At 69.9% G+C, this 90304-nt stretch carries 96 protein-coding genes and 1 tRNA gene; 83 read left to right on the plus strand and 14 right to left on the minus strand.

Annotated features, from left to right (window positions below; all coding sequences use genetic code 11):
* Positions 1-284 precede the first annotated feature (284 nt).
* The 6 genes from ACIRDX_RS00775 (at position 285) to ACIRDX_RS00800 (ending at position 7031) form a co-directional block, all read left to right on the plus strand.
* A complete protein-coding gene (locus ACIRDX_RS00775) occupies positions 285-3497 on the plus strand; it encodes a WD40/YVTN/BNR-like repeat-containing protein (RefSeq protein WP_396623487.1) in 3213 nt (1070 codons plus the stop codon).
* Positions 3498-3501: 4 nt separating this feature from the next.
* On the plus strand, positions 3502-3771 hold the full coding sequence (locus ACIRDX_RS00780) for an acylphosphatase (RefSeq protein WP_396623488.1): 270 nt from the start codon (positions 3502-3504) through the stop codon (positions 3769-3771).
* A 29-nt stretch (positions 3772-3800) separates the two neighbouring features.
* Positions 3801-4328: an adenine phosphoribosyltransferase gene (locus ACIRDX_RS00785; protein ID WP_396623489.1), complete on the plus strand. Its 528-nt coding sequence runs from the start codon at positions 3801-3803 to the stop codon at positions 4326-4328.
* A 116-nt stretch (positions 4329-4444) separates the two neighbouring features.
* Positions 4445-4521 (plus strand) — tRNA-Arg (locus ACIRDX_RS00790).
* A 37-nt stretch (positions 4522-4558) separates the two neighbouring features.
* The gene (locus ACIRDX_RS00795) at positions 4559-5308 is read left to right on the plus strand and encodes a tol-pal system YbgF family protein (protein ID WP_396623490.1); all 750 of its coding nucleotides are present in this window, start codon (positions 4559-4561) and stop codon (positions 5306-5308) included.
* 4 nt (positions 5309-5312) lie between these two features.
* Positions 5313-7031 carry a response regulator gene (locus ACIRDX_RS00800; RefSeq protein WP_396623491.1) on the plus strand — a complete coding sequence of 573 codons (1719 nt, stop codon included), beginning with the start codon at positions 5313-5315 and terminating at the stop codon, positions 7029-7031.
* Here the strand turns inward: ACIRDX_RS00800 and ACIRDX_RS00805 are convergent.
* The 3 genes from ACIRDX_RS00805 to ACIRDX_RS00815 form a co-directional block, all read right to left on the minus strand.
* Positions 7003-7866 carry an HDOD domain-containing protein gene (locus ACIRDX_RS00805; protein ID WP_396623492.1) on the minus strand — a complete coding sequence of 288 codons (864 nt, stop codon included), beginning with the start codon at positions 7864-7866 and terminating at the stop codon, positions 7003-7005. The two genes, ACIRDX_RS00800 and ACIRDX_RS00805, sit on opposite strands and share 29 nt — an antisense overlap.
* Complete coding sequence (locus ACIRDX_RS00810) at positions 7863-8336, minus strand: chemotaxis protein CheX (protein ID WP_396623493.1); 474 nt, start codon at positions 8334-8336, stop codon at positions 7863-7865. Before ACIRDX_RS00810 ends, ACIRDX_RS00805 begins: the two co-directional genes overlap by 4 nt.
* A 65-nt stretch (positions 8337-8401) precedes the next feature.
* The gene (locus ACIRDX_RS00815) at positions 8402-8767 is read right to left on the minus strand and encodes a response regulator (RefSeq protein ID WP_396623494.1); all 366 of its coding nucleotides are present in this window, start codon (positions 8765-8767) and stop codon (positions 8402-8404) included.
* 117 nt (positions 8768-8884) lie between these two features.
* Between ACIRDX_RS00815 and ACIRDX_RS00820 the strand changes: the two genes are divergently transcribed.
* Entirely contained in the window at positions 8885-9622 is a 738-nt protein-coding gene (locus tag ACIRDX_RS00820) for a sensor histidine kinase (protein WP_396623495.1), read from the plus strand.
* Positions 9623-9705: 83 nt separating this feature from the next.
* Here ACIRDX_RS00820 and ACIRDX_RS00825 read toward each other — a convergent pair whose 3' ends face one another.
* Complete coding sequence (locus tag ACIRDX_RS00825) at positions 9706-11121, minus strand: sigma-54-dependent transcriptional regulator (RefSeq protein WP_396623496.1); 1416 nt, start codon at positions 11119-11121, stop codon at positions 9706-9708.
* Between the two features lie 259 nt (positions 11122-11380).
* Here ACIRDX_RS00825 and ACIRDX_RS00830 point away from each other — a divergent pair, with 259 nt between their 5' ends.
* The 39 genes from ACIRDX_RS00830 (at position 11381) to ACIRDX_RS01020 (ending at position 42949) form a co-directional block, all read left to right on the plus strand.
* Positions 11381-11911, plus strand: coding sequence for a response regulator (locus ACIRDX_RS00830; protein ID WP_396623497.1), 531 nt, complete (start codon positions 11381-11383; stop codon positions 11909-11911).
* 211 nt (positions 11912-12122) lie between these two features.
* Entirely contained in the window at positions 12123-12530 is a 408-nt protein-coding gene (gene flgB, locus ACIRDX_RS00835) for a flagellar basal body rod protein FlgB (protein ID WP_396623498.1), read from the plus strand.
* Between the two features lie 10 nt (positions 12531-12540).
* Complete coding sequence (gene flgC / locus ACIRDX_RS00840; protein ID WP_396623499.1) at positions 12541-12972, plus strand: flagellar basal body rod protein FlgC; 432 nt, start codon at positions 12541-12543, stop codon at positions 12970-12972.
* 2 nt (positions 12973-12974) lie between these two features.
* On the plus strand, positions 12975-13280 hold the full coding sequence (fliE, locus tag ACIRDX_RS00845) for a flagellar hook-basal body complex protein FliE (RefSeq protein ID WP_396623500.1): 306 nt from the start codon (positions 12975-12977) through the stop codon (positions 13278-13280).
* Between the two features lie 37 nt (positions 13281-13317).
* On the plus strand, positions 13318-14988 hold the full coding sequence (gene fliF / locus ACIRDX_RS00850; protein WP_396623501.1) for a flagellar basal-body MS-ring/collar protein FliF: 1671 nt from the start codon (positions 13318-13320) through the stop codon (positions 14986-14988).
* Positions 14985-16013: a flagellar motor switch protein FliG gene (gene fliG, locus ACIRDX_RS00855; protein ID WP_396623502.1), complete on the plus strand. Its 1029-nt coding sequence runs from the start codon at positions 14985-14987 to the stop codon at positions 16011-16013. Before fliF ends, fliG begins: the two co-directional genes overlap by 4 nt.
* The gene (locus tag ACIRDX_RS00860; RefSeq protein WP_396623503.1) at positions 16003-16740 is read left to right on the plus strand and encodes a FliH/SctL family protein; all 738 of its coding nucleotides are present in this window, start codon (positions 16003-16005) and stop codon (positions 16738-16740) included. Before fliG ends, ACIRDX_RS00860 begins: the two co-directional genes overlap by 11 nt.
* Positions 16740-18068 carry a FliI/YscN family ATPase gene (locus tag ACIRDX_RS00865; protein WP_396623504.1) on the plus strand — a complete coding sequence of 443 codons (1329 nt, stop codon included), beginning with the start codon at positions 16740-16742 and terminating at the stop codon, positions 18066-18068. Before ACIRDX_RS00860 ends, ACIRDX_RS00865 begins: the two co-directional genes overlap by 1 nt.
* A 78-nt stretch (positions 18069-18146) precedes the next feature.
* Complete coding sequence (locus ACIRDX_RS00870; RefSeq protein WP_396623505.1) at positions 18147-18602, plus strand: flagellar export protein FliJ; 456 nt, start codon at positions 18147-18149, stop codon at positions 18600-18602.
* Entirely contained in the window at positions 18599-18976 is a 378-nt protein-coding gene (locus ACIRDX_RS00875) for a flagellar hook assembly protein FlgD (RefSeq protein ID WP_396623506.1), read from the plus strand. The genes ACIRDX_RS00870 and ACIRDX_RS00875 overlap by 4 nt, the downstream gene beginning before the upstream one ends.
* A gap of 1 nt (position 18977) precedes the next feature.
* Positions 18978-20234: a flagellar hook protein FlgE gene (locus tag ACIRDX_RS00880; protein ID WP_396623507.1), complete on the plus strand. Its 1257-nt coding sequence runs from the start codon at positions 18978-18980 to the stop codon at positions 20232-20234.
* Positions 20235-20416: 182 nt separating this feature from the next.
* The gene (locus ACIRDX_RS00885; RefSeq protein ID WP_396623508.1) at positions 20417-21976 is read left to right on the plus strand and encodes a flagellar hook-length control protein FliK; all 1560 of its coding nucleotides are present in this window, start codon (positions 20417-20419) and stop codon (positions 21974-21976) included.
* A gap of 198 nt (positions 21977-22174) precedes the next feature.
* On the plus strand, positions 22175-22723 hold the full coding sequence (fliL, locus tag ACIRDX_RS00890) for a flagellar basal body-associated protein FliL (RefSeq protein WP_396623509.1): 549 nt from the start codon (positions 22175-22177) through the stop codon (positions 22721-22723).
* Positions 22724-22766: 43 nt separating this feature from the next.
* A complete protein-coding gene (locus tag ACIRDX_RS00895) occupies positions 22767-22991 on the plus strand; it encodes a FliM/FliN family flagellar motor switch protein (protein WP_396623510.1) in 225 nt (74 codons plus the stop codon).
* Positions 22988-23347: a flagellar biosynthetic protein FliO gene (fliO, locus tag ACIRDX_RS00900; protein WP_396623511.1), complete on the plus strand. Its 360-nt coding sequence runs from the start codon at positions 22988-22990 to the stop codon at positions 23345-23347. Before ACIRDX_RS00895 ends, fliO begins: the two co-directional genes overlap by 4 nt.
* The gene (fliP, locus tag ACIRDX_RS00905; RefSeq protein ID WP_396623512.1) at positions 23347-24084 is read left to right on the plus strand and encodes a flagellar type III secretion system pore protein FliP; all 738 of its coding nucleotides are present in this window, start codon (positions 23347-23349) and stop codon (positions 24082-24084) included. Before fliO ends, fliP begins: the two co-directional genes overlap by 1 nt.
* 7 nt (positions 24085-24091) lie before the next feature.
* Positions 24092-24361 carry a flagellar biosynthetic protein FliQ gene (locus ACIRDX_RS00910; RefSeq protein WP_396623513.1) on the plus strand — a complete coding sequence of 90 codons (270 nt, stop codon included), beginning with the start codon at positions 24092-24094 and terminating at the stop codon, positions 24359-24361.
* Positions 24361-25116: a flagellar biosynthetic protein FliR gene (locus ACIRDX_RS00915; RefSeq protein WP_396623514.1), complete on the plus strand. Its 756-nt coding sequence runs from the start codon at positions 24361-24363 to the stop codon at positions 25114-25116. The genes ACIRDX_RS00910 and ACIRDX_RS00915 overlap by 1 nt, the downstream gene beginning before the upstream one ends.
* 4 nt (positions 25117-25120) lie before the next feature.
* A complete protein-coding gene (gene flhB / locus ACIRDX_RS00920) occupies positions 25121-26182 on the plus strand; it encodes a flagellar biosynthesis protein FlhB (RefSeq protein ID WP_396623515.1) in 1062 nt (353 codons plus the stop codon).
* 17 nt (positions 26183-26199) lie between these two features.
* On the plus strand, positions 26200-28248 hold the full coding sequence (gene flhA / locus ACIRDX_RS00925; protein WP_396623516.1) for a flagellar biosynthesis protein FlhA: 2049 nt from the start codon (positions 26200-26202) through the stop codon (positions 28246-28248).
* A 3-nt stretch (positions 28249-28251) separates the two neighbouring features.
* Positions 28252-29256: a hypothetical protein gene (locus ACIRDX_RS00930; protein ID WP_396623517.1), complete on the plus strand. Its 1005-nt coding sequence runs from the start codon at positions 28252-28254 to the stop codon at positions 29254-29256.
* Positions 29253-30041 carry a sigma-70 family RNA polymerase sigma factor gene (locus ACIRDX_RS00935; protein ID WP_396623518.1) on the plus strand — a complete coding sequence of 263 codons (789 nt, stop codon included), beginning with the start codon at positions 29253-29255 and terminating at the stop codon, positions 30039-30041. Before ACIRDX_RS00930 ends, ACIRDX_RS00935 begins: the two co-directional genes overlap by 4 nt.
* Positions 30038-31030, plus strand: coding sequence for a flagellar motor switch protein FliM (fliM, locus tag ACIRDX_RS00940; protein ID WP_396623519.1), 993 nt, complete (start codon positions 30038-30040; stop codon positions 31028-31030). The genes ACIRDX_RS00935 and fliM overlap by 4 nt, the downstream gene beginning before the upstream one ends.
* Entirely contained in the window at positions 31023-31823 is an 801-nt protein-coding gene (locus ACIRDX_RS00945) for a FliM/FliN family flagellar motor switch protein (RefSeq protein ID WP_396623520.1), read from the plus strand. The genes fliM and ACIRDX_RS00945 overlap by 8 nt, the downstream gene beginning before the upstream one ends.
* 11 nt (positions 31824-31834) lie before the next feature.
* Positions 31835-32272 carry a hypothetical protein gene (locus tag ACIRDX_RS00950; protein ID WP_396623521.1) on the plus strand — a complete coding sequence of 146 codons (438 nt, stop codon included), beginning with the start codon at positions 31835-31837 and terminating at the stop codon, positions 32270-32272.
* Complete coding sequence (locus ACIRDX_RS00955) at positions 32253-33071, plus strand: hypothetical protein (RefSeq protein ID WP_396623522.1); 819 nt, start codon at positions 32253-32255, stop codon at positions 33069-33071. Before ACIRDX_RS00950 ends, ACIRDX_RS00955 begins: the two co-directional genes overlap by 20 nt.
* Entirely contained in the window at positions 33044-33775 is a 732-nt protein-coding gene (locus tag ACIRDX_RS00960) for a flagellar hook-basal body protein (RefSeq protein WP_396623523.1), read from the plus strand. The genes ACIRDX_RS00955 and ACIRDX_RS00960 overlap by 28 nt, the downstream gene beginning before the upstream one ends.
* Positions 33776-33859: 84 nt before the next feature.
* Positions 33860-34648: a flagellar basal-body rod protein FlgG gene (gene flgG / locus ACIRDX_RS00965; protein WP_396623524.1), complete on the plus strand. Its 789-nt coding sequence runs from the start codon at positions 33860-33862 to the stop codon at positions 34646-34648.
* A gap of 16 nt (positions 34649-34664) precedes the next feature.
* A complete protein-coding gene (flgA, locus tag ACIRDX_RS00970) occupies positions 34665-35369 on the plus strand; it encodes a flagellar basal body P-ring formation chaperone FlgA (protein WP_396623525.1) in 705 nt (234 codons plus the stop codon).
* Positions 35359-36078 carry a flagellar basal body L-ring protein FlgH gene (locus ACIRDX_RS00975; RefSeq protein WP_396623526.1) on the plus strand — a complete coding sequence of 240 codons (720 nt, stop codon included), beginning with the start codon at positions 35359-35361 and terminating at the stop codon, positions 36076-36078. The genes flgA and ACIRDX_RS00975 overlap by 11 nt, the downstream gene beginning before the upstream one ends.
* A 153-nt stretch (positions 36079-36231) precedes the next feature.
* Positions 36232-37335, plus strand: coding sequence for a flagellar basal body P-ring protein FlgI (locus ACIRDX_RS00980; protein ID WP_396623579.1), 1104 nt, complete (start codon positions 36232-36234; stop codon positions 37333-37335).
* A gap of 24 nt (positions 37336-37359) precedes the next feature.
* Complete coding sequence (locus ACIRDX_RS00985) at positions 37360-38265, plus strand: peptidoglycan DD-metalloendopeptidase family protein (RefSeq protein WP_396623527.1); 906 nt, start codon at positions 37360-37362, stop codon at positions 38263-38265.
* Positions 38266-38325: 60 nt separating this feature from the next.
* A complete protein-coding gene (flgM, locus tag ACIRDX_RS00990; RefSeq protein WP_396623528.1) occupies positions 38326-38622 on the plus strand; it encodes a flagellar biosynthesis anti-sigma factor FlgM in 297 nt (98 codons plus the stop codon).
* 42 nt (positions 38623-38664) lie between these two features.
* Entirely contained in the window at positions 38665-39027 is a 363-nt protein-coding gene (locus ACIRDX_RS00995) for a hypothetical protein (protein ID WP_396623529.1), read from the plus strand.
* A complete protein-coding gene (gene flgK, locus ACIRDX_RS01000) occupies positions 39027-40394 on the plus strand; it encodes a flagellar hook-associated protein FlgK (RefSeq protein ID WP_396623530.1) in 1368 nt (455 codons plus the stop codon). Before ACIRDX_RS00995 ends, flgK begins: the two co-directional genes overlap by 1 nt.
* A gap of 12 nt (positions 40395-40406) precedes the next feature.
* Positions 40407-41297: a flagellar hook-associated protein FlgL gene (gene flgL, locus ACIRDX_RS01005; protein WP_396623531.1), complete on the plus strand. Its 891-nt coding sequence runs from the start codon at positions 40407-40409 to the stop codon at positions 41295-41297.
* Entirely contained in the window at positions 41297-41749 is a 453-nt protein-coding gene (fliW, locus tag ACIRDX_RS01010; RefSeq protein WP_396623532.1) for a flagellar assembly protein FliW, read from the plus strand. The genes flgL and fliW overlap by 1 nt, the downstream gene beginning before the upstream one ends.
* Before the next feature lie 16 nt (positions 41750-41765).
* Positions 41766-42005 carry a carbon storage regulator CsrA gene (gene csrA / locus ACIRDX_RS01015; protein ID WP_396623533.1) on the plus strand — a complete coding sequence of 80 codons (240 nt, stop codon included), beginning with the start codon at positions 41766-41768 and terminating at the stop codon, positions 42003-42005.
* Entirely contained in the window at positions 42002-42949 is a 948-nt protein-coding gene (locus ACIRDX_RS01020; RefSeq protein ID WP_396623534.1) for a GNAT family N-acetyltransferase, read from the plus strand. Before csrA ends, ACIRDX_RS01020 begins: the two co-directional genes overlap by 4 nt.
* A gap of 73 nt (positions 42950-43022) precedes the next feature.
* On the opposite strand, the gene ACIRDX_RS01025 is transcribed toward ACIRDX_RS01020, so the two are convergent.
* The 6 genes from ACIRDX_RS01025 to ACIRDX_RS01050 form a co-directional block, all read right to left on the minus strand.
* On the minus strand, positions 43023-43493 hold the full coding sequence (locus ACIRDX_RS01025) for a hypothetical protein (protein WP_396623535.1): 471 nt from the start codon (positions 43491-43493) through the stop codon (positions 43023-43025).
* A 32-nt stretch (positions 43494-43525) separates the two neighbouring features.
* Positions 43526-43909 (minus strand): flagellar export chaperone FliS, encoded by a 384-nt coding sequence (fliS, locus tag ACIRDX_RS01030; protein WP_396623536.1) that lies wholly within the window; start codon positions 43907-43909, stop codon positions 43526-43528.
* A 68-nt stretch (positions 43910-43977) separates the two neighbouring features.
* Complete coding sequence (fliD, locus tag ACIRDX_RS01035; RefSeq protein WP_396623537.1) at positions 43978-45309, minus strand: flagellar filament capping protein FliD; 1332 nt, start codon at positions 45307-45309, stop codon at positions 43978-43980.
* 167 nt (positions 45310-45476) lie between these two features.
* Positions 45477-46283 (minus strand): flagellin, encoded by an 807-nt coding sequence (locus ACIRDX_RS01040; protein WP_396623538.1) that lies wholly within the window; start codon positions 46281-46283, stop codon positions 45477-45479.
* A 222-nt stretch (positions 46284-46505) separates the two neighbouring features.
* The gene (locus ACIRDX_RS01045) at positions 46506-47312 is read right to left on the minus strand and encodes a flagellin (RefSeq protein WP_396623539.1); all 807 of its coding nucleotides are present in this window, start codon (positions 47310-47312) and stop codon (positions 46506-46508) included.
* 217 nt (positions 47313-47529) lie between these two features.
* Positions 47530-48345, minus strand: coding sequence for a flagellin (locus tag ACIRDX_RS01050; protein ID WP_396623540.1), 816 nt, complete (start codon positions 48343-48345; stop codon positions 47530-47532).
* A gap of 193 nt (positions 48346-48538) precedes the next feature.
* Between ACIRDX_RS01050 and ACIRDX_RS01055 the strand changes: the two genes are divergently transcribed.
* From ACIRDX_RS01055 to ACIRDX_RS01175, 25 genes are all read left to right on the plus strand, one after another.
* Entirely contained in the window at positions 48539-49177 is a 639-nt protein-coding gene (locus tag ACIRDX_RS01055; protein ID WP_396623541.1) for a hypothetical protein, read from the plus strand.
* Between the two features lie 27 nt (positions 49178-49204).
* Positions 49205-50386, plus strand: a complete 1182-nt coding sequence (locus ACIRDX_RS01060) for a DegT/DnrJ/EryC1/StrS family aminotransferase (protein ID WP_396623542.1) — start codon at positions 49205-49207, stop codon at positions 50384-50386.
* A complete protein-coding gene (locus tag ACIRDX_RS01065; protein WP_396623543.1) occupies positions 50383-51315 on the plus strand; it encodes a hypothetical protein in 933 nt (310 codons plus the stop codon). The genes ACIRDX_RS01060 and ACIRDX_RS01065 overlap by 4 nt, the downstream gene beginning before the upstream one ends.
* Positions 51308-51997 (plus strand): HAD family hydrolase, encoded by a 690-nt coding sequence (locus ACIRDX_RS01070; RefSeq protein ID WP_396623544.1) that lies wholly within the window; start codon positions 51308-51310, stop codon positions 51995-51997. The genes ACIRDX_RS01065 and ACIRDX_RS01070 overlap by 8 nt, the downstream gene beginning before the upstream one ends.
* Positions 51981-53048, plus strand: coding sequence for an N-acetylneuraminate synthase family protein (locus tag ACIRDX_RS01075; protein ID WP_396623545.1), 1068 nt, complete (start codon positions 51981-51983; stop codon positions 53046-53048). Before ACIRDX_RS01070 ends, ACIRDX_RS01075 begins: the two co-directional genes overlap by 17 nt.
* On the plus strand, positions 53035-54051 hold the full coding sequence (locus ACIRDX_RS01080; protein WP_396623546.1) for an ATP-grasp domain-containing protein: 1017 nt from the start codon (positions 53035-53037) through the stop codon (positions 54049-54051). The genes ACIRDX_RS01075 and ACIRDX_RS01080 overlap by 14 nt, the downstream gene beginning before the upstream one ends.
* Positions 54048-54749, plus strand: a complete 702-nt coding sequence (locus tag ACIRDX_RS01085; protein WP_396623547.1) for a cytidylyltransferase domain-containing protein — start codon at positions 54048-54050, stop codon at positions 54747-54749. Before ACIRDX_RS01080 ends, ACIRDX_RS01085 begins: the two co-directional genes overlap by 4 nt.
* Positions 54746-54979, plus strand: a complete 234-nt coding sequence (locus ACIRDX_RS01090; protein ID WP_396623548.1) for a flagellar FlbD family protein — start codon at positions 54746-54748, stop codon at positions 54977-54979. The genes ACIRDX_RS01085 and ACIRDX_RS01090 overlap by 4 nt, the downstream gene beginning before the upstream one ends.
* Before the next feature lie 3 nt (positions 54980-54982).
* Positions 54983-55795: a flagellar motor protein gene (locus ACIRDX_RS01095; RefSeq protein WP_396623549.1), complete on the plus strand. Its 813-nt coding sequence runs from the start codon at positions 54983-54985 to the stop codon at positions 55793-55795.
* Complete coding sequence (locus tag ACIRDX_RS01100) at positions 55792-56616, plus strand: flagellar motor protein MotB (protein WP_396623550.1); 825 nt, start codon at positions 55792-55794, stop codon at positions 56614-56616. Before ACIRDX_RS01095 ends, ACIRDX_RS01100 begins: the two co-directional genes overlap by 4 nt.
* A gap of 327 nt (positions 56617-56943) precedes the next feature.
* On the plus strand, positions 56944-58572 hold the full coding sequence (locus ACIRDX_RS01105) for an NAD+ synthase (RefSeq protein ID WP_396623551.1): 1629 nt from the start codon (positions 56944-56946) through the stop codon (positions 58570-58572).
* Between the two features lie 123 nt (positions 58573-58695).
* Positions 58696-59379, plus strand: coding sequence for an HD domain-containing phosphohydrolase (locus ACIRDX_RS01110; RefSeq protein ID WP_396623552.1), 684 nt, complete (start codon positions 58696-58698; stop codon positions 59377-59379).
* Positions 59380-59391: 12 nt separating this feature from the next.
* The gene (gene motA, locus ACIRDX_RS01115; RefSeq protein WP_396623553.1) at positions 59392-60264 is read left to right on the plus strand and encodes a flagellar motor stator protein MotA; all 873 of its coding nucleotides are present in this window, start codon (positions 59392-59394) and stop codon (positions 60262-60264) included.
* Between the two features lie 9 nt (positions 60265-60273).
* Positions 60274-61128: a flagellar motor protein MotB gene (locus tag ACIRDX_RS01120; protein WP_396623554.1), complete on the plus strand. Its 855-nt coding sequence runs from the start codon at positions 60274-60276 to the stop codon at positions 61126-61128.
* 129 nt (positions 61129-61257) lie between these two features.
* The gene (locus ACIRDX_RS01125) at positions 61258-62520 is read left to right on the plus strand and encodes a response regulator (protein ID WP_396623555.1); all 1263 of its coding nucleotides are present in this window, start codon (positions 61258-61260) and stop codon (positions 62518-62520) included.
* 144 nt (positions 62521-62664) lie between these two features.
* On the plus strand, positions 62665-64356 hold the full coding sequence (locus ACIRDX_RS01130) for a response regulator (RefSeq protein WP_396623556.1): 1692 nt from the start codon (positions 62665-62667) through the stop codon (positions 64354-64356).
* Positions 64357-64616: 260 nt separating this feature from the next.
* Complete coding sequence (locus tag ACIRDX_RS01135; protein WP_396623557.1) at positions 64617-66611, plus strand: PAS domain S-box protein; 1995 nt, start codon at positions 64617-64619, stop codon at positions 66609-66611.
* Between the two features lie 251 nt (positions 66612-66862).
* Positions 66863-69109: a chemotaxis protein CheW gene (locus tag ACIRDX_RS01140; RefSeq protein WP_396623558.1), complete on the plus strand. Its 2247-nt coding sequence runs from the start codon at positions 66863-66865 to the stop codon at positions 69107-69109.
* A gap of 8 nt (positions 69110-69117) precedes the next feature.
* Complete coding sequence (locus ACIRDX_RS01145; RefSeq protein WP_396623559.1) at positions 69118-69609, plus strand: chemotaxis protein CheW; 492 nt, start codon at positions 69118-69120, stop codon at positions 69607-69609.
* A 29-nt stretch (positions 69610-69638) separates the two neighbouring features.
* Entirely contained in the window at positions 69639-71960 is a 2322-nt protein-coding gene (locus tag ACIRDX_RS01150; protein ID WP_396623560.1) for a methyl-accepting chemotaxis protein, read from the plus strand.
* A 62-nt stretch (positions 71961-72022) separates the two neighbouring features.
* A complete protein-coding gene (hemA, locus tag ACIRDX_RS01155; protein ID WP_396623561.1) occupies positions 72023-73270 on the plus strand; it encodes a glutamyl-tRNA reductase in 1248 nt (415 codons plus the stop codon).
* 4 nt (positions 73271-73274) lie between these two features.
* Positions 73275-73643, plus strand: a complete 369-nt coding sequence (locus tag ACIRDX_RS01160) for a response regulator (RefSeq protein WP_255664913.1) — start codon at positions 73275-73277, stop codon at positions 73641-73643.
* 20 nt (positions 73644-73663) lie between these two features.
* Entirely contained in the window at positions 73664-74812 is a 1149-nt protein-coding gene (locus tag ACIRDX_RS01165; protein ID WP_396623562.1) for a chemotaxis response regulator protein-glutamate methylesterase, read from the plus strand.
* Between the two features lie 2 nt (positions 74813-74814).
* The gene (locus tag ACIRDX_RS01170; RefSeq protein WP_396623563.1) at positions 74815-75660 is read left to right on the plus strand and encodes a CheR family methyltransferase; all 846 of its coding nucleotides are present in this window, start codon (positions 74815-74817) and stop codon (positions 75658-75660) included.
* An 18-nt stretch (positions 75661-75678) separates the two neighbouring features.
* Positions 75679-76173, plus strand: a complete 495-nt coding sequence (locus ACIRDX_RS01175) for a chemotaxis protein CheX (RefSeq protein WP_396623564.1) — start codon at positions 75679-75681, stop codon at positions 76171-76173.
* 322 nt (positions 76174-76495) lie between these two features.
* On the opposite strand, the gene ACIRDX_RS01180 is transcribed toward ACIRDX_RS01175, so the two are convergent.
* Positions 76496-77026, minus strand: coding sequence for a hypothetical protein (locus ACIRDX_RS01180; protein ID WP_396623565.1), 531 nt, complete (start codon positions 77024-77026; stop codon positions 76496-76498).
* Between the two features lie 278 nt (positions 77027-77304).
* On the opposite strand from ACIRDX_RS01180, the gene ACIRDX_RS01185 reads away from it, so the two are divergent.
* Together ACIRDX_RS01185 and ACIRDX_RS01190 are read left to right on the plus strand one after the other, a co-directional pair.
* Complete coding sequence (locus ACIRDX_RS01185) at positions 77305-77796, plus strand: DUF4920 domain-containing protein (protein WP_396623566.1); 492 nt, start codon at positions 77305-77307, stop codon at positions 77794-77796.
* Positions 77796-78188 (plus strand): (2Fe-2S) ferredoxin domain-containing protein, encoded by a 393-nt coding sequence (locus ACIRDX_RS01190; RefSeq protein ID WP_396623567.1) that lies wholly within the window; start codon positions 77796-77798, stop codon positions 78186-78188. Before ACIRDX_RS01185 ends, ACIRDX_RS01190 begins: the two co-directional genes overlap by 1 nt.
* 82 nt (positions 78189-78270) lie before the next feature.
* On the opposite strand, the gene apaG is transcribed toward ACIRDX_RS01190, so the two are convergent.
* Complete coding sequence (gene apaG / locus ACIRDX_RS01195) at positions 78271-78660, minus strand: Co2+/Mg2+ efflux protein ApaG (RefSeq protein WP_396623568.1); 390 nt, start codon at positions 78658-78660, stop codon at positions 78271-78273.
* Positions 78661-78886: 226 nt separating this feature from the next.
* On the opposite strand from apaG, the gene ACIRDX_RS01200 reads away from it, so the two are divergent.
* Genes ACIRDX_RS01200 through ACIRDX_RS01210 form a run of 3 tightly spaced genes read left to right on the plus strand, consistent with a single transcriptional unit; the run spans position 78887 to position 81872 of the window.
* The gene (locus ACIRDX_RS01200) at positions 78887-79417 is read left to right on the plus strand and encodes a GNAT family N-acetyltransferase (RefSeq protein WP_396623580.1); all 531 of its coding nucleotides are present in this window, start codon (positions 78887-78889) and stop codon (positions 79415-79417) included.
* Positions 79414-80052, plus strand: coding sequence for an RNA polymerase sigma factor (locus ACIRDX_RS01205; RefSeq protein WP_396623569.1), 639 nt, complete (start codon positions 79414-79416; stop codon positions 80050-80052). The genes ACIRDX_RS01200 and ACIRDX_RS01205 overlap by 4 nt, the downstream gene beginning before the upstream one ends.
* A 2-nt stretch (positions 80053-80054) precedes the next feature.
* The gene (locus ACIRDX_RS01210; protein WP_396623570.1) at positions 80055-81872 is read left to right on the plus strand and encodes a UbiD family decarboxylase; all 1818 of its coding nucleotides are present in this window, start codon (positions 80055-80057) and stop codon (positions 81870-81872) included.
* Positions 81873-81933: 61 nt separating this feature from the next.
* Here ACIRDX_RS01210 and ACIRDX_RS01215 read toward each other — a convergent pair whose 3' ends face one another.
* Both ACIRDX_RS01215 and ACIRDX_RS01220 read right to left on the minus strand, forming a co-directional pair.
* Positions 81934-83169 carry an alpha/beta hydrolase gene (locus tag ACIRDX_RS01215; RefSeq protein ID WP_396623571.1) on the minus strand — a complete coding sequence of 412 codons (1236 nt, stop codon included), beginning with the start codon at positions 83167-83169 and terminating at the stop codon, positions 81934-81936.
* Positions 83166-83732, minus strand: a complete 567-nt coding sequence (locus ACIRDX_RS01220; protein WP_396623581.1) for a hypothetical protein — start codon at positions 83730-83732, stop codon at positions 83166-83168. Before ACIRDX_RS01220 ends, ACIRDX_RS01215 begins: the two co-directional genes overlap by 4 nt.
* 159 nt (positions 83733-83891) lie before the next feature.
* Between ACIRDX_RS01220 and pepF the strand changes: the two genes are divergently transcribed.
* The 7 genes from pepF (at position 83892) to ACIRDX_RS01255 (ending at position 90210) form a co-directional block, all read left to right on the plus strand.
* Complete coding sequence (gene pepF, locus ACIRDX_RS01225) at positions 83892-85769, plus strand: oligoendopeptidase F (protein ID WP_396623572.1); 1878 nt, start codon at positions 83892-83894, stop codon at positions 85767-85769.
* A 12-nt stretch (positions 85770-85781) separates the two neighbouring features.
* The gene (locus tag ACIRDX_RS01230) at positions 85782-86813 is read left to right on the plus strand and encodes an NAD-dependent epimerase/dehydratase family protein (protein ID WP_396623573.1); all 1032 of its coding nucleotides are present in this window, start codon (positions 85782-85784) and stop codon (positions 86811-86813) included.
* A 225-nt stretch (positions 86814-87038) separates the two neighbouring features.
* Complete coding sequence (locus ACIRDX_RS01235; RefSeq protein WP_396623574.1) at positions 87039-87356, plus strand: hypothetical protein; 318 nt, start codon at positions 87039-87041, stop codon at positions 87354-87356.
* The gene (locus ACIRDX_RS01240; protein ID WP_396623575.1) at positions 87353-87706 is read left to right on the plus strand and encodes a LiaF transmembrane domain-containing protein; all 354 of its coding nucleotides are present in this window, start codon (positions 87353-87355) and stop codon (positions 87704-87706) included. The genes ACIRDX_RS01235 and ACIRDX_RS01240 overlap by 4 nt, the downstream gene beginning before the upstream one ends.
* Positions 87703-88392, plus strand: coding sequence for a LiaF transmembrane domain-containing protein (locus tag ACIRDX_RS01245; RefSeq protein WP_396623576.1), 690 nt, complete (start codon positions 87703-87705; stop codon positions 88390-88392). The genes ACIRDX_RS01240 and ACIRDX_RS01245 overlap by 4 nt, the downstream gene beginning before the upstream one ends.
* 1 nt (position 88393) lies before the next feature.
* Positions 88394-89464: a sensor histidine kinase gene (locus ACIRDX_RS01250; protein WP_396623577.1), complete on the plus strand. Its 1071-nt coding sequence runs from the start codon at positions 88394-88396 to the stop codon at positions 89462-89464.
* Positions 89461-90210, plus strand: coding sequence for a LytR/AlgR family response regulator transcription factor (locus ACIRDX_RS01255; protein WP_396623578.1), 750 nt, complete (start codon positions 89461-89463; stop codon positions 90208-90210). Before ACIRDX_RS01250 ends, ACIRDX_RS01255 begins: the two co-directional genes overlap by 4 nt.
* Positions 90211-90304 lie beyond the last annotated feature (94 nt).

Genomic DNA, 90304 nt, shown 5'->3' on the forward strand with positions numbered 1-90304 from the left:
CAACCTCCCTGAACGTCCGCGCCAAGAGAAGGCAAAGACCGCGCCAGATGGCGCGCGGCGGCATGCGGCCGCAATGTGCCCCATGCGCTCGAGGGGATGGCAGAAACTGCGCACTCGGGCCTGGCGAGCCGTGGCAGTTCTTGCCACGTCGCCTGGCGTGGTGAGGTGGCGGGAGAGGCGACCTCGGGCAGCCGGCCGTGGCGCCTCCTGCTAGGATTAGCGCTTTCCGGGTGGGCATCGAGCGCCGCCTGACGCGCAGTGCAGGTCCAAGGAGCAGAGAGAGCATGGGGCGAGGAACTCGCGGCTGGCAGGTCATCGCGACAGGCCTGGCGTTCATCGTCGCGCCGTCGACGGCGTGGGGACAGGCAGCGGCACCGGCCGCGCCGGCTGCGGCGCAGGCGGTGGCCGCCCCGGCTCCGAAGGGCCTGGCGGCGCTTTCCACGTTGCGGTGGAGGAACGTGGGGCCCGCGCGTGGCGGGCGCTCGATCACGGCCGTCGGCAGCGTCGCCCGGCCGCAGGAGTACTACTTCGGGGCGACCGGCGGCGGCCTCTGGAAGACCACCGATGGCGGGCTCACCTGGAGTGCCGTCGGCGACGGGCAGTTCAAGACGTCGTCGGTCGGCGCGGTGGCCGTCGCGCCCTCGAATCCGGACGTGGTCTACGTCGGGTTCGGCGAGGTGCAGCTGCGCGGCAACATCATCCAGGGTGATGGCGTCTACCGGTCTGCTGACGCGGGCAAGACGTTCACGCATGTCGGGCTGCCTGCCACGCGTGCGATCGGGCGCATTCGCGTGCACCCGTCCAACCCCGATGTGGTCTGGGTCGCGGCGCTGGGCGAACCCTACGCGAAGACGCCCGATCGCGGCGTCTACAAGTCCACCGACGGCGGCAAGACGTGGACGAAGGTGCTGTTCCGCGACGAGGGCACCGGCGCGGTCGACCTGGTGATCGACCCGACCAATCCCGAGATTCTGTACGCGTCGCTGTGGGAGGTGTCGCGCACGCCGCACTCGCTCTCCAGCGGCGGCCCCGGGAGTGGGCTGTTCAAGTCGTTCGACGGCGGCAAGACGTGGACCGAGATCTCGCGCCGCCCCGGCCTGCCGACGGGGCTCCTCGGCAAGATCGGCGTCTCGGTGTCGGGCGCCGACGGCAATCGCGTGTACGCGATCGTCGAGGCCGCCGACGGTGGCCTGTTCTCGTCCGACGACGGCGGGCTCACCTGGCGGCGCGTGAGCGAGGACCGCAACATCCGGCAGCGCGCGTTCTACTACACGCGGGTCTACGCCGATCCCAAGGTGCGCGACACGGTCTACGTGCTCAACGTGGGCTTCCACCGGTCGGTCGATGGCGGCAAGACGTTCAAGCCGATCCGGGTGCCGCACGGCGACAACCACGACCTCTGGATCGCGCCCGACAACCCCCAGCGCATGGTGCAGGCCAACGACGGTGGCGCCAACGTCAGCACCAACGGGGGCCAGTCGTGGACGGGGCAGCAGTACGCGACCGCGCAGTTCTACAACGCGTTCACGACCAGCGACACGCCCTACATGATCTGCGGGGCGCAGCAGGACAACACGACGGCCTGCATCTCCAGCACCGGGCCGGCCTCCGACTTCTACCCGGTCGGCGGTGGCGAGAGCGGCTACATCGCGCAGTCGCCGACCAACCCCGACGAGTTCTTCGCCGGCAGCTACGGCGGCATGCTCACGCGCTTCAACCGCCGCACCAAGGTCAGCCGCGCGGTGAACATCTGGCCCGACAACCCGATGGGCTACTCGGCGGGCGACATCACCGAGCGCTTCCAGTGGACCTATCCGATCGTCTTCTCGCCGATCGAGAAGGGCGTGCTCTACGCCAGTTCGCAGCACATCTGGCGGAGCGTCACCAACGGCGACACGTGGGAGCGCATCAGCCCAGACCTGACCCGCCACGATCCCGCGACGCTCGGCCCGTCCGGTGGCCCGATCACGCTCGACCAGACCGGCGTCGAGACCTATGCGACCGTCTTCACGATCGCGCCCTCGCGACACGAGCGCGGGGTGATCTGGGCCGGCAGCGACGATGGCCTCGTGCACGTGACGCGCGATGGCGGCAAGTCGTGGAAGAACATCACCCCGAAGGGGCTGCCCGAGTTCGCCCGCGTCAGCCTGATCGAGGCGTCGCCGCACAAGCCCGGCACGGCGTACCTGGCGGCCAACCGCTACCAGAAGGCCGACCGCGCGGCGTACGTGTTCCGTACCGACGACTATGGCGCGTCGTGGACGCCGATCACCGGCGGCGTGCTCGACGGCGACTTCGCGCGGGTGATTCGTGAAGACACGGTGACGCCCGGGATGCTGTACCTCGGCACCGAGCAGGGCATCTACGTGTCGTACGACAACGGCGGCTCATGGACGTCGCTGCGCCTCAACCTGCCCGTGACGCCGGTCCACGGCATCGTCGTGCAGGGCAACGACCTCGTGATCGGCACGCACGGACGTGCGTTCTGGGTGCTCGACGACATCGCTGCGCTGCGCCAGTACACGCCGGGACTGACGTCGAAGCCGTTGCACGTCTTCACGCCTGGCGTCGCCACGCGACGTCTCGACATGACCCTGCCGGTCGACTACCTCCTCCAGGCGGAGGCCAAGACCGTGACCATCGAATTCCTCGACGCCCAGGGCAAGGTGCTGCGGACGGTGAAGAACGAACCGCCCAAGGCCGAGGCCGCTGGCGGAGGCGACGACGAGGAGGGCTTCGGCCCGCCGCCGGCGCGTGTCGCGACCAAGGCGGGCATGAATCGCTTCTCGTGGGACATGCGCATGCAGGCCGCACGGGATTTTCCCGGGCTGATCATGTGGGCCGGCCGGGTCGCTGGGCCGATCGTCGTGCCGGGCCGCTACCAGGCGCGCGTGACCGCCGACGGCCAGTCGCAGACGGTGCCGCTCGAGATCAAGGCCGATCCGCGCAGCCGCGCGACGATGGCCGACCTGCAGGCGCAGTACGCGCTGGCCGCGACGATCAACGGTGAGGTCAACGCCGCCAACGAGGCGGTGCTCCGCATCCGCCACATCAAGCGGCAGGTCGAGGAGCGAGTGAAGGCCAACGCCGACCTGAAGCCGGCCGGCGATGCCCTGCTGGCGGAGTTGACCGAGGTCGAGGGCGCGATCTACCAGTACCGGAACCGGAGCGGTCAGGATCCGCTCAACTTCCCGATCAAGCTGAACAACAAGCTCGCGGCGCTCCAGGGCGTGGTGGAAGGGGGCGACGGTGCCCCGACGGCCCAGAGCCTGAAGGTGCACGACGAGCTGTCGGGCCGGCTCACCAGGGAACTCGGGCGCGTCGACGCGCTCGTGGGCAAGGAGGTGGCTGCCTTCAACGCCACGTTGGCCGGCAAGGCCCTGCCGCCCGTCCTGACGACGGTGCCGACCCTCGAGGAGGTGGCGAAGATGGGCACCACGACGGCCGACCTCGAGGCCGCGGTCGCCAACGAGCGCACCAGCGCGCGGTTCTGGTGACGCCATGGTCCGCGCCACGCACTTCGTCGTGTCGGGCCGGGTGCAGGGCGTCGGGTTCCGCGCCTACGTGGCCGACGCGGCCCGGGCCGAGGGCCTCGACGGCTGGGTGAAGAACCTGCCCGACGGCTCGGTGGAGATCCAGGCCGAGGGCGACCTCGAGGCGCTGCGGCGCTTCGAGTGGCAGGTGTGGCAGGGGCCGCCCCTGTCGCGGGTGGACGAGGTGGCGACCGAGGACGTCGTGCCAGCGGGCGCGACGGGCTTCCGGATCGCCTGAGTACATGTAGCAATATTCTTACTCATCACATGACGACCGAGTTCCTGAAGGGCAAGATCCGCCACGTTCCCGACTTCCCGAAGCCGGGCATCCTGTTCTACGACATCACCACGCTGCTGCGCGACCCGGAGGGCCTGAAGGTCGCCCTCGACGCGATGGCGGCGCCCTTCGCCGATCACCGGGTCGATCTGGTCGTGGGGATGGAGAGTCGCGGGTTCATCTTCGGGGCGGCGCTGGCCGACCGCCTCGGGGCCGGGTTCGTGCCCGTGCGCAAGCCGGGCAAGCTGCCGGCGCAGAGCGTCCGCGTGTCGTACGACCTGGAGTACGGCTCGGACGCCCTCGAGATCCACGCCGATGCCATCACCGCAGGGCAGCGGGTGCTCATCGTCGACGACCTGCTCGCCACGGGGGGCACGGCGAGGGCCACGATCGATCTGGTCGGCGGCCTCGGCGCCGACATCGTGGCCTGTGCGTTCCTCGTCGAGCTCACGTTCCTCGGTGGCCGGCAGAAGCTCGGCGACACGCCGGTGCACGCCGTCCTCCCGTACGACGACTGACCGGCGCGGCGGCGGGTCCCCTTGCGCCTTGCTCAGGCATGGCACGGCAGTGCATCATGGCGGATGGTCCGGAGGAGCGCGGCCGCCCCGGCGGCGCGCGTGCTCGCGGGCCACGGGAGCGTGTAGCTCAGACGGATAGAGCGGCCGCCTCCTAAGCGGCAGGTCCCCGGTTCGACTCCGGGCACGCTCACCATCGGCCCAGCGGGACGGCTCGCGGGCCGGAAGACGCCATGAACAAGACCGAACGCGAACAACTCAAGCACAACGAAGCCGCCGACGCCCTCGTCGCCGCCAGCTCCTACCTGTCCCAGTACGGACGACTCGTGGGACTCGCGGCTGTCGCCGTCCTCCTGCTGGTCGGGAGTGTGGCCGGCTATCGGGCCTTCAAGGCTCGCACGGAGGAACGCGCCCAGACGCAGCTGGCCTCCGCCGTCGAGATCCTGAACGCCCCGGTGGCGCAGCCGCCAGCGCCGGGCATCGCGCCCGCGGCACCGGCCGCCGGGACCTACGCCTCGGAGGCGGCGCGCGCCGAGGCGGCGCTCAAGCAGCTCCTGGCGACCGCCGACGGGTTCGGCAGCACGGACGCCGGCATGCGGGCCCGCTACTACGCGGCCGCCCTGTACGCCGAGACGAACCGCGCCAAGGAGGCGGGCGACCTCTACACGCAGGTGCGCGACGCGGCGGGCGCCTCGACGCTGCTCGGGCGCATGGCCTCGCTCGGGCTTGCCTCGATGCAGGTCCGGCAGAAGCAGTTCGATCCCGCCATCAAGTCGCTGCAGGAACTGGCGCAGCGGCGCGATGGACCACTGCCTGTCGATGCCGTCCTCGTCCAGCTGGCCGAGGCCTACCAGCAGGCCGGCCGTGGCGCCGAAGCCTCGCAGACGCTGCAGCGGGTGATCGACGAGTTCCCCCAGAGCCCCTACGCCGCCGACGCCCGGCAGCGCGTGGAGGCCCTCCAGGCCACCGCCAAGGTCTCCTGAGTCCGTGAATCCCGCGCGCGCGCTCCAGACCGTCGCAGAGCTCGGGGCGCGCGCGCTGTCGTCCACTCCGGTGGGCGACCTGCTCGACGCCGGCATGCGGCTGGCGCGTGACGTCACCCAGAGCGACCACGCGGTCTTCTTCGAGGCGCCGGCAGGCGGGGATGCGCTCCTGATGCGCGCCGGTGTCGGCTGGCGTCCGGGGGTGATCGGTCGCGTGTCGCTCAGTACCGGCCAGGGCTCATTCGGCCGCTACATCCTCCAGCAGCCCACGCGTATCGTCGATGCGCTGCCGTCACATCCCGAGTTCGGGCTGCCGGCGGTGCTCCGCGACCACCTCGTCGAGTCGATGGCGTGTGTGCGTCTCGATGGCATCGGCCATCCGCTCGGTGTCGTGGCCGTGTTCAACGTCAACGACGGGCTGCCCAGCACCGAGCACCTCACCTTCCTGCAGGCGCTGGGCAACATCCTGGCCACCGCCGTCCTCCGGCAGGTCACCGAGGAAGGCCTGCTGCAGAGCCAGATCCGCCTCCAGAGCGTGCAGAAGATGGAGGCGATCGGTCGGCTGGCCGGCGGCATCGCGCACGACTTCAACAACCTCGTCCAGGCGATTGGCGGCTACACGGAGATCCTGCTGCGGCAGATCAAGGAGGACGACCCGCTCCGCCGCAGCGCCGAGGAGATCAAGAAGGCCGGCGATCGCGCCGCGGCCCTGACGCGCCAGTTGCTCGCGTTCAGCCGGCAGCAGGTGCTGCAGCCGTCGCTCCTCGACGTCAACCACATCGTCAATCACGTCGAGCAGTTGCTGACGCGCCTGATTGGCGAGGACATCGAGCTGCGGACGTACCTGTCGGACGACCTGTGGCCCGTCAAGGCCGACGCCGCCCAGCTCGAACAGGTGCTGATGAACCTCGCCGTCAACGCGCGCGACGCGATGAAGGACGGCGGCCTGCTCACCATCGAGACGGCCAACGTGGAGTACACGCGGTCGGAGGGCGAGCCGTTCGTGGTCGTGGCCGGTCCGTACGTGCTGCTGGCGGTCACCGACACCGGCACGGGCATGAACGCCGAGACCAAGGCGCGGGCCTTCGAGCCGTTCTTCACCACCAAGCCGCCGGGGCAGGGCACGGGCCTCGGACTCTCGATGGTGTACGGCATCGTCAAGCAGAGCGGCGGCTACATCTTCGTCGACAGCGAACTCGGTGCCGGCACGCGGATCCGCATCTACCTGCCGCGGGTGGACGACATGCCGCTGCCGCTCGAGCCGGAAACGCCCACGGCGGCCGAGCGGGTCCCGGCGTCGGCGGAGTTCGACGACGCGGCGGCGGCATCGGCGACGCTGCTGCTGGTCGAAGACGAGGAGGGCGTGCGCGAGCTCATCCACGAGTGGCTGGCGGGGCACGGTTTCTCGGTGCACTCGGCCGAGGACGGGCAGAGCGCGCTGCGCGTGGCCGAGTCGCTCGAGCAGGTCGACCTGCTGATTGCCGACGTGGTGATGCCCACGATGGGCGGGCCCGCGCTCGCCAAGCGGTTGCTGCAGGTGCGGCCGGACCTGAAGGTGATCTTCGTGTCGGGCTATGCCGACGAGGCCATCGGGGATCGGCGGATGCTCGAGAACGGCGCGAGCTTCCTCCAGAAGCCGTTCACCCTGGAAGATCTGCTGCTGAAGGTGCGCGAGGTGCTGGCCGACCGTCGGCCTAGCCGAGGGCCTGCCTCGCCGCGTTGAACAGGCCGGGCGCGCGGACATCGGTGCGCGCGAGCCACACGCCATCGAGTTCGAGGTAGGGGAAGACCGCGTCCTCGAGCACGCTGTCGCCTTCCGGCGCGCAGCCGAACCCATAGCGATGACTGAGGAGGTTGGCGGCGTAGCAGATCGCGGCCGCCTGCGGGTCCTGCGCCTCCTCGAAGGCGTGGTGGTGCTGCACGATGTCGCGCACCTCGTCGGGGACGTTCCAGAACCCGAGCGCGAGCGCGCCGCACAGGGCGTGGTGGTGCTTGACCGCCGCGGCCAGTTCGTCGGCGCGGATGACGGCGCCGTGCTTCTTCTGGTACTGGTGCGCCGTCTTCAGCACGACCAGCTTGCCGATGTCGTGGAGCAGGCCACACAGGAACGCTTCCTCGACGTCGGCGCGGGCGTGATCGGCCACCAGGTGCGCCACGTACGCGGTGCCCACCGCGTGCTCCATGAAGCTGTGCCCGTCGTGGCCGTAGACCTCGGGCGACTTGAACTGGGACTGCATCGAGACGGTCACGACCACGTTGCGGACGGTGCGCGTGCCGAGGCGCACGACGGCGTCCGACACCGACCGGAGCGGCGACATCGCGCCGTACAGCGCGGAATTGGCCATGCCGAGCACGCGGGTCGCCAGGACGGGGTCCTTGCTGACGACGGCGGCGAGGGTGGTAATCGTCACGTCCGGGTCGCCCACCAGGTGCAGCACGCGCTGCGCCTGATCGGGCAGCATCGGGATCGACAGGTCGTCAGGGCGCAGCCACGGGTGGTCGCTCGTGCGGAGCGACAGGGCGGCGCTGGCGGCCTCCGAGCCCGCGGGCAGCGTCATGCGCGACGCACCTTGGCGGTCGTGATGACCAGCTCCACGAAGATCTCGTGGTCGTGCATGCGGAACGGCAGCATGGTCCGCCGGCCATCGGTCAGCGGCGTCATGTAGAAGTCCGAGCCCATGGTGACCGTGGGGATCGAGATGGCCCAGGCGTCGCCCTCGGTGGCCATGCGGGTCCGGAACGACCCGGCGATCATGTTGGTGATCTCGCCGATGGCGTCGGCCACCTCCGGCTTGGATGGCTCGGCCTGGTCGTCGAGTCCGAGCAGCATCCTGGTGATGTAGCCGGCGCCGGCGAAGGTCGCGTAGAAGACGACGAGGCCGGAGCGCGATCCGCCGAAGCCGATCTGGCCGACGACGTTACTCTGCGGCCGCAGGGCGTCACCGACGAGCGGTGTGCCTTCGGCGAGGGGGGTACCCACCATGGTGCCGAACACGTCGATCGTGCACGCGCGGAGGGTCTCGATCATGGGGACTGTCGACTGTGGGTCGGCAGCGGCGGCCGGAGATGCCATGGTCCGCTCCTGGGTGGGCCTCAGTGGGCCAGCACCGCGTCGATCTTTTCCTTGATGGTTTCGGGGGTGAACGGCTTCACCACGTAGTTGTTGACCCCCGCCCGCAGCGCCTCGACGATGTCGTCCTTGGCGGCATTGGTGGTGACCATCAACACGGGCAACTTGTCCTTGCCGTCCATCGCCCGAAGGGCACGAATGAACTCGAGCCCGTTCATCTCGGGCATGTTCCAGTCCGTGATGACGAGATCGACGGGGCCTTCAGACACCCGAACGATGCCTTCGCGCCCGTTGCCGGCTTCCACGATGTCCGTGTAGCCGATCTTGTTGAGCGTGTTGATGATGATGCGTCGCATCGTCGACGAATCGTCTACCACGAGAAAGCGCATACGCCTCCGACTTGCTGGACCGGGATGAGCGGCCTGCCCATTCCCTGCTGCCTCATGGGCCTAATCGGCCCCACCCTCCGCTGGCTTGAGGTAGGATAACCGTCGCAAAGGAGCGACGTGTCCCCTTCCGAACCGCTGCCGGTGCCCTCAGAGGCCCTCGGCGCCCCCGCGCGCAACCTCGGTGCCGGCGACCTGGTGTTCGCCAACCGGCTGATCACGCTCGAGCTCGTGCTGCCCAACGTGACGCACGAGATCAACAACGCCCTCCAGGTCATCGGCGGCCTCGGCGAGATCCTCGCGACCAAGCCCGGCATCTCCGACGACGTCGCGCAGAAGCTGCAGCGCATCCACGGGCAGTCCGTGCGGTGCTCGGGACTGTTGCGGGAATTGCTGGCGTATGCGCGCCGCGACGAAGCCTCGCCGGTGACCGACGTGCCCCGCAGCCTGGATCGTGCCTTGAACCTCAGACGGTACCACCTGGCGCGAGGACGTATCACCGTGCACGTCGAGCCGGTCAGCGAGGGCGCGCACCTGGCGAAGATGGACTCGCAGCACTTCGAGCAGGTGGTGGTGAACCTGCTGATGAACGCCGAGCAGGCCCTGGCCGGGCGGCCCGAACCGGTGATTCGGCTGGCCTACGGACGAGACGGCAGCGACCTCGTGCTGCGCGTCATCGACAACGGGCCCGGCATCGACCCGACCCGGGAAGAAGAGTACTTCGCCCCCTTCATGACGACGCGGGCAGGGGCGGTGGGGCTCGGCCTCACGGCCAGCCGCGCCCTGGCGCAGGTGGCCGGCGGCAGCCTGCGGTTCTCGACCCCGTCGACCGTGGAACTGCGGGTGCCGGCGAAGTGACGCCGTCATGAAAAGAGCCGACTCGTGAGAGTCGGCTCTTTCCTCTGGTGGGTACCCGATCCCCGGTACCCGGTACCCGGATCCTACGCTGTCGCGCTGATGTCGTCGGGAGGCGTGGCGACGTTGAGCCGGTTCAGCTTGTCGATCAGCGTCGTGCGGCTCAGTTGCAGCAACCGCGCGGCCTGTCGCTTGTTGCCGCCGGTCTTCTCGAGGCACCGGACGATCAGCTCGCGTTCGAGCTGCGACACGACCTGCGTGAAGTTGATCCCCTCGTCGGGAATCGCCACCGTCGGCAGCAGCAGCGAGGCGGCCGGCGCCGAGATGTCCTCGGGCAGCGCGCGCGCCTGGATCTCGGTGTCCTGCCCGGTCATGGCGACCGCGTGCTCGATGGCGTTCTCGAGCTGGCGGATGTTGCCGGGCCAGCTGTAGTTCATCAGCGCCCGCATCGCATCCTGGGTCAGGGTGCGCGGCGGCAGGTTGTTGTTCCGGCAGGACTTCTGCACGAAGTGGCGGGCCAGCAGCGGCACGTCCTCCTTGCGGTCACGCAGGGGCGGGAGCGTGATCGGGATCACGTGCAGGCGGTAGTACAGGTCCTCGCGGAAGGTGCCGTCCTTGACCATCTTCTTCAGGTCGAGGTTGCTGGCCGCGATGATGCGGGCGTCGAACTTGATCGAGCGGCTCTCGCCGACGCGCTCGATTTCCTTCTCCTGCAGTGCGCGCAGCAGCTTGGCCTGCATCTGCAGGCTCATCAGCGCCACTTCGTCGATGAAGAGCGTGCCGCGATGCGCCAGTTCGAACCGGCCCACCCGGGCCTGGACGGCACCGGTGAACGCGCCCTTGGCGTGGCCGAACAGCTCGGCCTCGGCCAGCGGCTCGGGGATGGCGGCGGCGTTGAAGGCGACGAAGCGCTGGTCGGCGCGCGGGCTGTTGTGGTGAATCGTCCGCGCGATCAGTTCCTTGCCGGTGCCCGTCTCGCCCTGAATCAGCACGGTGCTGTTCATGGGCGTCACGAGTTCGAGCGTGGAGAACACGTGCCGCATCGCCGAGCTGTGTCCGATCACGCTGTCGTAGCGGTAGCGGTCACGCAACTGGGCGCGGAGGTCGGCGTTCTCCTCGCGCAGCCGGCGCTGCTCGAGCGACGTCGACAGGATGCGCGTGAGCTGGGACAGCTGGAACGGCTTGATCAGGAAGTCGATCGCCCCGCGTCGCATGGCCGACACGGCCTCGGCAACCCCGCCGAAGCCGGTGACCATCACGGCCAGGATGTCGGGGTAGCGCTGGACGGCGGCGTCGAGGACGTCGAGACCGTCGGCGTCCGGCAGGCGCAGGTCGATGACGATGGCGTCGTAGGCAAAGCCCTTGAGCCGGTCGAGGGCGTCGGCGCCGTCGGGACTCTGGGCCACCACGAAGCCTTGCTCGGTCAGGGATTCGGCGATGGTCTGGCGAAGCTCGGCTTCGTCCTCGACCACGAGTACCGATGGCTGGGGGCGGGCTGTCACAGGCACCTCCGTACCGGACACGACGTGGATGGCGCTGACGGTCGTCTGACCGTCAGTCGAGCGACCACACGGGCGACCCAGTATTGGGCTGAAGAGTGTCGCATGTCAAACAGCATTGTCGGTCGGCCGACAGGGTAACTGTATAGGCAGCGACGCTGAGGGCCCTGAGGTGGTCGGAGTTCCGTCAGTCCAGATTGGCACGGGTCTCGCCACACCCGATCCGGCGCGTCCTCGGGTAGGATGCACGCCGAGGGAGAACGTGGCGCAGCCCCAGGAGCGGCAGTCGGTACTGATCGTCGAGGACGAGGCGGACATCCGTGAGTTGCTCTCGGAGTACTTCCGTGCGCGCAACTGCGACACGGTGGGGGCGGCTGACGGCCGCGCCGCGTTGCTGGCGATCGAGCGGGAGCCCGACCGGTTTTCCCTGGTCATCACCGACCTGCACCTCCCCGGCGTCGACGGTCTGGCCGTCCTGCGGGCCGCCCGCGCGGCCAATCCGGGGTGCTATGTCGTCATCGTGACCGGGTTCGCGTCGCTGGATTCGGCCATTCAGGCCGTGAGGCTCGGCGCCTACGACTACCTGACCAAGCCGTTCTCGCTCGGCCAGATCGACGTCGTCCTGCAGCGCATCCACGACATCCAGGTCCTGCACGCCGAGAACAAGCGGCTGACCCGGCAGGTGTCCCAGAAGGACGCCGTGGACCTGCGGCAGGCACTGCTCATGCGGCTCGACAGCATCGAGACCCGCCTGAGCCGCATCGAGGCTGCCCTCCGCGCCCGCACCCTGTAGCGCCGGTCGGGCGGTCGTTCCCCTGACGGAGCGTCGGCGCTCCGACGCTCCTCGCACGCAGGCCCCTTCGCGGCCTCGCCAGAAACCCCCCGAAAACGCCACAAGTGCCTCCCGGTGACGGGCTGGCGTCGTTCTTGCTCTACGGCTGGGCGGGACGCGTCCGGACCGGTAATCGGTTGCAGCGATGCGGTCCTTGAATCCCGGACCCGCGATGCCGATCACCTTCCCGACCTCAGACGCGCAGACGATGAGCGCGCTCCGTCGCACCCTCAGCCTGGCGGCCGCCAAGCAGGTGGTGTCGGCGAGCAACCTCGCCAACCTGAGCACCCCGGGCTACAAGGCCCAGGAAGTCGACTTCGACGAGGCGCTCGACCAGCAGGTGGGGGGCGCCCGGCTGGCCGTGACCAATGGCAAGCATCTCGGCGGCGGGCCGGGGACGGCCAGCGGCGTGTCGACGAAGGAGACCGAGGACGCCGCCGCCCGGCGCGATGGCAACACCGTGCAGGTCGACCGGGAACTGCTGAACATGACGCGCGCCGCGGGGGAGTTCGCGCGCGCCCAGACCGCACTGGCCGCCAAGTTCCGGCTGGTGCGTTACGCCCTGAACGAGAGCCGGTAAGGGAGCACGCATGTCGACCCTCAACACCGCCGTCAGCGTCGCCGCGAGTGCCCTGTCCGCCGAGCGGACCCGCATCGAGGTCGCGGTCTCCAACCTCGCCAATGCCGAATCGACCCGCGGCCCGGACGGCAAGCCCTATCGCCGCCGCGACGTGGTCCTGTCGACCGCCCCCATGCAGAGCTTCGACAGTGCCCTCGGGCGCGCGTCGGCCACGGGCGTCGAGGTGTCGGCCATCGTCGAGGACACGTCGCGGCCGCGTCTCCGGTATGACCCCTCGCATCCTGACGCCAACAAGGACGGCTTCGTGGAACTGCCCAACGTGACTGCGGCCGAGGAGATGGTCGACATGGTCGGCGCCTCGCGGGCCTACCAGGCCAACCTCACCGCCATCGGCCTGATTCGCGATCTCACGTCGCGCGCGCTCGAACTCGGAAGGGGCTAGCCATGGCCATCGACGCCATCACCGCAAAGGTCATCACCGGGGTCGGCACCGGAGCCGCCTCGCCCGCATCCTCGCTCGCCGGCGACGGGGGCGAAGGGTTCGGCGCGGCGCTGTCGCGCCTGGTCGGGACGGTGGAGCAGAGCCAGGCGAGCGCCAACCAGGCCGTCAACGGCATGCTCGGCGGCCAGATCGACGTGCACGACGCGATGATCGCCCTTCAGCGGGCCGACCTCACGCTGCAGTTCGGGGTGCAGGTGCGCAACAAGCTGATGACCGCCTACCAGGAAATCATGCGCATGCCCGTCTAGGGCACGCCCTCCGCCGCTCAGAGAGTCAGGTTCCGCCGTGGCATTCCTACCCGTGCAGTGGCAGTCGGTGGTCGAGAGGAGCAAGGCCGTGCGCGCCTCGCTGTCGACCGGCCAGCTGGTCTCCCTCGTGGCCGTCTTCGTGGGCGTCCTCGCGCTCGTCATCGGTTCGGCGTGGTACCTGAATCGCACCGAGTACCGCGTCCTGTTCAGCGACCTGAACGGCGAGGAAGCCTCCAAGGTCGTCGAGCGCCTCACGGCCGACAACGTCGAGTACCAGCTCCGGGACGGCGGGCGGACGGTGCTCGTGCCCGTCGACAGCACCGACACCCTGCGGCTCCAGTTCGCCGGCGAGGGCATGCCCACCAGCGGCCGCATCGGCTTCGAGATCTTCGACAAGGTCGCCTTCGGCCAGACCGAGTTCCTCGAGCACGTGAACTACCGGCGCGCCCTCGAGGGCGAACTGGCCCGCACGATCGCCACGTTGTCGGAGGTCCAGTCGGCGCGCGTGCACATCGCGATGGCGAAGGAGTCGCTCTTCGGCGCCAAGGAGCAGGCGGCCAAGGCCTCGATCACGCTCACGCTGAAGAGCTCGCGCGCGCTGCCGACGCAGGCGGCGGCGTCGATCACCAACCTGGTGGCGGCCAGCGTCGAGGGGCTCCGGCCCGAGCAGGTCGTGATCATCGACAACTACGGTCGGCCCCTGGCGCGAGGGCAGATGAGCCCCGACTCGGGCGACATGGCCGGCGTGGACCTCGAGAAGCAGCAGAAGTACGAGCGTGACCTGGCCACCAATGTCGTCGCCCTGCTCGAGCCGGTCGTGGGCATCGAGCGCGTGCGCGCCAAGGTGAGCGTCCGGCTGCACGCGACGTCCGAGGAACAGACCAAGGAAGACTACAACCCGGAGCCGGTCATTCGCAGCAAGCAGGAGACCTACGAGGGGTCGCAGGCCGCCGTGGCTGCAGGCGTGGCCGGCGCGCGCGCCAACCTGCCGCCGCCCGTGGCGCCCGACGGCACGCCCGCTGCCACGACGCCGACGCCTGCCGTCACCACCAGCGGCCTGGCCAGGACGAGCAACCTCACCAACTACGAGATCTCCAAGACCGTCACGCACACCATCCGCCCGCGTGGGGAAGTGGCACGCGTCTCGGTGGCCGTGCTGGTCGACGACGAGCAGGTGTCCACGGTGGGCCAGGACGGCACCGTGACGACCAAGCGGAAGCCGCGCGACCCCGCCGCGATGCAGAAGCTCCAGAAGCTCGTGGCGGCCTCCATCGGCCTCGACACCCAGCGCGGCGACCTGGTGACGGTCGAGAACATCGCCTTCGAGGCGCCGATACCGGAGCCGGTCATCACGCCGACCCTGTGGCAGCGGGTGAGCGACCAGAGCAGCGGCGCCGTGCGCGTGGTCGCCATCCTGCTGATGGTCGCCATGGTGCTGCTCCTGGTCGTGCGGCCGGTCGTCGGCCGGCTCCTGACCGTGCCGGGCGTGCACGAGCATGCCACCGTCCACATGCCACAGCAGTTGCCCAAGACCATCGAGGAGATCGAGGGCGAGATCGAGGCGCAGCTCGACGCCACGCCCATCGAGGGTGACCGTCGGCAGCCGGTGCTGACGCGCCGCGTCGCCAACCTCGCGCACAAGGAACCGGAAAGCGCCGCCAAGCTCGTGCGCGGCTGGCTCGCCGAGAGCAAGGGAGCGCGGTCATGACGACGGCCCTGACCCCGCGGATGACCGACCTCAATGGCGTGCGCAAGGCCGCCATCCTCACGGTGCTGCTCGGCGAGAACGCCTCCGGCGAGCTCTTCAAGCACCTCAACGAGGACGAGATCGAGATGATCGCCCGGGAGGTGGCCCTGCTCGGCCCGGTGCCGGCCGCCACCGCCACCGAGGTGCTCGAGGAGTTCCACACGATGTGGAAGGCCGCCGAGTACGTCACCAAGGGCGGCGTCGACTACGCGTCCAAGCTGCTGGTGAAGTCGCTCGGCCCCGAGCTGGCCAAGCGGGTGCTCGACCGCGTGGTCAAGACCTCGCAGTCGTCGAGGGCCTTCACGGGCCTCGAGAAGGCCGATCCGCAGCAGCTCTCCAAGTTCATCCAGAGCGAGCACCCGCAGACCATCGCGCTGATCCTCGCGCACCTCAAGCCCGGGCCAGCGGCGCAGCTGATGCAGAGCCTGCCCGAGGACCTGCGCGTGGAAGTGGTGACGCGCATGGCCAACCTCGAGGAGATCTCGCCCGAGGTCATCTCGCGCATCTCGGCGGTGATCGAGCAGCGGCTCAAGTCCCTCGGCGCGAGCACGCACGAGTCGTACGGCGGCGTGCGCGCGGTGGCCGAGCTGTTGAACCGCATCGACCGCGGCATCAGCCAGCCGGTCCTCGAGGCGATCGAGGCCCAGGGCCCCGAGCTGGCCGTCTCGATCCGCCAACTCATGTTCGTGTTCGACGACCTGCTGCACGTGGACGACAACGCCCTCCGCGAGATCGTGCAGCGTGCCGACAAGAAGGTGCTGACCGTCGCGCTGAAGGGCACGTCGGAGGACATCCGCAACCGCTTCTTCCAGAACATGTCCAAGCGCGCCGTCGACATGATCAAGGAAGAGATCGAACTGCTCGGCGCCGTGCGACTCCGCGAAGTCGAGAAGGCGCAGCAGGAAGTCGTGGGCATCGCGCGCAAGCTCGAGGAGGAAGGACTGCTCCAGACGGGCGCCGCCGCGGGGGAGCCGTATGTCACTTAGGACGCGCCGCATCCGGAGCGATGCGCTGCCGGTCGAGCGCTTCGCCTGGAGTCCGACCGAGACCGGCGGGCGCCCGGCCACCTCCGGCAACGACATCTGGGCGCCGCTCGAGTCGATGCCGATCATGGGACAGCCGTCGGCGGGGCCGGTCGCGCCCGCCGCGCCCGAGCCGTTCCAGCCGACACCCGAGCAGCAGGCGCAACTGGCCGCGCTCGAACGCGAGGCCTTCACCAAGGGCTACGCCCAGGGCGAGCGCGCGGGCCTCGAGGCCGGCGGCAAGCGCGCCGAGGCGATGCTGCGCCGCCTGGCGCAGACCCTGGAAGAGCTCTCCAGCATGCGCGACAACATGGTGCGCCAGACCGAACGTGAGCTGGTGCAGTTGTCGGTGGCCATCGCACGCCGCATCCTGCAGCGCGAGGTGAGCGTCGATGGGGAGCTGACGGCTGCCCTGGCGCACATCGCGCTCGAGCGCCTCGGCGGCGCCACGCCCGCCACCGTGCGTCTCCATCCCGACGACTACACCGTCGTCACCTCTGGGCAGGTGACCCCGCTCAGCGGCCGCCATGTGGAGATCCTCCCGGATCCGTCCGTCTCACGCGGCGGGTGCCTGGTCGAGTCCGAGTTCGGCTTCATCAATGCCTCGGTGGACGCGCAGGTCGACGAAATCGCCCGCGCCGTGCTGGGCGAGCCCGTGGCAGCGCCGGTCAGCCGGCGTGGAGTGGCGTGATGCCCGTCATCGACTTTGCCAGCGGCTTCTCGCTCGCGCGCTATCGCGAGCAGATCGAGGCCGTCGATCCCCTGCCGATGGTCGGCCAGGTCGTGCGGACCGTCGGCCTCCTCGTGGAGTCCAAGGGGCCCCGCGTCCGGGTCGGCGAACTGTGCGAACTGCAGTCGCGCGACGGCGCCGCGCCGCTGCTGCTCGAGGTGGTGGGCTTCCGCGACAACCTGTTGCAGTCGGTGCCACTCGGCAGCACGACCGGTATCCGGCCCGGTGACCAGATCGTCTCGCGCGGGCGTCCCGCGTCCGTGCCGGTGGGGGAGGCCCTGCTCGGGCGCGTCATCGACGGCCTCTGCCGTCCCCTCGACGATCTCGGCCCGCTCGGCACGAGCGAGGTCGGACCGCTGCATCCGCCCCCCATGAACCCGCTGGCCCGTCAGCCCATCGAGCAGCCGATCGGCACGGGCGTGCGCGCGATCGATGCGTTGCTCACGGTCGGTCGCGGACAGCGCGTGGGCCTGTTCGGCGGCAGCGGCGTCGGCAAGAGCACCCTGCTCGGGATGATGGCGCGCGGGACCGGCGCCGACGTGGCGGTGATCGCGCTGGTGGGCGAGCGCGGCCGCGAGGTGCGCAGCTTCCTCGAGCACGACCTCGGTCCCGAAGGCCGCCGCCGCGCCGTGGTGGTCGTGTCGACCTCCGACAACCCGCCGCTCGTGCGGCTGCGCGCCGCGTATGCCGCCACCGCGATCGCCGAGTGGTTCCGCGATCAGGGCAAGAACGTCCTGCTCATGATGGATTCGGTGACGCGCTTCGCGATGGCGCAGCGCGAGGTCGGCCTCGCCGCCGGTGAGCCGCCGACCGCCAAGGGCTACCCGCCGTCGGTGTTCGGCCTGCTGCCGGGCCTGCTCGAGCGCGCGGGCAACGTCCAGGGCCGGGGCTCCATCACGGCCATCTACACGGTGCTCGTCGAGGGCGACGACACGAACGAGCCGGTGGCCGACAACGTCCGCGCCATCCTCGACGGCCACATCGTGCTGTCTCGCTCGCTCGGGGCGCGCAACCACTACCCGGCCATCGACGTACTGCCCAGCGTGAGCCGCACGATGCCTGACGTCACCACCAGCGACCACCGCCTGAAGGCGGGCCGCGTGCGTGACTGGATGTCACTGATCCGCGAGAACGAGGACCTGGTCTCGGTCGGCGCGTACGTCGCCGGCTCCAGTGCGCGCATCGACGATGCGCTGGCGCACCGCGAGGCCATCGACGCGTTCCTGCAGCAGCCGGCCGGCGATCTCGTCGACTACGAGTCGTCCATCGCGGAGCTCGAGGCGCTCTAGGCGTGACGCGCCGACGACGGCTGTCGCACGCCCGACACTTTGCGCAGCACCTGAGCCTTCTCACTCGACACAATCGGCATGTCTCGCTTCCGCTTTAGGCTCGAACCCGTCCTGCAGATGCGGCAGCGCGCCGAGGATCAGGCGCAGCAGGCCCTCGCACGCGCCGAACGGCAGCTCCAGGAGGCCGAACGCGGCCTCGCGCTGGCCGACAACCGTCTGCGCGACGCGTATGCGGCTGCCAACGACGCGGAGCGCGAGGGCGCCGACGTCGTGCGGCTGACGTGGCATCGAAATTGGATTGTCGTGAAGACACGGGATGTCGAGGCGGCTCGACTCGACGTCCGGGACCGGCTCGAGGTCCGGGAGCTCCGGCTCCGGCAGGTGCAGGAGGCGCGCAAGCAGCGCCTGGTCCTCGAGCGATTCAAGGATCGCGCGCAACACGCGTACGACACCGAAGTGGCCCGGCTGGAGATGCAGGCCATCGACGAACTGGCGACCATCAAGGCCGCGCGCAGGGCAGGAGACTTCCAGTGACCACATCGGCCATCGGCACCAACACCGCACAGGGCCTCGCGGCCACCGCCGCGCAAGCCACCACTCGCGCGACCGGCACCCGCGACCTCGGCCAGGACGCCTTCATGCGCTTGCTGACGACGCAGCTGCAGAACCAGGACCCCACCAAGCCGCAGGACAACGGGGAGTTCATCGCGCAGCTCGCGACCTTCAGCCAGCTCGAGAAGCTCACCACGATCTCGGACAAGCTCGATCAGATCGGCACCGCCCTCGGCGTCACGCTGACCGACCCGGCCACGTCGGGCGCCGGCAAGACGACCGGCGCGAGCGGCACCACCACCCCCAGCAGCACCGGCACCACCGGGACCAGCGCATCGACCAACGGAGGCAAGTGAAATGGCAGTCGGATCCTTTTCCGCCGGGTTGTCGGGCCTCAACGCCAACGGCACCTACCTCAGCGTGATTGGCAACAATCTCGCGAACATCAACACGATTGCCTACAAGAGCAGCACCGTCAGCTTCGCCGACCTGGTGAGCCAGAACGTCGGCAGTGGGAGCCTCAATCCGATGCAGGTTGGTCTCGGTGTGGTGACCGGCTCGATCTCCCCCGTGTTCAGCCAGGGCGCCATCGAGAACACCCGCGAAGCGACCAACGTCGCGATCCAGGGCGACGGGTTCTTCGTCGTCCGTGGTGAGGACGGCAATGCCTACACGCGCGCCGGCAACTTCAGCTTCAATGACGATGGCGAACTGGTGACCACCGACGGGTGGCGCGTGCAGGGCTACACCAACGTGGATCCGGCCACCGGCATCGTCAACACGACGGGCGGGCTCGGCGACATCGTCGTGCCGCAGGGCGTGCTGCGCCAGCCAGTGTCGACGACGACCATCAGGGCGCAGATCAACCTGGACGCCGGGGCCGAAGTGACCGGCGCGGCCAACTACACGGCGTCACTGCAGGTCTACGATGCCCTAGGCAGCCCGCATGTCGTGAGCATCGACTTCCAGAAGACCGGCCCCGGCGCCTGGACCTACACGGCGACGGTGCCGCAGGCCGACGTCAACGGGGCCGCAGGCCTCTTCCAGCTCGGGACCGGCGCGCTGACCTTCGACGGCACCGGCAAGCTCACTGCCCCGGCTGCCGACGTGGTCCTGAACGGACCGGCCGCGTGGGTCAACGGCGCTGCTGGCAACAACATCGTCTGGGACATCACCCCGCCGCCCGCCGCCGAGCCGGCGATCACCAACTACGCCAAGGCGTCGCAGATGGCGGCGCCCAATCAGAACGGGGCCCCGGCCGGAGAGGCCAGTTCGGTTTCGGTGACCGGCGACGGCACGATCATGGTCAAGTTCGGTGGCAAGGAAGTCGCGGTCGGGCAGGTCGCCCTGGCCAACTTCAACAACCCGAAGGGCCTGGCCAAGCTCGGGGCGAACCGGTACGGCGAAACCCAGGCCTCCGGTCTTCCCAACATCGGGACGGCTGGCACCGGTGGACGCGGCACGATGATCGGCAGCGCGATCGAGCAGTCCAACGTCGACATCGCGCAGGAGTTCACGCAGATGATCCTCGCCCAGCGCGGATACCAGGCGAACTCGCGGACGATCACCACCTCGGACGAAGTGCTCCAGGAAACCCTGCAGCTGAAGCGGTAGTGCCCTGACCACGCCGGGCGGCTCGTGCCGCCCGTGCGCCGTGCCCCGGAGCCGTCATGAGCCTCGTCCCGTTCGCCCCGTCCCCGTCCGCCGCCGCGCCGTCGGTCGTGGCTCGCCATTCCGCGTCGTCGCGTCCCCAGGCGGCCGGTTCGTCAGCTCTGGCGTCGACTCGCGGGCAGGGCATGACCCGCGACGCCGGGGCCACCGCCGCCACGGGCAAGGCGAAGAGCGGTTTCGCGGGCGCCCTGGCGGCCGCTCAGGATCAAGATCCCGAGACGGCGCCCCAGGCGCCTCGCGAGACGCCCTCGGCCCGGGTCGCTGCCGGCGCGGACACGGCAACCGCGCCGCGGACGGCCGACGACGCCGATGAGATCCCCGTCCTGGTGAACGACCTGTTCCCGGCGCCCCCCACCGACCCCCCGACTCCCTGGCTGTTGCTCGCCCTGGCGGTGGGAGGCTGGTCGGACGCTGCAGCGCCTACCGAGACGGTGCAGGCCGAGGCGGCCCCGGACGGCGCGGCGAACCTCGTGTCGCCCTTGCTCGACGCGGGCCCGGCGACCACGCTCATTGCGGTCCCGCCTGTCCAGGCGGCTGCGGCCGCGGAGCCGTCTCTGGCTCCTGTGAACCAGACGGTGCCGGTGTTCCTGGCGCAGCAGGCGACGACGCCGGTGGCGACGAGCGTGCCAGCCACGACACCTTCGGAGCCGGTGCTTCCCGGCTCGGCCACGCCGACGCCGTCGGGGCTGGCAACTGCCGCGCCTCCAGTGGCGCGCGCCGCAGGTGGCGCGTCAGCACTCGAGCCCGCGGTGTCGGGCGCCGCCATCGACATCGGGGAGGCGCCGCCGCCCGTGGAGGGCAGCGCGGGCGAGGTCGTCCCGGCCCCGCCGACCGAGGAAGGCCTGACGTCGTTGCTGCCCGACCTGGCCCGATGGCGAGCCGCGCGGCGTGGGGCGGGAGAGGCTGGCGAACTCTCGCTTCCGGCGATCGCGTCGGATCGGCAGCCGGGGCAGGTGCCCGTCGTCGCCCCCGGCCCGGCGGTGAGCCGCCTCGCACAGGCCCTGGGCCGTGTCGGCGACAGGCCGGCCGAGGTCCCGGCGGTGGCCGTCGGGACAGGGACGGCCATGCCGGTCACGGCTGCCGACCCGACCGGACCGCCCGCGCCAGTGGCCTCCGGCGGTGCCCGGGCGGCTGAGGCGCTCCTGCGGCTGTCTCAGGCCGCCACCCCGGGGGGCCGCAAGGGGCTCGACGCCGGCGCCGGTGCCGCGGCGTTCGCGCACATGCTCTCGACCGCCATGCCGTCCCCGACCGAGGCGGCTGCCGCTCCGGTCGCGCCGCCGATGCCTCCGCTGCCCGCCACGACGGGCGAGCATGTGCTGGCGCAGGTCGTGTCGTCGCTGAGGCTGCAGTGGAAGGACGGCGTCGGTGAGGCGAAGCTGCACCTGCGTCCTGATGCGCTGGGCCACGTGAGCGTCGCCCTGAAGGTCGAGGGTGGCGCGGTGACCGCCGTGGTGAAGGCCGAGAACCCCCAGGTGCAGGAGTGGATCCTCCAGCACCAGCCCTCGCTGCGCCAGCAGCTGGAGGCGGCCGGTCTCCATCTGGACGAACTCGTCGTCTCCCCCGACGACCAGCGGCAGTCGAAGGAGCACGGCGGCCGGGACGCCGAGGACCCCCCGCAGCGTCGCTCACCGCGGCGCACGGACGACTCGCGCCTCGACGGCCCCCGGTTCGAGACCCTGCTCTAGCGGGCGGTGGTGTCGTCTCACCGTCACTCCCGCCGGGAGAACGGCGGCCACCCGGCCGCGCCCGGCGGGCCAGTTCCAGCAAATCGGCGGATTTCGGCGCTTCTTTAATCGCTTCGGCGACCGAGGGCGTTGCGCGCTCGCGGCATCACCCTTGCTCCTTCCTCAGGCGACCGCCAGAGGGCGGACGCAGGAGTGTCCATGAGCAAAGCCGCGAAGTCCGATGATGCCCCCAAGAAGAAGGGCAAGCTCCCCCTGATCCTCGGCCTGGTCGTCCTTCTCGCCGGGGGCGGCGGGGGCGGCTACTGGTGGTTCGCCAAGCAGAAGGCCGTCGCCGCGGCCGAAGCCGAGGACGGCGGCCATGGCAAGGCCAAGTCCAAGGCCAAGAAGAGCGACCACGCCGCCGACAGCCACGACGAGGAAGAGGTGCCTGAGGGTGGGGCGCTCCTCCCGCTCGACGTCTTCACCGTGAACCTCGCCGACACCGAGACACAGCGATTTCTCCGCACGAACGTGCAGCTGGTGATCGACGCCGACGAGGCCGCGCTCAAGCATATCGAGGAGGAGAAGCTCCCGGTCGCCCGCGCCCGGTCGGTGGTCCTCGACCTGCTGTCGTCCAAGACGTCGGCCGAGATCGCCACGGCCGAGGGCAAGGCCGCCCTCAAGAAGGAGATCGCCGAGAAGGCGACCAAGGCCGTCCACCACGAGGTGCTCGATGTCCTCTTCTCCGACTTCGTCATCCAGTACTGACCTGTCGCTGCCGCCGGCGTTGGCCAGCTTCGGCGACGTCAGGATGCGGATCGACGTCATCCTCGGGCGCGGCTCGCTGACGCTGCGCGCCTGCCTGGGGCTCCAGCGGGGCAGCGTGGTCCGTCTGTCGCAGTCGGCTGGGCAGGACCTGTTCGTCCTCGTCAACGACGTGCCTGTGGCGCGCGGCGAGGTCGTCATCATCGACGACAGCGTCTCGCTTCGCCTCACCGAGTTCCGCCAGAAGGCGGCCAGCGAGGCCCTCGCGTGACCACGTTCCTGCTGGCGCAGGCCGTACCCGCGACGCCGGGCTGGTCCGACGGTCCGGGTGTCGTGCGCACGCTGCTGTCGCTGTTCGTGGTGCTGGGCCTGCTGGCCGGCTGCCTGTGGCTGATTCGTCGTGGCGGCTGGCAGACGGGGAAGGGCGCGCGCGTCGTCCAGATCGAGACCGCCGTGGGGCTGGGCGATCGTCGTCAGCTCGTGATCGTGCAGGTCGAGGGGCGTCGGCTGCTGCTCGGGGTGACGCCGATGCAGGTGTCGCTGGTCACGGAGCTGTCGGGCCAGACGTTCGCCGGGGCGCTCGAGGCGCGGGTGGCCGACGACGTCGCTGGCCGGGAGCGGGCGTGATGCGCCGCGCGATCATCACCGCGGCGGGCACGCTCGGCCTGTGGGCGGCGATGAGCACCCAGGTGCTGGCGCAGGCCGGGAACGCCCGGATCGACATCGACGGCATCGGCGCCATCTCTGCGCCGTTGCAGGTCGTGCTGCTGCTCACGCTCCTGAGCTTCATCCCGGCCATCCTGATGACGATGACGGCGTTCACGCGCATCGTCATCGTGTTCCACTTCCTCCGCCAGGCGCTCGGCACGCAGGAAGCGCCGTCGAACCAGATCCTGATCGGCCTGTCGCTGTTCCTCACGGTGTTCGTGATGGCGCCGGTGGGTGAGCAGGTCAACCAGGCGGCGGTGCAGCCCGCGCTGCGCAACGAGATCACCGTCACGCAGGCCCTCGAGCGGGGCGCGCCGCCGCTGCGCGCCTTCATGCTGAAGCAGACCCGCGAGACCGACCTCGCGCTGTTCGTGGAACTCGGCAAGGTGCCGCGGCCCGACACGCCAGACGCGATCCCCATGCGCGTCGTCATCCCGGCCTTCATCCTCTCGGAGATCAAGACCGGCTTCCAGATGGGGTTCTACCTGTTCGTCCCGTTCCTGCTCATCGACCTGGTGGTCTCCACCACGCTGCTCTCGATGGGCATGCTGCAGTTGCCGCCCGCGATGATCTCGCTGCCGTTCAAGATCATGCTCTTCGTGATGATCGACGGCTGGAACCTGCTGGTGTCGTCGCTGGTGCGCAGCTTCCTCTGAGGCCTCCATGTCTGAAGCCCTTGTCGTCGGCATCGTCCGCCAGGCCATCGAGCTGGCCATCCTGGTCAGCCTGCCCATGCTGCTCGCCGGCCTGGTGGCTGGCGTGCTCGTGAGCGTGTTCCAGACCGTCACGAGCATCCAGGACAACGTGCTCGCGTTCATCCCCCGCGCCGCGGCCATCTTCCTCACGTTCGCCGTGACGTTCCCGTGGATGCTGCGGCTGATGTCCGGCTTCACGCGGCAGATGGTCTCGAAGTTGCCCGAACTGGTGCGGTAGTGGACCTCTCCCCGATCCTCGTGTTCGCGATCGCCCTCATCCGGCCCAGCCTGATCGTCATGGCGACGCCGCTGTACGGCGGCACGTACGCGCCGTCGATGGCCAAGATCGGGCTCGTGCTGGTGCTCGGCGCGTTCCTGGCGCCGGTCATCGGCGTGCCGCGGACGATGGACTCGGGGATGCTGCTGGCGGTGATGGTGCGCGAGGCGCTCATCGGGCTCGCGCTGGCCATGACCGTGCGGCTGCTGCAGGCCGGTGCGGAACTCGGCGGGTACCTCACGGGGTTCCAGATGGGCCTCTCGTACGCCGCGCTCATCGATCCACAGAGCGGCGTGCGCAACAACATCCTCGCCGCGCTCTATGGGTCGATCGCGGTCGTGATCTTCCTGATCACGAACGCCCATCACGACCTGTTGCGGGCCCTGGCGGCGTCCTACGAGGCGCTGCCGATCGGCGGCGGCGCCGTGGCGCCTGGCCTGGCCGAGATGACGGCCAGCCTGTTCGGCCTGATGTTCACGCTGGGCGTCCGGCTTGCCGCCCCGATCGTGGTCACCCTCCTGCTGGTGGAGGTGTCGCTCGGCGTGATGGCGCGCGTGGCGCCCACGCTGAACCTGATGGTGACGGCGGCCCCGGTGCGGCTGCTGATCGGCTGGATGGCCCTCGCGCTGACGCTGCGGGTGCTGCCCGACATCCTCACGCGCGCCTTCCCACAGGCGCTCACGCTGGCGGCCCGCACGGCCGCCACGCTGCGGTGACGTCATGGCCGACGACCGCACAGAACAACCCACAGCGAAACGCCGCACCGATGCCCAGAAGCGCGGGCAGATCGCGCGGAGCCGCGACCTCAACGACGCCTTCCACCTGGGCGCGGCGCTGCTGGTGTTGGCCTACTGGGGCCCGGCGATGATGGCGGGGCTCGGCACGATCGTGGCCACCGGCATCACCCGCATGGGTGACGCCCGGGCCCAGGCCATCACGTCGGGCGAGGTCGTCAACCTGGCGCTGCAGGGCGTGTGGCAGCTCGGGTGGCTGGTCGCGCCCCTGGCCATCGGCGCAGTGGTGGCCACGGCCGCCTCGACGCAGGCCCAGGGCGGCTTCATCGTCGCCACCGAGGCACTGCGGTTCGACTTCAACCGGCTCAATCCGGCCACCGGATTCAAGCGCCTCGCGCCCAGTCAGGCCGGGGTGAACCTGATCAAGACCGTCATCGCCGCCGTGGTCGTGGGGTGGGTGGCCTGGCTGGCGGTGCGCGACCTGATGGACGAGGCGGCACGGTTCGCCATGGTCATGCCGCAGGACGCCGCCGTCGGCGCGTGGCAGCACACCGTGACCTTCCTGAAGCGTGCCGTCGTGACGCTGCTGGCGCTGGCGGCGGCCGACTTCGGCGTGCAGAAGTGGCGAACCCTCGAGTCCTTGAAGATGACCAAGCAGGAGGTCAAGGACGAGATGAAGATGCAGGAGGGCAACCCGGAGATCAAGGCGCGCGTCCGCCGGGTGCAGCGCGAGATGCTCCGCAAGCGCATGCTCGCCGCCGTCCCCAAGGCGACCGTCGTCGTGACCAACCCGACGCACTTCGCGGTGGCGCTCCGGTACCAGCGCGGGCAGGCAGCCCCCGAGGTCGTCGCCAAGGGCGCCGATGCCCTGGCCCTCAAGATCCGCACGATCGCACGCGAACACGGCGTGCCCATTGTCGAGAACCCCCCGCTGGCGCGGGCCATCTACCGGCAGGTCGAGGTGGGCGAGTCCATCCCCGGCGACCTGTTCGAGGCGGTGGCCGAGGTGCTGGCGTACCTGATTCGCCTCAAGCAGCTGGTGCTCTGAGGTAGAGGAGAACGCGCGTGTCCTCCAATCCCAAGCCGTTCGGGCCCTCGCAGTTGCTGGTGCCGGGTGTCGTCATCCTGGTGCTCGCGCTCATGGTGTTGCCGCTGCCGCCGGTCCTCATGGACCTGCTGCTGTCGATCGACATCGCCCTGTCGGTGGTGCTCCTGTTGACGGCCGTGTACGTGAAGGACCCGATCGAGTTCTCGGTGTTCCCGTCGCTGCTGCTCCTCCTCACGCTGCTGCGCCTGTCGCTGAACGTGGCCTCCACCCGGCTCATCCTGCTGCACGGCAACGAGGGCGTGGATGCCGCCGGCCACGTCATCATGTCGTTCGGCCAGTTCGTCGTCGGCGGCAACTTCGTCGTCGGCATCGTCGTGTTCCTCGTGCTGATCGCCATCCAGTACGTGGTGATCAACCACGGCGCCGTCCGCATCTCGGAAGTCACCGCGCGGTTCACCCTCGACGCGATGCCCGGCAAGCAGATGTCGATCGACGCCGACCTCAACGCCGGCACCATCGACGAGAAGGAAGCCAAGCGTCGCCGCGACAACATCCGCAAGGAAGCCGACTTCTACGGCGCGATGGACGGCGCCATCCGCTTCACGCAGCGCGACTCGCTCGCGGCACTGCTGATCACGGGCGTCAACATCGTGGCCGGCCTGATCATCGGCGTCCTGCAGTACGAGATGGAACTGGCCGACGCCGCCAGGACCTTCACCATCCTGACGGTGGGCGAGGGCCTGGTGACGGCCATCCCGTCCCTGCTCGTGTCCATGGCAGGTGGTCTCATCACGACCCGTGCCTCGTCGGAATCCTCCCTGGGCGAGGACGTGGCGGGGCAGTTGCTCACCCGCGTCCAGCCGCTGGCCATCGGCGCGGCCTTCCTGTTCTTCATGGGGCTGGTGCCCGGCCTGCCCAAGCTGGCCTTCTTCCTCGTGGCCGGCGCGTTCGGCCTGGCTGCGTACATGAACCGCGACCAGACCGGACTCGAACTGGCCGACGACGCGCTGGATACCGGCGGGGCGCCGGCGCAGGCCGAGCCGAGCGTCGAGAACCTGGCCTCGGTCGACCCGCTGGCGGTGGAGGTCGGGTACGCGCTGATCTCGCTGGTCGACGAGCGGCAGGGCGGAACCCTCCTGCAGCGGGTGAAGTCCATCCGGCGGCAGATCGCCACCGAGACCGGGATGATCGTCCCGCCGGTGCACGTGGCCGACAACCTCCAGCTCGGGCCCCGGACGTATGCGCTGCTCGTGAAGGGCGTGGAGGTGGCACGTGCCGACCTCATGCCCGACCGGCTGCTGGCCATCAATCCGGGCACCGCGACCGGCACGATCGAGGGCACCAACGCGCGCGAGCCGGCGTTCGGCCTGCCGGCCCTCTGGATCCGGGCCGAACAGCGCGAGGCGGCCACTGCCGCCGGCTTCACGGTGGTCGACCCGACCACGGCGCTCTCGACGCACCTGTCGGAGATCATCAGGAACTTCCTGCCCGACCTGCTGACCCGGCAGCACACCAAGGAGATGGTGGACCGCGTGGCGCAGACCTCGCCGCGCCTGGTCGACGACCTGCTGCCGAAGCTGCTCGGCCTCGGCGACGTGCAGCGCGTGCTGCGGCAGTTGCTGCGCGAGCGCGTGCCGGTGAAGGACCTGACCACGATCCTCGAGGCGCTTGCCGACGCTGCCGGGCAGTCCAAGGACCCCGATCAGCTGAACGAGGCGGTCCGCCAGGCCCTCGGCCGCGCCATCTGCCGTCAGCACCAGACCGATCAGGGCGAGCTGCCGACCATCAACCTCGCGCCCTCGCTGGAGGAGCGCCTGATGCAGGCCATCGTGCGCACCGAGCACGGGGTGGTGCTGGCCATCGACCCCAACGACGCGCAGCACATGGCGTCGCGCATTGCGCGGGCGCTCGAATCGGCGGTGGCACAGCCTGTGCTTTTGTGTTCACCAGCACTGCGTCCGCACCTGTGGCGATTGTTCACCCGGGTGCTTCCGCAGATGGGGGTGCTCTCGCACAGCGAAGTGCCCGCACACGTGAAGGTCGCACCGGTCGCCGTTCTCGAATAGGCCATGACTCCTCAGCGTTTTCGCAGTTCCAGCGTTCGTGACGCCCTCGCCCAGGCGAGGCAGGCCCTGGGGCCCTCGGCCCTCGTGCTGGGGACGCGCCTCGTGCCGGCGTCCGGCTGGCGCGGATGGCTGGGAGGCCGCGAGGTCGAAGTCTCGGCATTCGCCCCGTCGGCGGTGTCGGAAAACCGACGATCTCGGGATGCCGAAGGCGCACACGCCGCACACGCCTCGAGCACACAGCCGCCGGTGACCGACGGCCTGGTGGCGCGGCTCATCGCCACGGGCCTGGATCGGGACCTGGCCGAGGACGTGGTGGAGTCCATTCCCCCGGCCCGTCGGCGGGACATCTCACAAGGGCAGCTGCGGCAGGCACTGGCCGCGGGCCTCACCTCCATCGCGAGCCGTGGGCTGGCGCTCGGCGACGTCAACGTCTTCATCGGGCCTCCGGGCGTGGGCAAGACGACGACCATCGCCAAGATTGCGGCGCAGGCGCGGGCCCGTGGTGAGCGACGCTTCCGCCTCGTGGCCGCCGATGGCTACCGGGTCGGCGCCGTCGAGCAGCTCCGGCTCTACGCCGACATCATCGGCAGCCCGTTCGTGGTGGCGCGGACGCCCGAGGAAGTCGGGGCGGCGGTGGCCAGCAGCAAGCTGCCGGTGCTCGTGGACACGCCCGGCCTGTCGCCGGCCAACGAGGAAGCCGCCGCGTTCTTCGAGGCGCTCTCGGCCCTGCCCGGGGTGCACACGCACCTGGTGGTGCCGGGTGGGACGACGGCCCGCGACTTCGACCGGATCTGGGAACGCTTCGCGATGGCCGGTGCCGACCGGGTGGTGATGTCCAAGGTCGACGAGGCCGAGACCGTCATGCCGCTGGTGCGCGCCTTGCGCCAGCGGGAACTCCCCGTCTCCTTGATCGGCCTGGGGCAACGCGTGCCCGAGGATCTGGTCGAGGCGGACCCCGAAAGTCTTGCCGCATGCCTGCTTGGACAGGCACCCGTGGTGCACGCATGAACGCCCCCGCGCGTGGGCGCCGGACAGGAGATGAGGCCGTGTCGGTGATGACCCAGCAGGCGAGCTATGTGGACCGCGATCAGCTCGTGATCGCCCATGTCGGACTCGTCAAGGCGATGGCCCATCGCCTCGCCCAGCGCCTGCCGGCCCAGGTCGAGATGACCGACCTGATCAGCGTCGGCGTGATGGGCCTCATCGACGCGGCGGGACGGTACAAGGCGTCGATGGGCGTGCCCTTCGACGCCTTCGCCCGCCGTCGCGTCCAGGGGGCGATGCTCGATGCGCTGCGCGACCTCGACTGGGCGCCGCGCTCGCTGCGCCGCATGCGCCGCGAACTCGATGGCGCCGTCGCCAAGCTCCGCGCCGAGCTGAAGCGCGAACCCACCGAGGACGAAGTCGCCGGGCAGATGCAGATGTCGCCGACCGAGTACGACAAGGCGATGGACCAGGTGCGGACCCTCGATGTCGGCGCCATCCGCCAGCTCGACGCCACGGGCGAGGATGGCCAGCCCCTCCTCGAGCTGTGCATCGACATCGACGAGGGCCCCGACGCCCAGCTCGAACGCAAGGAACTCCGCGCGCTGCTCGCGCAGGCCATCATGGACCTTCCCGAGCGTGAGCGGCAGATTCTGGCCCTGTATTACGAGGAAGAGATGACCATGGCCGAAATCGGCGCGGTCATCGGCGTGTGCGAGTCGCGGGTGTCGCAGCTCCGCTCCCTCGCCCTGTCGCGGCTCCGCACCAGCCTGAAGACCCGGTTGCAGAAACCCGAGGCGCGCGCGTGAGCAAGATCCTTTCCCAGGACGAGATCGACGCGATGTTGACGTCGGCCGCGGACCTGGAGAAGGCGGCGGTCAACGACCTGCCCCTCGAGGGCGAGTCGGTCATCGTCTACAATTTCCGCCGCCCGGCCCGGGTCGACAAGGAACTGATCCGGTCGCTCCATTTCCTGCACGACCGGTTCGCGCGCAACATCTCGACGTCGCTCTCGGCGTACCTGCGCACCGTCACCGACGTCAACGTCACCTCGGTGGAGCAGTTCACGTACTCCGAGTTCCTGATGTCGTTGCCCGATCCCACGGCCTTCTACGCCATCTCCCTCACGCCCATCGAGGGGCTGGGGGCGCTGGAGCTGAATCCGTCGGTGGCGTTCTCGATGATCGACCGGATGCTCGGGGGATCCGGGAAGGGGATGGCGCCGACGCGCGGATTGACCGAGATCGAACACAACGTGATCGATGGCGTCGTCAAGCTGGTGCTCGAGCACCTCACGGAGACGTGGCGCAACATCGTCGACGTCCGTTTCCGGGTCAACGGCAGGGACACCCGTCCCCAGATGTTGCAGGTGGCCGCCCCGAATGAAGTCGTGGTCCTCATTGGCTTCGACATCAAAATCGGCGACGCCCGCGGAATGTTGAATTTCTGCCTGCCGGCGACCGCCATCGAGACCGTGGGCGACTCGTTCACCCACACCTGGTACCGGCATCACCGCGAGCCGACCCTCGACGATCGGCAGCAGTTCTGGCGCACGCTCGGTCACCTGCCCGTCGACGTCGCGGCCACCGTGGAGACCACGTTGCCCGCGCGCGACGTGCTGGACCTCGAGCCGGGGGACGTCATCGCCATCGGCCATCGCCTCGGCGATCCCCTGCAGGTGCGCGTGTGCGATACCGTGAAGTTCGAGGCGTACCCGATGCAGAACAATGGCCACGCCGGCGTGCGCCTGCTGCATCAGGTCGCCAGCGCCACACATCCGGAGGCGGTCAATGGGTGACACGAAGTCCCTCCTCGACGCCCTCGCCAGCAACCTCGGCGAGTCCCTTGGCGCCATGACCGGCACGGCGGTGCGCACGATGCCCACCGTCGGCGAGGCCACGGTCGATTGGCAGGTGCCGGTGCAGGTCGGCGGCAGCGCCGTGGGCACCGTGTGGCTGGGCATGAGCCAGGAGGGCGCCACGCAGCTGGTGGCCGCCATCCTCGGCGACCCCAGCCTGGTGACCGATGCCGACATCGTCGACACGCTCAAGGAACTGCTCGGCCAGGCCGCCGGTGCTCATGTCCACGGCGAGGGTAAGGGCCTCAACCTGACGGTGGAAGCGCCAGGGCCCGGTGCCGCGCCGGTCCTGCCGGACGCCCAGTACTACGACCTCATGGTCGGCTCGGCCGATCCCATTCGCATGGTCGCGTGGGGACGCACGATTGCCGGCCTGGCCCCCGAGCCGCCGCGGGCCGCGGCCCCTGCCGCTGCGCCGCCCACCGCCGCAGCCCCGCCGCCCGCCACGGTGGCCGCCGCCGCGCCGCCGCCGCGCAACCTCGACGTCGTGCTCGACATCGAGCTGCCGATCACGGTGCGGTTCGGCGAGACGCAGATGACACTGGAGAACCTGGCCCGCCTGGGGCCGGGGTCCATGATCGACCTCGCCCGTTCGCCCGACGATCCGGTCGACCTGCTCGTGAATGGCCACCTCGTGGCGCGAGGGCAGGTGGTCGTCGTGGCCGGGTGCTACGGTGTGCGCGTGAACGAAGTGGTCAGCCCCGCTGATCGCCTTCGCAGCCTGGAGATGTAGGAGCCCTGGTGATGACGATCCCGATGCTGGTCATGACGTCCGTGCTGGTGCTGTCCACCGGCGTGATCCTGCTGGTCGCCGCGCGCCTCGTGCGCGCCCTCCGCCACACCGTGGAACTCAAGCAACGCGTCGCCCGCCTGCAGGAAGGGCTCAATCTGCTGACCGACACGACCGAGACCGGCTTCCGGCAGGTGGCAACCGAACTCGAGCGCCTCGCCACGCCGGGCGGCCAGCCCGTCGTCCACCAGCCGACGCCTGCGCCGGCCGCTCGTCCGACTGCGGCTCGCCTCAGGGCGGCCACGCGTCGCGGACGCTCGGTGAAGGAGATCGCGGCGACCGAGCAGGTGTCTGAGGGCGAGGTCCGGCTCCGACTGTCTCTGGCTGACGCCAGCGCCTCGGGGCGGACACGCAAGATGCCGGAGGGTGGCCGTGAAGCGCTGCGCGCATGACCAGTGCCGCACCTGGCGCCTCGTCCTGTGGCTCCGTCGCGGTCTCCGGTTCGACGGCGAATGGTTCTGTAGCCCCGGCTGCCTGGCCGACGCCACGGCACGCCGCCTCGAAGCGCTGCGGCCACCCCGGATTGCGCGGGTCCCGACGATGCCGCCGGTCCGCCTCGGGACGACGCTGGTCGCCTCGCGCAGCATCACCCCCGACACCCTCGAACGGGCGCTCGGCGGGCAGTCGACGAGCGGCCTGAGGCTGGGAGCGCAGTTGTTGGCGATGGGCGTGGTCGACGAACCGACGATCATGCACGCCCTGGCGCGCCAATCAGGTGTCGGGTTCCTGACGACGGTGGATCCGGCGACCGTGCACACTCCCGTGGCGAACCTGTCGCCCACGGTCGTCCACGCACTCGGCGTGGTGCCGCTGGAACTCGAACGGGACGGCACGCTGCGCATCGCCGTCGGCGCCCCGTTGCCCCGCATGGCGATCGCCGCCCTGCAGTCGGGGACGGGCCTGCGCGTGCGGCCGTACCTCGTGAGCGACACCGTCCTGCGGACGCTGCTCGAGGCCTACGGCATCGACGCGCCGTTGTCGATGCCCGTTGGTGTCGGCCGGCTGTCAGCGGTGCAGGCGGCGCGACGGATTGCCGACGCTGCGCTCGAAGGACGCGCGTTTTCGTGGCAGCACACGTGGGGACCGGGTTTTGCATGGGTACGTCTCGACGGCGCGGCAGGCCCTGAAGACCTGATCGTGGCGCCGTCGGTGACGGAGCAGACATGGCAGGTGGCACTTACGCAGCGCTGAGCGGATTGCAGACGCGGATGGAGCAGCTCGATCGGCTCGCCGCAGACATCGCCAACGCCAAGACCGCCGGATACAAGTCCGAGCGCGTCACCACGAATTCGGCCGCGCGTCCCTCCTTCGGCAACGCCCTCCAGGCGGCCATCGACGTGACGCCCAGTGCCGGACACCTCGACTTCCGCGCCGGCTCGATGGAGAAGACCGGCCGCGACCTCGACTTCGCGCTCGAGGGCAAGGGCTTCTTCGTCGTCGACACCCCCCAGGGCGCGCGCTATACGCGTAACGGCAACTTCCAACTGGCCGCCGACGGCACGGTCACCACGGCCGACGGGCATCCCGTGCAGACCGGCACCGGCCCGCTCAAGCTCGCCAGGGGCGCCAACGGCCCCATCAGCGTGTCCGACGACGGCACGGTGAGCGTGGGCGCGCAGACGGTAGGCAAGTTCAGGGTCGTGGACTTCGGCGACTACTCGGAACTGCAGCGCGAGGAACTCGGCCGCTTCCGTGCGCCGGCGGCGTTGCAGCCGACCGACACCGATGGCGTGGCGGTGCGTTCCGGCATGCTCGAGTCCTCCAACGTGTCGGTGGTGGATCGGATGGTGGCGTTGACCGACGTGGCGCGCGGGTTCGAGGCGTTGCAGCGCGGGCTGAACATCCTGAGCACGGAACTCGATGGCCGCGCCATCACGGAGTTGGGTCGCCGGTAGGACTGGCGGCGCGTTTTTTTTGCCCCCGTGACCCGGCGGAGTCCGGATCCCGGCCCCCCGGTAATCGGCAGGAAGAGGACGAACATGATTCGAGCGATGTACACCGCCGCGAGCGGCATGAACGCCCAGCAGGCCAACATCGACAACATCGCGCACAACCTGGCCAACGTGAACACGTCTGGCTTCAAGAAGAGCCGCGTCGAGTTCGAGGACCTGGTGTACCAGCAGGTCAGCGCCCCGGGTACCGCCACCAACGCGACGGCGGAGGCGCCGGTCGGTATCGAACTCGGCCTGGGCGCCAAGCCCGTGGCCATCGCGCGCGACTTCGCCTCCGGCAACCTGCGCGCCACCAACGCGCCGTACGACGTCGCCATCGAGGGGCGCGGCTTCCTGCAGGTGACGCTGCCCGACGGGCAACCCGCCTTCACGCGCTCGGGCAACCTCCATGTCAACCAGGAGGGCACCCTGGTGACCAACGAGGGCTACCTGCTCGAGCCGTCCATCACCATCCCCGTCAACGCCGTGTCGGTGACGATCTCGAAGGACGGCATCGTGTCGGCCACCGTGGCGGGTGAGAGCGCGCCGCAGCAGGTCGGCAGCATCCAACTCGCGGCCTTCCAGAATCCCGCGGGCCTGCATGCGATGGGTTCCAACCTGTTCACCGTCACGACCGCGTCGGGCGATGCGATCACGGGCCTGCCGGGCACCGAGGGACTCGGCACGCTGCAGCAGGGATTCCTCGAAGAGTCCAACGTCAGCATCGTCGAGGAGATGGTCAACATGATCCTCGGGCAGCGCGCCTACGAGGCGAACTCGAAGGTCATTCGCACCGCCGACGAGATGCTCTCCCAGGTGAACAACATTGCCCGCTGACCCTCACGCGCCTCGGGTGCCGATCGCGCGTGTCGCTGCGGTCGTGCTCGCGTGCCTGTCGCTGTCGGCGCCGCTGGTGGCGCAGCCGGCGACCGCCGACGTCGAGGCCGCCGTGGCTGCCGCGACCAGTGCGGTGCGCGAGGCATTCGGCGGCGATGCCGACGTCGCCCTGTCGTCCCCGGTGCTCACGCTGGTGCCGGGCGCCGGGGCGATCGTCCGCGCGGTCCCGGAACCCTCGAGCCGCACCGGCGGACCGGTGCGCTTCGTGCTGTACGGCGAGGGCGGCGGCACGCCGGCCCGCGTGGGGCGGCTCGGCGCGGTGGTGCAGGTCGTGGCACCGCATGTGCGCACCCGCCAGAAGATCGCCATCGGCGACGCCCTCACCGCCGATGCGCTCGAGGTGGTCCGCGACGATGTGGGCCGTCAGCCGCTGGCGCCGTTGCCCGGCCTGGAGGCCGTGCGTGGCCTGACCACGCGCAAGGCGCTGCTGGCCGGCGAGATCGTCACCCGCGTGGCGGCGGTCGTCCCGGCGCTGGTCAACTCGGGAGACGAGGTCGTCACCATCGCGCGGGTCGGCGCGCTCGAGGTGCGCGGACGCGCCGTCGCGGCGCAGTCGGGCACCCTCGGGGCGACGGTGATCGTGGTCAATCCCGACAGCAAGAAGCGTCTCCGCGCCCGTGTGGTGGGAGAGGCGCTCGTGGAGGTCCTCCATGCCTCGTAATCGGACGGTCGTCCTGGCGCTGGCGCTGTCGCTGGTGTGGGCCGGCACGGCCCTCGCGCAGACCCAGACGCCGCTGCCCGGCAAGCCGTCCAACGACGCCTACGACGCGGCGGTCGCCCGTCACCTCGAGACGGCCCGCGTGCTGGCACGCGCGTCCGCGGCGAACCCGACCGACGAGCCGTCGATCGAGTGGATCACCGGCCTCACGTCGGACCGCCGGGCGTCGCGCGTCAACGACCTGATCACGGTCCGCATCATCGAGAACATCGAGTCGTCGGCCACGGCCGATTCCGCGCTCGACAAGGCGGGAAGCGGCACCGCCGGTGTGCCGACCCTCTTCGGCCTCGAGACGAAGTTCCCCTCGTCGATCGACCCGTCGAACCTGATGAGCACCAACAGCGAGACGACGTTCAAGGGCAGTGGCACCACGACGCGGACCAGCATGCTGACCGCGACGATGACGGCGCGCGTGAGCGAGGTGTTGCCCAACGGCGACCTGATGCTCGAGAGCGTCAAGGAACTCGACCTCAATGGCGAGCGCCAGGTGGTGGTGCTCACCGGCGTGGTGCGCGCGCAGGATGTGCGCCGCAACAACCAGGTCGTGTCCACGCAGATCGCCAACCTGCGGATCCAGTACTACGGACGCGGGCTGATGAAGGACAACCTGAAGCCGGGCTGGCTGGTCCGGATCATGAACAAGATCTTCTAGGGGCTTGGGGCTAGGGGCTGGGGCCTGGGGCTCGTTCCCGAGCCTGACAGCAGCGTTCAGGTCCTGGGGGAGCGCGACATGCCGGCGGAAGCCGGGGCGTCGGGCGAGTCGAAGCGGAGCACACACATGGCTCGGATGATGGCGGTGACAGTGATGGCGGTGATGCTGGTGGCAGGCTCGGCGCCCCTGGGTGCGCGCAGCGCCAACACCATGCGGATCAAGGACGTCGCCTCGCTGGTCGGCGTGAAGCCCACGCCTCTCATCGGCTACGGCCTGGTGATTGGCCTGAACCGTACGGGCGACAAGCGGCAGACGATGTTCTCCAACCAGTCGCTGGCCAACAGCCTCGAGCGCTTCGGCGTGATGATGACGCCCGAGATGATCCTGATGATGAAGGTGGAGAACGTGGCTGCCGTCATCGTGAGTGCCGAGCTGCCGCCCTTCGCCCGTCCGGGCGTGCGACTCGACATCACCGTGTCGTCGATCGGCGACGCGCGCAGCCTGCAGGGCGGGACGCTCGTGCCCACGCCGCTGCGCGGCACCGACGGACAGGTGGTCGCCCTGGCGCAAGGCGCGCTGACGCTCGGCGGCTTCGGCGGCGGCACGCAGGGCAACAGCGTGCAGGTCAACCACCTCACGGCGGGCCGCGTGCCCGGCGGGGCGCTGGTGCAGGTGCAGCCGCGCGGCATGGTGCCCGACGGCGACCAGGTGATGCTCGCGCTCAACACGCCCGACTTCTCGACGGCCACCCGGCTGGCCACGGCGGTCGACCAGACCCTCGGGATGGGCGCCGCCCGCGCCATCGACCCTGCGACCGTGGCCATCACCGTGCCCGCCCACTACAAGGGGAACGTCCCCGAACTGATGGCGCGCATCGAGCCGCTGCCCGTCGAGTCCGACGCGCCGGCGCGCGTGGTCATCAACGAGCGCACCGGCACGGTCGTGGTCGGCGCGCTGGTCACCCTCGGGGCCGCCGCGGTGGCGCACGGATCCCTCTCGGTGAAGATCAGCACGCGCTTCGACGTCTCGCAGCCCAACGGCTTCGCCCCCAACCGTGCCGAGACGGTGGTCGTGCCCAACGAGCAGGTCGACGTGCGTGAACGCGATGCGCGGCTGATCGCCCTCGAGGAGGGCGTCACGCTCGACGCCGTGGTGCGCGCGCTGAACTCGCTCGGCGTCACGCCGCGCGACATCATCGCCATCGTGCAGGCACTCAAGGCGGCCGGCTCGCTGCGCGCGGAGATCGTCGTCATCTAGCGCCCGACGCGCTTCGAGCCCGCCATGTCCGTCGACGCCCGTCCCACCTCGATCTCGCTGCCCGCGCCCGGGCCCGATCGCCTCACCACGCTCGACCAGAAGGCCACGCCGGCCGCCGAGCGCGAGAAGCTGTCGGAACTGGCCGCCCAGTTCGAGTCGATGCTGATGCTCGAGATGATCAAGCAGATGCGCAAGTCGCTGCTCGACGAGGGGGCCGAGGGGGAGGGGCTGGGCAACGAGACCTACAGCTCGACCATCGACAGCGAACTGGCGCTGCACCTGGCCAAGGCCGGAGGCATGGGCCTGACGCCGATGATGGTGCAGGCCTGGGAGCGCCAGCAGTCGGCGGTGGCGCCCGGCTCCGTGTTGCCGCGCACCGAGGGCCTGCCGGTGACCGCACCGGCCTCGGTCGGAGCGGGATCCTCCGCACGTGCCGGCGGCCTGACTGCCACGCCCGCTGCAGTGTCGGCAATCCGACCGCTCACGCCGGCCTCTGGCGGCCACGACGAAGGCGACCCGACCGAGATTTCGCTGGAAATGGCCGGTCGCGTGAGTTCGACGTACGGGTGGCGGTCCGATCCGTTCAAGGGCCAGTCGAAGTTCCACGGCGGCATCGACCTTGCAGCGAGATATGGCACCACGGTGCCTGCTGCAGCTGGCGGCACGGTGGTCACGGCCCAGGAGCAGGGTGGCTACGGCCTGACGGTCGTTGTCAGGCACGCCAACGGATTCGAGTCACGGTATGCCCACCTCTCCTCGCTGGACGTCAAGGCGGGGGACACCGTGACGCAGGGACAGCAGGTCGGACGGGTCGGCAGCACGGGCCGATCGACCGGGCCGCACCTGCACTTCGAGGTGATGCAGGCAGGGCGCCGGGTGGACCCGGAACAGTTCGTCAGGAATTTGACGAGTGACATTAAAGGTCAGTGAACGGCTGCCGATTCCTGGTACAAGCGCCGGCTGTCCCGCCGTGCGCGACAGGAGTAGACGATGAAGATTCAGGGCGATCGCCCCTCGGGCGCACAGGACGCAGGCCAGACCCAGCAGGTCCAGAAGGCCAGCCAGCAGCGGGCGCAGGAAGCACGCGGCAAGGCCGACGGGGGAGACCGCGTCGAGGTCTCGGCCGATGCGCGCCTGCTCGGCAAGGCGGTGGAAGCCGCCAACAAGGCCCCGGAGATTCGGCAGGATGTCGTTGACCGTGCGAAGGCCAAACTGGCGGCCGGACAGGTCGGCAACGATGCCGGCCGACTCGCGGACCGCCTGATCGACAGCTTGCTGTCGAAGTAGGGCCGGGGGGCGTTCCCCCGGCCGGAACGCGGAGCGTGGGGTGTGACTGAGACATCCCGACTGAGCACGACGGCGCACGCCCTGGGGCAGGCCCTCGAGGCGCTCGCCGAAGCGCTGGCGCAGGTTCGCCCGGAGGCGATCGAGGCCAGCGAACACGAGATCCAGGCGCAGGCGCAGGCCTTCACGGAGGCCGCTGCCGACGCCGTCCGGTCCGGGGACACACTGGCCCCCGCGCAGGCGGTGGCCGTGACCGCGGCCCTCGCCCGCTGTCGTCGTCTGGGCTTCTCCCTGTCGCTCCTCACGGGGCTCCAGCCCGCCGTTCCCGACGCCCCGCGCGGCTACACGCCCGTGGGTCGCCCCCTCACGGCCCCCGGTGGGGGCGCCTTCCTGACTGCGAGAGGCTGATGTCGCTCTTCGGCATGCTGGGGATGACGTCCAAGGCCCTCGACGCCCAGCGCTTCGGCCTGGACGTGACGGGCAACAACCTCGCCAACGTCAACACGCCCGGATACAGCAAGCGCGTCGCCGACTTCGGCGCCGTGGCGCCTCCCGACCGCTTCTCGGCCGGCATCGGCGTCGAGGTGCTCGGTGTGCGCTCGATGCGCGACCGCCTGTACGACCAGCGCCTGTTCGACGAATCGCCCCTCGAGCAGCAGCAGGCGGCGATGGCCGTGTCACTCGGCATGGCGGAAGTGGCCCTCGGCAAGCCCGGCAGTTCGGTCGATGCCGACCTCGAGGACTTCTTCGACGCCTTTGCCGAACTGGCCGAGGCCCCCACGTCGGCCACGGCCCGGCAGCAGGTCCTGGCGGAAGGGGAGGGCCTGGCGCGGTCGTTCAACGGGATGGCCAGTCGCCTGGCCGACGCCGCCAAGGCGACCGACCAGCGCGTGATCGAGGACGTCGAGAACATCAACGAGCTCACGACCCGCATCGCAGCCCTCAACAAGTCGATCGCGTCCTCGCCGTCGTCGCAGACGCTGCACCTGCGCGACGAGCAGACCGAAGCCATCAAGGAACTCTCGGGGATCCTCGGGACGCAGGTGCTCGAACTGGGCGATGGCACCGTGCAGATCTCGACGCGGAGCGGCCGGGCGCTCGTCGTCGGCGCCGAAAGCTATCCGCTGTCGGCCGTGCCCGGCATGCCGAGCGGATTCGCGCGCATCCAGGCCGCTGACGGCACCGACATCACCGCGGAACTCGGCGATGGTCACCTCGGCGGCATGCTGCGCGTGCGCGACGTCGAGATTCCCGGGTATCAGGCCAAGCTGGACCAACTCGCGTACTCGGTGGCCACCGAGGTCAACGCGTTGCACGCCACGGGCTTCGATCTGACTGGCACGGCCGGTGGGAACTTCTTCACGCCGCCTGCGGCGGTGGCGGGCGCTGCGGCGGCCCTCACGATGGATCCGACGCTGATGGCCAACCCCTCGCGGCTGGCCGCAGCGGGTGTCGCGGCAACGGGCGACAACCAGGTGGCCCGCAAGCTGGCCGACCTCCGCGACGCCGGCATCGTCAATGGCGACACGCCGTCCGAGGCCTGGGCGGCGCTGGTGTACGACGTCGGCGCCGACGTCAACCGCGCCGAGTCCGAGCAGGCGAGCCGGCAGGAAATCATCAACCAGATCGAGCAGCTGCGCGACAGCGTGTCGGGCGTGTCGATCGACGAAGAGGCCGCGATGATGCTGCGCTACCAGCGCGCCTACGAGGCCAACGCCCGGTTCTTCTCGGTCATCGACCAGACGATCGAGACGCTGCTGTCCCTGAAGCGCTAGCGCGAGGCCGCCATGTACCGCGTCACCAACAACACGATCTTCCGGAACTCGCTCACCGACATCCAGGCGACGGCCGAGGCCTTCGCGCGCGCCCAGCAGCAGGTCTCGTCGGGGCGCCGGATCCAGCAGGCGAGCGACGATCCGTCGGCTGCGGCGACCGGCCTGCGCGAGCGGGCCGAGATTCGCGCTACCGACCGCTATCGCGACGCCAACGACTCGGTCGACTCGCGACTCCGCGTCGCCGACTCCGTCCTGTCCGACATCATCTCGAGCATCACGACGGCCCAGAGCAAGGCCGCGCAGGGCCGCACCACCATCCTCACGCCGCAGCAGCGCGAGGCGGTGGCGCTCGAGATCGAGGGCACCAAGGAAGCCATCTTCACGGCCATCAACACCAGTTACCGCGGCATCTACCTGTTTGCCGGCGCCGACACCTCGGCAGCGCCCTACACCAAGGCGGGGAGTGTCGTGTCGGCCTACCAGGGCGATGCCACCGTGGTGAAGGTCGACGTCTCGCGCACGTCGTCGGCGGCCGTGACGGTCGATGGCGGCAGCTTGCTCCAGGGCGGGCCGGGGGACGTGTTCCAGACGCTCGACGCCCTCGCGGCAGCGGTGCGCGCCGGCAACATGGCGGGCGTGGACGCCGGTCTCGTGGACCTGCAGGGCGTGTTCGACAACGTGACCACGTCGCAGGGGCGCGTGGGCGCGACCCTCAGTGCGCTGCCGGCCGAGAAACTGCGCCTCGACGAGTTGCGCCGCGCGAGCGATACCCGCCGCTCGCAGGCCGAGGAGATCAGCCTCGCCGAGGCGATCTCCGAGATGACGCGGGCCCAGCAGGCCCAGCAGGCCGCCATCGCGGCGGCGGGCCAGAACCAGAAGCGCTCGCTCATGGATTACCTGTGATGACCGCACCCGAACAGCCGCCGTCCGGCGCCATCCGCGTCGACACCGCCTTCGGCACCTTCGACGTGGCTCCGTCCGACGTGGTGTCGTTTCCCGCTGGCCTGCCCGGCTTCGAGGAGTGCCGCCAGTTCGTGGTGCTCTCGTCGCGCGAGCTCGAGCCGTTCAAGTGTCTCCAGTCGGTCGAGGGACCATCGGCGTCGTTCCTCGCCGTCGATCCGCGACGCGCGTTCCCCGACTACCGCTCGGGGCTGTCCGACGTCGATCGCGCGCGGCTGGGCGACCCCGACGAGGACGCCCTCGTGTGGCTGGCCGTGGTGACCGTCCAGGCCGAGCAGACCGTCGTCAACCTGCGCGCGCCCATCGTGATCAACCCTGCGCGGATGCTGGGCTACCAGCTGATGCCCTCCAACAGCCTCTACCCGCTGCGTTACGAACTCACGCAGCTGTCTTGAGCAAGGAACGCCTGTCGTGCTCGTCTTCACGCGTCGTCGCAACGAAGCGATCATCGTGGCCGATGGCATCGAGATCCGCGTCCTCCGGGTCAGCAAGGATGCGGTGCGCCTCGGGGTGACCGCACCGGCCGACGTGCCCGTGCATCGCCAGGAGGTCTACGACCAGATTCGCGAGGAGAACCGCCGCGCGGCGGCGCCCACGGGGCTGCCGTCGGCGCTCGCGCACTTGCCCAAGGCCTCGGGCGGCGCCTCATGAGACTCGACGACTGGCGGAACCTGCCGGCCGGAGCCATGCTCCCGGTCTACGAGGCAGAGAAGTCCCGCTGGTTCACGGGGCTGCAGTGGGACCTCGAGCCGTCGCTGCAGATCCTCGAACAGGCCCGCGCCGCCGGCACCTTGCCCGGCCTCGTCGTGCGCGGGCCAGGGCAGAGCATCGTCGGCTGGACGTACTTCCTCGTGCAGCATGGGGTGCTGCAGGTCGGGGCGCTGCAGGCGCGCACGGCCGACGGCCTGCGCCTCCTGCTCGACGCCATCTTCAAGACGCCAGAGGCCTCGCTCGCACACGACGTCCTGCTGTTCGTGTTTCCCGACAGCCCCGCGTGCGAGAGCGCCCTGCAACGGCGCCGCTTCTCCGTGACGCGGTACTGGTACCTCCGCCGCGCGCTCGACCGCAGCTGCCAGAGGCCCATCGACCCCGCCCTCCGTCCACTGACCGACGATGATGGCCCCGACCTCGTACGCCTGTTCTCGCGCGGGTACGCCGGGGTGCCTGGCGCGCGGTGCTTCGCGCCGCACGGCCGTCTCGATGAATGGGCGCAGTACCTCGGTCAGCTGACCCGTGGCGCGGCGCTGGGGCAGTTCCTGCCGGAGGCCAGTCACGTGTTGCCTGGCGCCCTGCCGGGGCAGCTCAGTGGGGCGGCCATCGTGACGGCGCTCTCGGAGCGCACACTGCACCTGGCGCAGATCGTGGTCGATCCGTCGGCGCGTCGGCAGCACCTGGCCAGCCGCCTGCTCGACGCGATGCTGTCGTGGGGCGTGTCGCACGAGCGTGCCGTCGCCACGTTGCTGGTGAGCGAGGACAACGTCCACGCCCGCGCGCTGTACGACGCGCGCGGCTTCGTCCCGACCGGCTACTTCCTCCACGCCGAACGGCCCCTGGGCCGCCGCGTCCTCACGCCCACCGCAGCCGTCAGCGCCTGAAGCGGCCGCTGGCCCAATTCCTCGAGACTGGGGGCTGGGGGCTTGAGGCTCGAGCCCTGAGCCCGAGCTGCGCTCAGCCGCGCTGGGTGAAAAAGCCTGCCGGGGCCTGTGGCTGCTGCAGCGTGCGGCGGTAGGCCGCCAGGGTGGCCTCGCCGGTCTCGAGGCTATGAGCGGCTGCACGGCGGTCCTGTTCGGCACGCTGCAGCGCCTCGAGGCTCTCGTCGTCGAGTCGCGCGATGTCGGCGATGAGGGACGCGGCGCGCTGGTGGCGTTCGGCGACACCCGCATAGCCGGGCATCTGGCGAACGACCGCCACGTGGGCCGCCAGGTGGGTACGGAGGGGGAGGACCTGTTGCTCGAGGCCTGCCAGCGTCGCCAGCAGGCGCTCACGTTCGAGCGCGAGCGCCGTGAGGGCCTCCGGCGAGGCAGGCTCTGGCAATGCCCGCTGGCGAATGGCGAGGTCGAGCAACTGGGCCAGAACGGACAGCTCCGTGTCGAGCCCCGTGCGGTAGTCGGCCAGCACCAGCGAGAGATCGGCAGTCATTGGACGCAACCTCCGTCGGTGCAGGCGGCGGGTCAGCCGGCCTGGTTCGGGTTCTGCGCCACGTCGGCCCACGCGTCGCGCAGTGGGGTCAGCAGCTTGATGGCTTCGTCGAGGCCGGCCGGGTCGCGCTGCTGATTGGCCTCGTAGCACCGACCGAGGATGTAAGTGTAGAGGGCGTCGAGCCGCTCGGCAACCTCGCCGCCGGCCTCCATGTTCAACATGTTCTGCAGTTCCTGCACGATGGCCAGGCCACGCGACATCGCATCACGCTTGGCCTTCATGTCGCGCGCCGCCATGGCGTCGCGCGCCTGCCCGAGGAACTTGATGGCCCCGTCGTACAGCATGACCACGAGTTCGACCGGCGTGCGTGACTGGACCTGCGTTTGCAGATAGGCCTGGGCACCCTTGTTGTACATGACAGGATTCGGGCTGAGGGGAGCGGCGTATGCCAGAAGTGTCGACATGGTCGGTGGTCCGGGTACCGTCAGAAGAGCGAGGATGAGAGCGACCCCAGCTGGCTCTTGGACGAGTTCAGCTGCGCGATCGCCAAATCGGCCGCAACGAACTCCTTCTGCAATGCTTCCTTGCGGATGGCGAGCCGGCGCTCCATTTCGCTGATGCGGCTGCCCAGCTTGCCCAGCTGATCGTCGAGCCGGGTGCGGGCGTTGGGGAGCAGTCCGCCGCTCGAGGTGTAGTTCGAGATGGCCGACTTGATCTTGTCGAACGCCCCGTCAGAACCACTGGCGCCCTGGAACAGGGCGATGACGCCTGCCCGGTTGGAGGACAGGGCCGTCTGCAACTCGGCGTTCCGGAACTCGAGCTGGCCGGCCCGGTTGAAGGTCAGGCCGACCTGCGAGAGCGAGGTGAAGGTGTCGCCCGTGGCGATCTCGCCCGACACCACCCGGCTCATGCTGTTGCGCAGCTGCCGCACCAGCGGGTCGCCGCCGATGTTGTCGCGCTCCTTGCTGGCGTAGGCCTTGGTCTGCTGGTCGATGAAGGCCTGCAGGTCGTTGTAGGCGCTCGTGAACTTCTTCACGAGGCCCTCGACCGACGAGAGGTCCGCGGTGATGGTGATGACCACCGGCGCAGCCGTCTCTTCCTGGAGCGTCAGCAGGACGCCGGGAATGGCATCCTCGACGGTGTTCGACGCGCTGGTGACGGCCACGTTGTTGATGGTGAACGCGGCGTCCTGCGCGGTCTGGGCGTTGGCGGGCGCGAAGCTGACGCCGGCACCGCCCGTCAGGGAGTTGGTGACGCTGAAGCTGTTGGCCGCGCCTGTCTCCTTGCCGGTGAGTACGAGCTGGTAGGCCCCGCCGGTCGAACGCACCACCGACGCCGTCACGCCGATGTCGGCGGTCTCGTTGATGGCTGTCGCCAGTCCCTTCAGCGTGACGCCGCTGCCCACCGTCACGGTCTTGCCCCCGATGACCAGCGAACCGCCCGTGGCGACCACGGTGGTGTCGGCGTCGGGCGTCGTGCCGTTGGTCGCGGTGACCTGCGCGCGGGCGAGCTGGCTCACCGTGAGGCTGTAGCTGCCGGTCGCGGCGCCGTTGCTGGCGCTGGCCTTCACGGTGGACTCGCGGCTGACCGACGCCGACGCGCCGGTGAAGGCCACCGACGAGGCGAGGTCCTGGGCCGCCGATTCGACGGCGCTCAGGCGTGTGGCCAGGGTCCCGTAGGCGGTCTTCTGCTTCTCGAGCTGCGCCTGCTGCGTCTGCAACTGCAGGACGGGTTGCCGTTCCTGCTGATACAGCGCCTCGACGATGCTGTTGAAGTCGATGTTGTTGAACCCGCTCAGCGTAATGGGACTGCTCATGGACGCACGCCTCCGACGTCCGATTCCGGGCGTCTATTCCCTGAATCGGCAGTGTAGCGGGAAGCTGTAGTGGCCGTGGCGGATTTGGGGGGCTGGGGCGGTGTGGCGGAGGGAAAAAGGCGCCGGCCGGGCCCGGAGGTGCCCGACCGGCGCTACGGTGCGAATCCTTAGCCGCGGAGCAGCGAGAGGACCGCGGAGGTCTGGCCGTTGGCCTGGGCCAGGGCGGCGATGCCGGACTGGTTCAGGATGGAGAAGCGGGTCAGGTTGGCCGACTCTTCGGCGATGTTGGCATCGCGGATGCGCGATTCGGCGGCCTTGTTGTTGACGATCTGGCTCTGCGCGAGGCTGATGGCGTAGCTGAGGCGGTTCTGCAGCTGACCGACCTGGCCCTGCACGGTGCCGAGGCTGGTGACGGCCGAGGCGATCGAGGAGACCGCGGTCTGCGCGCCGGACTGCGACGTCAGGTCGAGCGAGCCGATGCTGAGCGCGGTGGTGGTCACGGCGTCGATGCTGCGGCCGATCTTGCCGTTGGTGCTGTTGTTGCTCACGAACACCGAGAAGCCCTGCGCCGAGGCGAGGCCGGCCACGTTGGACTCGCGGTTGATCTCGTTGAGCACGTCGTCGAACTCGGCATCGAGGGTCGTGCGCGAGGTGGAGCTGGTCTGGCCCGAGGCGGCCTGGGTGGCCAGCGTCGAGAGGCGGTCGAGCAGCTTGGAGATGTTGTCGAGGGCGCCGTCCTTGATCTGGAGATCGGACAGGCCGTCGTTGGCGTTGCGGACGCCCTGGTTGAGCACCGCGACGGTCGAGCGGTAGCCGTTGGCCACCGCGAGCCCGGCGGCGTCGTCACCGGAGTCGTTGATGCGGAAGCCGCTGCTGACGCGCGTGAGGGCCGTACGCAGACCGATGTTGGTCGAGTACAGGTTGGCCTTGGCGTTGTTGGCGGCGACGTTGGTGACGACCGAGAAACTTGCCATGATGATCCTCCTTGAAACGAGTCGGTCTCGCGTCCCTGCGAGTCCGGTAGCACCCTTCACGGTGCCGTTGTCGGGGAAGTAATCGGCCCAATCACTGGCGGCTTTAACGTTCAGCTATCCATCATGTGGTGGGTGCCGTCGCCCAGCCCACAACAGCAGCGGGCCGCCGGGATCCGAGGATCCCGGCGGCCCGCCGAGTCAGGTATCGCGTGCGAGGACGGCCTAGGCGCGGAGCAGCGAGAGGACCGCGGAGGTCTGGCCGTTGGCCTGGGCCAGGGCGGCGATGCCGGACTGGTTCAGGATGGAGAAGCGAGTCAGGTTGGCCGACTCTTCGGCGATGTTGGCATCGCGGATGCGCGAGTCGGCGGCCTTGTTGTTGACGATCTGGCTCTGCGCGAGGCTGATGGCGTAGCTGAGGCGGTTCTGCAGCTGACCGACCTGGCCCTGCACGGTGCCGAGGCTGGTGACGGCCGAGGCGATCGAGGAGACCGCGGTCTGCGCGCCGGACTGCGAGGTCAGGTCGCCGGTGGAGATGCCGAGCGCGGTGGTGGTCACGGCGCTGATGCTGCCGCCGACCTTGCCGTTGGTGCTGTTGTTGCTCACGAACACCGAGAAGCCCTGCGCCGTGGCGAGGTTGGCCACGTTGGATTCACGGTTGATCTCGTTGAGCACGTCGTCGAACTCGGCATCGAGGGTCGTGCGCGACGTGGACGTGGTCTGGCCCGAGGCGGCCTGGGTGGCCAGCGTCGAGAGACGATCGAGCAGCTTGGAGATGTTGTCGAGGGCGCCGTCCTTGATCTGCAGGTCGGACAGGCCGTCGTTGGCGTTGCGGACGCCCTGGTTGAGCACCGCGACGGTCGAGCGGTAGCCGTTGGCCACAGCCAGGCCGGCGGCGTCGTCACCGGAGTTGTTGATGCGGAAGCCGCTGCTGACGCGCGTGAGGGCCGTACGCAGACCGATGTTGGTCGCATACAGGTTGGCCTGGGCGTTGTTGGCGGCGACGTTGGTGACGACCGAGAAACTTGCCATGACGATCCTCCTTGACCGTTGGAACCCGCGGGGCTGGGGCTCGAAAAGCACCATCCTTGGTGCCGTACGGGAAGGTAATCGTCAGGGCCGCTCCAGCCTTTAATCCGGCGCGGCGGGGGCGGCCTCGGCCGCCGTCAGGCCCCCGGAGACGAGCACGCCCGCCGGCGCGTGGGCGTCGACGGGCGTGTCCCCGGAGGAGGGGAGGTCCTCGCGGGCGTCAGCCGCGGAGCAGCGAGAGGACTGCGCTCGTGGACTGGTTGGCCTGGGCCAGGGCGGCGATGCCGGACTGGTTCAGGATCGAGTACCGCGTCAGGTTGGCCGACTCCTCGGCCACGTTGGCATCGCGGATGCGGCTCTCGGCGGCCTTGGTGTTCACGATCTGGCTCTGCGCGAGGTTGATGGCATAGGTGAGGCGGTTCTGGAGCTGGCCCACCTGGCCCTGCACCGCGCCCAGGTTCGTGATCGCGGTCGTGACCGTCGAGACGGCCGTCTGCGCGCCCGTCTGGGTGGCAATCGAGAGGCCGACGAGGCCGAGCGAGGTGATGTCGACGTCGCCGATGGTCCCGGCCACGACGCCGTCGGTGCCGTTGCTGCTGACGAACACGGAGAAGCCCTGCGATGCCCCCGCGACGTCGAGGCGCGCGACGTTGGACTCGCGCGTGATCTCGCCGAGGACGTCGAGGAACTCGGCGTTCAGGGTGTTGCGCGAGGCTGTCGTCGTCTGGCCGGACGCGGCCTGCGTCGCGAGGACGGCCAGGCGGTCGAGGAGCTTGGACATGTTGTCGAGGGCGCCGTCCTTGATCTGCAGGTCGGACAGGCCGTCGTTGGCGTTGCGCACGCCCTGCTGCAGGACGGAGACGTCGGAGCGATAGCGGTTCGCGACCGCCAGGCCGGCGGCGTCATCGCCCGAGTAGTTGATGCGGTACCCGCTCGAGACGCGGGTGAGGGCCTGTCGCAGCCCGATGTTGGTCTGGTACAGGTTGGCCTGCGCGTTGACCGCAGACACATTGGTGACGACCGAGAACGACGCCATGCTTACTCCTCCGGGTACGGAGCCTTAAGGGGCTCACAAGGGGAATCGGCCGGGATGTGCGGGACATGAGCGGTAGGCGCACACGCCCCGCACACCACCCGTTCACCTGCCGCACCGGGACAATCCAACTTCCGTGCCGACCTTGCGGGCCCGATCAGGAGCTGGCCTCCCGTTTGCTCCACCCTGAGGCAGCATGGAGACCTTGATGCTCACACTTCGCGTAGATTCCACGTTAATCCCCGACGTGAACGTGCCGATTACCGTCGATGCGGTGCTGTCGGCCATCGAACCGGTGCTCGGCCAGGGCAAGCGCATAGTGACGGCCGTCCGCATCAATGGTGTCGACGAACCGGCATTCCGGGAGCCCGATGTGCTCGGGCGGACCCTGCACGGTGACGACGCCCTCGATGTCGACACCACACCGGCAGGGGAGATGGCGGCCTCGGCGCTCGGCGACGCGCTGCGGTACCTGCCCGACCTGACCCAGGAGGCGCGCAGCCTGGCGGCCGCCGTCCGCGGCGCCGACGGGGCCGCCGCCAGCGAGCAACTGGCCCCGCTGGCCGACAACCTGGCCCTGCTGGCTGCCCTCGTCCACACGGCGGACCTCTGGGCCCGACAGGCAGGCTTGGCACCGACCGACTGGTTGGGGGACGATGTGGCCGAGATTGACAGGGTGGTGGTCGAACTCACCCTCGCAGCGCAGGACGGCGATTGGGTCGCCGCCGCCGACGTGCTGGATCACGACCTGACGCAGGCCCTGGCGGCCTGGCAGGTCAGGCTGGCCGAGGGCCAGGTGGAGTTGCAGGCCCTGCAACCCGCACCGGTGGCCTGACGCCTCCACGCGAGCCGATCAGAGACGATGTCCACCGGCCCCCGGAGCCAGACCGGCCCCGCCTTCGTGCCCCTCGCGCGCCCCGACATGGGGGACGCGGAACTGTCGGCGTTGGCCGACGTCCTCGCGTCCGGCTGGCTGACGACAGGGCCGAGGGTCAAGGCCTTCGAGGCCGCCTTCGCCCAGTTCACGGGCGCGCCGGAGGCCATCGCCCTCAATTCGTGCACGGCGGGCCTGCACCTGTCGCTGCTGGCGTGCGGCGTCGGACCGGGCGACGAGGTCATCACCTCGCCGCTCACGTTCTGCGCCACCGCCAACACCGTCATCCATGCCGGAGGCACGCCGGTCTTCGTGGACGTCGACCGGGCCACGGGCAACATCGACGCGACGGCGGCCGCGGCCGCCATCACCGACAAGACCCGCGTCCTGCTGCCGGTGCATTACGCTGGCCGGCCGGCCGACCCCCTGGGCTTCCGGACGCTGGCCGACGCTCGGGGACTCCGGCTCGTCGAGGATGCGGCGCACTGCGTCGATGCCCTGGTGGAGGGGCGGCGGATCGGCACGATTGCCGACTTCACGGCCTTCAGCTTCTACTCCACGAAGAATCTCGCCACTGGCGAGGGGGGCATGGTCACTACCGCGCTGGCCGAGGACGCCGACTGGATGCGCGTGGCGGCCCTGCACGGGCTGTCGCGCAACGCCTGGGCGCGTTACGCCCCGGGCGCCCCGGCGCAGTACGACGTGGAGATGCCCGGCTTCAAGTACAACATGATGGACCTGCAGGCGGCCCTTGGCCTCGTGCAGCTGTCCCGTCTCGCGGAGATGCAGGCGCACCGCGACGCGCTCTGGGCCCGCTATGAGTCCGGCATCGCCGCGCTGCCGTTGCTCGGCCCGGCCCCGGTGCCCGAGACCTGGACGCACGCGCGCCACCTCTATACCGTGCTCGTGGACCCGGCCCGCTCCGGGTGGACGCGCGACGAGCTCCAGCGCGCGCTGGCGCGCGAAGGCATCGGCACCAGCGTGCACTTCCGCGCGCTGCACCTGCACACCTATTACGCACAGCGCTTCGGTCTCGCGCGCGGCATGTTCCCGCACGCCGAGTACCACAGCGACCACTCCCTGTCCTTGCCGTTCTGGAGCGGGATGCCCCTGGCCGACGTCGACCGCGTGATCGAGACGCTCGACCGGGTGTTGGCGACCGGCCCATGACCTTCGCCCTGATTCGCGTGGCCGCAGGCCCGCGGCTCGGGCTCGGCCACGTGCGGCGGGCCGAGACGCTCGTCCGCGCGCTCGGCCGCCCGTGTGTCCTGAGCGTGCGCGGTGCAGGCCAGGTCCGTGGCGGCGTCCCTGTGGTGCCGGCCGCGGGGCCTGGCGCCACCCTCGACGCCGTGCGGCCTCGGGTCCTCGTCCTCGACGATCCCCGGCAGGGCTCGAGCCACCCTTGGTGCGTCGCCGCGCGACGCCAGGGCGTGCCCGTCGTCTCGATCCACGACCTCGGCCTCGCGTCGGTGCCGTCCGACCTCGCCATCGACGGCAGCATCGTGCGCCGGGGCCGCCTCGCCGCGCGGCGCTCCCTTCGCGGGCCCGAGTTCGCCGTGATCGCGACGCCTCGTCGCCGCCGGCGGGGAGGTCGAGTGCGCCGGGTCCTGGTCTCGCTCGGCGGAGGACCGCGCGTCACGCTGGCCGCTCGCCTTGCCTCGATGCTGCATCGACGCTGGCCCGCCCTCGACATCCTCGTCACGGGAGGGGAGGGCGACGGCGATGGATTCGCGTGGGTGACGGCGCCCTTGGGCCTCGCGCCCTGGCTCGCCCGGGTGGACGCGGCCATCCTCGGCGGGGGCGTCTCGCTCTACGAGGCGGTGGCGGCCGGTGTGCCGTCGATTGGCCTGGCCGTGGTGGCCGCGCAGCAGCCGACCATCCGTGGGTTCGCCGCTCGCGGATTGGTGCTCGATGCGGGGCTGGCCTCGCGTCGCGCCGACGGGCCGGCATCCGTCGTGAGGCAGATGGACCGCCTGCTGGCCGACGGGCCGTGGCGCGCGCACGCAGCCGTCGAGGGGCCGCGTGTCCTCGACGGCGGTGGCGCGGCGCGCGTGGCGCGTGCCATCGTGGCGCTGGTGGAAGGAGCGTCGCGTGGCTGACCCCTCGGCCGTGATTTTCGACCTCGACGACACGCTCTATCCGGAGCGTCGTTTCGTGCTCAGCGGGCACGCCGCCGTGGCGCGGGTCGTTGCCGCCGAGACGGGCATGCCACCCCGCGTGTTGTTCAGGTACCTGGCGCGCCGGTTTCAGCGTCAGGGGCGGGAGGGGCTGCTGCAGGCGTTCTGTGCCGCACACGGACTGCCGGTGGCCGAGGTGCCGCGCTACGTCGAGATCATCCGGACGCACACGCCGCGCCTGCGCCTGCCGCGCCTGTCGACCGAGGTCCTCGCCGCGCTCCGGCGCCAGGGGTGCCGCCTCGGCATCCTGACCAACGGCCTTCCCATGACGCAGCGGGCCAAGGTGGCCGCGCTGGGCCTGGACGCCCATGTGGAAGCCGTGACGTACGCACAGGAGCATGCCCCCGAGGGCAAGCCCGCCCGCTCGTGCTTCGTCGCGGTCCTGCGTCGCCTCGATGTCGAGGCGACCCGCGCTGTCTTCGTCGGCGACCACCCGGAGAAGGACATCGCCGGGGCGGCAGCGGTCGGCCTGCGGACGATCTGGGTGCCGGCGCGGGGCGCCGCTCCCGACCGTGTGTCTGCCGACGCCGTCGCACGCAGCCTTGCCGACGTGCCGCGACTGGCGGCGCACCTGCTGGAGGACCGTCATGTCGCTTCCTGCTGAGATCGCCGGGCAGTCCATCGCGCCGGGCGGCCCGATGCGGGTCATCGCCGAGATCGGCCTCAACCACAACGGCGACGCCGATCTCGCGCATCGCCTGGTCGACGCCTGTGCCGACGCGGGCGCCTGGGCCATGAAGCTCCAGGTGTTCGATGCCGACGAGTTGCTGGTGGCCGATGCGCCGGCGCCGGCCCACGTCAGGGCCGAGTCGCTCCGCGCGTTCTTTCGCCAGTTCCAGCTCAACGCAGACGCCTACGCGGCGATCGTCAGTCACGCGAGGGATCGCGGCCTGGCCGTGATCGCCACCGCCTTCGACAGCCTGTCGGTGGGCATGCTCGATCGCCTGGGCATCGATGCCTTCAAGGTGGCGAGCGGCGACCTGACCCACGTCATGCTGATCGAGCACCTGGCGCGCACCGGGCGGCCGCTGGTGCTGTCGACCGGGATGAGCGAGGAAGGCGACGTGTGGAATGCCGTCGACTGGGCGGTCGGCTCGGGGGCCCGGGCGCTGGCGCTGTTGCACTGTGTGTCGTCGTACCCGACCCCGGACGCCCAGCAGAACCTGCGGGTCGTGCGCACGCTGGCCGAGGAGTACAAGCTGCCGGTCGGCCTGTCCGATCACGGCATGGGAGGCGACGCGGCGCTGCTGGCGTACGCCCAGGGAGCCACGTTGTACGAACGGCACGTGCACCTGCCCGGCACCGACGCGATCGATGCGCCGGTGTCGTCCGATCCGGCCGAGCTGCGCGACATCGTGCAGCGCCTGGCGCGCGCGCATGCCGCCATGGGCGAGGGGCGACGCACGCCGATGCCCGCCGAGACGCCCAACATCGTGCCCAGCCGTCGGGGCCTGTATGCGAGGCGGGCGATCGCGGCCGGCGAACGCATCGAGGCGGCCGATGTCGCCGCGCTGCGCCCACTCGGCGCCCTCGGGGCCGAGTACGCGCGGGCGCTCATCGGCAGCCGCGCCCCACGTGCCATCGCGGCGGGGGAGGCCTTCGAGCCGGGTGACCTCGGCCTGCATGCCGCGGGAGGCGACCGTGGGCAGGCCTGACGTCCTCGTCACGGCCGCGTCCCGTCGTGTCGCGCTCGTGCGTGCGCTCCAGCAGGCGCAGGCGCGGCTCGCGACGGGCGGTCGCGTGATCGCCACCGACATCGATCCGTTCTCGCCCGCCGTGCACGTCGCCGACCTGGCGGCGGCCGTGCCGCGCAGCGACGCGCCCGACTACGTGGACGCGCTGCTCGATGTGTGCGACGCCCACGACGTCGGCGTGCTGGTGCCCACCATCGACGACGAACTCGGCATCATCGCCGCCGCGGCCGACCGCTTCGCACGCCTCGGGGTCGTCGTGATGGCGCCGACCGTCGAGACCGCGCACATCTGTCGCGACAAGCTGCGCACCGCGACGCACCTGCAGCAGCACGGCATCCGCGTGGCCGACACCTGGACGCCCGACGACGTGCGTGCCCGCGGCCTGCAGCCGCCGCTGTTCGTCAAGCCACGACGCGGCCGTGGGAGCGTCGGCGCCTTCCCCGCGCTCAAGCCGGGACATCTCGAGTTCTTCCTCGGGTACGTCTCCGACCCCATCGTGCAGGAGTACCTCGACGGGCCCGAGTACACCATCGACCTCTTCTGCGATCTGCAGGGACGTCCGATATCGGCCGTGCCACGCCAGCGGCTGGTGATCCGGTCCGGGGTCAGCGACCGCGGCCGGACGGTCAAGAGCCGGGTGCTCATGGACCTTGCCGTGCGGTGTGCGGAGGTTCTCGACTTCCGCGGCGCCGTGAACGTGCAGTGCCGCGTCGTCGACGACGTTCCCGTGATCTTCGAGATCAACCCGCGCTTCAGTGGCGGCATCCAGCTGACGCTGGCGGCGGGGGCGGACTTCGCCGAGTGGACGATCCGCGCGGCGCGCGGCGAGGTGCTGCAACCCTGCCTCGGCGCGTTCACCGACGGCCTGCGCATGAGCAGCCACGAGGCGTCGCTCTTCCTCTCCGACGCCGATGCGGACGTGCTGGCGCCCAGCGCGCGCACGCTTGCCGGGGAACAGTCGTGACCGCGCTGGTCATCCTGCAGGCCCGCCTCGGATCGCACCGGCTGCCGGGGAAGGTGCTCGCCCCCATCGTGCAGTGGCCGCTCCTCGAGTACTGCGTGGTGCGACTGCAGGCGGCCGGCGTGGGGCCCGTGGTCGTGGCCACGACCACGCGTCCCGAGGACGCGGCGGTGCTTGCCGCGGCAGCGGCACTCGGCGTCGAGGGCGTCGCTGGCCCCGAAGACGACGTGCTGGCGCGCTTTGCGCTGGTGGCCGAGGCCCATCCCGAGGCCGACGTCGTGCTCCGCGCCACGGCCGACAACCCCTTCGTCGACCCCGGGACCCCGGCCCGGATCCTCAAGGCGCTCTCCGCGGGTGCCGATTATGGCGTCGAGGAGGGCCTGCCATTGGGGACGGCCGTGGAAGGCGTGCGTCGGGAGGTCCTGTTGCGAGCGCAGCGGGAGGCCACGACGCCCTACGATCGCGAGCACGTGACGCCATGGGTCCGTCGGGCCGACGGCGTCGTGCGCGCCACGCCGCCTGCCCCGCCCGACGTCCGGGCCCCCGACCTGCATCTCACCGTGGACACCCCAGCCGACCTCGCGCTCGTGCGTCGTCTCGCCCAGGCCTTGAGCGAGGACGGGATCGATCCCCGACTTGCCCCCCTGTCCCGCGTGATCGCGGCGGCGCGCCGCCTGCCCACCGCGGAGGTCGTCGCATGATCCGCGTCACCCGGCTCGATGGCACCGCCTTGCTGGTCAACATCGACCAGATCACGTGGATCGAGTTCAATCCCGACACCGTCATCGCGCTCGCCAATGGCGAGAAGCTGCTCGTCCGTGACGCGCCCGACGACATCGTCGCGCGCGTGCAGGAGTACAAGCGCGGCCTGCTGGCGCCGCCCGTCCGCGCTCGTCGCGGGGAGGTCACGGCGTTGCGCGCCGTGGAGTAGCCTGTGGCCGCCAAGTCACCCGCCCGCAGCTGGGACACGCTCTCGCTGATCGGCTTGCCGCTCGGCGTGGCGATGATCGTCGGCGGGCACCTGGCCGAGGGGGGCAAGATCGGGTCGCTGCTGCAAGGGGCGGCGGCGCTGATGGTCTTCGGCGGGACCCTCGGGGCCGTGCTGCTCAGCCACCCGCTGCGTGACGTCAAGGAAGCCTGGCGCAGCCTGCGCGATGTCTTCGTCGACGACCTGCCGCCTGCGACCCAGGTGCTCGACGTGATCGGCCGGCTGGCGATCAAGGCCCGCAAGGACGGCATCCTCTCGCTCGAGGACGAACTGGCGTCGATTCCCGATCCCTTCATGCGACGCGGCCTGCGGCTCGCCGTCGACGGCACCAACCCGACGACGCTCCGCACCATGCTCGAGGCCGAGAACGATGGCCGCGAGGAGTTCGAGGAAGGGCCCGCACGCGTGTACGAGGCGGCGGGGGGGTACGCCCCGACCGTCGGGGTCCTCGGCGCGGTCCTCGGGCTCATCCACGTGATGGACAACCTGAGCGATCCGAGCAAGCTCGGCGCCGGCATCGCGGTCGCGTTCGTCGCCACGGTCTACGGCGTGGGATCGGCCAACCTGATCCTGCTGCCGATCGCGGCCAAGCTCCGGAGCCGGGCCCTGCGGCGCGCGCGTCGGCGCGAGGTGATCCTCGAGGGGGTGCTGGCGATCCAGGAAGGCCAGAACCCGCGCGTGATCGACCAGAAGCTGCGCGGCCTGCTCGCCGCCGACGAAGCGGCGCCTCCGGTGGGGGCGAGGCGGAGGGCGGCGTGAGCGCGACCACCGCCCGCCGGCCGCGACGTCGCCTGCGGGCTGCCCACGGTCCCAGCCACGAGCGGTGGCTGGTGTCGTACGCCGACTTCATCACGCTGCTCTTCGCGTTCTTCACCACGATGTACGCCATCTCGACCGTGGACGCGCGCAAGCTGTCGTCGATGGTCGAGTCGATGAACGAGGCCTTCGACTCGCGTGGCATTGCCGTGCCTGCGCCGGACGGCGCGCCGCCGCGCCCTCCTGACGGCAAGACCGTGCCCGCCGTGTCGGCGGAGGAGCGGGAACGGCGTCTGGCCCAGGCGATCCGTGAACGGCTGGCGGGCTCGGCCGTCGACGTCGAGATCGACAGGCGCGGCATCGTCGTGTCGCTGCGCGAAGCGGGGAGTTTCACGACCGGCAGCGCGGACCTCGCGCCCGAGGCCAGAGCGATCCTCGCCGGCCTGTCCACCACCGTCGGCAACGACCCGGACACGAAACTGCGTGTCGAGGGGCACACCGACGACGTGCCGATCCAGGGCGGACGGTATGCCTCCAATTGGGAACTCTCGACGGCGCGGGCCACGTCCGTGGTGACGTTCCTGGTCGAGCAGGCCGGCGTGTCGCCGACACGGCTCTCGGCCGCCGGCTACGGCGAGTTCCACCCGCGCGTCCCCAACGCGACACCGGCCGACCGCGCGCGCAATCGCCGCGTCGACATCGTCATCCTGAACGAGGGCACCGCACGGGCGGAGGAGCCCGGCCGGGCCGCACCGGGCGACGCGGGCGCCACCCGGCCCCCGCCGTCGAACCTGCCGAGCGGCCGCGTCTTCGCCGGCAACTAGCAGAAGCAGCAATCAAGAGCAGAAGAGTAGAAGAGCAGAAGGCAGGGCGGGAAGGGCGAAGGACCGAAGGCTCACGCGCAGAAGCAGGGAAGAGGGGCCCCTGACGGAAGAGACTGCCGCACCAGCCGCAGCCGACCTCGTCGGCGATGGCGTCTGGCGTCGCTGGCCCGATCCGGTCGTCGATGGCCGCAGGTGTTCTCGCCTTCTGCTTCCGTGTTGTTCCTTCTTCCTTGCACTTCTTCCTCCTTCCCGCCCTGCCTTCTTTCCTTCTACTCTTCTGCTCTTCTTTCCTTCCCCCGATCCGCCCCCTGCTAAGATCGCGACCGCGTGCGCATCGCGCTTCTTCAGCTCAACCCGACGGTCGGCGCCCTCGACGCCAACGCGGCCCGCATCGAGGCCGCCGTCCGCGCCGTCGGCGATCGCGCGGACCTCTGCGTCACGCCAGAGATGGCGCTGACGGGGTATCCGCCCCGTGACCTGCTCCTGTTTCCGGGTTTCGTCGCGCAGTGTCGCGAAGTGGCCGACCGCCTCGCGGCCGCGCTGGCCAGCGGTCCTGACGTGCTGCTCGGCATGCCTGTGCCCTCGGGCGTGGAGGCGGGTCGGCCGCTCCTGAACGCTGCGGTTCGCCTGCGGGCGGGACGCGCGGGGGAGGCCTTCGCCAAGACGCTGCTGCCGACCTACGACGTCTTCGACGAGGACCGCTACTTCGAACCCGGCCAGACGGTCGGCGCGTTCGCGGCGGGGGAGCGTCGGGTGGCGGTGAGCATCTGCGAGGACGTGTGGAACGACCCCGAGGTGTGGACCTCTCGTCGCTATGGTGGCGACCCGGTGGCATCGCTCCGCGACCTCTCGACGTCGGTGATGGTCAACCTGTCGGCGTCGCCCTATGCGCAGGGCAAGCTCGCGCAGCGTGAACGGCTGCTGGCACACCTCGCCCGCAAGTACGGCGTGTGGGCGCTCTACGCCAACCAGGTCGGCGCCAACGACGACCTCGTGTTCGACGGCCGGTCGCTGGCCTTCGCGCCCGACGGCACCTGCGTGGCTCGCGCGGCGGCGTTCGCCGAGGACACGCTCATCGTCGATACGGCAGCGGGCGTGCAGGTCGCGGCGCCCTGGGACGAGCCGGTCGAGGCGGAGGTCTTCGGGGCGCTCGTGCTCGGGGTGCGGGACTACGCGCGCAAGTGCGGCTTCCGGGACGCGCTGCTGGGCCTGTCGGGCGGCATCGATTCGGCCCTCACCGCCGTCGTGGCCGTCGAGGCCCTCGGACGCGAGCACGTGACGGGCGTGCTGATGCCCTCACCGTACTCGAGCCCCGGAAGTGTGGCCGACGCCGAGGCGCTGGCCGCCACGCTCGGCATCCGGACGCACACCCTCCCGATCGCGTCGGTGATGTCGGCCTACGACGCGGTGCTGGCGGGGCCGTTCGCCGGGCGCGCGTCCGACGTCACCGAGGAGAACCTGCAGGCACGCATTCGCGGTGCCCTGTTGATGGCCCTGTCCAACAAGACCGGGGCGCTGCTGCTCACGACCGGCAACAAGTCGGAGTTGGCGACCGGATACTGCACGCTCTACGGCGACATGAACGGGGCCCTGGCGGTGATCGCCGACGTGTACAAGACGCTCGTCTATCGCATCTCCCGCTGGATCAACCGCGCGGGTGTCGTGATTCCCGAGGCCACGATCACCAAGGCGCCCTCCGCCGAACTGCGGCCCAACCAGACCGATCAGGACAGCCTGCCGCCATACGACCTGCTCGATGCCATCCTCGAGCGGCACGTCGAGCAGTGCCTCGATGGTCCGGCGCTCGAAGCGGAGGGGTTCGATCCCGCCGTCGTGCGCCAGGTGTTGCGCCTCGTGCGGATCTCCGAGTTCAAGCGCAAGCAGGCCGCTCCCGTCCTCAAGGTCACCCCGCGCGCCTTCGGCACCGGTTGGCGCATGCCCATCGCCAGGGCCTGACCGGCCTCACCCCTAGGGGCGGGGGCCAATGTCCCCGGGATGTCCAGCCATTGAAGGGATGGCCCGTCGTGGCCGATTGCCCGTGCGGAGGCGCAGGTCGGTCCTGCCTTCCGGAGCACTCTCATGCACGGTTCTCTCGACGCGTCGTCTTTGCTTTCGCTGGTGTCGCCCCCGCCTGCCTCGCCTCGCGGGGTGGTCGCCGCCGACCCCACCGGGGTGCTGGTTCATGTGCGGGGCCTGCTCACGGCCGCCGCCGCGGCCGGCGTGGCCCCCACCACCTTGTTGCTCTCGGCCCTGGCGCGGCGTGACCGCGCGCTGGCCGCCCGTGCCCGCCGGACGGCGGAATGGGCCCGGCTGCTGGCCGAGACGCTCGATCTCGATCCCATGGCGACGCAGGCCGCGCACGACGTGGCCCTGCTGGCCGACATCGGCGCCCTGGCGGTCGTGCCGCGTGCCGACAATCCCTGGCTGGAATGGCAGCGCCGACGTGCCGCGCACGACCTGCTGCAGGCCATCCCGTCGCTGGCGCACCTCGCGCCGGCGGTGCTCGCGGTGAGTGAGCGGTTCGACGGCGACGGCCTCCCGCTCGGCCTGCACGGCGACGAAATCCCCCTTGCGGCGCGCATCGCGCGCCTGGTGCGCGACTTCGACCTGGCCAGCCACGGGTGGTGGCCGGGGCAACCGGCGGGGATCGGCGTGCGCGCGTGCGCAGAACTCGTGTTGCTGGCGGGGCAGACGGTCGACCCCGCCCTGGTGCATACCTGGCTCCGTGTGCTCGACCGCGAGGTCGCGGCGGACGTCGCCTAGAGGACCCCGGACATGCTGCTCATCGTTGGTTCCCTCATCGTGCTCGGGTCGGTAGCGGGCGGCTACATGATGCACGGCGGCGTGCTCGGTGCTCTCTGGCAACTCAATGAGCTGATCATCATCGGCGGCGCCGCCATCGGCGCGCTGGTCATCGGCACGCCGATCTCACTGATCAAGGCCCTGCTCGCGCGTTTCGGCGGGTTCTTCAAGAGCCCCCCGACCAAGGAGCAGTACCTCGACCTGCTGGCGCTCCAGTACCAGTTGTACCGGCTCACGCAGCAGTCTGGCGTGATGGCGCTCGAGGCGCATGTCGAGGAACCCGAGAAGAGCTCGATCTTCAGCAAGTTTCCGACCTTCCTGGCCAACCATCACGCGGTGTCGTTCCTGTCGGACTCGGTGCGCGTCATCATCCTCGGCGGGGTCACGCCCCACGACCTCGAGTCGCTGATGGACGAGGACCTCGAAGTGCACCACCACGAGAGCCTGAAGCCGGCGCAGACCCTGGCCAAGGTGGCCGACGCCCTGCCTGGCCTCGGCATCGTCGCCGCCGTCCTCGGGATCGTCATCACGATGCAGGCGATTGGCGGACCGCCCGAGGAGATCGGCCACAGCGTGGCCGCCGCGCTGGTTGGCACGTTCCTGGGCATCCTGGCCTCGTACGGCTTCGTGCAGCCGATGGCATCCAGCATGGAACACCAGGTGGAGGCCGAGGGGCGGTACCTGACGTGCATCAAGGCCGGCCTGCTGGCGGTGTACAAGGGATTCCCGCCGGCCATCGCCGTCGAGTTCGCCAGGCGAACCCTGCCCGAGGAGGTGCGCCCCACCTTCACGGAAACCGAGCAGGCCTGCAAGGGCCAGAAGGCCGACGTCGCGGCGGCCGCCTAGGACACGACCATGGCAGCGCAACATGCTCCCGTCATCATCATCAAGAAGAAGAAGGGCGGCCATGGCGGACACCATGGCGGCGCCTGGAAGGTGGCCTACGCCGACTTCGTGACGGCGATGATGGCGTTCTTCCTGGTGATGTGGCTCGTCAACCAGAGCCCGGCCGTCAAGAACTCGGTGCAGTCGTATTTCCAGGATCCGGGCGTGTTCGAGTACGAGCATGGCCGGTCGCCGATCGCGGCCGGGGCCGGCATCGTCGGTAATGGCGGCGCCGGCAAGATGTCGGACGTGGCCGCGGCCACGGCGGCCCTCGAGCGCGCGGCGGCACGGATCAAGGAGAGCATCAAGGCCATCCCGGGTTTCAAGAACCTCGAGAATCAGATCGAGGTGAAGGTCACCGCCGAAGGGCTGCGGATCGAGTTGCAGGAGAGCGGGACATCGACCTTCTTCGACTCGGGCAGTTCGCAGGTCAAGGTCGAGACCAGGGAAGTGCTGCAGATCATCGCCAAGGAACTGGCCCACCTGCCGCAGGCGGTCGCCATCGAGGGGCACACCGACGCGCAGCCGTTCGGCAGGGACCACTCCTACACGAACTGGGAACTCTCGGCCGACCGCGCCAATGCCGCCCGCCGGATCATGGAGGATGCCGGCCTGCCGCCGGGCCACGTGAAGGCGATTCGTGGCTTTGCCGACACGATTCTCCGTACGCCGGAGGAGCCGCTCAACCCGCGCAACCGTCGCGTGTCCATCGTGGTGCAGAACGACCAGGTGCTGAAGGTGGCCCGCGCCGCCGGACAGGCGCCCGTCGCCCCCGAGCATCCCGCGCCGGCCGCGCCGGCGGACCACGCCGACGAGAAGGACTGATCGCCTGGCACTTGACCGGGTCGCTATCGAAATGAAGGGTGCTAATGTACTGAGCGCGACGCGCCAGGCGAGCCGGACGCCCTCGGGGCGTGAGCTCGCCGACCTTCCCCCGTCGCCGCACTGCCGATCGTGAAAGCCCTGATTGTTGACGACGAGCCCACCGTCCGCCTGCTGCTGTCGCGCATCCTGAGGCGCGAGGTCGACTGCGCCGTCACGGAAGCGACCGACGGCATCGAGGCACTCGACCTCCTGGCCCGTTTCCACTTCGACTTCGTGGTGATCGACATCATGATGCCGATCATGGATGGCCTCGAGACGCTCGAAGCCATCCGCGGCACGCCGCAGCTGCGCAACCTGCCGGTGATGGTGCTGTCGGCTGTCCGCGACGAGGCGCAGGTGCGGCAACTGGTGTCGCTGGGCGTCAGTGCCTACCTCACCAAGCCGCTGCGTCCCTCCGATGCCTCGGCCCGCGTGCAGCGCTTCGTGGCGCAGCTCGGCGCCAGCACGCACGTGGCGCAGCAGGGGCAGGGACGGACGCTGCTCGGGTTGGCCGACGGGGCGAAGCTGCTCGTGGTCGACGGCGATGCCGACTTCCGGCACTTCGTCAGGTCGACGCTGGGGCACCAGTACGTGATCAGCGACGCCGAGGGCGGCGCGCAGGGCCTGCGGGCCTGCCTCGACGCTCGTCCCGCCGCAATCCTCCTCGGGCAGAACCTCGGGGCGGTTCCCGCCAACATGTTCCTCAGGAAGCTCCGCACCCTGCCCGGCCTCGCGGCCGTGCCGGTGGTCGTCGCGGGCTCGCGCGGCAACGAAGCGCCGCCGGCCGATGCCGACGCCGTCATTCAGCGGACGTTCGTGCCGGAGACCTTCAAGAAGCAGTTCTCGCGGCTGGTCAGCGGCGGCACGCCGGAGCACGGCGTCCTGCTGGCGCGCCCCGAGTTGCGGCCGCAGATGATCTCGGCCACCGAGCAGGTCTTCGGCATGATGCTGGGGATCGAGGTCTTTGCTGACGCGGTCGAGCCGGCCCCTCCCGGGCCAGGCGCCGACCACGCCTGCGTCAAGCTGTCGCTGCCTGCGGAGGAGAGCGACCTGGAGTTCGGCGTGTCCACCGCCCGCGACATGAGCGAGCGCATGACCGCGCTGTTTCTCCAGGGGGCCGATTTGGTCACCGAGGAAGACGTGGCCTCGACCCTGCAGGAAGTGGCCAACATCATCAGCGGCCGCCTCCAGAACGCCCTGCGCGGCCGCGACGACGAAGTCACCATCGGGTTGCCGGTCGTCTCGGTGCTGACGCAGGCGCTGCCGATCGCCGAGGCCTGGGCCGGCGTCGGCTTCCACAACGCGGCCGGTGACGTACGGTTCACGACGTACCTGCGGCCTGTGCCGCGTTAGGCGTCCTCCGGAGGGGCACCCGTGGCGGGGGCATGAGCCCGGGCCAGAACGGAGCGACGGGTTGAAGGGCATCCCGTCTCGTGCCGATTCCGCACATGTGATGTCTCGCGCCAGCCTGCTCCGGCTCCATGAGGGAGGGCGATCGTGAAGGCCCTGATCGTCGACGACCAGCCGAACGTCCGGCTCCTCCTGTCCCGGATCCTCCGCAAGAAGGTCGGCTGTACCGTCAGCGAGGCCACCAACGGGCTCGAAGCGCTCGACCTCCTCGGGCGACAGCAGGTGGACTTCGTCGTGCTCGACGTCCTGATGCCGCTGATGGACGGCATCGAGACGCTCGAGGCCATCAGGCGCACGCCCTCGCTCCGCCACCTGCCGGTGATCGTCCTCTCGTCGGTCCGCGACGAGTCGAAGGTCCGGCAGCTCGTGCGGCACGGCATCTCGGCCTACCTGGCCAAGCCGCTCCGTCCGCTGGACGTGGCCGATCGCATCCAGGAAATCATCGCGCGGCTCAAGACCTCGCCGGGGCAGCCCTCGCGGAGCCTGTCTGGCGTGCCCAAGGGCTCGCGCATCCTCGTGGTGGACGGCGACGGCGATTTCAGGCGCACGGCCCGCGAGAGCCTGCGCGACTACATCGTCGTCGAGGCGTCCGCTGGCGCCGAAGGGCTGCGAGCCTGCCTCGATCAACGTCCCGCGCTGGTCATCGTCGGGCAGGACCTCGGTGCCATCGGGACGTCCATGCTGCTGCGCAAGCTGCGAAGCCTGCCTAAGCTCTCTGCCGTGCGCGTCGTGGCGGCCGTCACCGGCGACGTCAACCAGCCGGTCGACGACGCCGATGCCGTGCTGCAGCGGACGTTCGTCGCCGAGAGCTTCCGGCAGCAGTTCGCGCGCCTGGTGGTCGAGGAACCGCCCGAACAGCGCGTACTCGCGTCGCGCGCCGACCTCCGGCCGCAGATGATCTCGGCCACCGAGCAGGTGTTCGGGATGATGCTGGGCATCGAGGTGCTCGCCACCCCGAGCAGCCAGCCCCCCGCGCCCGGCGACGACGTGGTGCGCGTGGCCCTGCGGCTCGATCGGGAGGACTGCGACCTCGAGTTCCTGATCGCCGCACCGCGCGCGATGAGCGAGCGCATGACGGCGCAGTACCTGCAGGCCGGCGACGTGGTGACCGACGCCGACGTATCGGCCACGCTTCGCGAGATGGCCACCATCATCAGCAGTCGCCTCCAGACCGCGCTCCGCCAGCGCGGCGACGAGGTGTCGATCGGCGATCCGCTCGTGACCCGCGTCGGCCGCGAGGGCGATCGTGACGTGCCCGGCATGCGCGTGTGCTACGCGACGCCGGCCCAGGACCTCCGCTTCATGACCACGCTGCGCGCCGTGCCGGCGCCCAGGCTGCAGTCGGCAGCCCAGGCCACGCCGGTCACCGCCCCGAGGACGACCACGATGGACACACCCCAGCCGCTGCCGCCCCCCGTCGACCCCGAGGTGCTCGACATGCTCGCCTCCCTCCAGGAACCGGGCGAGCCCGACCTGGTGGTCGAACTCGTGACGTTGTTCCTGCGCGATACGCCGGAGCGCCTGCGCGATCTCCGCGGGCGGCCGCTCGACGCCGGGCCGGTGGCGCGGGTGGCGCATTCGGTGAAGGGCAGCGCGGGAAACCTCGGCGCCTCATATCTGCAGGACCTGGCGGGCAAGCTGGAACAGGCTGGCCATCGAGCGGAACCCGCGGCCACGCTGGCCACACTCGCCGAGGCCGTGTGCACCGAGTTCGCGCGTGTCGAAGAGCACCTGCAAGGCGTGCTGCGCGAGCGGGCCGGCACGGCCATGGGGCTCTGAAGTTCCTTGCCTGGTCGGGCGACCGACGCTGTCGGTCGCTCTTTACACATATCCAAGGGGAGCAAAGGGAAACTGGCCACGGGAAATCCGTGGCATTCCTGAAGAGTCCGATGGTGTGACGTTCTGGCACCGGACTTGAAGCTCCACAGTGCGCCACGAGCTGCGCGCCAGCACGACGCCGACCGCCGCCCGGGCGTTCATCCCAACCACGTTGCGTCCCCTGCCAGGGAAGGGCGGGTGACGCGGGGAGGAAGCCCACCATGGGTACGCCGAGGAACCGGGGCGCTTTGGCCCTCAGTTCAGCACAGACCGACCACTCGCACGACGCCGAACTCGAACTCCTGACCCTCCGCGGTCAACTGGCCGCCCTCGACAAGAGCCAGGCGGTCATCGAGTTCGAGATGGACGGCACCATCATCACCGCGAACGACAACTTCCTGAATGCGCTGGGCTACCGCCTCGACGAGGTCCAGGGGCAGCACCACCGCATGTTCGTGGAGCCGTCGTTCGCGACGAGCCGCGAGTACCAGCAGTTCTGGTCGGATCTGCGAGCCGGCAAGTACCAGGCGGCCGAATACAAGCGCATCGGCAAGCACGGCAAGGAGGTCTGGATTCAGGCGTCCTACAACCCGATCCTCGGGCCCGACGGCAAGCCGTTCAAGGTCGTGAAGTACGCGACCGACACGACCGACGCGAAGCTGAAGAACGCCGACTACGCCGGCCAGCTCGCCGCCATCGGCAAGGCGCAGGCGGTGATCGAGTTCGAGCTCGACGGCACCATCCGGACGGCCAACGAGAACTTCCTCTCGACGCTCGGCTACCGCCTCGACGAGATCCAGGGCAAGCACCACCGGATGTTCGTCGAGCCGGCCTTCGCGCAGAGCCGCGAGTACCAGCAGTTCTGGTTGGATCTCGGCGCCGGCAAGTACCAGGCCGCCGAATACAAACGGATCGGCAAGGGCGGCAAGGAAATCTGGATTCAGGCCTCGTACAACCCGATCTTCGACCTCAACGGCCGTCCGTTCAAGGTCGTCAAGTACGCCACCGACATCACGGCGAGCAAGCTGCAGAACGCCGACTACTCGGGCCAGCTGGCCGCCATCAGCAAGGCGCAGGCGGTGATCGAGTTCGACCTCGACGGCACGATCAGGACCGCCAACGACAACTTCCTGAACACGCTCGGCTACCGCCTCGACGAGATTCAGGGCAAGCACCACCGGATGTTCGTGGAGCCGTCCCACGCGGGCAGCAGCGAGTACCAGCAGTTCTGGGCCGACCTGCGCGCCGGCCGGTACCAGGCCGCCGAGTACAAGCGCCTGGGCAAGGGTGGCAAGGAGATCTGGATCCAGGCCTCGTACAACCCGATCCTCGACATGAACGGCACCCCGTTCAAGGTCGTGAAGCACGCCACCGACATCACCGATCGCATCCGGCAGCAAGAGCGTCTGAAGCACCTCCTGACGCAGATCTCCGCGCACGCCGACACCCTGGCGAGCTCGGCCGAGGAACTCACCGCCGTCAGCACCCAGATGGGCGCCAACGCCGAGGAGACCTCCGCGCAGGCCAACGTCGTCTCGGCGGCTTCCGAGCAGGTGAGTCGCAACGTGCAGACGGTGGCCACGGGCACCGAGGAGATGGGCGCCAGCATCCGCGAGATCGCCAAGAACGCCGCCGACGCCGCCAAGGTGGCGTCGCAGGCCGTGCGGGTGGCCGACACCACCAACAACACGGTGAGCAAGCTGGGCGAGAGCAGCGCCGAGATCGGCAAGGTGATCAAGGTGATCACGTCGATCGCGCAGCAGACCAACCTGCTGGCGCTCAACGCCACCATCGAGGCGGCGCGCGCCGGCGAGGCGGGCAAGGGCTTCGCGGTGGTCGCCAACGAGGTCAAGGAGCTGGCCAAGGAGACCGCGAAGGCGACCGAGGACATCAGCCAGAAGATCGAGGCGATTCAGGGCGACACGCGCGGGGCCACACAGGCCATCGGCGAGATCAGCGCGATCATCAACCAGATCAACGACATCTCCGGCACCATCGCCAGCGCGGTCGAGGAGCAGACGGCGACGGCCAACGAGATCTCGCGCAACGTCACCGAGGCGGCGCGAGGCACGGCCGAGATCGCCCAGAACATCACGGGCGTCGCGCAGGCCGCGCGCAGCACGAGCGATGGCGCGTCGGACTCGCAGAACGCGTCCTCCGGGCTCGCCAGGCTCGCGAGCGAACTGCAGCAGTTGGTCTCCGGCTTCAAGGCCTAGGCGCCGCACCTACCCGAGGTTCATGTCGGCGGATTGCCCATGGTTACCGAACCATCGGCAGTCCGCCTCCCCCAACATCACGGGGCGCCACGTTCTCCTGTGAAAACCATGCGAGGTCGCATGTCACGCCCCTTGAAACTCAGTGATGACATCGCGGGAATCGCGGGATCGCATTCAAGACTGCAATCCGACAGTCGATTCCTGTGCGTAGCCACCCTGCTCTTCGGCAGGAGTGGCACGGAGGCAACGCCGTGAGCGAGTCCGACGATCTCATTCGAGAATTCCTGATCGAGAGCCATGAAGGGCTCGACCGCCTCGACCAGGACCTGGTGGAGCTGGAGAAGGACCCCCGCAACCGCGAGACGCTTGGCAGCGTGTTCCGGGCCATCCACACGATCAAGGGCACGTGCGGCTTCCTCGGCTTCACCAAGCTCGAGGGCGTGAGCCACGTGGGCGAGAGCCTCCTGAGCCGCCTGCGCGACGGCGACATGATCCTCGACGCCGACATCACGACCGGGCTGCTCGGCATGGTGGATGCCATCCGCGAGATCCTGGCGTTCATCGAGAGCACCGGCGCCGAGGGCGACGCCGACTACACGGCCGTCATCCAGCGCCTGCAGGAGCTGAACGAGCAGAAGGGCCAGGCCGGAAAGGCCGCGGCCGCCGCTCCTGCCGCTCCTGTCGCGCCGCCTGCGCCGGTCGTCGCCACCCCCGTCGTCTCCGCGCCGCCGGCGCCCGTGCAGGCCGAGCCTGTGCCGCCGCCTCCGGCCCCCGTGGTCGAGGCCGTGGTGCCGCACGAGGAGGCCGAGCCGGTGGCGACCGACGACCGCAAGAACGCCGTGTCGGACAGCTCGCTGCGCGTCGACGTCGGCCTGGTCGACAAGCTGATGAACCTGGTCGGCGAGCTCGTGCTTGCGCGCAACCAGATCCTCCAGTTCACGACACAGAACAACGATGCGTCGTTCGTCAACGCGACGCAACGCCTGAACCTGGTGACCTCCGAGCTGCAGGAAGGCGTCATGAAGACGCGCATGCAGCCCATCGGCAACGTGTGGAGCAAGTTCCCGCGCGTCGTCCGCGACCTCGCCTCGATGTGCGGCAAGCAGGTGCGCATCGAGATGGAAGGCAAGGAGACCGACCTCGATCGCACCATCATCGAGGCGATCAAGGATCCGCTCACGCACATCATCCGCAACTCGGTCGATCACGGTATCGAGTCGCCCGCCGATCGTGTCGCGCGCGGCAAGCGGCCCGAGGGCACCATCCGCCTGCGCGCCTTCCACGAGGGCGGCCAGATCAACATCGAGATCAGCGACGACGGCGCCGGGATCGCGGCCGACAAGGTGCGGCAGCGCGCCCTGCAGCGTGGCCTGGTCACCACCGACCAGTCGCAGCGCCTGTCCGATCACGACGTCATCAAGCTGATCTTCCTCCCGGGGTTCTCGACCGCCGAGAAGATCACCAACGTGTCTGGCCGTGGCGTCGGGATGGACGTCGTCAAGACGAACATCGAGAAGATCGGCGGTACCGTCGACATCCAGAGCGTGGCCGGCAACGGCACGACGCTGAAGATCAAGATCCCGCTGACGCTGGCCATCATCCCCGCGCTGATGGTGTCGTCGGGCGGCGAGCGCTTCGCCATTCCGCAGGTCAGCCTGCTCGAACTGGTGCGCCTCGAGGGCATGCAGACGTCCTCGGGCATCGAGCGCATCGGCAAGGCGCTCTTCTACCGGCTCCGCGGCAACCTCCTTCCGCTGGTACACCTGCACTCGGCCCTGCGCCTCGATCCGGTCAACACGTCCGACGACGCGGTGAACATCGTGGTGCTGAAGGCCGATCAGCGGCAGTTCGGGCTGGTGGTCGAGACGGTGCACGACACCGAGGAGATCGTCGTCAAGCCGCTGGGCAAGCAGCTCAAGGGGCTCACGGCGTTCGCCGGGGCGACCATCATGGGGGACGGACGCGTGGCGCTCATCCTCGACGTCCTCGGCCTGGGCCAGATGGCGCAGGTCGTCTCCGAGACCCGGTCCTCGAACAACGCCGCGAGCTCGAGCAGCGATGCCGCCGCGTCGTCGTCGGAGGACACGCGCACGCTGCTGGTCTTCCAGGCGTCTGAGCGGGATCGCATGGCGTTGCCGCTGTCGTTGGTGGCGCGCCTGGAGGAGTTCCCGCGCAGCCTGCTCGAGCAGTCGGGCGACCGCACCGTGGTGCAGTACCGCGGCGAGATCCTGCCGCTCGTGTCGCTGGCCCGCTACTTCCACCGCACGGAATCGCAGGTCGATCCGCTGCAGGTCATCGTGTTCTCGTTCCATGACCAGCACGTCGGGCTCATCGTCGAGCGGATCGTCGACATCGTGCAGCAGGTGGTCGTGGTCGACGAGCGGCACCGCCGGCGCGGGATCATCGGGTCCACCGTGCTGCAGCAGCAGGTCACCGACCTGCTCGATGCCGATGCCGTCATTGCCGATGCCGGGCTCTTCGAAGCCGCGGTCGCGTGAGGTCCGTCATGACCCCGAGTGATTTCGCCCATGCCACCGACCAGCGGACCCCTCCGCGCCAGGTCGCGACGTTCATGCTGGACCAGCTGTACTTCGGCGTCGAGGTGCTCAAGGTCCAGGAGGTCATCCGCTACCAGGAGCTGACCCGCATCCCGTTGGCGCCTCCCGTCGTGGAGGGCCTGATCAACCTGCGCGGCCAGATCGTCACGGCGATCGAGCTGCGTCGCCGGCTCGGCCTCTCGAACCGCAAGGAGGGCGAGTTGCCGATGAACGTCGTCGTCCGCACGAGCGATGGCGTCGTCAGCCTGCTGGTCGACGAGATCGGCGACGTGGTCGAGGTCGCCGAGGCGCAGTTCGAGCAGGTGCCCGACACGCTCGCCGGGCCGACCCGCGACCTGGTGCGCGGCGTGTACAAGCTGAAGGACCGCCTGCTGCTGCTCCTCGACGAGGAGCGCGCCGCCGTCGTGGACGGCAGCGACGCGGGCGAGCGCGCCCACTAGGCCGACGTCGCTGCTGACAGGAGCTCCCCATGTCGACTGCCACCGTCGCGGCCGTGCCGCAACTCTCCCTCTTCGAACGCCTCGGCGGCGTGCCGGCCATCAAGGCGGCGGTGGATGCGTTCTACGCACGCGTCCTGGCCGACGAGGCCCTCGCCCCGCACTTCGCCGGCGTCAACATGCGCTGGCTGAAGGGCCGGCAGAACGCCTTCTTCATCCAGGCGCTCGGCGGTCCGCAGGTCTATCGCGGCCGCGACATGAAGACCGCGCACGCGCACCTCGCCGTCACGGCGGAGGACTTCGGGCGCGTCGCGACGCACCTGGCCGCCGCGCTGTCGGAGGTCGGGGTGCCGCAGTTCCTCGTCGACGAAGTCATCTCGGCCGTCGCGCCCTTGCAGGCGCAGGTGGTCACCACGCAATCGGTGCAAGCAGATGCGGCCCCGGCAGACTCCACGCCAGGTCCGGTCTCTCGCGGGGCGCGGACCCGCAAGAAGGAGTCTTCGATGGCCAATGGGCGGTTCAAGGGGGCGGCGCTGGCCGCCGTGGCGGAAGAGAACATCGCGGCAGCGCACAACATGGGCGTGCCGGCAGTCGGGGAGGCCGAGTTGCTGAAGTACCGTGAGCAACTGGCGACGGTCGAGGACGAGCTGGCGCGCAACACGTCCATGCTCGACCACGCCCCGATCAACATCATGTACGTGGATCTGGACCTGACGCTCCGCTACATGAACCCGGCGTCGAGCCGGACCCTCAAGACACTGCAGCATCTGCTGCCGGTCAAGGTGGACGACATGATCGGCACCTCGATCGATGTCTTCCACAAGAACCCGGCGCACCAGCGCAAGCTGCTGGGCGACCCGCGCAACCTGCCGTACCACGCCCAGATCAACGTCGGGCCCGAGACCCTGGAGCTGGAGGTCAGCGCCGTCACCAACCGCACCGGCGTCTACGTCGGGGCGATGGCCACGTGGTCGGTGGTGACCGAGAAGCTGAAGCTCGAGGCCGAGATGGCGCGCGTGATGAGCATGATGGAGAGCGCGCCCATCAACATCATGTACGCGGACCGCGACCTGCACATCCGCTACGTCAACGCCGCCTCGAAGGCGACGCTGAAGACGATCGAGCACCTTCTGCCGATCCGGGCCGACCAGATCCTCGGGCAGAACATCGACATCTTCCACAAGAACCCCTCGCACCAGCGCAAGATGCTGGCCGACCCCGGCAACCTGCCGCACAAGGCCAACATCAAGCTGGGCGCCGAGACGCTCGAGCTCCAGGTGAGCGCCGTGCGCGACAACAAGGGCGAGTACGTCGGCACGATGGTCAGCTGGGCGGTCATCACCGACAAGATCCGGCTCGAGGAGGAGACCCGCGCCGCGCAGGAGCGCGAGCGGCAGGCCGCGCGCGAGCTGCAGGAGAAGGTCGACGCGATGCTGGAGGTGGTCAATGCGGCCGCCGCCGGAGACCTGACGCGCACCGTGCCGGTGCGTGGCACCGATGCGGTCGGGCAGATGGGTGAGGGCCTGCAGCGCTTCCTCTCCGACCTGCGCGTCAGCGTCGGCGCGATTGCCCACAACGCGCAGACCCTGGCGAGCTCGTCCGAGGAGCTGACGGCCGTGGCGACGCAGATGGGCGCCAATGCCGAGGAGACCTCGGCGCAGGCCAACGTCGTGTCGGCCGCCTCCGAGGAGGTGTCGCGCAACGTCCAGACGGTGGCCACCGGCACCGAGGAGATGGGGGCGAGCATCCGCGAGATCGCCAAGAACGCCAACGACGCGGCGAAGGTGGCGACCCAGGCGGTGCGCGTGGCCGAGACCACCAACGCGACGGTCGGCAAGCTGGGCGAGAGCAGCGCCGAGATCGGCAAGGTGATCAAGGTGATCACGTCGATCGCGCAGCAGACCAACCTGCTGGCGCTCAACGCCACCATCGAGGCGGCGCGCGCCGGTGAGGCGGGGAAGGGCTTCGCGGTGGTCGCCAACGAGGTCAAGGAACTGGCCAAGGAGACCGCGAAGGCGACCGAGGACATCAGCCAGAAGATCGAGGCGATTCAGGGCGACACCCGCGGGGCGACACAGGCCATCGCCGAGATCAGCGCGATCATCAACCAGATCAACGACATCTCGAACACCATCGCGAGCGCCGTCGAGGAACAGACGGCCACCACGAACGAGATCGCCCGCAGCGTCACCGAAGCCGCACGCGGCAGCGCCGAGATCGCCCAGAACATCACGGGCGTGGCGCAGGCGGCGCGCAGTACCAGCGACGGCGCGTCGGACTCGCAGAACGCCTCGGCGGGGCTGGCCCGCATGGCGTCCGAGCTGCAGCAGCTCATCGCCCGCTTCCGCTACTGAGGTCCCTGCCGGGGTGGCCCTGCGCCACCCCGGCCCGCCTCGCTCGCTCCGCGCCCTCACCCATGTCCCTCGTCCTGCTCGGCGTCGACTTCCGCCAGGCGGCCCTCGATCTCCGGGTGGCCCTGTCCTACGACGCACCCGCGGCGCGCGCATTGCTCGCCCGGGCTCGCGAGGTTGCGGGCGTGCGCGAGACCGCAATCCTCTCCACCTGCAACCGGACGGAGTTCTACCTCGTCGTCGACGACGAGGACGCCGCGCTGCGGTGGCTCCACCTCCTGCGCGAGGACCGTCCCCAGGCGCGTGCCACCGATCCGGCGTGCCTGCTCACCAGGCAGGCCGGTGCCGACGCTGCTGCGCACCTCTTCGATGTCGCCGCCGGTCTGGACTCGGCGATCCTCGGGGACGCGCACGTGAACGGCCAGGTCAAGCGCGCGTACGACCTGGCCCGTGAGGCCGGCACCATCGGTCCCGTGCTCCATCGGACCTTCCAGCAGGCGTTCGCCGTCGCCAAGCGGGTACGCCGCGAGACCGTCCTCGGCCGCGGGCACGTGAGCATCGGTGCGTGCGTGGCTCACCAGCTGGCCCAGGACGCTCCCAACGCCAGTCGCGTGAGCGTCCTCGGCACAGGCGACGTGGCGACCGACGTTGCGCGGCACCTGGCCAAGCGCGGCGCCTACCGGTTGACCATCGTCAGCAAGGAGCTGCCCCGTGCCGAGGCGCTCGCCGCGCATGTCGGCGGGCGTGGCGTGGTGGCGTCGGCGTTGGAGGAGTGGCTCGCCGATGCCGATGTTGTAATCGGTGCCACCAGCACGTCAGTGCCGGTCGTGACCTCCGCCATGCTCGCCCACGCTCGATGCGCCGCTTCCGCACACCACGACCACCGGCCGTCGCCGCTCGTGATCTGCGACCTCGGCGTGCCGAGGAACGTGGAGCCGGGCGTTCCGGCGCGTGTCTGCACCATCGATGACATCCGTGCACGGCAGGACGCGGCCCTTGCGGCCCGCGAGGCCGCCGTGCCCGCGGCCCGTCGCCTGGTCGACGCGGCCGTCGCAGATTGGTCGGCCTGGCACAGGGAGCGCGCGCTCGTGCCGGCCATCGTCGGGCTGTACGCGCGTGAAGAGGCCCGTCGTCTCCTGATGGCGACGCGGTTGTCGGGTCGCGCCGGTCAGGCGCGGGCCGGTCTCGATGGGCGCCTCCGCCAGGCGGGACGTCAGTTGCTGCATCGACAGGTCGTGGCCCTGCGCGCCCAGGCGGCAGGGTACCCAGGGGCATCCGGCGCGTCCGCCGTGTGCGTCACCGTGCAGGGATGACATTATGAAAGCACTCGTCGTTGATGATTCCCGGGCCATGCGGCTCATGCTGTCCCGGATGCTGCAGGACCTCGGCTTCGAGGTCGCGCAGGCCGGCCATGGCCGCGAGGCCCTGACCCACCTGCAGCAGCACGAAGACACCGACCTCGCGCTGGTCGACTGGAACATGCCCGAGATGAACGGACTCGAGCTGGTCGAGGCCGTGCGCCAGGACACGCGGTTCGCCAACCTGCGCATGATGATGGTCACGACCGAGACCGAGATGTCGCAGATGGCCCGCGCGCTCGGGGCCGGGGCCAACGAGTACGTGATGAAGCCCTTCACCCGCGACGTCATCGCGGACAAGCTGCGCCTGCTCGGACTGACCCAGTAGAACCGGAAAGCCCACCCGCCATGTCCCGCATCCGTGTGCTCATCGTGGACGATGCGGTCGTCGTGAGACGACTGGTCGCCGATGCGCTGGCCGACGACCCCGAGATCGAAGTGGTCGGGACGGCCGCCAACGGTCGCATCGCCCTGCAGAAGATTCCGCAGGTCAATCCCGATGTCGTCACCATGGACGTCGAGATGCCGGAGATGAACGGCATCGAGACGGTGCGGGCCCTGCGTCCCACGTACCCGAAGCTGCCGGTCATCATGTTCAGCACGCTCACCGAGCGTGGCGGCACGGCCACGCTCGACGCGCTGGCGGCCGGGGCGTCCGACTACGTCACCAAGCCCGCCAACGTCGGCAGCGTCGCCCTCGCGCAACAGCGCGTGCGCGAGGACCTGATTCCGCGCATCAAGACACTCGCCGGACGGGTCGTGGTCCCGGTGGATCCGCCCAAGTCGGCCAGTCCGGTCGCCCAGGCGCCGAGACCGCCGGCCCAGCCGCGGCCTGTCTTTACTGGCGACGCGCGACCGGCGATCGTCGCCATCGGCGTCTCGACCGGCGGACCGAATGCACTGGCCTCGCTGATTCCCGCGCTGCCGGGCGACCTGCGGGTGCCGGTCGTGATCACCCAGCACATGCCGCCGATGTTCACGCGGCTGCTGGCCGAGCGACTGAACCAGCAATCCCCCCTCGAGGTCCGTGAAGGCGCCGCCGGCATGCTGATCACGCCGGGCACGGTGACCATCGCGCCGGGGGACTACCACATGGTGCTGGAGCGCCAGGGCACGGACGTGCGCGTGGCGCTCAACCAGGACCCGCCGGAAAACTCCTGCCGGCCCGCCGTGGATCCCATGTTCCGGTCGGTGGTGGCGCTGTACGGCCATCGCACGCTCGGCGTGATCCTCACGGGCATGGGGCAGGACGGGCTCCGTGGGTGCGAGGGCATCCGCGACGCGCATGGGCAGGTCCTGGCACAGGACGAGCCCAGCAGTGTCGTCTGGGGCATGCCCGGATTCGTCGTCCGCGCGGGGCTCGCCGACAAGGTGCTCCCGCTGTCGGACATCGCCGCGGAGATCACGCGGCGCGTGGCAGCGACTACTACGATGTCCGGTTGGGCTGCCTCCCAGCCGGTGATCCCCCGCGACAGTCGTCGCACGGAAGCGGTGTGAGCATGGCGATCACCCAGACAGAGTTCGACATCGTCCGGACCCTGATTCGCGCGGAAGCCGGCATCGTGCTCGAGCCGGGCAAGGAATACCTGGTCGAAGCACGCATCAGTCCCCTGGCCCGTCGCGAGGGCTTCGCGTCCCCGACGGAGCTCATCGCGAAGCTGGTGGGACCGAAGGGGCCGCTGCACGTCAAGGTCGTCGAGGCGATGACGACCAACGAAACCATCTTCTTCCGCGACATCGAGCCGTTCGACGTGCTCCGCAAGGAAGTGCTGCCGAAGATGATGGAGGCGCGACGGGCGACCCGCCGGCTCCAGATCTGGTGTGGCGCGTCCTCGACGGGGCAGGAGCCCTACTCGATCGCCATGACCATGCTCGACATGCCCGAGCTCGCCTCGTGGACGGTCGACATCCTGGCGACCGACATCTCCACCGACGTGCTCACCCGGGCGCGCAACGGCCTGTACTCGCAACTCGAGGTCAACCGGGGGCTGCCTGCCACGCACCTGGTGAAGTACTTCGAGAAGAAGGGCCTCGAGTGGCAGATCAACCAGAAGCTCCGCTCGATGGTGCGGTTCGAGTACCTGAACCTGATGAAGCCGCTGCCGGCGATGACCGCGCCCGACGTCGTCTTCCTCCGCAACGTGCTGATCTACTTCGACACGGTCGACAAGAGCGCCATCCTGTCCCGCATCCGTACCGGCATGCGCCAGGACGGGTTCCTCTTCCTGGGCGCCGCCGAGACGACGCGCAACCTCGATGACCGGTTCGAGCGTTTGCCTTACAGCAAGACCGGTTGCTATCGCATCTCGTCGGAGCCGCAGCCCGCGCTGCGGGCCCTGGCCTAGTCCGCGGACGGAGACGCCATGCAGTATCTGGAGCAGGAAATCATCTCGCTGACCCAGTACATCTGGGGCGCCACGCTCAACCTCGAGGCCACGCCGCACGACGAACCCGTGCCGCCGGTGCCGGGCGGACGCACGCTGGACGGGGTCATCAACATCACGGGTGCCTGGGCCGGTGCCCTCGTCCTGCAGGTGCCCGAGCATGTCGCGCGCCGCGCCGCGGCCGTGATGTTCGAGCTGTCCGAGGATGCGGCCACCCTCGAGGACATGCAGGACGCGGTGGGGGAGCTCACCAACATGACCGGGGGCAACGTCAAGGCGCTGCTCGACGGTCATTGCCAGCTGTCGCTGCCCGCCGTGGTGGAGGGGCGCGACTACTCGATTCGTGTGCCCGGCAGCGATGCCGTGACGCGCGTCACGTTCGACATCGACGGGGAGCCGTTCGTGGTCAGCCTGCTGGCGCGCAGCGATGCCACGAGGTCCGAGCGCCGCAGCGCCGCGGCGGCCGTGCAGTAGGCGAGCCGCCGACCAGACACGCACGACCAGTCACGGGCGACGCGGGTGACCGCGTCGCCCGTCGTGCGTTCGGGGCGCAGGGAGCGAGGGGCCGGGAGCCGTACGCGCAAAAAATCCGCCCCGGGCGACATGCGCCAGGGGCGGTCAGGGGGGAATTTCGAGGGGCGCTCGGGAGCGGGCCTCGTGGGCCAGTGGCTTGGCGGTCACCGGGGAGTCGATCGCCGCGTCCTGCAGGCGATGCTCACGTATCGTCCCGCACGTCGGGGCCTGGGGTACCCCGCTCCCGATACTCGAAGGCGCGCCGACGCCGGTCGGCGCCGGGCTAGGTGTGACTGGCGCCGGCCGGATCGGCCAGCCAGGTGAACGCCGGGTTCGGACCGTCGGCCCCGCGCACGAAGTCGACCTCCCAGGTGCCCTGCCAGTTGCTGAACTGGAACTTGTCGCCCTTCACCCAGTCGACCTTGTGTCCCAGGGATTCCATGCCCTGCTTGATGTTGGCGTTGAACCAGCTCTCGGCTTCGGCCTTGGTCGCCGGTACCGCGCCCGCGGCGCTGGCGAGGCTCGCGAAGGCGTCCTTGGCCGACTTCTCGATGTTCTGCTCGCGGTCGAAGTTGAAGCCCTCGAACAGGTCGCGACGCAGGGCGCCCTTGGACAGCGTCTGCAGACCGGTGGCCTGCGTCGATGAGGCCGACAGCGTGCCGCTGGCCGTCTGGATGCCGCCCATCAACTGCGAGAGGAACGAGCCGAACTCGTCCTGGCCGAGTTGCCCGTCGCTGTTGGCGTCGAAGGTCTTGATCAGGGTCTGCGCCAGATCCTGCACGGCGGTCGCCGACGTGGCCTGCACTGTGCTCATGGTGTCCTGTGCCTCCCGGGAGCGCCGGCTCCCGTGCTCGTCCCCTGCTTGAGCAAGCCGGGTGCCAGCCGCGTGGCCGGACGTTCAAGGTCGTGGCGCGCCGGCCGATTGCTGACGTATCAGCGGAATTTCCGGCGAAACGCCCGCCACGCGGCGGGCTGGTCGTCTCGACCACCTGCGCGAGGTGTCGGGGGCCCGACATCGGTAGCCGTCGTCGCGTCGGCCCCGTGGCAGATGCAGGGTTGACGAGGGACTGGCACGCCACAACAATCGAGGACATGTCCCTTGCCGCCTGGTCGCTCCGTCCCCTCGCACTCGGTCTGTTTCTCGTCTCCGCACTGATGGCGGCTCCCGTTGCGCGAGCCGCTGACGATGCCGGGAAGGTCTACGGCGATGGCGTCTCCGCCCGCCGCGCCGTGCCGATTGCTGCGTTGCTCGAGACGCCCACCGCCCATGCCGGCAAGACCGTGCGCGTCGACGGCGTCGTCACGCAGGTGTGCCAGTCGATGGGGTGCTGGATCGAGATCGGCGACCCGGCGCTCGGGCGCGGGGTCCGGTTCAAGGCCAAGGATGGCGTGATCGTGTTCCCGAAGGAGGCGGTCGGCCGGAAGGTGTCCGCGCAGGGCACCTTCGAGGAGATCGCGACCTCGCCGGTGCGTGAGGCCCACGGCGAGCACGCCAAGTCCGCCGAGAACAGCGGCAAGCCGCCCGTGTCGACCCCGACCGAGAAGATCTACTGGGTGCGGGTGACCGGCGCGGTGCTGTACTGATGTCGTCTGGCAGCGGGTTGCCCGAGGAGACCCGCGAGGCGCAGCGGCGCAAGGCCGAGGCCATTGGGGTGCCCGCGACGCGGCGGCACATCTTTCTCTGCTGCGATCAGGCCAAGCCGAAGTGCTGCGACCGCGAGCGTTCCATCGCGGCGTGGGATCACCTGAAGGCGCGTCTGTTGGCGCTGGGGCTGGCCGACCAGGGGGGCGTGGCTCGCACCAAGGCCAATTGCCTCCGCATCTGCGCCGGCGGCCCGGTCGCCGTCGTCTACCCCGAGGGCGCCTGGTATGGGGCCTGTGATCCCCCGGTCCTCGACCGCATCATCGAGGAGCACCTGGTCGGGGGGCGCGTGGTCGAGGACTACGTCATCGCGATCCAGCCGCTGTGCGACTGAAGCCCGACTGCCGGAAGTGGTGGGGGGCGCCGCCATTCGGCAGTCGGCATCGCGGCATGCCGTGCACCGACCGCGACCGCGGTCAGTGCACGGTGTACGGCCCGCGCAGGTCGAACTTCGCAATCTCGACGTCGAAGGTCTCGCCCGTCGGGGCGATCATCTGATAGGTGCCCACCATCGAGCCCAGTGGGGTCGTCAGCGGACAGCCCGAGGTGTACTCGAAGGCCTCGCCGGGCATCAGCACTGGTTGCTCACCCACGACACCCGGTCCGCGAACTTCCTCGACACGGCCGTCGCCGTCGGTGATGATCCAGTGGCGGCTCTGCAACTGGACCGTGAGATCTCCCGTGTTCTCGATGCGAATCGTATAAAGGAAGAACCAGTGGTGTCGTTCCGGGTTGGAGTGCTCAGGGGAAAAACGTGCGTCAACGCTGACGCGAATGCCCCGTGTCGTGGCCGTCGAGGAGCTCATCGGGAACTCCGGTACGCGGTCTCCGCCATCATGGAGCGATTGTAGTATGGTGCCGGTAGGGGAGTGCGGCACGTGTCGGCAGGCTCAGGTCGTGCGCTCGGCCCGCGGCGGCACCTTCTTCCTGTGCCTCCGCTCGCGCACTGATGCGCGGTTTCCCCGGTATCCGGCGCTGCCGCGGTGGAAGTGCGCCGGCTACGACCCCGGCGTCCCCGTCGACCCGGCCGACGTGTCTCCGCCCGATCCCCCGCCTGCGCGGTCGCTCGTGATCCGCGAGGCCACGGTCGGCGACGTCCCCGTGATTCTCGGCTTCATCGAGCAGCTGGCCGACTACGAGCGCCTGCGGCACGAGGTCCTGGCCACTCCGGAGGCACTCCAGGCCACGCTCTTCGGCCCCCGGCCGGCGGCCGAGGTCCTCATCGCGGCCCTCGATGGCCGCGACGTCGGGTTCGCCCTGTTCTTCCAGACGTACTCGACGTTCCTGGCCCGGCCTGGCCTCCACCTCGAGGATCTGTTCGTGGTGCCGGAGGCCCGCGCCGCCGGGGTCGGACGGGCGCTGCTGGCCCGCGTGGCGGCCCTGGCCGAGGCGCGCGACTGCGGCCGGCTCGAATGGGCCGTGCTCACGTGGAACGCGCCTGCCATCGGCTTCTATCGCCGGCTGGGGGCAATTCCGCTTGACGAATGGCGGACCTACCGTCTAGATCGAGAGGGCATTCGGGCCCTCGCAGCCAGCGCTGCTCCCCCCTCCCACGCACCATGACTGACGCGCCCGGCATTCCCCCCACCGACGACGAGGCGTTCGACAACGACCCGTCGCTCGATGCCACGGTCGAGTTGTTGAATCGCGCCCAGCAGGGCGACGCCGAGGCGGTGAACCTGCTGTTCAGCCGGTACCTCCCGCCCCTGCGGCGATGGGCGCGCGGCAGGTTGCCGCAGTACGCCCGCGACCTCCTCGAGACCGAAGATCTCGTCCAGGAGACGCTCGTGCACGCCTTTCGGCGCCTCAAGGGCTTCGAAATGCGGCACGACGGCGCGCTGCACGCCTACCTGCGGCAGGCGGTCATCAATCGCATCCGCGACGAGGTGCGGCGGGCGCAACGCCGCCCGGCCCCCGAGGAACTCGAGGCCGACCAGCACACCGACAACACGGCCTCGCCGCTCGAGTCGGCCATCGGCACGCAGGCGGTGGAGCGGTACGAGGGCGCGCTGCTGCGATTGCGGGACGAAGAGCGCCAGGCGATCGTCGCAAGGGTAGAGCTCGGGTTGTCCTACGCCGAGGTGGCGCAGGCGCTCGGCAAGAGCTCCCCTGATGCGGCGCGGATGGCCGTGGCCCGGGCGCTGGTGAAGCTGGCGCAGGAGATGGGCAAGTCGTCGGCGCCTGCGGATCACCGGTAAGCGTGTCTTCTCCTCATCCCGACCTCCGCAGCTTCCTGCGTCGGCTCAAGGGCGACGGCGACCTCGTGGTCGTCGACGCCCCGGTCGATGCCCGTCTCGAAGTCGCCGAAATCCATCGCCGCGTCATCGCCGCCGGTGGCCCGGCGCTGCTGTTCACCAACGTCAAGGGCGCGGCGTTCCCGCTGGTCACCAACCTGTTCGGCACGCCGTCGCGGGCCGCGCAGGCCTTCGGCGACGCCCCGCTCGCCTTCATCAAGGGGCTGGTGCGGCTGGTCCAGGACATGCCGCCCACGCCGGCCAAGCTGTGGCAGGCCCGCGGCCTCGCGGCGGCCGCGTCGCATGTCGGCCTCAGGCGCACCACGCGCGGTCCCGTGACGGAGGTGATGACCTCCGAGGTCCGGCTCGACAAGTTGCCGGCGCTGCAGCTCTGGCCCGAGGACGGCGGCCCGTTCGTGACGCTGCCGCTGGTCTACACCGAGCATCCCGACGGCCACGGCCACAACCTCGGCATGTACCGGATGCACGTGCACGGGCCGTCACACACCGGGATGCACTGGCAGATCGGGAAGGGCGGCGGCTTCCACTACCAGGTCGCCGAGCAGCGGGAGCAGGCGTTGCCGGTCACGGTGTTCCTCGGCGGTCCGCCGGCGCTGATCCTGTCGGCCATCGCCCCGCTGCCCGAGAACGTCCCGGAACTGCTGCTCGCCTCGCTCATCGCGGGCCGGCGCCTGCCGCTCGTGGAGGGCGCCGCGCCGCATCCGTTGGTCGCCGATGCCGAGTTCGCGCTGATCGGCGAGGTGGCGCCGCACGCGCGCCAGCCGGAGGGTCCGTTCGGCGACCACTACGGGTACTACTCGCTGCAGCACGACTATCCGGTGTTCAACGTGCGCCGCCTCGCGCATCGCCACGACGCCATCTACCCGGCGACGGTGGTCGGCAAGCCGCGGCAGGAGGATTTCTTCATCGGCGACCTGCTGCAGGACCTGCTGTCGCCGCTGTTCCCCCTCGTGATGCCGGCCGTGCGGCAGCTCTGGAGCTACGGCGAGACGGGGTATCACTCGCTGGCCGCCGCCGTGGTGAAGGAGCGGTACGGCCGCGAGGCGCTCGGCAGCGCGTTCCGGATCCTCGGCGAGGGCCAGCTGGCCCTGACGAAGTTCCTGCTGCTGACCGACGGCGACGTGGACCTGCGCGACTTCCGGGCCACGCTCACCCACGTGCTGGCCCGCACGCGGCCGGAGACCGACCTGTACGTCTTCAGCCACACGGCGATGGACACGCTCGACTACACCGGCCCGATGGTCAACAAGGGCTCCAAGGGCGTACTGATGGGGCTCGGGGCGCCCGTCCGCGACCTGCCGCAGGCCTTCCACTCGGCGGAGTTGCCGCAGGGGGTGACCACTGCGCGCGTCTACTGTCCCGGGTGCCTGGTGATCGATGGGCCGTCGTATGCCGACGAGCCAGGGGCCGCCGCGCGCCTCGTCGCGCATCCGGCCTTCGCGGACTGGCCGCTCGTCGTGCTGAGCGACGAACCCCTGCGGGCCACGGCCAGCGACATGAACTTCCTGTGGACCACGTTCACGCGCTTCGAGCCGGCGGCCGACATCCACGCCGCGTCGCAGCGCGTGGTGCGGCACCACGTCAGCTACGCACCGCCCGTCCTCATCGACGCGCGCATGAAGCCGTGGTTCCCGAAGGAAGTGGAGTGCGATCCCGACACGGCCTCGCTCGTCGGGCGCCGGTGGAAGGAGTACTTCCCGCACCGCCGCATCGAGATGGGCGACAGCCACCGCGGTCACCTGGATCCGCCAGCGAGCCGGTAGGTTCCCGCTGCCGGCGTACGGGCCACGGGCGACAGGCAGCCTGTCGCCTGCGGCCGGTGGCCTAGGGCTGCTTCCAGTCGCGCCAGATCCAGCGGAGCGTGTCCGGGAAGATGGCGCGGCCGTGGCGGTTGTTGTGGAAGCCCTTGCCGTACTCGAAGCGGTAGTCGTACCCGGCCCATGCCAGTGAACTTGCGAGCGTCTGGTTGGCCAGCGGCCAGCTGCCGTGGAGGTTGTCGAGGTCGTTGGCGCCGTCCTGCAGGAACACGCGGATCGGCTTGCGCGGCGTCTTGCGCACCAGCGCCTGGTAGTTGTGGCCGCCCTCGCGCAGCGTCGCGCCGCTCGCGATGTTGGTGAAGCTGCCGATCCAGGAGATCACCTTGCTGAACGCGTCGGGCCGTTCCCACGCCACCGTGAACGCGCAGATGCCGCCTGAACTCGCGCCGACGATGGCGCGTCCGGCCGCATCGTGGCGGAGCGTCACCGTCTTCTCGACCTCCGGCAGGATTTCCTCGAGCAGGAAGCGCGCGTAGCGGTCCGACAGCGTGTCGTACTCGACGCTGCGGTTCGACTTGCCGTCGGCGAAGGCGCCGGGGTTGATGAAGATCGCCACCGTCACGGGGATGTCCCCCTTCGCGATCAGGTTGTCGAGCACGGTCGGCACCCACGTGCGCACGCCGGCGCCGTCCTGGAACACAATCACGGCAGACGGCGTGCCCTGGCGATGCTGGGCAGGCACGTACACCCACCAGTCCCGCGTCGTCCCGGCAAAGATGCGGCTCGACCAGGGCGCCTGCGCCGTCGTCACGCCGCGCGGCACCCCCGACTGCTCGAGGCTGTCGGCATGGACGTCGTAGGCCTCGAGTTGGCCGCCGCCCAGGCGGCGCGTGCCGTGCGCGAAGTGCCAGCTGAAGGCGTCGCCGTGCGCGAGCGCGGCCACCACGGCATGCACGCCGGTGGTGCCGATGCGCGTCAGTCGTCGCGTGAAGTGCACGCCGTCGGACTCGACGATGGGCAGCGGCGCGTCGGCGGCCAGGGGCAGGGGCAGTTCGAGGGCCCACGCCACCTGGCGGCCCTCGATCTTCGGCCCGGCCGTGCCGGCCAGCAGGGCGTCGCGCCCGCCGAACGACGTGCGCACGCGGTCGGCAAGGCGCTCGGCCTCGGCACCGGTGGGGGCGGCGGCGAGCGCCGCCTCGAGCGCCTGCGGCGTGAGGTCGCCCGGAGCCGGCTGTGCGAGCGCGTGCGAGCCGGCCGGCAGCAGGCCGACGAGCGCGACCAGCGTGCGCAGGGCGCGCGTCACTGCCCGAAGGACCGCTGGAACAGGTCGGTGATGGCCGCCGAGCCGGCAGGCGTCAGCGTGCGGGTGCCCGTGCCCGTGACGTGTACGTGCTCGATCGTCGGCAGGTCGGTGCCCGTGCGCGCCACCCACTGGCGATCGTCCCAGGTGAACCAGCCTTCCTTCTCCTGATCGAACACGTGGAGCGGCTTGTTGCACAGCTTGGCGAACTCGGCGCCCCAGCCCGTGCCGCCCTTCACGTGGTTGTCGGGCAGGATCGTGCCGACGACGTAGATCTCCTGGCCGTTGTTCACCTGGTACCAGATGCTCTGGAGCACCTTCCGGAACGTCGGCGTGTCGGTGTAGCGACGGTTCATCAGCTGGGACACGTACGCCAGGCTCACGTCGCCGGCCTTCAGTTCCTCGTGGTTGAGGATGCGCAGGCCGCGCGAGCGCACCGTGATGTGCCCTTCGAAGCCGAAGTTCACCTCCTCGATGCCGAACCGCTCCGCTTGCGCGCCGAACTCCGCCTCGGCCCCCGGGGCCCCACCGCTGAACAGGATGTAGTCGTTGCGATCCACGTCGATCCTCGTCTCGGCCGCAGGAGACGCGCGGCCCTTCCGTGATTCGTCACGTGCAGGCCGCGACGGCGATCAGGACCGGACGCGCGCGGCGCGTCCACGCCGCGCTCCGCGTGCCGGGGGCAGTGTAGCCCGTCCAGACGCCCTTCCGGTAGGATCGGAGCCGTGAGAGTCCTCGTGCCTGCCCCGTCGCTCGATCCCACGTTCGCCTCGGCTCCCGGCGGGTCCCGGGCACGCGCGGAGGTCCCGGACGCCGAACGCTGGAACCTCGGCGACATCTTCGAGTCCTGGGAGGCCTGGAAGGGCGCCTTCGACGACCTCGAGCGCCGCGTCCAGGGGTATGCCGCCCGCAAGGGCACGCTCGCCTCGGGCGCCGCGGCGTTGCTCGATGCCCTGCGCGAGTCGGACACGATGGGGCAACTCGCCTACAAGGTCTGGTACTTCGCCTCGCTGACGCACGACGAGGACCAGCGCGACAACACGGTCGGCGCGCGGCGCCAGCAGGTGCAGTTGTTGTTCGCGGAGTGGCGTCAGGCGACCGCCTGGTTCAACCCCGAACTGCTCGCGGTCCCCTTGGCCACGTTGCGCGCGTGGATGGATGCCGACGAGGGACTGGGCGTCTACCGGTTCATGATCGAGAACCTGTTCCGGCAGCAGGAACACGTGCTCGACGAGCGCGGGGAGCACCTGCTGTCGCTCGCCGCCCAGCTCACGCGCGTGCCCGACGACGCCTACGAGGCGCTGTCGACGGCCGACATGCGCTTCCCGACGATCGAGCTGAGCACGGGCGAGCAGGTGCAGGTCACCTACCCGCGGTACCGGGCCCTGCTGGCCACCAACCGCGTGCAGGCCGATCGCGCGCGGGCGTTCGAGGCGCATCACGGCGCCTTCGAAGCCTCGATCAACACGTATGCGGCGCTGTACAACGGCGTGCTGCAACGCGACTGGTACCAGGCGCGCGCCCGCGGATACGCTACGACGCTCGAGGCCGCCCTGCACGGCGACAACATCCCCGTGGCGGTCGTCGAGAACCTCATCGCCGCGGCGCGGGCCAACGTGGGCGCCTTCCAGCGCTACGAGAAGCTGCGGCGCCGTGCGCTGAAAGTCGACACCTACCACCTCTACGACGGGTCGATCCCGCTGGTCGACTTCACCGAACACTACCCGTACCAGCAGGTGGTGGAGTGGATCGTCGAGTCGGTGCGGCCGCTCGGCCCCACGTACCAGCAACGGCTGGCCGATGGCTTCGCCCGCCGCTGGGTGGACATCTACGAGAACGACGGCAAGCGCTCGGGCGCCTACTCGGCGCCGGTCTACGGCGTGCACCCGTACGTGCTCATGAACTACAACGACACGCTCGACGCCGCCTTCACGCTGGCGCACGAGATGGGGCACTCGATGCACACGGTGCTGTCGCACGAGCGGCAGCCCTTCGTGTACTCCGACTACACCATCTTCGTGGCCGAGGTGCCGTCGACGCTGAGCGAGGCGCTGCTGCTGGACCATCGCCTGGCGCACGCGACCGATCCCCTCGAGCGGATCGTGCTGCTGCAGCACGCCATCGACGGCATCACCGGGACGTTCTTCACGCAGGTGATGTTTGCCGACTGGGAACTGCAGGCGCACCGCCTGGTCGAGGCAGGGGAGCCGGTGACGGCCGACCGATTGAGCGCGCTGTACGACGAGACGCTGCGCGCCTACCATGGCGACGCCATCGACTACGACGCGCTGTCGCGCCTGACCTGGGCGCGCATCCCGCACTTCTTCGGCTCGCCCTACTACGTCTATCAGTACGCCACCTGCTACGCCACCAGCGCGCGGTTGCTGGTGGGGCTGCGTGATGCCGATCCGTCGGTGCGCGAGGCCACCATCGCGCGGTACCTCGATCTCCTGGCGGCCGGCGGCAGTGACTACCCGATGGCGCTGCTGCAGGGCGCCGGGATCGATCTGGCCGAGCCGTCGACCGTCGGCGCCGTCGCCAGCCTCCTCGACACGCTCGTGGACCAGCTCGAGGAAGCGCTGGGCGCTCGCGGGCTCCTCTGAAGGATCGCCACAATGTTGCGCAAACCCGTCGTCCTCATCACGGGCGCGGGCGGTGAGATCGGTCACGGCCTCATCACCCGCCTCGCCGCCTCCGGCCGCCAACGCATCGTCACCCTCGACCTCACCAGGCTCGAGCCCGGTATCGGCAAGCTGGTGACGCGCGAGTTCACCGGGTCGATCCTCGACACGGCGCTCCTCGAGCGCATCCTCGCCGAGTTCGAGATCGATCTCGTGTTCCACCTGGCGGCGCTGCTGTCGACGCGCAGCGAGTTCACGCCCGTCATGGCGCACCAGGTGAACGTGGAGGGCACCCTCACGCTGCTGGAGTTCGCGCAGAAGGAAGGCGAGTCGCACGGGCGGCCCGTCGTGTTCGTGTATCCGTCGAGCATCGCCGCCTACGGCCTGCCTGATGCGGAGACCCGCAAGGCGGCCGGACGGGTCAACGAGGATCAGCACACCACGCCGACCACGATGTACGGCTGCAACAAGCTGTACTGCGAGCTGCTCGGGACGTACTACGCGCGGCACTACAAGCAGTTGTCCGCGGCACCGGCCGCCAGCCGCGTCGATTTCCGCGCGATCCGCTTCCCGGGCCTGATCTCGGCGGCGACGCTTCCTTCGGGCGGCACGTCCGACTACGCCCCCGAGATGCTGCACGCCGCGGCTCGCGGCGAGGAGTACGACTGTTTCGTGCGGCCCGACACGCGCATCCCGTTCATGGCGATGCCCGACGCGGTCGAGGCACTGCTCAAGCTGGCGGCGGCGCCGCGTTGGGAGCTCACGCGCACGGCCTACAACATCGGCGCGTTCAACCCCTCGGCCGACGAGATTCGCGCCCGTGTGCTCGCGGCCTTTCCCGACGCGCAGATTGGCTTCGAGATCGACGCGAAGCGGCAGGGCATCGTCGACAGCTGGCCCGAGGACGTGGACGACTCGGCCGCGCGCGCCGACTGGGGCTTCTCGCCGGCGTACGACTTCGCCCGCGCGTTCGACGAGTACCTGCTGCCCGCCATCAAGGCCCGCTACGCCGACGGCGCCGCGTAGCCGTCGGACTTGTCCGACGGTCAGCGGCGCCGCGGTGCCCGTCGCGATCGTGGTTCGTGGCCGTCGACGTTCACGTCGACGGGCGGTGGTGATGTCCGGCAGGGTCGTGCGTAGCCGTCGGACTTGTCTGACGGTCAGGAATGTCCGGCAGATCCACTCCCGTCGAAGGTCGTCTGCCGCCGCGGCGTCATTCGCCGACCCCCGACCGGCACCCGCCGGAACCTCATGGCGGCCTGTTTCCGCGCACCGTATCGTCACGGTGGGAGCAACGACGTGACGACGATGGCGCTGGAACGACGGGAAGTGGGCGGACGACGGTGGCGCGGGGGAGTGGTGCACGGCGGCGTGATGGCGGCCTTGCTGGCCGGCCTCGCCTGCCTCTGGAGCGCTCTGGCGGTGCTGGTGGCGCTGCTGGCGCAGCCGGCGCCCACCATGGCCACGCTCGAGCGGCAGGGACTGCGGGGCGTGCCGACCGTGGTGGTCCAGGGCACCACATCGTTGCTGGCAATGCTGAGGCCCGCGGCCTCGGGAGGGACGCGATGACGGACCGGGGCTGCCAGGACTCGCGCCTCCATACCGTGACCACGGGCATGATGTTCCTCGTGAGTGGCGGCGTCCTGCTCGCCGCTGCGCGGGGATGGTTCACGTTCGAGCAGGGCTGGCGATGGTGGCCGCTGGGGATGCTCTGCGCGGCTGCGCACCATCTCACGGCACCGGCGCCCGAGCGCAGCCTGACGGCGGCGGCCGGGTGGACGGCGGCCGCTGGCCTCGGCCTCCTCTGGACGCACGCCTACATCTCCCTGCGGTTACCCGTGCTCGTCCCGCTGTTCTTCATCCTGGCCGGCATCTGGGTGCTCTATTCGGCAATGCGTCCTGCCGGGAGGCGGTCGTGAGTCGCGAACGTCCGGGCTCGGGCGGGCAGGCGCTGGCGGGATCGGTGCTCCTCGTGGTCGGCGGGTTGCTGTTCGCGCAGAACCTGAACCTGCTGAACCTCCGGCAGTACTGGCGGTACTGGCCGGCGATTCTCGTGTCGATGGGGATCGTGAAGCTCCTCACGCGCACCTCGCGCGGCGACGCGGTCTTCGGCCTGGTCCTGACGGCCTTCGGTGGGGCCCAACTGGCGCGCGTGCTGGGGTACTGGTCGCCGGGGCCGCTGGATGTCGTCGCCATCACCTTCATGGTGGTGGGCGTGTTCTTCATCGTCCGCGGCCTGTTCGGTCGTCCTGCGGAGCCAGCGGGGCCCGACTCCAGTGACTGGATCTCGGCCTTCGCGCTCATGGCCGGCTTCGAGCGCACGAACAACTCGCAAGCGTTCCGCGGGGGCGACATCACGGCCCTGATGGGCGGGTGCGAGCTCGATCTCCGCAAGGCGTCCATGCGCGCGCCCGCCTCGCTGGACGTGTTCGTGATGTGGGGCGGCATCGGCGTCCACGTACCGGAAGACTGGACCGTCGAGCTGCGAGGCGTGCCGCTCCTGGCGGGCTTCGTCGACAAGACACGGCCGCCGACCGTGGCCACCGAGAAGCGGCTCGTGGTGCGCGGCGTGGCGCTCATGGGCGGCGTCGAGATCAAGAACTGACGTGCATCCGCTCCTGGCTCGGACGAGCGCGTTGCTGGCCTACCTCGGCCTCTGGGCGACGTTCGGCGCGGTCGCCGCGCTACTGCTGACGCTGCGCGGCGGCGTCGATGCCTCCATGGCGGTGTGGGTGGCCGTGCCGCCCGCGATGCTCTACGGACTGGTGTGCCTGGCGGCGTGGTACGTGTGTCGTGCCTTTCCGCTCGAGGGCACGGGAACCGTGGCCCGGGTCCTGTTCGCGCACGTGGCCGCCGCGTCGCTGACCAGCGCGGTCTGGGCCGGGTTCACGCCGTGGTGGGTCGCCTGGTGGCAGCCCCTGCGGGCTGCCTGGTCGCGTGACGCGACGCTGATGCTCTTCGGCCTCGGTGTGCTCGTGTTCCTGCTCTCGTCCGCGGTGCACTACGTGGTGCTCACGCTCGAAGCGGGCGAGGCCGCCCGCCGGCAGGCGCTCGAGTCGGCCGTGCTCGCACGCGAGGCCGAGCTGCGGGCGTTGCGTGCCCAGGTCAACCCGCACTTCCTCTTCAACAGCCTGCATTCGATCGGCGCGCTGGCCGGCACGCGGCCCGCCTCGGCGCGCGACATGGCCGTCGGCCTCGGCGAGTTCCTGCGCCAGAGCCTCCGGCTCGGCGCGCTCGCGGGCGTGCCCCTCCGGCAGGAGGTGGATCTCACGCGGCAGTACCTGGCGATCGAGCAGGTGCGATTCGGCGATCGGCTGCAGGTGGCCGTCGACATCGACGCGTCCGCCGGCGACGCCCTGGTGCCGCCCCTCATCCTGCAGCCGTTGGTCGAGAACGCCATCAAGCACGGGGTTGCGGGCTTGCTCGACGGTGGGCAGGTGCGGATCGCGGCGACGCGCGTCGGGGGCACCTGCACGATCATCGTGCGCAACCGCTTCGACCGCGAGTCGGCGCCCCGGGCAGGGACGGGGACCGGCCTGCGCAACGTGAGGGAGCGGCTGGCGACGCACTTCGGGGTGGTCGCGGCGTTCGACGCTCGTGCGGAAGGGGAGGAGTTCATCGTGACGATGTCGTTCCCGTGGGCCCAGGCGCCAGCATCGCAGGGGGCCGCCTCGTGACCGGCCGCGCCTTGCGCGTGCTGGTGGTCGACGACGAGGCCCTGGCGCGCCAGGTGGCCGTCGAGTACCTCGGCCGGTGTGCGGATATCGAAGTGGCAGGCGAGTGCGCCAACGGCTACGAGGCCGTGCGGGCGGTGAGCGAGGCCATGCCCGACGTCCTGTTGCTCGACGTCCAGATGCCGAAGCTGTCGGGGTTCGACGTGCTCGAACTTGTGGGGCCCGGGCCCGCCGTGATCTTCGCCACGGCCCACGACGAGTTCGCGCTCCGCGCCTTCGAGGTGCACGCGGTCGACTACCTGCTGAAGCCGTTCAGCGAGGCGCGGCTGCACGCGGCGCTGGACCGCGCCCGCGAGCGGCTGGCGGCCCGCGCGGCCCAGCCGGCTGAGGCCCTCCGCGCCGCGCTGCGAGGCGTCCGCATCGAGCGCGTCCTCGTCCGCGATGGCGGGAAGGTCTTCGTGGTGCCTGCCGAGGCCCTGGAGTACGCGCAGGCCCAGGACGACTACGTGCTCATCCATGCGCAGGGCCGCAACCTGCTCAAGGAGCAGCCCATCAGCAGCCTCGAGCTGCAACTCGATCCATCGAGGTTCGTCCGCGTGCACCGTTCGTGGATCCTGAACCTGGCCTACCTCGACCGGGTCGAGCTCGAGGCCAAGGACCGCCGGGTCGCCGTGCTGCGCGACGGCACCCGCCTGCCAATCAGCCGGTCCGGCCACCAGCGCCTGCAGGAAGCGCTGGGAGAGCGCTGACCTCTTGGGGCGCCAGACGGTCGACATGAATGTCGACCGCCACGGACTACTGAACCCCGTACCCGGTACCCCGTACCCGGTACCCCGTACCCGG

It is taken from the genome of Luteitalea sp., from assembly GCF_044337415.1.
GTDB lineage: Bacteria > Acidobacteriota > Vicinamibacteria > Vicinamibacterales > Vicinamibacteraceae > Luteitalea.

What these genes read in the sequence shown, in the direction of transcription:
- ACIRDX_RS01055 (WP_396623541.1), top strand. Translation starts at nt 48,539, where the DNA reads ATGGAGACCTTGATGCTCACACTTCGCGTAGATTCCACGTTAATCCCC.
- ACIRDX_RS01120 (WP_396623554.1), top strand. Translation starts at nt 60,274, where the DNA reads ATGGCAGCGCAACATGCTCCCGTCATCATCATCAAGAAGAAGAAGGGC.
- flgB (WP_396623498.1), top strand. Translation starts at nt 12,123, where the DNA reads ATGCCGATCACCTTCCCGACCTCAGACGCGCAGACGATGAGCGCGCTC.
- fliD (WP_396623537.1), bottom strand. Translation starts at nt 45,309, where the DNA reads ATGAGCAGTCCCATTACGCTGAGCGGGTTCAACAACATCGACTTCAAC.
- flgC (WP_396623499.1), top strand. Translation starts at nt 12,541, where the DNA reads ATGTCGACCCTCAACACCGCCGTCAGCGTCGCCGCGAGTGCCCTGTCC.
- ACIRDX_RS00870 (WP_396623505.1), top strand. Translation starts at nt 18,147, where the DNA reads ATGTCTCGCTTCCGCTTTAGGCTCGAACCCGTCCTGCAGATGCGGCAG.
- ACIRDX_RS00910 (WP_396623513.1), top strand. Translation starts at nt 24,092, where the DNA reads ATGTCTGAAGCCCTTGTCGTCGGCATCGTCCGCCAGGCCATCGAGCTG.
- ACIRDX_RS01040 (WP_396623538.1), bottom strand. Translation starts at nt 46,283, where the DNA reads ATGGCAAGTTTCTCGGTCGTCACCAACGTCGCCGCCAACAACGCCAAG.
- ACIRDX_RS01240 (WP_396623575.1), top strand. Translation starts at nt 87,353, where the DNA reads ATGACGGACCGGGGCTGCCAGGACTCGCGCCTCCATACCGTGACCACG.
- flgM (WP_396623528.1), top strand. Translation starts at nt 38,326, where the DNA reads ATGAAGATTCAGGGCGATCGCCCCTCGGGCGCACAGGACGCAGGCCAG.
- ACIRDX_RS00950 (WP_396623521.1), top strand. Translation starts at nt 31,835, where the DNA reads ATGACGATCCCGATGCTGGTCATGACGTCCGTGCTGGTGCTGTCCACC.
- ACIRDX_RS01050 (WP_396623540.1), bottom strand. Translation starts at nt 48,345, where the DNA reads ATGGCGTCGTTCTCGGTCGTCACCAATGTGTCTGCGGTCAACGCGCAG.
- ACIRDX_RS00945 (WP_396623520.1), top strand. Translation starts at nt 31,023, where the DNA reads ATGGGTGACACGAAGTCCCTCCTCGACGCCCTCGCCAGCAACCTCGGC.
- ACIRDX_RS01065 (WP_396623543.1), top strand. Translation starts at nt 50,383, where the DNA reads ATGACCTTCGCCCTGATTCGCGTGGCCGCAGGCCCGCGGCTCGGGCTC.
- ACIRDX_RS01135 (WP_396623557.1), top strand. Translation starts at nt 64,617, where the DNA reads ATGGGTACGCCGAGGAACCGGGGCGCTTTGGCCCTCAGTTCAGCACAG.
- ACIRDX_RS01160 (WP_255664913.1), top strand. Translation starts at nt 73,275, where the DNA reads ATGAAAGCACTCGTCGTTGATGATTCCCGGGCCATGCGGCTCATGCTG.
- ACIRDX_RS00880 (WP_396623507.1), top strand. Translation starts at nt 18,978, where the DNA reads ATGGCAGTCGGATCCTTTTCCGCCGGGTTGTCGGGCCTCAACGCCAAC.
- ACIRDX_RS01205 (WP_396623569.1), top strand. Translation starts at nt 79,414, where the DNA reads ATGACTGACGCGCCCGGCATTCCCCCCACCGACGACGAGGCGTTCGAC.
- ACIRDX_RS01025 (WP_396623535.1), bottom strand. Translation starts at nt 43,493, where the DNA reads ATGACTGCCGATCTCTCGCTGGTGCTGGCCGACTACCGCACGGGGCTC.
- ACIRDX_RS01045 (WP_396623539.1), bottom strand. Translation starts at nt 47,312, where the DNA reads ATGGCAAGTTTCTCGGTCGTCACCAACGTCGCCGCCAACAACGCCCAG.
- ACIRDX_RS01185 (WP_396623566.1), top strand. Translation starts at nt 77,305, where the DNA reads ATGTCCCTTGCCGCCTGGTCGCTCCGTCCCCTCGCACTCGGTCTGTTT.
- ACIRDX_RS01150 (WP_396623560.1), top strand. Translation starts at nt 69,639, where the DNA reads ATGTCGACTGCCACCGTCGCGGCCGTGCCGCAACTCTCCCTCTTCGAA.
- ACIRDX_RS00985 (WP_396623527.1), top strand. Translation starts at nt 37,360, where the DNA reads ATGTCCGTCGACGCCCGTCCCACCTCGATCTCGCTGCCCGCGCCCGGG.
- ACIRDX_RS01180 (WP_396623565.1), bottom strand. Translation starts at nt 77,026, where the DNA reads ATGAGCACAGTGCAGGCCACGTCGGCGACCGCCGTGCAGGATCTGGCG.
- ACIRDX_RS00860 (WP_396623503.1), top strand. Translation starts at nt 16,003, where the DNA reads ATGTCACTTAGGACGCGCCGCATCCGGAGCGATGCGCTGCCGGTCGAG.
- ACIRDX_RS01170 (WP_396623563.1), top strand. Translation starts at nt 74,815, where the DNA reads ATGGCGATCACCCAGACAGAGTTCGACATCGTCCGGACCCTGATTCGC.
- ACIRDX_RS00930 (WP_396623517.1), top strand. Translation starts at nt 28,252, where the DNA reads ATGACTCCTCAGCGTTTTCGCAGTTCCAGCGTTCGTGACGCCCTCGCC.
- ACIRDX_RS00975 (WP_396623526.1), top strand. Translation starts at nt 35,359, where the DNA reads ATGCCTCGTAATCGGACGGTCGTCCTGGCGCTGGCGCTGTCGCTGGTG.
- flgL (WP_396623531.1), top strand. Translation starts at nt 40,407, where the DNA reads ATGTACCGCGTCACCAACAACACGATCTTCCGGAACTCGCTCACCGAC.
- flgK (WP_396623530.1), top strand. Translation starts at nt 39,027, where the DNA reads ATGTCGCTCTTCGGCATGCTGGGGATGACGTCCAAGGCCCTCGACGCC.
- ACIRDX_RS01060 (WP_396623542.1), top strand. Translation starts at nt 49,205, where the DNA reads ATGTCCACCGGCCCCCGGAGCCAGACCGGCCCCGCCTTCGTGCCCCTC.
- ACIRDX_RS00935 (WP_396623518.1), top strand. Translation starts at nt 29,253, where the DNA reads ATGAACGCCCCCGCGCGTGGGCGCCGGACAGGAGATGAGGCCGTGTCG.
- ACIRDX_RS00885 (WP_396623508.1), top strand. Translation starts at nt 20,417, where the DNA reads ATGACCCGCGACGCCGGGGCCACCGCCGCCACGGGCAAGGCGAAGAGC.
- fliG (WP_396623502.1), top strand. Translation starts at nt 14,985, where the DNA reads ATGACGACGGCCCTGACCCCGCGGATGACCGACCTCAATGGCGTGCGC.
- ACIRDX_RS00780 (WP_396623488.1), top strand. Translation starts at nt 3,502, where the DNA reads ATGGTCCGCGCCACGCACTTCGTCGTGTCGGGCCGGGTGCAGGGCGTC.
- apaG (WP_396623568.1), bottom strand. Translation starts at nt 78,660, where the DNA reads ATGAGCTCCTCGACGGCCACGACACGGGGCATTCGCGTCAGCGTTGAC.
- ACIRDX_RS00815 (WP_396623494.1), bottom strand. Translation starts at nt 8,767, where the DNA reads ATGCGCTTTCTCGTGGTAGACGATTCGTCGACGATGCGACGCATCATC.
- ACIRDX_RS01090 (WP_396623548.1), top strand. Translation starts at nt 54,746, where the DNA reads ATGATCCGCGTCACCCGGCTCGATGGCACCGCCTTGCTGGTCAACATC.
- ACIRDX_RS01165 (WP_396623562.1), top strand. Translation starts at nt 73,664, where the DNA reads ATGTCCCGCATCCGTGTGCTCATCGTGGACGATGCGGTCGTCGTGAGA.
- ACIRDX_RS00795 (WP_396623490.1), top strand. Translation starts at nt 4,559, where the DNA reads ATGAACAAGACCGAACGCGAACAACTCAAGCACAACGAAGCCGCCGAC.
- ACIRDX_RS01235 (WP_396623574.1), top strand. Translation starts at nt 87,039, where the DNA reads ATGGCGGCCTGTTTCCGCGCACCGTATCGTCACGGTGGGAGCAACGAC.
- motA (WP_396623553.1), top strand. Translation starts at nt 59,392, where the DNA reads ATGCTGCTCATCGTTGGTTCCCTCATCGTGCTCGGGTCGGTAGCGGGC.
- flgG (WP_396623524.1), top strand. Translation starts at nt 33,860, where the DNA reads ATGATTCGAGCGATGTACACCGCCGCGAGCGGCATGAACGCCCAGCAG.
- ACIRDX_RS00810 (WP_396623493.1), bottom strand. Translation starts at nt 8,336, where the DNA reads ATGATCGAGACCCTCCGCGCGTGCACGATCGACGTGTTCGGCACCATG.
- fliW (WP_396623532.1), top strand. Translation starts at nt 41,297, where the DNA reads ATGACCGCACCCGAACAGCCGCCGTCCGGCGCCATCCGCGTCGACACC.
- ACIRDX_RS01190 (WP_396623567.1), top strand. Translation starts at nt 77,796, where the DNA reads ATGTCGTCTGGCAGCGGGTTGCCCGAGGAGACCCGCGAGGCGCAGCGG.
- ACIRDX_RS00865 (WP_396623504.1), top strand. Translation starts at nt 16,740, where the DNA reads ATGCCCGTCATCGACTTTGCCAGCGGCTTCTCGCTCGCGCGCTATCGC.
- ACIRDX_RS01110 (WP_396623552.1), top strand. Translation starts at nt 58,696, where the DNA reads ATGCACGGTTCTCTCGACGCGTCGTCTTTGCTTTCGCTGGTGTCGCCC.
- ACIRDX_RS00775 (WP_396623487.1), top strand. Translation starts at nt 285, where the DNA reads ATGGGGCGAGGAACTCGCGGCTGGCAGGTCATCGCGACAGGCCTGGCG.
- ACIRDX_RS00895 (WP_396623510.1), top strand. Translation starts at nt 22,767, where the DNA reads ATGCGGATCGACGTCATCCTCGGGCGCGGCTCGCTGACGCTGCGCGCC.
- fliS (WP_396623536.1), bottom strand. Translation starts at nt 43,909, where the DNA reads ATGTACAACAAGGGTGCCCAGGCCTATCTGCAAACGCAGGTCCAGTCA.
- fliL (WP_396623509.1), top strand. Translation starts at nt 22,175, where the DNA reads ATGAGCAAAGCCGCGAAGTCCGATGATGCCCCCAAGAAGAAGGGCAAG.
- ACIRDX_RS01145 (WP_396623559.1), top strand. Translation starts at nt 69,118, where the DNA reads ATGACCCCGAGTGATTTCGCCCATGCCACCGACCAGCGGACCCCTCCG.
- ACIRDX_RS00805 (WP_396623492.1), bottom strand. Translation starts at nt 7,866, where the DNA reads ATGACGCTGCCCGCGGGCTCGGAGGCCGCCAGCGCCGCCCTGTCGCTC.
- ACIRDX_RS01075 (WP_396623545.1), top strand. Translation starts at nt 51,981, where the DNA reads ATGTCGCTTCCTGCTGAGATCGCCGGGCAGTCCATCGCGCCGGGCGGC.
- ACIRDX_RS01175 (WP_396623564.1), top strand. Translation starts at nt 75,679, where the DNA reads ATGCAGTATCTGGAGCAGGAAATCATCTCGCTGACCCAGTACATCTGG.
- fliP (WP_396623512.1), top strand. Translation starts at nt 23,347, where the DNA reads ATGCGCCGCGCGATCATCACCGCGGCGGGCACGCTCGGCCTGTGGGCG.
- ACIRDX_RS01020 (WP_396623534.1), top strand. Translation starts at nt 42,002, where the DNA reads ATGAGACTCGACGACTGGCGGAACCTGCCGGCCGGAGCCATGCTCCCG.
- flhB (WP_396623515.1), top strand. Translation starts at nt 25,121, where the DNA reads ATGGCCGACGACCGCACAGAACAACCCACAGCGAAACGCCGCACCGAT.
- fliE (WP_396623500.1), top strand. Translation starts at nt 12,975, where the DNA reads ATGGCCATCGACGCCATCACCGCAAAGGTCATCACCGGGGTCGGCACC.
- ACIRDX_RS00980 (WP_396623579.1), top strand. Translation starts at nt 36,232, where the DNA reads ATGGCGGTGATGCTGGTGGCAGGCTCGGCGCCCCTGGGTGCGCGCAGC.
- hemA (WP_396623561.1), top strand. Translation starts at nt 72,023, where the DNA reads ATGTCCCTCGTCCTGCTCGGCGTCGACTTCCGCCAGGCGGCCCTCGAT.
- ACIRDX_RS00960 (WP_396623523.1), top strand. Translation starts at nt 33,044, where the DNA reads ATGGCAGGTGGCACTTACGCAGCGCTGAGCGGATTGCAGACGCGGATG.
- ACIRDX_RS01230 (WP_396623573.1), top strand. Translation starts at nt 85,782, where the DNA reads ATGTTGCGCAAACCCGTCGTCCTCATCACGGGCGCGGGCGGTGAGATC.
- ACIRDX_RS00785 (WP_396623489.1), top strand. Translation starts at nt 3,801, where the DNA reads ATGACGACCGAGTTCCTGAAGGGCAAGATCCGCCACGTTCCCGACTTC.